Annotated in this window: 105 protein-coding genes, 2 pseudogenes and 1 CRISPR repeat array (2 of these 108 cut by a window edge); of the genes and pseudogenes, 57 read left to right on the top strand and 50 right to left on the bottom strand. The window is 56.0% G+C overall.

Annotated features, from left to right (window positions below; all coding sequences use genetic code 11):
• Positions 1-466, top strand: the 3' portion of a protein-coding gene (locus ACAM_RS04270; RefSeq protein ID WP_022541587.1) for a phytoene desaturase family protein. 1,184 nt of this gene lie to the left of the window's left edge; the window shows 466 of its 1,650 coding nt (coding positions 1,185-1,650); its start codon lies off the left edge, out of view; the stop codon is at positions 464-466.
• On the opposite strand, the gene ACAM_RS04265 is transcribed toward ACAM_RS04270, so the two are convergent.
• The 4 genes from ACAM_RS04265 to ACAM_RS04250 all read right to left on the bottom strand — a co-directional run bounded on the left by ACAM_RS04265 (position 463) and on the right by ACAM_RS04250 (position 5,662).
• Positions 463-1,488: a M42 family metallopeptidase gene (locus tag ACAM_RS04265; RefSeq protein ID WP_022541586.1), complete on the bottom strand. Its 1,026-nt coding sequence runs from the start codon at positions 1,486-1,488 to the stop codon at positions 463-465. The genes ACAM_RS04270 and ACAM_RS04265 overlap by 4 nt on opposite strands.
• Positions 1,489-1,554: 66 nt before the next feature.
• Entirely contained in the window at positions 1,555-1,866 is a 312-nt protein-coding gene (locus ACAM_RS04260) for an antibiotic biosynthesis monooxygenase family protein (RefSeq protein WP_022541585.1), read from the bottom strand.
• Between the two features lie 90 nt (positions 1,867-1,956).
• The gene (locus tag ACAM_RS04255) at positions 1,957-3,612 is read right to left on the bottom strand and encodes a hydantoinase B/oxoprolinase family protein (protein ID WP_022541584.1); all 1,656 of its coding nucleotides are present in this window, start codon (positions 3,610-3,612) and stop codon (positions 1,957-1,959) included.
• Positions 3,605-5,662 (bottom strand): hydantoinase/oxoprolinase family protein, encoded by a 2,058-nt coding sequence (locus tag ACAM_RS04250; protein ID WP_148706418.1) that lies wholly within the window; start codon positions 5,660-5,662, stop codon positions 3,605-3,607. Before ACAM_RS04250 ends, ACAM_RS04255 begins: the two co-directional genes overlap by 8 nt.
• Positions 5,663-5,817: 155 nt before the next feature.
• Here ACAM_RS04250 and ACAM_RS04245 point away from each other — a divergent pair, with 155 nt between their 5' ends.
• Both ACAM_RS04245 and ACAM_RS04240 read left to right on the top strand, forming a co-directional pair.
• On the top strand, positions 5,818-6,969 hold the full coding sequence (locus ACAM_RS04245) for a radical SAM protein (RefSeq protein ID WP_022541581.1): 1,152 nt from the start codon (positions 5,818-5,820) through the stop codon (positions 6,967-6,969).
• Between the two features lie 43 nt (positions 6,970-7,012).
• Positions 7,013-7,609 carry a GNAT family N-acetyltransferase gene (locus tag ACAM_RS04240; RefSeq protein WP_022541580.1) on the top strand — a complete coding sequence of 199 codons (597 nt, stop codon included), beginning with the start codon at positions 7,013-7,015 and terminating at the stop codon, positions 7,607-7,609.
• A 101-nt stretch (positions 7,610-7,710) separates the two neighbouring features.
• On the opposite strand, the gene ACAM_RS04235 is transcribed toward ACAM_RS04240, so the two are convergent.
• Positions 7,711-8,169, bottom strand: coding sequence for an OB-fold nucleic acid binding domain-containing protein (locus ACAM_RS04235; protein WP_148706417.1), 459 nt, complete (start codon positions 8,167-8,169; stop codon positions 7,711-7,713).
• Between the two features lie 207 nt (positions 8,170-8,376).
• On the opposite strand from ACAM_RS04235, the gene ACAM_RS08395 reads away from it, so the two are divergent.
• Positions 8,377-8,547 (top strand): hypothetical protein, encoded by a 171-nt coding sequence (locus ACAM_RS08395; RefSeq protein ID WP_022541578.1) that lies wholly within the window; start codon positions 8,377-8,379, stop codon positions 8,545-8,547.
• Between the two features lie 76 nt (positions 8,548-8,623).
• Here the strand turns inward: ACAM_RS08395 and ACAM_RS04230 are convergent, their stop codons facing one another.
• From ACAM_RS04230 to ACAM_RS04200, 7 genes are all read right to left on the bottom strand, one after another.
• Positions 8,624-8,821 carry a hypothetical protein gene (locus tag ACAM_RS04230; RefSeq protein WP_022541577.1) on the bottom strand — a complete coding sequence of 66 codons (198 nt, stop codon included), beginning with the start codon at positions 8,819-8,821 and terminating at the stop codon, positions 8,624-8,626.
• A gap of 20 nt (positions 8,822-8,841) precedes the next feature.
• Complete coding sequence (locus ACAM_RS04225; RefSeq protein ID WP_022541576.1) at positions 8,842-9,561, bottom strand: hypothetical protein; 720 nt, start codon at positions 9,559-9,561, stop codon at positions 8,842-8,844.
• On the bottom strand, positions 9,558-10,796 hold the full coding sequence (locus ACAM_RS04220; protein WP_062662706.1) for a DUF58 domain-containing protein: 1,239 nt from the start codon (positions 10,794-10,796) through the stop codon (positions 9,558-9,560). Before ACAM_RS04220 ends, ACAM_RS04225 begins: the two co-directional genes overlap by 4 nt.
• Before the next feature lie 35 nt (positions 10,797-10,831).
• Entirely contained in the window at positions 10,832-11,752 is a 921-nt protein-coding gene (locus tag ACAM_RS04215; protein WP_022541574.1) for an AAA family ATPase, read from the bottom strand.
• Positions 11,745-12,833: an aminopeptidase gene (locus ACAM_RS04210; protein ID WP_022541573.1), complete on the bottom strand. Its 1,089-nt coding sequence runs from the start codon at positions 12,831-12,833 to the stop codon at positions 11,745-11,747. The genes ACAM_RS04215 and ACAM_RS04210 overlap by 8 nt, the downstream gene beginning before the upstream one ends.
• Positions 12,823-13,359 (bottom strand): DUF4129 domain-containing protein, encoded by a 537-nt coding sequence (locus ACAM_RS04205; protein ID WP_022541572.1) that lies wholly within the window; start codon positions 13,357-13,359, stop codon positions 12,823-12,825. The genes ACAM_RS04210 and ACAM_RS04205 overlap by 11 nt, the downstream gene beginning before the upstream one ends.
• Positions 13,360-13,432: 73 nt before the next feature.
• Positions 13,433-14,878, bottom strand: a complete 1,446-nt coding sequence (locus tag ACAM_RS04200; RefSeq protein WP_022541571.1) for a class I adenylate-forming enzyme family protein — start codon at positions 14,876-14,878, stop codon at positions 13,433-13,435.
• A gap of 250 nt (positions 14,879-15,128) precedes the next feature.
• Here ACAM_RS04200 and ACAM_RS04195 point away from each other — a divergent pair, with 250 nt between their 5' ends.
• The 6 genes from ACAM_RS04195 (at position 15,129) to ACAM_RS04170 (ending at position 22,040) form a co-directional block, all read left to right on the top strand.
• On the top strand, positions 15,129-15,974 hold the full coding sequence (locus tag ACAM_RS04195) for an ABC transporter ATP-binding protein (RefSeq protein WP_022541570.1): 846 nt from the start codon (positions 15,129-15,131) through the stop codon (positions 15,972-15,974).
• A 2-nt stretch (positions 15,975-15,976) separates the two neighbouring features.
• Positions 15,977-17,932 carry an AMP-dependent synthetase/ligase gene (locus ACAM_RS04190; protein ID WP_022541569.1) on the top strand — a complete coding sequence of 652 codons (1,956 nt, stop codon included), beginning with the start codon at positions 15,977-15,979 and terminating at the stop codon, positions 17,930-17,932.
• A 5-nt stretch (positions 17,933-17,937) separates the two neighbouring features.
• On the top strand, positions 17,938-18,822 hold the full coding sequence (locus ACAM_RS04185; protein WP_022541568.1) for a branched-chain amino acid ABC transporter permease: 885 nt from the start codon (positions 17,938-17,940) through the stop codon (positions 18,820-18,822).
• Between the two features lie 16 nt (positions 18,823-18,838).
• Complete coding sequence (locus ACAM_RS04180) at positions 18,839-19,876, top strand: branched-chain amino acid ABC transporter permease (RefSeq protein WP_022541567.1); 1,038 nt, start codon at positions 18,839-18,841, stop codon at positions 19,874-19,876.
• Positions 19,877-19,969: 93 nt separating this feature from the next.
• Positions 19,970-21,250: an ABC transporter substrate-binding protein gene (locus ACAM_RS04175; protein WP_022541566.1), complete on the top strand. Its 1,281-nt coding sequence runs from the start codon at positions 19,970-19,972 to the stop codon at positions 21,248-21,250.
• A gap of 43 nt (positions 21,251-21,293) precedes the next feature.
• The gene (locus ACAM_RS04170; protein WP_369406424.1) at positions 21,294-22,040 is read left to right on the top strand and encodes an ABC transporter ATP-binding protein; all 747 of its coding nucleotides are present in this window, start codon (positions 21,294-21,296) and stop codon (positions 22,038-22,040) included.
• Here the strand turns inward: ACAM_RS04170 and narJ are convergent.
• From narJ to ACAM_RS04145, 5 genes are all read right to left on the bottom strand, one after another.
• The gene (narJ, locus tag ACAM_RS04165) at positions 22,037-22,585 is read right to left on the bottom strand and encodes a nitrate reductase molybdenum cofactor assembly chaperone (protein ID WP_148706415.1); all 549 of its coding nucleotides are present in this window, start codon (positions 22,583-22,585) and stop codon (positions 22,037-22,039) included. The genes ACAM_RS04170 and narJ overlap by 4 nt on opposite strands.
• On the bottom strand, positions 22,570-23,379 hold the full coding sequence (locus tag ACAM_RS04160) for a hypothetical protein (RefSeq protein ID WP_022541563.1): 810 nt from the start codon (positions 23,377-23,379) through the stop codon (positions 22,570-22,572). The genes narJ and ACAM_RS04160 overlap by 16 nt, the downstream gene beginning before the upstream one ends.
• 153 nt (positions 23,380-23,532) lie before the next feature.
• The gene (locus tag ACAM_RS04155) at positions 23,533-24,489 is read right to left on the bottom strand and encodes an ethylbenzene dehydrogenase-related protein (RefSeq protein WP_232502330.1); all 957 of its coding nucleotides are present in this window, start codon (positions 24,487-24,489) and stop codon (positions 23,533-23,535) included.
• A 29-nt stretch (positions 24,490-24,518) separates the two neighbouring features.
• Positions 24,519-25,916 (bottom strand): nitrate reductase subunit beta, encoded by a 1,398-nt coding sequence (gene narH, locus ACAM_RS04150; RefSeq protein ID WP_062662236.1) that lies wholly within the window; start codon positions 25,914-25,916, stop codon positions 24,519-24,521.
• A 39-nt stretch (positions 25,917-25,955) separates the two neighbouring features.
• The gene (locus ACAM_RS04145; RefSeq protein WP_022541560.1) at positions 25,956-29,807 is read right to left on the bottom strand and encodes a nitrate reductase subunit alpha; all 3,852 of its coding nucleotides are present in this window, start codon (positions 29,805-29,807) and stop codon (positions 25,956-25,958) included.
• Between the two features lie 354 nt (positions 29,808-30,161).
• On the opposite strand from ACAM_RS04145, the gene ACAM_RS04140 reads away from it, so the two are divergent.
• Positions 30,162-31,601: a hypothetical protein gene (locus tag ACAM_RS04140; protein WP_022541559.1), complete on the top strand. Its 1,440-nt coding sequence runs from the start codon at positions 30,162-30,164 to the stop codon at positions 31,599-31,601.
• Here the strand turns inward: ACAM_RS04140 and ACAM_RS04135 are convergent.
• The 3 genes from ACAM_RS04135 to ACAM_RS04125 all read right to left on the bottom strand — a co-directional run bounded on the left by ACAM_RS04135 (position 31,598) and on the right by ACAM_RS04125 (position 35,172).
• The gene (locus ACAM_RS04135) at positions 31,598-32,698 is read right to left on the bottom strand and encodes an arginase family protein (protein WP_148706414.1); all 1,101 of its coding nucleotides are present in this window, start codon (positions 32,696-32,698) and stop codon (positions 31,598-31,600) included. The two genes, ACAM_RS04140 and ACAM_RS04135, sit on opposite strands and share 4 nt — an antisense overlap.
• Complete coding sequence (locus tag ACAM_RS04130; RefSeq protein ID WP_022541557.1) at positions 32,650-33,150, bottom strand: hypothetical protein; 501 nt, start codon at positions 33,148-33,150, stop codon at positions 32,650-32,652. The genes ACAM_RS04135 and ACAM_RS04130 overlap by 49 nt, the downstream gene beginning before the upstream one ends.
• A 90-nt stretch (positions 33,151-33,240) precedes the next feature.
• Complete coding sequence (locus ACAM_RS04125; protein WP_062662226.1) at positions 33,241-35,172, bottom strand: HD domain-containing protein; 1,932 nt, start codon at positions 35,170-35,172, stop codon at positions 33,241-33,243.
• Positions 35,173-35,429: 257 nt separating this feature from the next.
• Between ACAM_RS04125 and ACAM_RS04120 the strand changes: the two genes are divergently transcribed.
• The 9 genes from ACAM_RS04120 to ACAM_RS04085 all read left to right on the top strand — a co-directional run bounded on the left by ACAM_RS04120 (position 35,430) and on the right by ACAM_RS04085 (position 41,177).
• Complete coding sequence (locus tag ACAM_RS04120) at positions 35,430-35,723, top strand: hypothetical protein (RefSeq protein WP_022541555.1); 294 nt, start codon at positions 35,430-35,432, stop codon at positions 35,721-35,723.
• Between the two features lie 15 nt (positions 35,724-35,738).
• Positions 35,739-36,401, top strand: coding sequence for a dihydrofolate reductase family protein (locus ACAM_RS04115; protein WP_022541554.1), 663 nt, complete (start codon positions 35,739-35,741; stop codon positions 36,399-36,401).
• A gap of 35 nt (positions 36,402-36,436) precedes the next feature.
• A complete protein-coding gene (locus ACAM_RS04110; protein WP_022541553.1) occupies positions 36,437-36,844 on the top strand; it encodes a hypothetical protein in 408 nt (135 codons plus the stop codon).
• A 63-nt stretch (positions 36,845-36,907) separates the two neighbouring features.
• Entirely contained in the window at positions 36,908-37,036 is a 129-nt protein-coding gene (locus tag ACAM_RS08485) for a hypothetical protein (RefSeq protein WP_256205045.1), read from the top strand.
• Positions 37,018-37,593, top strand: a complete 576-nt coding sequence (locus ACAM_RS04105) for a hypothetical protein (protein WP_022541552.1) — start codon at positions 37,018-37,020, stop codon at positions 37,591-37,593. Before ACAM_RS08485 ends, ACAM_RS04105 begins: the two co-directional genes overlap by 19 nt.
• A gap of 80 nt (positions 37,594-37,673) precedes the next feature.
• Positions 37,674-38,819 carry a nicotinate phosphoribosyltransferase gene (locus ACAM_RS04100; RefSeq protein ID WP_148706520.1) on the top strand — a complete coding sequence of 382 codons (1,146 nt, stop codon included), beginning with the start codon at positions 37,674-37,676 and terminating at the stop codon, positions 38,817-38,819.
• Between the two features lie 115 nt (positions 38,820-38,934).
• The gene (locus ACAM_RS04095; protein WP_148706413.1) at positions 38,935-39,354 is read left to right on the top strand and encodes a HEPN domain-containing protein; all 420 of its coding nucleotides are present in this window, start codon (positions 38,935-38,937) and stop codon (positions 39,352-39,354) included.
• Positions 39,341-39,784, top strand: coding sequence for a nucleotidyltransferase domain-containing protein (locus tag ACAM_RS04090; RefSeq protein ID WP_022541549.1), 444 nt, complete (start codon positions 39,341-39,343; stop codon positions 39,782-39,784). Before ACAM_RS04095 ends, ACAM_RS04090 begins: the two co-directional genes overlap by 14 nt.
• 106 nt (positions 39,785-39,890) lie before the next feature.
• Positions 39,891-41,177 carry an NAD(P)/FAD-dependent oxidoreductase gene (locus ACAM_RS04085; protein ID WP_022541548.1) on the top strand — a complete coding sequence of 429 codons (1,287 nt, stop codon included), beginning with the start codon at positions 39,891-39,893 and terminating at the stop codon, positions 41,175-41,177.
• Here the strand turns inward: ACAM_RS04085 and ACAM_RS04080 are convergent.
• From ACAM_RS04080 to ACAM_RS04065, 5 genes and pseudogenes are all read right to left on the bottom strand, one after another.
• Entirely contained in the window at positions 41,174-42,217 is a 1,044-nt protein-coding gene (locus ACAM_RS04080) for a 2-hydroxyacid dehydrogenase (RefSeq protein WP_022541547.1), read from the bottom strand. The genes ACAM_RS04085 and ACAM_RS04080 overlap by 4 nt on opposite strands.
• An 82-nt stretch (positions 42,218-42,299) precedes the next feature.
• Complete coding sequence (locus tag ACAM_RS08460) at positions 42,300-42,944, bottom strand: hypothetical protein (protein ID WP_232502313.1); 645 nt, start codon at positions 42,942-42,944, stop codon at positions 42,300-42,302.
• Positions 42,945-42,972: 28 nt separating this feature from the next.
• Positions 42,973-43,125 (bottom strand): annotated as a pseudogene (locus ACAM_RS08555) (hypothetical protein); the annotation flags it as partial.
• A 57-nt stretch (positions 43,126-43,182) separates the two neighbouring features.
• Complete coding sequence (locus ACAM_RS04070; protein ID WP_022541544.1) at positions 43,183-43,812, bottom strand: MBL fold metallo-hydrolase; 630 nt, start codon at positions 43,810-43,812, stop codon at positions 43,183-43,185.
• Between the two features lie 23 nt (positions 43,813-43,835).
• A complete protein-coding gene (locus tag ACAM_RS04065) occupies positions 43,836-44,387 on the bottom strand; it encodes a hemerythrin domain-containing protein (RefSeq protein ID WP_022541543.1) in 552 nt (183 codons plus the stop codon).
• A 281-nt stretch (positions 44,388-44,668) separates the two neighbouring features.
• On the opposite strand from ACAM_RS04065, the gene ACAM_RS04060 reads away from it, so the two are divergent.
• Together ACAM_RS04060 and ACAM_RS04055 are read left to right on the top strand one after the other, a co-directional pair.
• Positions 44,669-45,493 carry a hypothetical protein gene (locus ACAM_RS04060; protein ID WP_022541542.1) on the top strand — a complete coding sequence of 275 codons (825 nt, stop codon included), beginning with the start codon at positions 44,669-44,671 and terminating at the stop codon, positions 45,491-45,493.
• A gap of 340 nt (positions 45,494-45,833) precedes the next feature.
• Entirely contained in the window at positions 45,834-46,439 is a 606-nt protein-coding gene (locus ACAM_RS04055; RefSeq protein WP_148706410.1) for a hypothetical protein, read from the top strand.
• Between the two features lies 1 nt (position 46,440).
• On the opposite strand, the gene ACAM_RS04050 is transcribed toward ACAM_RS04055, so the two are convergent.
• The 4 genes from ACAM_RS04050 to ACAM_RS04035 are packed head-to-tail and all read right to left on the bottom strand — an operon-like array spanning position 46,441 to position 52,011.
• Positions 46,441-47,757 carry an ABC transporter permease gene (locus tag ACAM_RS04050; RefSeq protein WP_022541540.1) on the bottom strand — a complete coding sequence of 439 codons (1,317 nt, stop codon included), beginning with the start codon at positions 47,755-47,757 and terminating at the stop codon, positions 46,441-46,443.
• Entirely contained in the window at positions 47,754-48,497 is a 744-nt protein-coding gene (locus tag ACAM_RS04045) for an ABC transporter ATP-binding protein (protein WP_022541539.1), read from the bottom strand. Before ACAM_RS04045 ends, ACAM_RS04050 begins: the two co-directional genes overlap by 4 nt.
• A 20-nt stretch (positions 48,498-48,517) precedes the next feature.
• Entirely contained in the window at positions 48,518-49,438 is a 921-nt protein-coding gene (locus tag ACAM_RS04040; RefSeq protein ID WP_022541538.1) for an ABC transporter ATP-binding protein, read from the bottom strand.
• A gap of 11 nt (positions 49,439-49,449) precedes the next feature.
• A complete protein-coding gene (locus tag ACAM_RS04035; RefSeq protein ID WP_148706409.1) occupies positions 49,450-52,011 on the bottom strand; it encodes a hypothetical protein in 2,562 nt (853 codons plus the stop codon).
• Between the two features lie 366 nt (positions 52,012-52,377).
• On the opposite strand from ACAM_RS04035, the gene ACAM_RS04030 reads away from it, so the two are divergent.
• The 3 genes from ACAM_RS04030 to ACAM_RS04020 all read left to right on the top strand — a co-directional run bounded on the left by ACAM_RS04030 (position 52,378) and on the right by ACAM_RS04020 (position 54,802).
• Positions 52,378-52,569 carry a hypothetical protein gene (locus tag ACAM_RS04030; RefSeq protein ID WP_148706408.1) on the top strand — a complete coding sequence of 64 codons (192 nt, stop codon included), beginning with the start codon at positions 52,378-52,380 and terminating at the stop codon, positions 52,567-52,569.
• Positions 52,570-52,742: 173 nt separating this feature from the next.
• On the top strand, positions 52,743-54,485 hold the full coding sequence (locus tag ACAM_RS04025) for an alpha/beta fold hydrolase (protein ID WP_022541535.1): 1,743 nt from the start codon (positions 52,743-52,745) through the stop codon (positions 54,483-54,485).
• Between the two features lie 77 nt (positions 54,486-54,562).
• Positions 54,563-54,802, top strand: coding sequence for a hypothetical protein (locus tag ACAM_RS04020; protein WP_022541534.1), 240 nt, complete (start codon positions 54,563-54,565; stop codon positions 54,800-54,802).
• A gap of 434 nt (positions 54,803-55,236) precedes the next feature.
• Here ACAM_RS04020 and ACAM_RS04015 read toward each other — a convergent pair whose 3' ends face one another.
• Complete coding sequence (locus ACAM_RS04015; protein ID WP_158318593.1) at positions 55,237-56,679, bottom strand: CRISPR-associated DxTHG motif protein; 1,443 nt, start codon at positions 56,677-56,679, stop codon at positions 55,237-55,239.
• Between the two features lie 393 nt (positions 56,680-57,072).
• Here ACAM_RS04015 and ACAM_RS04010 point away from each other — a divergent pair, with 393 nt between their 5' ends.
• From ACAM_RS04010 to cas6, 13 genes are all read left to right on the top strand, one after another.
• Positions 57,073-58,872 carry a hypothetical protein gene (locus ACAM_RS04010; RefSeq protein ID WP_148706405.1) on the top strand — a complete coding sequence of 600 codons (1,800 nt, stop codon included), beginning with the start codon at positions 57,073-57,075 and terminating at the stop codon, positions 58,870-58,872.
• Between the two features lie 544 nt (positions 58,873-59,416).
• Positions 59,417-61,605: a CRISPR direct-repeat array (repeat unit 25 nt; unit sequence CTTTCTATTCCCTTTAGGGATATGC).
• Positions 61,606-61,979: 374 nt separating this feature from the next.
• The gene (cas4a, locus tag ACAM_RS04005; RefSeq protein WP_148706404.1) at positions 61,980-62,762 is read left to right on the top strand and encodes a type I-A CRISPR-associated protein Cas4/Csa1; all 783 of its coding nucleotides are present in this window, start codon (positions 61,980-61,982) and stop codon (positions 62,760-62,762) included.
• Positions 62,762-63,742, top strand: coding sequence for a CRISPR-associated endonuclease Cas1 (gene cas1, locus ACAM_RS04000; RefSeq protein ID WP_232502329.1), 981 nt, complete (start codon positions 62,762-62,764; stop codon positions 63,740-63,742). Before cas4a ends, cas1 begins: the two co-directional genes overlap by 1 nt.
• A 6-nt stretch (positions 63,743-63,748) precedes the next feature.
• A complete protein-coding gene (cas2, locus tag ACAM_RS03995; RefSeq protein ID WP_232502328.1) occupies positions 63,749-64,024 on the top strand; it encodes a CRISPR-associated endonuclease Cas2 in 276 nt (91 codons plus the stop codon).
• Positions 64,025-64,034: 10 nt separating this feature from the next.
• On the top strand, positions 64,035-64,631 hold the full coding sequence (cas4, locus tag ACAM_RS03990; RefSeq protein WP_232502327.1) for a CRISPR-associated protein Cas4: 597 nt from the start codon (positions 64,035-64,037) through the stop codon (positions 64,629-64,631).
• The gene (locus ACAM_RS03985) at positions 64,595-65,317 is read left to right on the top strand and encodes a CRISPR-associated transcriptional regulator Csa3 (protein WP_022541526.1); all 723 of its coding nucleotides are present in this window, start codon (positions 64,595-64,597) and stop codon (positions 65,315-65,317) included. Before cas4 ends, ACAM_RS03985 begins: the two co-directional genes overlap by 37 nt.
• Positions 65,318-65,430: 113 nt before the next feature.
• Complete coding sequence (locus ACAM_RS03980) at positions 65,431-65,880, top strand: CRISPR-associated protein (RefSeq protein WP_022541525.1); 450 nt, start codon at positions 65,431-65,433, stop codon at positions 65,878-65,880.
• Positions 65,881-65,887: 7 nt separating this feature from the next.
• Positions 65,888-66,928: a type I-A CRISPR-associated protein Cas7/Csa2 gene (gene cas7a, locus ACAM_RS03975; RefSeq protein ID WP_022541524.1), complete on the top strand. Its 1,041-nt coding sequence runs from the start codon at positions 65,888-65,890 to the stop codon at positions 66,926-66,928.
• Entirely contained in the window at positions 66,909-67,832 is a 924-nt protein-coding gene (gene cas5a / locus ACAM_RS03970; protein ID WP_148706402.1) for a type I-A CRISPR-associated protein Cas5a, read from the top strand. Before cas7a ends, cas5a begins: the two co-directional genes overlap by 20 nt.
• Positions 67,810-69,528 carry a CRISPR-associated helicase Cas3' gene (gene cas3 / locus ACAM_RS03965; protein ID WP_022541522.1) on the top strand — a complete coding sequence of 573 codons (1,719 nt, stop codon included), beginning with the start codon at positions 67,810-67,812 and terminating at the stop codon, positions 69,526-69,528. The genes cas5a and cas3 overlap by 23 nt, the downstream gene beginning before the upstream one ends.
• A gap of 257 nt (positions 69,529-69,785) precedes the next feature.
• Positions 69,786-70,370: a CRISPR-associated endonuclease Cas3'' gene (locus ACAM_RS03960; protein ID WP_148706401.1), complete on the top strand. Its 585-nt coding sequence runs from the start codon at positions 69,786-69,788 to the stop codon at positions 70,368-70,370.
• 16 nt (positions 70,371-70,386) lie between these two features.
• Positions 70,387-71,532 (top strand): type I-A CRISPR-associated protein Cas8a2/Csa4, encoded by a 1,146-nt coding sequence (cas8a2, locus tag ACAM_RS03955; RefSeq protein ID WP_022541520.1) that lies wholly within the window; start codon positions 70,387-70,389, stop codon positions 71,530-71,532.
• The gene (cas6, locus tag ACAM_RS03950) at positions 71,532-72,281 is read left to right on the top strand and encodes a CRISPR-associated endoribonuclease Cas6 (RefSeq protein ID WP_022541519.1); all 750 of its coding nucleotides are present in this window, start codon (positions 71,532-71,534) and stop codon (positions 72,279-72,281) included. Before cas8a2 ends, cas6 begins: the two co-directional genes overlap by 1 nt.
• Positions 72,282-72,350: 69 nt before the next feature.
• On the opposite strand, the gene ACAM_RS03945 is transcribed toward cas6, so the two are convergent.
• The 4 genes from ACAM_RS03945 to ACAM_RS03930 form a co-directional block, all read right to left on the bottom strand.
• Positions 72,351-73,505 (bottom strand): cystathionine gamma-synthase, encoded by a 1,155-nt coding sequence (locus ACAM_RS03945; RefSeq protein ID WP_022541518.1) that lies wholly within the window; start codon positions 73,503-73,505, stop codon positions 72,351-72,353.
• Positions 73,502-74,671, bottom strand: a complete 1,170-nt coding sequence (locus tag ACAM_RS03940) for a PLP-dependent cysteine synthase family protein (RefSeq protein ID WP_022541517.1) — start codon at positions 74,669-74,671, stop codon at positions 73,502-73,504. Before ACAM_RS03940 ends, ACAM_RS03945 begins: the two co-directional genes overlap by 4 nt.
• 149 nt (positions 74,672-74,820) lie before the next feature.
• On the bottom strand, positions 74,821-75,795 hold the full coding sequence (locus ACAM_RS03935; protein WP_062662169.1) for a PD-(D/E)XK nuclease family protein: 975 nt from the start codon (positions 75,793-75,795) through the stop codon (positions 74,821-74,823).
• Between the two features lie 121 nt (positions 75,796-75,916).
• Positions 75,917-76,765, bottom strand: a complete 849-nt coding sequence (locus ACAM_RS03930) for a hypothetical protein (protein WP_022541515.1) — start codon at positions 76,763-76,765, stop codon at positions 75,917-75,919.
• A 246-nt stretch (positions 76,766-77,011) separates the two neighbouring features.
• Between ACAM_RS03930 and ACAM_RS03925 the strand changes: the two genes are divergently transcribed.
• Positions 77,012-78,103, top strand: a complete 1,092-nt coding sequence (locus ACAM_RS03925; protein ID WP_022541514.1) for a hypothetical protein — start codon at positions 77,012-77,014, stop codon at positions 78,101-78,103.
• A 204-nt stretch (positions 78,104-78,307) separates the two neighbouring features.
• Here ACAM_RS03925 and ACAM_RS03920 read toward each other — a convergent pair whose 3' ends face one another.
• The 3 genes from ACAM_RS03920 to ACAM_RS03910 form a co-directional block, all read right to left on the bottom strand.
• Positions 78,308-78,535: a type II toxin-antitoxin system CcdA family antitoxin gene (locus ACAM_RS03920; RefSeq protein WP_022541513.1), complete on the bottom strand. Its 228-nt coding sequence runs from the start codon at positions 78,533-78,535 to the stop codon at positions 78,308-78,310.
• Between the two features lie 177 nt (positions 78,536-78,712).
• On the bottom strand, positions 78,713-80,308 hold the full coding sequence (locus tag ACAM_RS03915) for a coiled-coil domain-containing protein (protein ID WP_148706399.1): 1,596 nt from the start codon (positions 80,306-80,308) through the stop codon (positions 78,713-78,715).
• A 75-nt stretch (positions 80,309-80,383) separates the two neighbouring features.
• Positions 80,384-84,484, bottom strand: a complete 4,101-nt coding sequence (locus tag ACAM_RS03910; RefSeq protein ID WP_022541511.1) for a S8 family serine peptidase — start codon at positions 84,482-84,484, stop codon at positions 80,384-80,386.
• A 140-nt stretch (positions 84,485-84,624) separates the two neighbouring features.
• On the opposite strand from ACAM_RS03910, the gene ACAM_RS03905 reads away from it, so the two are divergent.
• Entirely contained in the window at positions 84,625-84,879 is a 255-nt protein-coding gene (locus ACAM_RS03905) for a hypothetical protein (protein ID WP_148706398.1), read from the top strand.
• A complete protein-coding gene (locus tag ACAM_RS03900) occupies positions 84,855-85,292 on the top strand; it encodes a type II toxin-antitoxin system VapC family toxin (RefSeq protein ID WP_022541509.1) in 438 nt (145 codons plus the stop codon). The genes ACAM_RS03905 and ACAM_RS03900 overlap by 25 nt, the downstream gene beginning before the upstream one ends.
• Before the next feature lie 121 nt (positions 85,293-85,413).
• On the opposite strand, the gene ACAM_RS03895 is transcribed toward ACAM_RS03900, so the two are convergent.
• The 5 genes from ACAM_RS03895 to glmU all read right to left on the bottom strand — a co-directional run bounded on the left by ACAM_RS03895 (position 85,414) and on the right by glmU (position 91,952).
• On the bottom strand, positions 85,414-86,601 hold the full coding sequence (locus tag ACAM_RS03895; RefSeq protein WP_022541508.1) for an acyl-CoA dehydrogenase family protein: 1,188 nt from the start codon (positions 86,599-86,601) through the stop codon (positions 85,414-85,416).
• 131 nt (positions 86,602-86,732) lie between these two features.
• Positions 86,733-87,521, bottom strand: a complete 789-nt coding sequence (locus ACAM_RS03890; protein WP_022541507.1) for an MOSC domain-containing protein — start codon at positions 87,519-87,521, stop codon at positions 86,733-86,735.
• Positions 87,522-87,596: 75 nt separating this feature from the next.
• Positions 87,597-88,688 carry a nucleotidyltransferase family protein gene (locus ACAM_RS03885; protein WP_022541506.1) on the bottom strand — a complete coding sequence of 364 codons (1,092 nt, stop codon included), beginning with the start codon at positions 88,686-88,688 and terminating at the stop codon, positions 87,597-87,599.
• A 40-nt stretch (positions 88,689-88,728) separates the two neighbouring features.
• Positions 88,729-90,582 (bottom strand): glutamine--fructose-6-phosphate transaminase (isomerizing), encoded by a 1,854-nt coding sequence (gene glmS / locus ACAM_RS03880; protein ID WP_022541505.1) that lies wholly within the window; start codon positions 90,580-90,582, stop codon positions 88,729-88,731.
• 122 nt (positions 90,583-90,704) lie between these two features.
• Complete coding sequence (gene glmU, locus ACAM_RS03875) at positions 90,705-91,952, bottom strand: bifunctional sugar-1-phosphate nucleotidylyltransferase/acetyltransferase (RefSeq protein WP_022541504.1); 1,248 nt, start codon at positions 91,950-91,952, stop codon at positions 90,705-90,707.
• A gap of 721 nt (positions 91,953-92,673) precedes the next feature.
• Between glmU and ACAM_RS03870 the strand changes: the two genes are divergently transcribed.
• The 8 genes from ACAM_RS03870 (at position 92,674) to ACAM_RS03835 (ending at position 102,774) form a co-directional block, all read left to right on the top strand.
• Positions 92,674-93,561 carry a glycosyltransferase family 2 protein gene (locus ACAM_RS03870; protein WP_022541503.1) on the top strand — a complete coding sequence of 296 codons (888 nt, stop codon included), beginning with the start codon at positions 92,674-92,676 and terminating at the stop codon, positions 93,559-93,561.
• A complete protein-coding gene (locus ACAM_RS03865; RefSeq protein ID WP_022541502.1) occupies positions 93,558-94,832 on the top strand; it encodes a glycosyltransferase family 2 protein in 1,275 nt (424 codons plus the stop codon). Before ACAM_RS03870 ends, ACAM_RS03865 begins: the two co-directional genes overlap by 4 nt.
• Positions 94,829-96,568 carry a hypothetical protein gene (locus tag ACAM_RS03860; protein WP_022541501.1) on the top strand — a complete coding sequence of 580 codons (1,740 nt, stop codon included), beginning with the start codon at positions 94,829-94,831 and terminating at the stop codon, positions 96,566-96,568. Before ACAM_RS03865 ends, ACAM_RS03860 begins: the two co-directional genes overlap by 4 nt.
• Before the next feature lie 14 nt (positions 96,569-96,582).
• Complete coding sequence (locus ACAM_RS03855; RefSeq protein ID WP_022541500.1) at positions 96,583-97,440, top strand: glycosyltransferase family 2 protein; 858 nt, start codon at positions 96,583-96,585, stop codon at positions 97,438-97,440.
• An 11-nt stretch (positions 97,441-97,451) separates the two neighbouring features.
• Positions 97,452-98,615: a glycosyltransferase family 4 protein gene (locus ACAM_RS03850; RefSeq protein WP_022541499.1), complete on the top strand. Its 1,164-nt coding sequence runs from the start codon at positions 97,452-97,454 to the stop codon at positions 98,613-98,615.
• Positions 98,612-99,520, top strand: coding sequence for an alkaline phosphatase family protein (locus ACAM_RS03845; RefSeq protein WP_022541498.1), 909 nt, complete (start codon positions 98,612-98,614; stop codon positions 99,518-99,520). Before ACAM_RS03850 ends, ACAM_RS03845 begins: the two co-directional genes overlap by 4 nt.
• 7 nt (positions 99,521-99,527) lie before the next feature.
• Positions 99,528-100,340 carry an FkbM family methyltransferase gene (locus ACAM_RS03840; RefSeq protein WP_158318592.1) on the top strand — a complete coding sequence of 271 codons (813 nt, stop codon included), beginning with the start codon at positions 99,528-99,530 and terminating at the stop codon, positions 100,338-100,340.
• Between the two features lie 1,057 nt (positions 100,341-101,397).
• A complete protein-coding gene (locus tag ACAM_RS03835) occupies positions 101,398-102,774 on the top strand; it encodes an alkaline phosphatase family protein (RefSeq protein WP_232502312.1) in 1,377 nt (458 codons plus the stop codon).
• Positions 102,775-102,820: 46 nt separating this feature from the next.
• Here the strand turns inward: ACAM_RS03835 and sat are convergent, their stop codons facing one another.
• Genes sat through ACAM_RS03820 form a run of 3 tightly spaced genes read right to left on the bottom strand, consistent with a single transcriptional unit; the run spans position 102,821 to position 105,064 of the window.
• Entirely contained in the window at positions 102,821-103,975 is a 1,155-nt protein-coding gene (sat, locus tag ACAM_RS03830) for a sulfate adenylyltransferase (protein ID WP_022541495.1), read from the bottom strand.
• Complete coding sequence (locus ACAM_RS03825) at positions 103,965-104,828, bottom strand: sulfite exporter TauE/SafE family protein (RefSeq protein ID WP_148706395.1); 864 nt, start codon at positions 104,826-104,828, stop codon at positions 103,965-103,967. Before ACAM_RS03825 ends, sat begins: the two co-directional genes overlap by 11 nt.
• Positions 104,829-104,854: 26 nt before the next feature.
• Positions 104,855-105,064, bottom strand: coding sequence for a hypothetical protein (locus ACAM_RS03820; RefSeq protein WP_062662894.1), 210 nt, complete (start codon positions 105,062-105,064; stop codon positions 104,855-104,857).
• A 206-nt stretch (positions 105,065-105,270) separates the two neighbouring features.
• On the opposite strand from ACAM_RS03820, the gene cysC reads away from it, so the two are divergent.
• Both cysC and ACAM_RS03810 read left to right on the top strand, forming a co-directional pair.
• Positions 105,271-105,834 carry an adenylyl-sulfate kinase gene (gene cysC, locus ACAM_RS03815; protein ID WP_232502311.1) on the top strand — a complete coding sequence of 188 codons (564 nt, stop codon included), beginning with the start codon at positions 105,271-105,273 and terminating at the stop codon, positions 105,832-105,834.
• 127 nt (positions 105,835-105,961) lie between these two features.
• Entirely contained in the window at positions 105,962-106,309 is a 348-nt protein-coding gene (locus ACAM_RS03810) for a transcription regulator containing HTH domain (RefSeq protein ID WP_022541491.1), read from the top strand.
• 35 nt (positions 106,310-106,344) lie between these two features.
• On the opposite strand, the gene ACAM_RS03805 is transcribed toward ACAM_RS03810, so the two are convergent.
• On the bottom strand, positions 106,345-107,736 hold the full coding sequence (locus tag ACAM_RS03805) for an MATE family efflux transporter (protein ID WP_232502310.1): 1,392 nt from the start codon (positions 107,734-107,736) through the stop codon (positions 106,345-106,347).
• 205 nt (positions 107,737-107,941) lie between these two features.
• Here ACAM_RS03805 and ACAM_RS03800 point away from each other — a divergent pair, with 205 nt between their 5' ends.
• A complete protein-coding gene (locus tag ACAM_RS03800; RefSeq protein ID WP_148706394.1) occupies positions 107,942-108,964 on the top strand; it encodes a hypothetical protein in 1,023 nt (340 codons plus the stop codon).
• A gap of 9 nt (positions 108,965-108,973) precedes the next feature.
• Complete coding sequence (locus tag ACAM_RS08350) at positions 108,974-109,237, top strand: hypothetical protein (RefSeq protein WP_022541487.1); 264 nt, start codon at positions 108,974-108,976, stop codon at positions 109,235-109,237.
• Positions 109,238-109,251: 14 nt separating this feature from the next.
• Here ACAM_RS08350 and ACAM_RS03795 read toward each other — a convergent pair whose 3' ends face one another.
• From ACAM_RS03795 to ACAM_RS03780, 4 genes are all read right to left on the bottom strand, one after another.
• Positions 109,252-109,773, bottom strand: coding sequence for a hypothetical protein (locus ACAM_RS03795; protein WP_022541486.1), 522 nt, complete (start codon positions 109,771-109,773; stop codon positions 109,252-109,254).
• A gap of 183 nt (positions 109,774-109,956) precedes the next feature.
• Positions 109,957-110,832: a hypothetical protein gene (locus ACAM_RS03790; protein ID WP_022541485.1), complete on the bottom strand. Its 876-nt coding sequence runs from the start codon at positions 110,830-110,832 to the stop codon at positions 109,957-109,959.
• Between the two features lie 19 nt (positions 110,833-110,851).
• Entirely contained in the window at positions 110,852-111,286 is a 435-nt protein-coding gene (locus ACAM_RS03785) for a hypothetical protein (protein WP_022541484.1), read from the bottom strand.
• Between the two features lie 5 nt (positions 111,287-111,291).
• Positions 111,292-111,756: a signal peptidase I gene (locus ACAM_RS03780; RefSeq protein WP_022541483.1), complete on the bottom strand. Its 465-nt coding sequence runs from the start codon at positions 111,754-111,756 to the stop codon at positions 111,292-111,294.
• A 78-nt stretch (positions 111,757-111,834) separates the two neighbouring features.
• On the opposite strand from ACAM_RS03780, the pseudogene ACAM_RS03775 reads away from it, so the two are divergent.
• From ACAM_RS03775 to ACAM_RS03760, 4 genes and pseudogenes are all read left to right on the top strand, one after another.
• Positions 111,835-112,686: pseudogene (locus ACAM_RS03775) on the top strand (metallophosphoesterase family protein).
• Positions 112,687-112,745: 59 nt separating this feature from the next.
• Positions 112,746-113,447 (top strand): ribosome assembly factor SBDS, encoded by a 702-nt coding sequence (locus tag ACAM_RS03770; protein ID WP_022541480.1) that lies wholly within the window; start codon positions 112,746-112,748, stop codon positions 113,445-113,447.
• A gap of 83 nt (positions 113,448-113,530) precedes the next feature.
• Positions 113,531-114,763 carry a redox-regulated ATPase YchF gene (locus ACAM_RS03765; RefSeq protein ID WP_022541479.1) on the top strand — a complete coding sequence of 411 codons (1,233 nt, stop codon included), beginning with the start codon at positions 113,531-113,533 and terminating at the stop codon, positions 114,761-114,763.
• 125 nt (positions 114,764-114,888) lie between these two features.
• Positions 114,889-115,343, top strand: the 5' portion of a protein-coding gene (locus tag ACAM_RS03760; RefSeq protein WP_148706392.1) for an Rpp14/Pop5 family protein. It continues 67 nt past the right edge of the window; the window shows 455 of its 522 coding nt (coding positions 1-455); the start codon lies at positions 114,889-114,891; the stop codon falls past the right edge of the window.

Raw genomic sequence — 115,343 nt, 5'->3', positions numbered from 1 at the left:
GCCAGAGGGGTGGAGCCTGGCTAGCATCTTCCTCCAGTACACGTGGAGGAGGGCTAGGAGGTGGGGAGAGGAGGATAGGGCTGAGGTCGGGGAGAGGGGGCTCCAGGTTCTGGAGGGGGTCTTCAGCCTACCCCGGGAGGGTGTCAGGAGCGAGGTCCTCACTCCCCGAGACTACGAGGCCCTCGGCAACCCCGGGGGGAGTATATTCCACATATCCATGAGGCTCGACCAGCTATACTCCTCCCGCCCGCTGCCCGAGGCGTCGGACTACAGGGTGCCGGGTGTAGAGGGCCTATACCTAGCCTCGGCGTCCAGCCACCCCGGAGGCGGGGTGTCAGGGCTGCCCGGCTGGCTGGCGGCCAGGAGGCTCCTAGAGGACCTCGGGGTTGAGAGGCCGAGGAGGCTTAGCCTCGAAAAACTGGCTGTCAAGATGGCGCGCTCCGCCCGAGAGATACTCGGCCCCTAGCCCAGCCTCCCCGGCAGGTGTTCAAGGAGCCTGAGGGCGCCCTCAAGGTCGCTTAGGTAGAGGACCTCGGCTGTGCTGTGAGTGTACTTCAAGGGAATCCCTAGGGCCGCACTGGGCACTCCAGCCCTCTGGAAGGCCGCCGCGTCCGTCGTGCCGCCAGCCGTGGCGTACTGCAGCCCTAAGCCAGCGCTCCTAGCCGCCTCCTCCAGGAGCTCGACCAGCCAGCGCGGTGTTATATGCTGGTTGTCCATAGCCCTAACCACCGGCCCCCCACCCGGCCTGGTGTGGCCTGTCACCGCGGGGTGGCAGCAGGCCATGGTGTCTACGGCCAGGAAGGCCCTGGGCTTCAGCCTGGAGGCCACGTAGCTGGCCCCCCGGAGCCCTACCTCCTCCTGGACAGTCCAGGCCAGGGCAAGGCCCTCCGCCTCCACGCCCCCCTCGGCCACCCTCCTGGCCAGCTCGAGGAGGAGGGCGACTCCCGCCCTGTCGTCGAACCCGCGGGAGGCGACCGCCCGGCCGCCGGCTAGTATGCTCCAGTGCTTCTTAAACACGGCTGGCTGTAGAGGCTTCACCCCCAGCTCCTCAGCCTCGGACCTGGACTGCACGCCAATGTCTATCCTTAGCTCGTGCCATCGCAGAGGCTTCTCGGCATCGGCCCGGTCGAGCTGGAGGTGGGGTGGGGTTATGCCTATAACCCCCTCTATCCTCGCTCCCCCGTCTAGCAGGATCTCGACGTGCTGGCCCGGGAGGACCCTGTCGTCTATACCGCCCAGCTTTCTGAAGGACAGCAGGCCGTCATCCCCGGCGCCCGTTATTAGGAAGCCCAGCTCGTCCATATGCGCGGCCGCCAGGAGCCTCGGCTCCCCGCCTGAGGGGTTGACCACAACGTTTCCAAGCTCGTCGACAACAGGGTCAAGCCCGAGCTCCCTAAGCCTGTAGACCACTACGCTCCTTACCAGGTCCTCATACCCGCTCGGCCCTGGTGTAAAAACCAGCTCCCTTAGAGTATCCAGCAGGCTCAAGACGATGCACCGGGTATAGAGTGTGCATATGGAGGGTTATACAGCGCTGTCTAAAGGCAAGTATGTTCAGCCTTTGCACACGAAATCGAGGACCTCGTACTCCACCCCTTCCGAGCTGGTACCAGCTAGCCGCCTTCTCCGAGCCCTCTTATGCGCCTCCTCGAACTCCCTACTCTCCACCCACTTCTCAAAATACTCCTTAGACTCCCAGACCGTGATTACCACGACCTCAAGCCTCTCCCTGTTCGCGAGGACCTGGAGTGATCTGAAGCCCTCTCTCCCCTCCACAAGGCCTGCCCTATCCCTGAAAGATTCAACGACCTTCTCAAAAGCCTCAGGCGTCTCCGCCCTAATGTAGTTAACAATTGCGTAAGCCATCGCGGGCCACCAGGGTATTTAGCTGGGCCGGCGGGTCTAAAATCGTGCTGCTAGACCATGGTGTTGAGGATCGGTAACAATGCTCTCCGCCTACAGGGCGTTGGTACGGTGGCAGTAGCTTTGGGCTGCCTTCTCCTCCGACACCTTCCCCTCTCTAAGATCCCTCTCGATAAGGCCCCTATCCCTCCCGCAGGGGTCTCCATAGCCTCCGCCACCGGGCGTTTGTATATACACTGTGTCACCCTCTACAATCTCAACCGTAGACATACACCCCAGATCCATCCTTGACCCGTCCCTCCTTACCAGGTAGTGTCCAGCGGGCTCTCCTGGAGACCCGCCCTCAAGCCCCCACGGCCTCGACCTGCATCTCTGGGCGTATACTGTCAGTGTCGCCTTGCCCCCTGTGAGCTTGAAGGCCCTAACGACGCCTAGGCCCCCCCTCCACCTCCCGGGGCCCTCGCTGTCCCTCCTCAGCTCGTATTTGACGAAGAGAACGGGATACTCCGCCTCCATCCTCTCGATGGGCGTGTTTAGAGTGTTAGTCATGTTTGTCTGCACACCGTCGTAGCCGTCCCTAACAGGCCTCGCCCCCTCACCACATGCAACAGTCTCGTAGAAGGCCCAGCCAGGTCCTCCCAGCATAACGTTAGTCATGCTGCCGCAGCTAGCCGCCGGGACCCTGCCCGGCAGGGCCCTCGCCAGAGCCCTGAACACAACATCGGCTATCCTCTGGCTCGTCTCCGTATTCCCCCCGCTAACTGGTGCAGGCTTGACAGGGTTGACTATCGTCCCCTCGGGGGCTATAACCTTGACCACCCGGAAGAAGCCTTGGTTAACCGGCATATCCGGGTCTATAACCGCCTTTAAGGCGAAGGAGGTAGCGGCGGCGGTCACCCCGTATACGGCGTTAATCGGCTCATCCACCTGGGGCGACGAGCCTGTGAAGTCCACCTCAACCCCACCACCCAGTATGGTGAGCCTTGCCTTGACGACAGCCTCCCCCCTCGATAGCTCTAGGATATCGCTAGCCTCCCAGGACCCCGTCACACCTAGGCTTTCAACCCTCCTCCTAGTATACTCCTCCGTGTAGCTTAGGATCTCGTCCCACGCCTCAAGCAGCGCTCGGGGAGAATATTTTTCCGCCAGCTCCCTAATCCTCCGTTCTCCAACGTTCAGAGCCGCTATCTGGGCCTTGAGGTCGCCCTTGAAGTAGCGGGGGGTTCTAACGTTCCCAGCCAGCAGCCGCACTAGCCCTGAGTCTAGCCTGCCCCGCCTGGCCAGTTTTACAGGGGGGATGACGACTCCCTCCTGAATAAGCTCCTTGACACTCCCCCCAACGCTACCCGGGTTGAGGCCCCCCACGTCTACATGGTGGGCCTTGTTAGCAACTATAGCTACAGGCTCGCCGCCATGGTAAACCGGTTTAAGGAGGGTCACGTCGTTCAAGTGGGTGCCGGATATGTAGGGGTCGTTTACTATTACTATGTCGCCCGGCTCTAGAGCCTCCCCAGCCTTTTCCAGATGCTTGACCGTCGACTTCACGCCGATAGCCATGCTCCCGATATGGACGGGGATGTGCTCCGCCTGGGCCACTAGGTCGCCGCTGGGCGTGAGCACGGCGCAGGTATGATCCATCCTATCCTTAATGTTAGGGCTGTAAGAGGTGTTCCTCAACACGATACCCATCTCCTCGCTCGCGTAGATTGCAGCGTGCCGGATAACCTCTACAGTAACCTTGTCAACCACCGCTCCCCACCTTCATCACGATCGAGCCCAGTCTATCCACGAACGCGCTCCAGCCCGGTGGGATGACTATGGTGGAGTCCGGCGCCTCCACCACGGCGGGCCCATCTAGCCGCGAGCCAACGCCCAGGTCCTCTAAACGGTAAACACTCGACTCCATCCACCTACCGCTGAAGAACACGCCGCGGCTGCCCGCCGGCTCAGCCTCGCCAGAACCCCCCTTTCCCGGCGCCCTAAAAACAGGTTTATCCGTAACCCCCACGGCCTCCAGCCTGGCAACAACTATCTCGACCTCCTCCTCGGGGCTGCTGAAGCCGTATCTGGCCTCGTGAATCCCGTGGAAGTCCTTGACCGCGTCGGCAACGCTACCCCTGTATGGGACCCTCAGGGTATATGCTTGACCCCAATACTTCATCTCGAGGAGCCTCGTGTAGGACCTCCTATCGCCGGGCACGCCCTCCCCGTCTAGAACCCGCCTTGCCCTCTCCTCGAGCATGCCGAAAACCCTCTCCAGCTCCTCCTCAGAGACTCTCCCAGCAGGTTTAGCTATCCCAGCATGGAAACTATGCCTGTAGTCGGCTACCAGCAGTCCCAGAGCGCTGAACACACCTGGGGCTGGGGGGACGATAACCCTTCTAACACCGAGCTCCTCAGCCAGCTCGGCGGCGTGCATCGGACCTGCACCGCCGAAGGCGTACATAGTGAATTCCCGGGGGTCGTGTCCCCTCTCCACAGTCACGAGGCTTATAGCCCTCGACATTATCGTGTTGGCCAGCTTAACTATAGCCCATGCAGCCTCCACCACGTCCATCCCCAGGGGGTCCGCAACATGTTTCTCAACGGCTTTCACAGCTAGCTCCAGGTCGAGCCTGAGCCCCCCGGCCAGCCTCCCGGGCAGCCTGCCGAGAATCAGGTTGGCGTCGGTGACCGTGGGCTTGACCCCTCCCCTCCCATAGCAGGCGGGGCCCGGGTCGGCTCCAGCGCTTGCAGGCCCAACCCTTAAGCCCCCGCCCGGGTCTACCCAGGCGATGGTGCCCCCGCCCGCGCTCACCTCCGCCAGGTCTACGTGGGGGTACCTGACGGGGTAGCCGCTCCCCCTCACGGTCTTCCCCATGTGTACCTTACCTCCCACCTCGTAGACGTCAACCAGCTCGGGCTCACCGCCTATGATGCTTGAGGCCTTAGCCGTCGTCCCTCCCATGTCGAAGCCTATGGCCTTATCGACGGCCTGAAGCCTCGAGAAGTAGGCTACGGCCACTGCTCCAGCGCTGGGCCCGCTCTCGATGAAAGCTGCTGGCCTATCAACAGCCTCCTCAACACTAGCCACCCCGCCGTTGCTCTGCATAACCAGCAGTACACCCCTGAACCCTCTATCGCGAAGGCTCACCAGCATCTCCTCAAGATAGCTCGAGAGGACGGGCTTGAGGACCGCGTTGACGAGGGCTGTGCTAGTCCTCTCATACTCCATAGGTTGAGGGTCTACCTCGTGGCCCGTCACAACATAGGCCCCGGGGCACTCCCGCCTGACCGCCTCCGCGGCAAGCCTCTCATGGTGGGGGTTGCGGTAGCTGTGGAGGAATGAGATGGCGTAGACCCTTACCCCCTCCCTGCAGAGGCGCGGGGCCCAGTATCTAACCGTCTCCAGGTCGAGAGGCTCGATCTCACTCCCGTCAGGCCCTATCCTGCCCCTAACACCTATTCTCAGGTCCCTGGGGGCCAGTGGTGAGGGCTTCTCGTAGAGGAGGTTGTACAGGCTGGGCCTGTTCTGCCTGCCAATCTCCACTATGTCCCTGAAACCCTCGTTCGTAAAGAGGGCGACCTTCGGCGGCTCGAGGCCGACCTGCCCTAGGAACATGTTGGTGCCTATGGTGGTGGCGTGGACGAGGACCTCGACATCACCCGGGCTATCCACAGCCGCAGAGAGCCCCTTCACGACCCCCTCGACAGGCCTTCTAGGTGTGGTGGGGACTTTGTGGACCCTCAGCCCCCCGTCATACACTACAACATCTGTAAAGGTGCCTCCAACATCGATCCCAACCCTAAGCCGGGGCATGACATGCCAGCCGGGGTATATAGAATAGCCTGGGATCACATATATCACGCTGGAGGCCTCAGGCCTGCGCAGCCGATGATGTCTACTCCCGACAACGACGAGCCGGAGGGATGAGTTGAAGGCATTTGGCTGAGGCGCCTGGGGGTGGCTGTCCTGTGGATGGCGTCAATAGCCTTGTGGATGCTGTTTACGCTAAGGAGGCTATCGTCGAGGAGCTCAGGCGTAGGGTCGGCGAGGAGGGGTTTAGGAGGGCCTCAAGGGACTGGCATGCGCGGAGGAGGCCTATACCATGTGGGATGACGGTGCATACCGGAGTTGGCTGCAGCTACGGCTGCCTATACTGTTATATATACGATATGGGCTTCACTGGCAAGCCCCAGCCCTACCCCCTGTCTGGGGAGGAGCTAGCTCTAGCCCTCGCCCTAAACCCGTACGTAGCCCCAGGCCCCAGGGGGACTCTGCTCGCGTTCGGCAGCGTTACAGAGCCTTTCATGAGGGAGACGGCCTGGCGCGCTATAGAGTATCTCGAGTCCACGAGGAGGTGGCTAGGCAACCCTCAGCAGGTTTCCACTAAGACGGGTCTGAAGGGCAGGCTGCTCGAGAAGTTTGTTGAGGCGGCTGATCCCCGGATAGACGTTCTAGTATCCATGACTACGCTGAGGCTCTGGAAAGCCCTCGAGCCCGGTGCCTCCCCGCCTGAGGAGAGGATGGAGTTCATGAGGAGGCTCGTGGAGGCTGGTTTGAGCGCTACACTCTTCCTCAGACCTATAATACCCGGGGTGACGGACAGGGAGGCGGAGGACATACTCTCCCGGGCTGCTTACGCGGGAGTAGACAAGGTGGTCCTGGGTACCCTACGTGTTGCAGAGGGGATACTGCGCCGGCTGAGGGCCTCGGGGGCCGTCGATATGGGGGAGATAGAGAGGCGGCTGGCCCGCTGGCCGAGGAGGGGAGAGCAGCTGCCCATATACTCGAGGGACCTTAAGGAGAAGATAGCGTTGAAGGCGAGAGAGATAGGGTTTAAAGTCCTCCCCGCGAGCTGCAGCGCCAACATAGAGAGCCACCGGCAGGGTTGCGCGGCCTGCAGGCTAGGCCCCTGCGGGGACCTATCCAGGCTCCCCCCTGCTAGCGATAGGGAGGTAGCCCGCCTCCTAGAAGCCCTCGGCCTCAAGCCCCTCAAGGTCTCGGTGAAGGGTCTCACGGTCGAGGCTGCCATCCGGGGTGGTAGGAGGGAGGCTGAGATAGCCTCCTACTGGATTATAGGCCTCCTCCGCCGGTCTCCCAGGGTTAAGGCGGTTAGAAGCTAATACACTCTAAGACACAACAGATTCCACTAAGGAGGCGCTCCCATTGCAGCCCCAGTCCTCACATCACACCCAGGAGGCGTGCCCCCTCTGCGGTGAAGAGTTCGGCACTGTCACCCTCAGAGGCGGCCGCCGAGTCAGGATACGCGGGCTCTGCCCCGGGGACAAGGAAAAGCTCCTCCGCTTCTACAATAGCCTCTCGGAGGAGACGATCTACACGAGATTCTTCGCGGTCGTTAGGTACTTCGACCCCTACATAGAAAGGCTGCTCAGCGACAGGTGCACGCTAGTTATAGTGGCCGAGGACCTAGAGACAGGCGATATTGTAGGTATGGCTGAGAGCTTTGTGGACGAGAAGACTGGAGCAGCTGAAGGGGGTATAATAGTTAGGGAGGACTACCAGGGCCACGGCCTCGGCTCCGCCCTCGCCAGAGTAATGATATCAGTACTCAAGCTGGCGGGCGTCAGGAAGCTCTATGGCTACGTCCTCTCAGACAACCAGAGGGCCATAACACTGGCGAGAAAGCTTGGGGCTAGAACGTTGCGAGAGCAGCCAGGGCTAGTCAGGGTTGAAGTCGACGTAGAGGCCGCGGCCCGCAGAATAGCCCCGTCGACAGGGGAGAAGAGACGTGGGGAGAGATGATGCCTCCCCGACGAGACTACAGAAAGTTCAAAAATAGGGTCAAAGTATCTCGTCCTTTATCCTCAACTGTATGCTAGGTGGAGGAAGGTTTCTAACCTAGGCTAGAACCTCCTCCTACCGCCGCCCCTGCGGGGCTGGTAGCCACCGCCTCTGAAGCCTCCGAAGCCGCCTCCCCTATACGGCTGCCTCTGGCCGAAGCCCCTATACTGGGCTTCCGGCATCTCTTCGGGTATGTCGCTGGCCTGCGGCACCTCGTCAGACTCCACCCTCTCTATTGTAGACTCCCTGCCGACGTTAACCTGGACCTTACCCCTGTAGCTGGTGGTCCATGCTCCCTCTATCTTAACGGCCTCACCCTCTTTAAGCGTGCCCGCATGGCTACCCCAGAGGGTCACCTTAACTCTCCCGCTCTCATCGCCTATGACGGCTTCACTCAGGGTCGCAGGCCCTCTCTTGGTCTCAACCATCTTCGGTTCTCCCGCCTCTAGGACACGGCCGGAGATCGAGATGTTCCTAAGACCCTCCTTAAGATCCATAATTCGGGTTCTATCTCCTTCCAACGCTCCTCATGCTCCACTCAGGCAGGTGTCGCCAGGCCTTTTATATCTGTCCTCCCCCGTATTACGCATGCTAAGCCATATAGTCGGGCGTCTCGCGGACGGGCTGAAGGACGCGGGGGTATTACACTGGGGTAGACTTCATAACAGAATACCGGCCGCTAAAGCTTAAATAACACTTAGTCTATATATAAATCACGGTGCTGAAAGATGCCCAAGAAGGAGAAGATAAAGTTCTTCGACCTAGTCGCTAAGAAGTACTACGAGACCGACAACTACGAAGTAGAAATAAAGGAGACAAAGAGGGGCAAGTTCAGGTTCGCCAAGGCAAAGAGCCCCTACACCGGCAAGGTCTTCTATAGAGTGCTAGGGAAAGCCTAGCGGAGACGCCTGCAAAGCAGGAGAGGCACCTTCAATCATACACTCATACACATTGTTTTTATCCAAACATACCCCACTACTCCCTCATCATCATATCAGCCCCTAGGCTCACGAGAACAAGGCCTATCGCGGCTGATAGGAGGCTGGCGGCGATGCTCCCCTGGTAGATGGTGTAGACGCTCACCCCGAAGAAGAATATGCCCGAGACTGCTAGAACAAGGCCGCCGAGGAAGGATCTCCTGGAAACGGTTTGCCCGAGTATCCTGCCAGCCACTTTCCACACCACCCGGGGGTTTAGTGCTGGAGCAGAGAGTTTATTCTCTCGACCGCCACGCCATAGTCCACAGCCCCGGCAAGCCCTGCTAGAGCCCCGAGTGTGAGGCTAGCTAACGCCGCAGTCTCGACGCCAAGCCTACGCCACGTCACTAGTGTAACAGCCCCTATTAGGATAGCAGCGGGATAACTGCCCGCCGCTGCCAGCAGCACCGGGTAGAGGGATAGCAGCGCTGCTCCCAGCCTCCTGAGGGTTGGGGGCGTGAGTGTCAGCTGCCTTATTATCCAGGCTATCTGCCATGCTGGAGAGCTCCTCCCCCGGCCAGCCATAACTAACGCCGCGGCAAGAGCGCCTGTGATTGCCCAGAGGTAGATAGCCCTCCATGATATGTAGTCCGCCCTCAGGCTTGAAAGCCACGCAACCCCCGCTAGGAGTGTGGCTATTGCTGCCGCAGGCGCCAGCTTGAGGGACCCAGGGCGGCCTAGGGCTAGAGAGGCCACGCCGCCCAGGACCATAATAGCTCCCGCTCTGGCGCCAGCAGCATAGGCGGCTAGCCCCAGGAGAACCGCCGAGAGCCCCCCAGCCTCGCTAGAGCCGGCTAGCCTGGCTAAAGCTAGCGCTAGCCCCGTGGAGAGCGCTATAGTGGCCGAGGCCAGGAGCCCCATTGTGGCGTAGGCAGCTGCAGCCGCCGCCGCGCCAAAGGCGAGAACCGCCATATCCCCCCGGATATCCTCCCTCAAGGGCTATACACCTCCAGAGTCTTAAGGAGTTTAATGCTGGACTCCAGCCACCCGCCAGCAACCACCCTCCTACCTCCAACAGCCTCCGCTTCACGGAGGGCTCCAGCCCTTACAAGCCTCTCCTCTGGAGAGCTTCCTGTCGGTGTCATGAGTGCGTAGAGGATGAGAGGAGTTGGTGGCCGGGGAGACTCCTCCACCCTCTTCACAAGCCAGGCTAGGTTGACCCCCGGGCCAGTGACGAGTATGAGGGGCCTCCGGGGCCTCATTGAGGATGCTTTACGGGCACAGCTAGCCAGCCCTTCCGTGGAGCGGCCGTGACCCTCCTGGAGCCTCGAGAGCACTGTGGCGAGGGAGGCTGTGTCCATAGCCCCCCTGGCCTCGAAGCAGCTCCACCCGTTAAAGAGGAAGACCGAGGCTGAGCCGCCTGACTCCCAAGCTAGCGACGCGAGGGCGAGTGTCAGCCTGGCGGCGTGGTCTATCGGAGAGGCTAGCGGCCCGCCTATCCACATCTCGCCGCTGGCGTCCAGAACGATTGTCATGTTGAGCCTAGTCTCCATTGCAGTCTCCCTGACGACCAGCGTCCCCGCCCTGGCTGTTGATGGCCAGTGTATCAGGCGGGGATCATCACCGGGCTGGTACTCCCTAAGCTCCAGGAACTCGTAGCCTAGGGGCCACCTCCTGTTGACCGGCTTCGAATAGCCAGTCAGGGCGGCTAGCCTAAGCCTAACCTGCTCTAAAGCCCTCCGGCTAGGAGCCGCCTGCAGCAGCACAGGGAGGGAGTGTCTAACGCTCGCCACCGCAAGCTCTCCGGGGGCTTTGGCGTAGACTTCAACCTCAGACCACCTGTGGCTGCCCACTGAGGGCCTGACCTCGTACCACGCCTCAACAACCCCGCCCGGTGTCGATTCGACTAAAGCCTCGGGCTCCCCCACGACGACAACCCGCCTCGGCGGGGAGTCCCTCACAACAGTCCCTCGGGGGAGGCCGTGTGGCGCCTCAACCCTGAAGGCTATCCTCACCCTAGCCCCCTCCACCGCCTTGATATGGCCCGTGGCCCTAGAGACCCGGGCTCGGCTTAGGAGTGTGTGAATACGCTTGGAGTATAGCATGGAGAGGCCTAGGGCGAGGATGCCCAGGAGGCTAGAGGCGAGGAGCATTGGGTCTCCCGTGGCCAGAGCCCCGGCTGAGGATATGCCCGACGCCAGCAGAAGGCTCCAGCCCCTCCTGGTGAGCATCACCGGCAACCCGGCCTGACCCCCCGGCTTTCATGTTAGGGTGTCTCGACGGAGGAGAGTATGTCCTCTACAACCGACTCAGGCCTGACCCCCTCCAGCTTGGCCTCTGTAGTGAGGATGAGCCTGTGGGGGAGTGCAGCCTTCGCCGCCTCCTTGACATGGTCGGGGATGACGTAGCCAAGCCCGTCTAGCAGGGCTAGGCCTCGGGAGAGCATCATTATAGAGAGGGCTGCCCTGGGTGAGCCTCCTAGCTGGACGGCTGGGTGTTTGTGGGTCTCCTCAACAATCCTCGCTATATACAGCTTTACGTTTCTGTCTACGTGGATCTTCCACACAGCCTCCTGAGCCGCCACTATGTCCTCGGGCCTCGCGACGGGCTCCACAGGGAACTCTGTTATACTCCTATACCTATCCATAATCTCTACTAGCTCCTCGGGCGACGGATGCCCCACTACGACGCGGGCCATGAATCGGTCTAGTTGTGCTTCTGGTAGTGGGTAGACTCCCTCGAGCTCTATGGGGTTCATTGTGGCGAGTACTATGAAGGGGTTGGGGAGCCTGTGGGTCTCACCCCAAACAGTAACCTGCCCCTCCTGCATAGCCTCCAAGAAAGCACTCTGGGTACGAGGGTTAGCACGGTTAACCTCATCAGCAAGAACAACATTAGCAAAAACAGGACCACGCCTAAAAACGAACTCTCCAGTCCTCTGGTCGTACACCATAGTACCTATGACATCGCTCGGCAGCATGTCAGGGGTGAACTGGATCCTGGAGAACCTGAGGCCAGTGGCCCTGGCTATGGCCCTAGCCATAGTGGTCTTAGCTACGCCCGGTACGCCCTCCAGCAGAACGTGACCCCGGGCGGTGAGAGCGGCCAGCACTAGCCTTATCTCCCGCTGCTTCCCGACTATAACCTTGGAAACCTCCTCGCTAATGCGCGAGAAAACCTTATCCACCCTTAACACCCAGAACCCTATAAGCCCTTTCGAGTAGGAGGCGCCTAAGAGGCCTTATCCTCAAGGCAGGCCCCAGGGCTAGGCACAGCCTCAGGAGGCGGTCCCTCCTAGCGGCCTCGTGGAGGGCGTAGAGGGCTAGCTTCTCCAACGCCTCATCACCAACACCCCTCTCCAGAGGCCTCCACGGTCTAGCCAGCGCCGCTATGACGGTTGAGAAGACTATTATGGACGCTAGGGTTGCATACTGATTTATACTCCACATTGAGGATAATGCTCTCGACGGCACTGCCGCCAGCCCGGCGAGGGCCTGGCCATACCTGAAGTATATTGGGAGCCCCTTATAGTGGGCGTCGTCGAACACCACAACATCCCCGGGCTCAACGAGCAGGCTGAGCAGGCCGAGGCAGAGGCTCCTGTTGCCATCGCCCAGCCACGGCGGGGGGTCTAGCATGAAGTTGGCACACATGCTCGAGTCGGCCACCACCAAAGCATTGAAGCCGCCTCTCTCAACCTTAACAGCTAGAACCCTGTCCTCCTCCAACCCTCTGGAGGTGCAGAGGGGCTCGCCTCCGCCATCCACCTCTATGAAGCTCGGCTTAGACGCTAGACCAGCCCCGAGGGGGCCGCAGTCGACCTCAACTATATACTGCCACCCCCCGGAGGCGCCGGGCCTAACCAGCTCCTCCCCCGAAATCCTCACCCCAGCCATCCTCTCGAGAAGCCAGTTGGAGACTATGGTCTCGTCCATCACGAGCATCTTTAGCCTGCCCTGGGATGCCAGTCGGCTTAACACCTGGTATTCCTCATACGTGAATGGCTTGTCGGGGGCTATTACGACGTAAACTATCGACCCCCCTCTATCCGCCGCCAGCCCATCCAACTCCTCAATACTCCTGATAAGCATCGCGCCGTAGGACTCCCTAGCGGCCTCGTAGAACTCGCTGGCCCCGTAGACTGAGGGGTTCGATGGTGAAGTGGAGGTATAGATCCTCAACTCCCCCCTCATGGCCGCGTCCACGGCAGCCCCAGAGAGGACCAGCCCTGTTATGAGTGTGAATAGGAGGATTGCTCTAGCCCTCATCCCTGGCCAGCCTCCAGGCCCTCCTCACCATCTCCTCGCTCGGCTCGCCCGGGGCGTAAACGCCAGAGTAATAAAGCTCTACAAGCTCCCGCGCTCTGACGCCTGAGGCCTCAGCCTCTTCCGCAGCCTCCCTAGGCGTCATAGACCTTGCTATCCTAGCCCCCCGCGACAGGGCCTTCTCATACATAGCCTCGAGCGCTAGACGGAGGCTCCTCTTCCTACCCGGGTAGAAGTAGCTCCAAGCCCTCCTCAACCCGCCAACAACAGCCGCAGGGGAGAACCCGGCCACCCTCCTCCCCCCGCTGGCGCCGCCCAGGAGGACGACGGCCATGAAGAGTATGGCGACGATGGCTGCGATGTACAGGAGGCCTGCTCCAGAGGCTTCAGGGCTACCGACGTTTACGTAAGGAATCGTGACTACCCCTGTGTAGGTAGCTCCGCCACCGCCCTCGCCGACGGGGGCAGGGGCTGCCGTGGTTTCTAGAGGCGGGAGGGGTATGACGTGCCTAGCCTCGGGCGGTATCAACGGCTATATCCCATGATGCCTCCTTCCAGTATGAAGGGTAAATATTTGGAGTCTCGTGGGGGGGGTACTGCGCTTACCTGTAACCCTCTATATCTACCCGCCTTATCTTCTTGTAGAATGAGACCCTCCTGTTAACGTACTCCATAAGCTCCTCTGGCGATGCTGTGGAGCCCGCTCTAAGTACTACCCTGGCGACGGGTATTTGGCCCACATCCCCGGCGGGCTCGCCCCACACCCTAGCCTCGACGACGTCGGGGTGAGACTCAAGTATGACCTCCAGATCCCTGGCAAGTATGGCGTAGCCCTTATACTTGATTATCCTCTTCCTGACCCCCCGGAAGAACATGAGACCCTGTCCGGTGACCTCTATTATGTCACCCGTCCTCAGCCACCCGTCGACAAAAGCCTTGGAGTTCTCCTCTTCAAACTCGTAACCCTTCATAACCCAGGGTGCCTGGGCCAGCAGCTCCCCGACTCCTGGGGGAGGCTTTACGCCTCCGTCTTCGGCCAGGAGGGAAATATCGACACCGGGGAGAGGCACCCCGATAGTGCCCTCAACCCCCCCAATGCCGGGCGTCTGGAAAGTTAGTATTAGGCTCTCGCTCATGCCGTAGGCCTGGAGCAGTGGGGTGCCCGCCTCGCTGCCAAACCTCTTCTGCAGCTCTGGCGGGAGAGGAGCTCCAGCGGAGACCGCCAGCCTTAGGCCTCCAGCGGCGCCCTGCTCCAGCAGCTGCTGGAACATGAGGGGGACGCCAGCAAGGTAGTTCACAGCCCCCTTTGATATGAGCTCCCCCGCCAGCTTCGGGTTCCACTTCTGCATTGCTACCACGACGGCCCCCTGGATGAGAGGGGCTATGAGAGATGCCTGCAGGCCCAGGACGTGGGTGAAGGGTGTGGCCAGCAGGCTAACCGTGTCCCTGTCTATTCCAGCTGTGCCCGCGAAAACCTTAGACCCCATCCAGAGGCCGAGGTGGGTGTGTATGGCCTGCATGGTCCTCCCGGCTATACCTGCATAGTATATCGAGAACGAGTCGTCCTCAGGCCCTACATCCCCCTCAAGCGTCACGGAGCTCGAGAGGACCTCGCCGAGGCCCAGTGACTCTACACCCTCAACCTCGAGGGGCTGGGGGTTGTTGGAGAGCTCCACCACAGTCTTTATATTATCTATCCTCGCCACGGCCTCCCTATTCCTCTCCAGGAAGCTCCTGCTTGCAGCCAGAGTCTCCAGCCCCCCACGCCCCTCCAACTGCCAAACCAGGTCCTCGCCCACAGTCAGAGGGTCTATTAAGACGAGCCTAGCGCCCGAGGCCAGGACGGCGAGGGAGAAGGCTATAGCCTCTACGAGGTTCTCAGAGGCTACAGCCACCTGGGCTCCAAGCCCAGCCCCCCTGGACTGGAGCCAGCCCCCAACCCTCTCTATAAAGGAGGCAAGGCTCCTCCAGGTGTAGCAGTAGCCTGTCTCCGCCTGGATAAGGGCGCAGCCCTCTCGGGATGACCTCTTGAATATCTCCTCATGCACAGGAGTGAACCTGGCTCTAAGGGCGTCGATATCCCGGGGAGCGTAGGGGGGCCAGAACTCCTCCCAGGGCTTGGTGGGCGAGGTTTAACACCATAAACCGGTGCCGGGGTATGGGGGATAAACTTTCCCAGTCTTAATGAAGTATATACAAGGCTTGAACAGGCTATCCAGATGGTGCATTTACATCACTAGAAACCCTCATTATTTCCCGCCTAAAGATCCTATCCCACTATCGGGGGACAACGCAACATTGTCCTCTCCATCTACCGTCGAGAAATACAAGTTCGATAGGGTGTGGGACTACGGAGAGCTGTACACTAGGCCCAGGCAGATTGGAAAGCCAGTTCTCTGGACGGAGGGTATAACACTCAGGTTCGGCGGCGTGACCGCGCTAGATGGCGTGAGCGTAGAGGTTAGGCGGGGGGAAATTCTGGGTATTATAGGCCCCAACGGGGCTGGCAAGACCAGCCTCCTAAACGTTATAACAGGCGTCTACAAACCACAGAAGGGAAAGGTGTACTTTAAAGGTAGGGATATAACTGGGCTTAGGCCCCACCAGCGCACGCTACTAGGCATATCAAGGACCTTCCAACACAGCGAGTTATTCCACGGCATGACAGTCCTTGAGAATATCATGGTTAGGCTCCACCCCTGGACCCGGGGAAGCATTATAGAGAAGGCGCTCTGGGCCTTCAGAGCTAAAAGGTGGGAGGTGGAGGCTAGGGAGAGGGCCGAGCATGTCATCGACCTGCTCGACCTCCACAAGTACAGACACAGCCCGATAGGCTCACTCCCCCCGGGCATACAGAAGAAGGTCGACCTGGCGGGCGCCCTTGCCCAGAACCCGGAGGTGGTGCTGATGGATGAGCCTATGGCTGGGCTCTCGAAGGAGGAGAAGGAGGATATCGTCAGGGCGGTGATCGAGACGAGCGAGACGATGCACACCACCATGGTCCTTATAGAGCATGACATGGAGGTTGTCACAGATATATGTGACAGGGTGGTGGTGATGGACTATGGCAAGGTCATATTCGAGGGTCCCCCGCACGAGGCTGTGGCCGATGAGAGGGTGAGGAAGGCGTACCTGGGTGAGTAGCTGTGGAGGCCCGCAGCGTGGAGAGGCAGCGCGAGAAGCCTTGGGAGGGAGAGATCTACGAGTCCACCTTCCCCTGGCTACTCGAGTGGAGGGCCAAAACACAGCCGGACAGGGTTGCATTCAGGTGGAAGAGGTATGGGATCTGGAGGAGGTATACCTGGCGTGACTACTACACGAGGGTGGCCTACGCGGCACTAGCCCTGGAGAGCCTCGGCCTCGGCCCGGGGGAGACAGGTGCTTTCATAACGTTCAACAGGCCCTCCTGGGTGATATACGAGGTCGGCGTCCAGCTCCTGGGAGGCAGGGCCATGGGGATATACCGGGACAGCCTGAGCGACGAGGTGGGCTACCTACTCGACGCGGGTGATGCAAAGTTCGTGATGGTAGAGGGTCAGGAGCAGCTTGACAGGGTGCTGGAGTCTGGCGTTGATGTTGATAAGATAATTATTGATGAGGCCAAGGGGCTGCACCAGTACCGGGGGATGGTCGGCTCGAAAATAGTCACGTTCGGCGACATCATGAGGATGGGGAAGAAGCTCTACCTTGACGGGGGCGACCAGAGGGTTAGGAAGCTGATGGGCGAGCTGGAGCCGGACATGGTGTGCGGGTTATTCACAACAAGCGGCACAACAGGGCTGCCGAAGCTGGCCATGATATCGTTCAAGAACATGCTGGCCATGGCTCACCAGCTTAACCTCGTTGACCCCGTCAGCGGGGACTGGGAGTACGTCTCCTTCCTGCCCACAGCGTGGATTGGGGAGCAAATGATGAGCATCCCCTACCACATGATAGGGGGGTTCAAGGTTAACTTCCCGGAGACTCCCCACACGCTGTGGAGGGACTTCAGAGAGATCGCCCCCCACTTCATGTTCTCGCCGCCTAGGATATGGGAGAGGATAGCCAAGGATATTATGGCGAGGATAGACGATGCAGACCCTCTCAAGAGGGCGGCCTTCAGGCTGGCGTACAAGATCGGCTACGAGGCGGCTAGGAGGCGGCTTGTTAAGGGGCGAAGCAGGCCGCCCGCAGCGTGGAGGATCCTATACTTCATAGCCTACTGGCTGGCCCTTAGAGCCGTGCTGGATAAGGCCGGGCTCAAGAGGATTGTGAGGGCTTACACGGGCGGGGCTATGATAGGCGAGGACTACGTGATGTTCTACCACTCCCTCGGGGTGAACCTTAAGCAGATATACGGTCAGACCGAGGTTGCGGGTATAGCCGTCGTCCACCCCGACGACGATGTTAGGCCCGACACCGTCGGTAAGCCGCTGCCCCTCACGGAGGTTAGGATAAGCGAGGACGGCGAGATACTTATGAGGAGCCCGGCTATGATGAAGGGTTACTACAAAAACGAGGAGGCCACGGCAAAGACCATAGTAGATGGGTGGCTCAGGACTGGCGACGTGGGTGTGATAACTGAGGACGGCCACCTCAAGGTTCTGGATAGAGCTAAGGAGATAATAGTCCTCTCCGACGGAACCAGAGTGGCCCCCCAGGTTATTCAGAACAAGCTGAAGTTCAGCCCGTACATAGGAGAGGCGGCTATAGTGGGCTCTGGAAAACCCTACCTAGCCGCCCTAGTAAACATAGACTTCGAGATAGTGTCGAGGTGGGCGGAGAGGAGGAGGATACCCTTCACGAGCTACTCAGACCTTTCGCAGAAGCCTGAGGTCCTCCAGCTACTCAAGAGGGAGATAGAGAAGGTTAACAGGAGGCTCCCGGAGAAGGAGAGGATCAGGAGGTTCGTGAGCCTCTTCAAGGAGTTCCACCCTGACGACGAGGAGATGACTAGAACCAGGAAGCTCCGGAGGATGGTTATAGAGTCCAGGTATGCCGGCCTTATAGAAGCCATATACAGAGGGGACGAGGAGTATGAGCTCACGGTAACTATGAAGCTTGAGGACGGGAGGAGGGTCCAGGTGACTAGGAGGGTCAAGATTATAGACGTCGAGGTGTGATGAGGGTGCCGGGGCTCCTCGAGCAGTGGGGCAATCTGGTGTTCCAGGGCGTCCTCATGGGCCTCCTATACTCGCTCATAGCCCTGGGGTATAACATTGTATACAGGGTCAACAAATCTATAAACTTCGCCGTACCCGAGGTCGTTCTCCTCGCGGCTTACCTAGCGTGGGTAGCCTCGATAGCAACAGGCAACCTCGCAGCAGCCTTGGCCATAGCCCTCGCCGCCAGCATAGCGGTGAGCATGGCTATGGAGAGGCTTGTGGCGAGGCCTCTTCTAGGCCGGCCGCCCATAGCCCTCATCGGGGCGACCCTAGGCCTATTCTACATGCTCAAGGGTGTCGTGCTTATAGTCGGGAAGGGGGAGGTGGCCGTCCTCCCGTTCTATCCAGAGGTGTATAGGCTAGGGTTTCTAACAGTAGGCACCAACGACGTAGTAGCCTTCCTAGGCTCCATCGCAGTGCTGGCGGGTGTGGTGTTACTGCATAGGAAGACCAGCTTCGGAGCAGCTATGAGGGGTGTGGCGGAGGATGCTGAGGGGGCGGCCGCCTATGGGCTGCCTGTTAGGAGGCTCATGCTAGCTGGCTGGGCCCTGGCAGGCCTCGTAAGCGGCCTTGCCAGCCTCCTCCTCGCCATAAAAACCCAGATATCGCCCGACCTAGAGTTCTTCGCCATCATAGCGCTTGCGGCGAGCTTGATAGCAGGGCTTGACAGCCTGGGAGGCATAGTCGTGGGAGGGGTCTTCCTAGGCCTCGCCGAGCAGGTCGCCAGCAAGATTCTAGACCCCTACCTACCTGGGATAGGGAGGGACATAGCCTTCTTCATACTGCTTCTAGTCCTCCTCGTCAAGCCCTACGGCCTCTTCGGTAGTGAGAGGATAGAGAGGCTCTAGACTGGGGGTGTGGCTGGTGCCCGCTGGCGTGTTTAAGGAGAGTTACGAGGCTGATATGGCCATCTTCAGGTACCCTATACACTGGGCCGCTCTAATACTCGCCGCTGCAGCCGCCGTAGCCGCGCCATTCCTAATTGGAAAATACTATCTCAACCTGCTGGTCGTGATGATGATCTTCTGGATAGCGGCTATAGGCCTAAACATAACCCTTGGCCTCGCCGGCCAGATATCCCTAGCGCACGCAGCCTTGATGGGTATAGGGGCCTATACAGTAGCGAACGCAGCCCTCCACCTAGGGGTCAACTCCGTCGTCATCCTCCCGCTCGCCGGAGTCGCCGCAGCCCTCCTGGGGATAGTACTCAGCCTCCCGAGCTTCAGGCTGAAGGAATACTACCTCGCAATGGCCAGCCTGGCTGCCCAGCTCATACTAGAGTATGTCTATTCCAGGATAGACCCCGACCAGTACACCCCCGTGCCCCCCGAGTCGAAGACACTCCTTGGCATAAGCCTGACAGACCCCACAGCCCTCTATTACTTAATCCTGGCCATAGCAGTTGTCATGGCCCTTGCAGCGGCCAATATAGGCCGCTCCAGCCTTGGCAGGGCCATGAAGGCTGTGAGGGATAATGATGTCGCCGCCGAGGCTATAGGCATAAACGTTCAGCTAGTCAAGGCCACGGCCTTCGCGATAGGCGGCTTCTACGCGGGTGTTGCTGGAGGCCTCTACGCCATATACAGCTCTGGAATAGGCTGGGAGGGGTTCACCCTGGTAAACTCGATCGAGCTTCTGGGTATGGTGTTGATAGGCGGTCCTGGTAGGGTTGTGTGGGGGAGCCTGTTGGGCGTTCTGGTTATGAGGACGGGTTGGACTATGATGGAGAGCACCATCACACCCTTCCTCGTAGGCCTGGGGCTCACCGTCATAGCCTCCTCGGCAAAGTATATTGTACTCGGCTTCCTGATAGTTGCTTTCATCATAGCCGAGCCAGAGGGCCTCATAGCCGTTCTCAGGCGGGTTAAAGAGTACTTCAGGCTATGGCCTTATAGCTATTAGAACTTGACCTTTAGTATACAAATTCTCTTTTATAAAAAATTTAAATCCTCTGATTGAAAACGTCTGTTTAATAGAATATGAGGTGTCCTTAAAGTGGCCCAGAATAGGACCCTCATCTACGCGGCAGCCGCAGTGGTAGTTCTCGTTATCATAGCGGCGGCAGCCTACTTCTTAATGGGAGGGGAAGAGGCTGCTGGCGGTGCGGGTGGAGAGAAAACAATAACCATAAACGTGGGGCTCCTGGTCGACGAGACAGGCCCTACTAGCGACGTGGGCAAAGGCTACGCCCTCGGGGCGGAGCTCGCCTTCAAGTATTTCAACGAGAAGGGGATATACACTAAGGACGGGGTCAGGGTAAACATCAACTATATAAAAAGGGATTACGCCTACAACCCCACAACAGCCGAGGAGTACTACAGGGAGTTTAGGGACAGGTATGGAGTCATAGCTGTGATTGGATGGGGAACCGCCGACACCGAGAAGCTCTCCGACCAGGTGGCAACCGACAAGATAACGTACATCTCCGCAAGCTATTCGGCCAAGCTTCTCGTAAAGCCCTTCAACTTCTACCCCGCCCCAGACTACAGCACACAAGCCTGCTCCGGCCTCGCCTTCCTGGCCAGCGAGTTCGGCCAGGGCAAGCTGGCGCTGGCCTATGACAGCAAGGTGGCGTACTCCAGGAGCCCAATAGGGGCCATTAAAAAGGCGGCTTCCGCTCTCGGGCTCCAGATAGTAGGCGACTACGACCTCCCCCTAAGGGCTACTGAGGCCGATGCCGAGAGGATAGCCAGGGAGATGCTCTCCGCCGACCCGGACTATGTGTGGTGCGGCAACACCATAAGCAGCTGCAGCCTCCTCGGTAGGGCTATGGCTAAGGTGGGGCTTGACGCCCTACTCCTTACAAATGTCTGGGGCTTCGACGAGAGGAGCCCCCAGCTCATAGGCGAGGGTGGCTACGGCAAGGTCTTCGGTATCTCACCCTTCATATACCCCATGTTCGGCCAGGATGTGGAGGGCATAAAGACTATATTTGAGGCCGCAAGGATGAATGGTGTATCCGAGGACCAGATAAACCTCCGGGTAGTGCAGGGCTTCGTAAACGTCTGGCTCCTGATAAAGGCTATCGAGTCCGTGGACTCGCAGGACCTCCAGGAGAGGGGTGGAGAGGCGCTGAAGGAGGCGTTGGAGGCTAACACCTTCAACCTCGGCGGCATTACAGCAGACACTATAGACTACGAGCCAGGGTTCCACCTGGCGTATAGGAAAGTGTTCATAATAAAGCTGGGCGAAAACGGCGAGCTACAGCTAATGGGCAAGTTCGAGGCGCCCAGCGAGGTTGACTGTGCGAGGTATACGATAGAGGAGGGAGGTTAGCCCGGGGTTGGGGCCTCTCCTCAACGTCAACAACGTCGAGATAATGTACCACCCATTCATACTGGTGATAAAGAACCTCAGCCTCTCCGTTGAGAAGGGGAGTATAACCTGTCTAATAGGCCCGAACGGTGCTGGCAAGACAACCCTCCTGAAGGCTGTATCTGGGGTTATCAAGTATGAGAGGGGGAGGGTGACCAGGGGTTCCATCGAGCTTGAGGGAGAGGATATAACCAATAGGGAGCCGGATGAGATCGCGAGGAAGGGAGTCATATACGTCATGGAAGGCAGGAGGATCTTCAAGGAGCTTACCACAGAGGAGAATCTAGCCAGCGTTGCCTACGCAGCTGGGGCTTCCAGAGACGATATTAGGAGCGTGTTGAGCTACTTCCCCAGGCTCAAGGAGAGGCTGAGGGAGAGGGCGGGCAACCTCAGCGGCGGGGAGCAGCAGATGCTAGCGATAGCCATGGCCCTCCTCTACAGGCCTAAGCTCCTGATGCTTGACGAGCCGAGCCTCGGACTAGCGCCCAAGATAACGTCCCAGATATACGCCACAATAAAGATGCTCCACCGGGAGGAGGGCCTCACAATACTTCTGGCGGAGCAGAACGCGAAGAAAGCGCTGGAGATCTCCGACTACGGTTACGTTATTGAGAACGGGAGGATAGTCCTAGAGGGGTCTGCGGAGGAGCTTAGGCTGGACAAGGATGTGGCTGAGTTCTACCTCGGTATGGGCAAGAGGACAAGCTACGCCCAGGTAAAGTGGTATAGGCGGAAGAAGAGGTGGGTCTAGAGGCCCCGCCCCCCCACAATTTCATCCACAACCCTTTTTAAAGCCCTGGCCGGAAGGCTCCACAGGCTCCCGTTCCTCTCGAGGCATGCCGCTAGCTCTCCAACCCACGGCTGTATATATTTCTTCGCGAAGCGGCGGGCAGCCTTAGCATCATCATCGTAAACCAGAGCTAGATACTCAAGCATAGCGGGAAGGTAAGTGGGGATCTCCCTCTCCACGGGCACGTCGAGCTGCTTAGCCTTATAGTGGCTCTTAACCTCGAGCAGGAGCTGCCCCACCATATCCTCCTTGCCCTTCAGCAGGTAGGTGTGGGCGTAGAGACTGCACTTCGGGGGCATCTCGAACACGGCCACATACTCCTCGTCAGCCCTCCCGAGGTTTAGCTTCTCCAGGAACTTGATTATTAGGCTCGCAGCCTCCTCATCCTCCCCGGCGAGTAGAGTCCCAACCACCTCCCTGTTCCTAGCCAGCTCCTCTAGGTCCTCGCCGGGATAGCTGAATATTATGCTTAGAGTCTTCAACGTCAGTCTCATACTGCCTCCCACCTCCTCTTGTTAAGCTCCAGCAGGTATAGGCTAGATACTACAAGAACCTGGCTGGATATCTGCACGCCCGGGCCCGTCATCAACACTCCCAGAAGCCCTGGGCTCCCCGTGAGGCTGTAGAGTATTATGGCTGGTGGGAGGAGCCACGGTGACAGTAGCTTCATAGCAAACACCAGTATCTGCCCGGTTATATAAGTGTTGCCAGCTGCGAGGAGGAGGCTTAGGAGGGTGGCCGCCGAAACTAGGATGAGCGTCTTACCCTTGGGGGTGTGTAGCCTTCTCACGGCGGCTAAGTATGTGAGGGGGAGTACCAGCCATGCTATATTGAGAGCGGTGTCTAGCTCCGGGCTGACTATCATGGAGTTCAGGGCGAGGCCCCCTAGGAAGAGGGCCTCCGCCACCCGCCTAGGATCAACAGCCAAAATGTATGCAGACAGGAGGGGGAGAGTCCAGTAGAGCCTGGCAATCCCCAGGTAGTCGAAGAAGTAGAAGGCGGCGATAACAAGAGGGACGTACCTAAACCTATCCATATACAGCGGGAGTGATAGAAGAGTGGCAAGGGAGGCTAGGACACTGAGGTTAACAGCCGTGACCCCAGAAGCTGTTATCAGGCTGCCGACAACGTCTTGAGCCTCACCATATGGAATGAAAATGATTACCCTGAACAGAACCCTATTGAAGATGAGCTCAGCCAGGTAAACACCCAGCAACACCGGGACCGCGATGCGAAGCCACTCCAGACTCAATACCCGGAGTGCGTCAAGCCACCTCGAAGAGCCCACCAGACTCTCCAACCAAACCACCCTCAATTAAGCAAGCCCCCGTAAATATCCGCCTCCATGTTACAACGGGCTAAGGCTCAACACGGGAAAACCCAACGGCTATACATGCGAGGAGGAGTATAGGCAATGCATACACCCAAAAAACGTTTGGGAAGTAACCCGAGTTTACCTCTTCGGCCTGACTAGGTAGACGTACGCCGCTACACCCACAGTATATACTATCAACCCGGCTATGAAGCCGGCGAGAGCCAGGCCAAGGCCACCCCTAGCCACGGTTTCGGTGACCGTCTCGTACACCGTCTCCGCCGGCTGAGTCTCCGTAACCGTCTCAGTCTCGCCGGGAGCCGCCTTAGGCATGCCAAGCTTCATAACGAACCAGGCGCTGGTGCTCTTCTTACCGCCAACCTCGGCCTTGCCACCCTGCCATACAGCGAAGGCGACTGATGTCTCGCTCCCAGGAACTAGCGTGGGCACGAGCTCGTGTATCGAGCCTGTGGGCCTGTAGAGCAAAACCATCCACTTACCATCTTTATATACGGCGCTCGATCCCCAGACCTGGGCCTCGGGGGGCGCTAGCTCTATGGGGCTTGTGGGGACGCTGTGGAGCCCGAGAGCCTCCCTATGCTCGGGGTCCATGCCGTAGGCGCTCCCAGCTATCAGCGTCTCCGTCTTGCCAGCGCTGCTCCAAAGCACTATGCTCACCGGCTGCTCGGTGGTGCCCATGCAGATGTAGGGTAGGGAGTCTGTCGTGAGTGGGAACTGAACGGCAACCTTGTCCGGATACTGGTCGATACCGCCTGGCTGGGGCACGTCCATAGTGGGGTCGTCCCACTCCAGGTATATCGCCAGTAGGCCCTCGCTGCTTACAGCCGCTGCGACGCGGAGTGTTCTAACGTCTTCGTAGCCTGTCATGGGATAGACTATGTTCTGGGAGACGAGTGACACCTCCGCCTTCTCAATCTGCTGCCAGAACCCGTCCTCGGGGTCGAGGGGTATAGCCCCCTCGACATACACTGCGTTTATAGCTGGAGCCTGGGCTGTGACTACGGCGAACCCCGCCACACCTGCTATGAGGGCCGCTAGGGCCATAAGGGCGAGCAGGGCTAGACTGCGGCGAGCCATAGCAACCAAAGCACCCCACCCCCCTCTGCCTACCTACCGCCCCTGCTGGGGAGCCTGATGCGGAGCTCCTTCTTGGCTGTTGGTATAACGAACCTGTCCCTGCTGACAGCCAGCCACCTGAACATCATGTCCGCGTCCTCCACTGTGAGGCCGCTCTCCTCGAGCACCCAGGCCGCCTCGCTCCTGCTCTTACCCTCAACCTCTATCTGCCTGAAGAACTCTCTTATCGCTAGAAGCCTCTTGAGGGCTTTCCTGACCTCCTCCTCGTTGCCGGCGGCGAACATGTTGGCCAGGTATCTTATTGGTATCCTCAGCTTGTCTATCGTTGGTAGTATACTGTCGTAGTCTGCACTGTACTTGCCGTTCCTGTCTAGCACGGTTACAACAGGGTTTAGCGGGGGGACGTAGAACACCATGGGTAAGGTTCGGAACTCCGGGTGCAGCGGCAGGGCTATCTCCCACTTCTTGAACATATAATACACTGGGCTCTTCCTCGCGGCCTCTATGAAGTTGTCGGGCACGCCGGCCTCCCTTGCCGCCTTCACAACCTGGGGGTCGAAGGGGTCTAGTATTATGTCTCTCTGGAGCGCGACTAGCTGGTCCTCAGGGGCTTTCGCCGCCTCCAGAACCCTCTCCTCGTCGTAGAGCACCACCCCCACGTACCTTATTTTACCGACGCATGTTAGGGCGCAGACAGGCGGTTGGCCCGTTTCAATCCTTGGGAAGCAGAATATGCACTTCTCACTCTTACCGGTCTTCCAGTTGTAGTAGACCTTCTTGTAGGGGCAGGCTTGGACGCACTGCCTGTAGCCTCTACATCGGGTCTGGTCTATCAGAACTATACCGTCCTCCGGCCTCTTGTACACGCTCTTCCTTGGGCAGGCCGCGAGGCAGCTCGGGTTGAGGCAGTGGTTGCATATCCTGGGGAGGTAGAACATGAAGACGTTCTTGAACTCCTTGTATATGGCCTTGTCTATCCCCGCCCAGTTGGGGTCGGCCGGTATCGTGATGTCGCCTCCTGCGAGGTCGTCGTCGAAGTTGGGGCCCCACTGCACATCGATCTTTTCGCCGCTGTACATGCTTATCGGGTCGGCGTGGGGCTGCTGATCCGAGAGCTCCTCGGAGAACAGGTTCTCGTAGTTGTACGTGAAGGGCTCGTAATAGTCGTCCTTGCCGGGAGTCTTGAACCTTCCTGTCTCAAGCCTCAGCCTGAGCTTCCCGTTCTTCAGTACCCAGCCGCCGCCATACTTCTCCTGGTTCTCCCAGGTCTTCGGGTAGCCTACGCCAGGTCTGGTCTCCACGTTGTTCCACCAGGCGTACTCCAGGCCCTCCCTGTTGGTCCAAACGTTCTTGCAGGTTAGGCTGCATGTATGGCAGCCTATACACTTATCCAGCACCATTACCATGGAGAGCTGAGCCCTGACCATCTTCATCCACACCCCCTACTAAGCACCACCCCGTAAAAACTAGGCTCCAGGCTGGGGTGCCTTGGAGCCTAGCTTGTCGTGCAGGTACACTATCACCATGGTGTCCCTGTTAACCCCGGTGGGGCCGTAGTAGTTGAAGAAGTAGCTGAGCTGAGCGTAGCCTCCCACCATCAGGTTAACTTTTAGGTCGGCCCTGGTTACGCTGTTGTGTATACCACCCTTCTTGCCCGTCAGCTTGCTCGGCCTAACATAGATGTGTCTCTCCTGGGCGTGGTACATTATTGCGACGCCCTTAGGTATCCTCGGACTCGTGGCCACCCTTGATACTATCACTCCATTGTCGTTCACTATCTCAACCCAGTCGTTGTCCTCTATCCCCGCCCACCTGGCGTCCTCGTCGTTCAGCCACACAACCTGGCCGCCTCTGAAGAGGGTCAGCATCCTCAAGTTGTCCCAGAACTCGCTGTGTATGTTCCACTTACCGTGGGGCGTTAGATACCTGAGCAGAAGGTACCTCCTACCGCCCTCCTCGACCCTGTAGCCGTTCATCTGGGTTATCCCTAGCTTGGCCGCGGCGTTCCTAAGGTAGCCCAGCATGACAGGGTCCAGCGGCGGCTTGTAGGTCGGCAGCATCTCTCCTAGTGCTAGGAACCAGTCATGGTCTATGTAGAAGTGCTGCCTGCCGGAGAGTGTTCTCCAAGGCACCAGCTTCTCTCTGTTGATGGTGAAGGGCGCGTAGGCCCTGTTGAAGTCCTCTATACCGCTCCACATCGGGCTGGTGTGGGATCTTCTTGGCTGGCCCACCAGGTCGTCGAACCTGTACCACTCCCTACTCTTGGCCAGATCCCTGAGGGGGACACCCGTCTTTGACTCGAGGCTGGCGAAGCTCCTCTCGCCCAGCAGGCCGTTGGCCTCTGGGCTCAAGGCTAGTATAGCCTCGGCAGCATTCTTATCGCTCTCAACACTTGGACACCCGTCGGGGCACTGCTCCCAATACACCACTCCCAGGTCCTGTTTCAGAACCTCGTAGATGTCGCTGGTGTCGTAGGCTACACCCTTGACTCCCGCCTTCCTCGCCTTCGGGCCTAAGCTTATAAACATCTTGTATACGTTCTTGTAGTCTCTCTTGACGACCTTGAGGTCCCACATTGTCCTGCCCGGCACCGGCTCCGTCTCCCCATACTTCCAGTCCTTCTCAACCCCGTATGGCTGGGCTATCTCCATGGGCGTGTCATGCCACAGGGGCCTTGCCACAATGTCCTCAACCTCCTCGGTGAAGTGGCTGGCGGCTATCTCGCTGAACTTCTTGGCCAGCTCCTTGAAAATGTCCCAGTCTGTCTTGCTCTCCCAGAGTGGGTCAACCGCCGGTGTGAACGGGTGTAGGAACGAGTGGAGGTCCGTCATGCTTAGGTCGTACTTCTCATACCATGTGGCGGCTGGTAGGACTATGTCCGCGTATATCGGCGTCGTGGCCATCCTGAAGTCTATGGCGACTAGAAGGTCCAGCTTCCCCTCAGGGGCGGCTCTCCATACAACCTCCTTGATCAGGCTCCTGTCCACCTCCTCGCTCATCGCCTGCGCCATAGGGCTGCCCAGCATGTGCTTGAGGAAGTACTCGTGGCCCTTGCTGCTGCTCCCGAGCAGGTTAGCCCTCCATACGAACATGACCCTAATCCAGTTCTCAGGAGCGTCCGGATCCTCTATCGCCAGCTTGAGCTGGCCGCTCTTCAGAAGGTCCACCACATGCTGCACAGGGTCTTTGCCGATCCTCCTAGCCTCGGCAGCCAGCTCCAGAGTGCTCCTGTTGAACTGGGGGTAGAAGGGTAGCCATCCTAGCCTCGCCGCCTTAATGTTGCAGTCCATCGGGTGGCTACACTTCATCCTCTCCCTCACATCGCCCCAGGGCGCCTCGTAGTATTCGGTGGTTAGCCTATCGTACCTCCACTGGTCCGTGTGGACGTAGTAGAAGCTCGGGCTGTTCTGGTGCCTCGGCGGGCCTATCCAGTCTAGGGCGAACGCTAGCTTCGCCCACCCGGCTATAGTCCTTATCTTCTCCTGGCCTACGTAGTGGGCCCAGCCGCCTCCGTTCCTGCCTTCCGCCCCAGCGAGCTTGACCAGGGTCAGTATAGCCCTGTAGTGGAGGTCGCTGTGGAACCAGTGGTTAACGCCGGGGCCGAGCATAACCATGACCCTGCCCTGGGTCTTAATAGCGGTGTCAGCCCACTCCCTCGCCAGCCTTATTGCCAGCTCCCTGCTAACACCGGTTATGTCCTCCTGCCACGCCGGGGTGTAGGGTTTCTTATCATCGTATCCCGCCGGATAGTCGCCGGGCAGCCCTCTGTCCACGCCCAAGTATGCTGCTAGGAGGTCGAACACTGTGGCCACAAAGGCCTCGCTGCCGTCGGCGAGCTTCACCCTCTTCGCTGGCACGCCCCTCTCCACTATGCCCTTCTCGCCGAAGGAGGCCCCGAACACCGGGAACTTTACCATCACCACCTCATCGCTATCGTCTATGAAGGAGAGCTTCGGGTCCACAGGCCCCCCGGTTACAGGGTCCTCCAGCTTCAGGTTCCACTTGCCGCTGCCGTCCCACCGGTAGCCTATGCTCCCGTTCACAAGCCTCGGCCTGCCGGTGTTTGAGTCGTATATGAGGAGCTTCCACTCCTTGTTAGGCTCTCCACCATAGTCCTCGCTATAGTACTCATCGGGGTGTAGGTCGGAGAGTCTCAGGAACTTGCCCGGCCTGTAGCCGCCTTCATAGGGCTCAAGCACTACCAGGAATGGGAGGTCTGTGAAACTCTTGACATAGTCTATAAAGAAGTCCACCTGCCTCTCGACATAGTACTCCCTGAGGATCACATGCGCCATGGCGAGGGCGAAAGCCCCGTCTGTACCCTCCTTGATGGGGACCCAGACGTCTGCGAACCTCGTATGCTCGCTGAAGTCCGGGCTCACCACCACGATCTTAGTGCCCTTGTACCTAACCTCCGTGAAGAACTGGGCGTCGGGAGTCCTGGTCATAGGTATGTTGGTGCCGAAGTTTATTATGTATGCTGCGTTGAACCAGTCTGCACTCTCCGGCACATCAGTCTGCTCCCCCCAGACCTGGGGGCTCGCTGGAGGGAGGTCGGCGTACCAGTCGTAGAAGCTGCCCATAGAGCCTCCGATTAGTTCTATGAACCTGGCTCCGCTAGCATAGCTCACAGGGCTCATAGCGGGTATTGGGGTGAAGCCGAATATCCTGTCGGGGCCGTACTTCTTTATGGTGTACACCAGGGCCGAGGCTATGATCTCCAGCACGGTATCCCAGTCAGCCCTAACCCAGCCTCCAAGGCCCCTAGCCCTCACATACCTACTCCTCTTCTCAGGGTCTTCAACTATGCTTGCCCAGGCCTCCACAGGGTCGCTGTAGCTGCTCCTAGCCTCCCTCCACAGCTCGAGGAGAGGCTTCCTAACGTATGGGTACTTCACCCTCAGAGGGCTATAGAGATACCAGGAGAAGCTTGCACCCCGGGGGCAGCCTCTCGGCTCGTAGTTGGGATAGCTCGGACCTATATCCGGGTAATCACCCGCCTGAAGCTCGTAAGCCACTATACCGTCTTTAACGTAAACCATCCAGCTACAGCTCCCGGTGCAGTTGACGCCGTGAGTGCTCCTCGCCACCTTATCGTAGGCCCACATGTCCCTGTAGAACTTCTCCCACCCCCTGAGGTCCTCGGGATAGCCGAGCCTGGGGGTCTCGATCGTTGTGAGATACCTACTGTTGGATAGGGCGGAGGCGAGCGGTCCGAGGCTTGAAAGGAGGCCCGCGGCCGCTAGAGCCTTCAGAAAGCCTCGCCTACTCAGTTTTACACGAGAGCCGCTATTGCCCTCCCCCTTCTGCTGTGACAAAAGAATCTCACCCTCCAGGCAATAAGGCCACATTACATTTACATAATTATTGTAGAATATGAAAGAAGCCTGGAAACCTAGACTGGCGGGGAGCCTGATACATAGGCTGGAATTATAAATAATTAAATAGTAAACAATGTTAAACAGCTCTGTTAAACGCATTTTCAGTTCAAGCACTCCAGCTCGTTACCGAGAAGAGCAATATCGAACGGTGGATTACCCCAATTTTTTCTACCCGAGGCTTAATACTGGGAATTGTTCAAAAATTAAAAAAATTAAAGCGCTAGGTAGACCAGCCTGAGGCGTTAAAGCCATAATATCTTGTATAGACACTTTCCAGTAAGGGGGTTTGAAGTGGGAGCTGGCAGTAGGGTGTCTACTGTATACTCGACCTCGATAGCGTACCTAGCCTTAGCAGTTCTACTAGCATCAGCACTTGCCCCCGCTGCTGTTGCGGTCGCTGGCGACGAAGACAAGGCCTTGAACCTCTACTCCTGGAAGCTTCCCGAGTTGAGTCTAACTAGCTTTAGCGGAGAAAGCGTCTTCTGGAGCACGGGATACAGGACTGTGATAGGGGCGGGAGGGGAGGCTAGCTGGGGTGAGTGGCTCCGCGTTGAGGAGCTCACCATAGATATAGGATATAATGGTGACGATCTGGACGCGTATCTCCAGGCTAGCGGCGAGATCACCGTAGAGGAATGCAGCGTCGAGAACCTCGAGCAGAACCTTAGTGCGAGCCTAACACTTTCCCAGGGAGTCGTAGAAGCCTCTGTAGAGGCAGGTGCCTCGTGGAGCGGGGTCGAATGCAAAGACAATGGAGAGCTGGCTGGAGAGGGCCGGCTGGAAAAGTCTTTCGAGATAACGCTGGAGACGGGGGATGAAGGAGGGTTTACAGGGAGCTTCCAGGCCACAGTATCAGGCAGTGCCCAGGCGCTGCTAGGCCCGGAGCATGAGGGGGATGTCAACATAGAGTTCAGCGGGTCCATAGAATACAGCCCCCCCGAGGAGGCGGGAGGACAGGGTCTCCTAGTGGTAGAGGGCTCTGCCGTCGTGGAGGCTGGTGACGAGGAGGCCGCCGATGATGTTATAGAGCATATTGTAGACGTGCTTGAGCGCCTGGACGAGATAGAGGGTGTTGAAGTAGACGTGCGGATACAAGACTCGGCACAGCCAACCATAGAATTCTCGATAGAAGCCAGGGCCGGGCAACGGCTCGCAATGGCGGCGGCCGCCCTAGCATCCGCCAGTGATGGAGAGGGGAGCCTCACAGCATCCCTAACAGTCTCCAACGGCGAATTCACGCTGGAAGCCGAGGCTGGGGCCAGCGGCGGCCTGGCCTCCCTAGCAGGCCTTCTAGCCGGCGTCAATAGCCTCCGGATTATAGCAGAGGTTTCACAGGGCGCCTTCACCCTGGAGGCGGAGGTGGAGGGTTACACAGACTACCCTGTAATGGCGTTCGAGGCCCATAGGAAGCTCTACCTGGTAGCCGCGGCCTCCGGGCCGGAGGAGTATAGTGTAGTGCTTTCCACCCAGGGAGACAACGCCTTATATATTGACGGGGCTGTGACGGATAGGCTCGAGGTCACAGGGGACAACATCGACAGCCTCAAGAGGGTGGTGCTACTCGTAGGCTACACCCAGCAACAGTCCTCAACTATCCAGCAGGCCGCAGAGACGCCTGGAGGGGGAGGGGGGTTGCTAAACGAGAACAAGCTCACAGCCCTGGCGGGGGTCGCTGGACTTGCTGTGGTTGCTCTGGCGGGCTACATTCTCATCCTGAGGAACAGGGTCTAACCCGCCTCCACAACCTCCTTATTCAGCTCCAGAAACTCTCTCCACACCTCCACCGAGCTTTCCGTAGCCTCCTCCCCCGCAGGGTTCCCTAGTCCCAGGAGGCCGGCTACGAAGGCTGGGAGCCCCTGCTCCAACCCTCTTCCAAAGCCCGTCTCGAGCACCGCCGCGACTGGATAGCCTGAGGCAAGCCTGCCTAGGGAGTAGTAGGTGTTAGCCGTTAGCTTGGTGAGCGTGAGGGGGCTGTCGCCTGTGTAGCCGTCGAACCCCATGCTGGCCACTAGGGCGTCTGGCGCCGAGTCTCTTATCATGGGCTCCAGCCCCTCCAGGAGGGCTAGCATTATGTCGTCTCCAGAACCCTCTGGCAGCACTATATTAAGGGCGGCTCCGTCCCCCGTGACTCCCGGCTCCCCCGTCCACGGGAAGCTCTTCCTCCAGTCCTGGTGTATATCGAGGTGGAAGATTCTCTCGCCCATAGGCAGCGCCTGGAGTATCTCCTGGGTGCCGTTTCCGTGGTTGGCGTCGAAGTCCACTATAAGAACCTTGAGCCCCCTCTTCGCCAGCCTATATGCTATCGCCGCCGCAGCATTCACCAGACTCCCCCCAAGGCTCGGCGCGCCGAGTCCAGGGCCTGCAACGCCAGCGTGATGGCCCGGCGGCCTCCCGAGCACCAGGGCCTTGCCTCCCTCTACAACATGCTCGGACGCCTCTTCAACAGCGGATGCAAGGGCTTCGAGAGCTGCCTGGGTTCCCGGGCTTATGTAAGTGTCGCTATCGATGAAGTAGGAGTCGAGGGAGGCTTCAAGCTCCGAGAGGAGGCCCCGAATGTACAGCGGGTCGTGGACCTCCTCGAAAACCCTGAGGCTCCCGAAGCCGGGCTCAACCTTCTCAAGCCTACCTAGCAACCCGCTCCTCTTTATGGCGGCCACCGCCCTGTCCAGCCGCCTAGGCTCCTCTAGGTGCCCGCTCCCGCGCGGGGGAATGTGCATCTTGAAGACTGCAGTATAGTACAGCCTCGGGTCATCAGACAGGGCGGAGCACCCCCTGGGGGCTAGAGGTAGAATGTGTCGGATTTCCTCTCCTCCCCTCCCCTCCCGCACTCAGTAAGAACAGCCGCCCACTCCTCCCCTCCGCCGGTGAAGACGGCTATAACCGCGTCCTCACTATGCTCCCCTCTCTCTAGTGTGATAGTATAGAACCTGGCCTGAGCTCTCCAGTCGCGGAGGCTTGAGAGGACATGGGCTATAGCCTCCGCCGGCACCCTCACGCCGCCCACCCTGGCTTGGTCTGCACCCAGCTCTTCGAGACGGGACTCCCTAGCCTCTGTGAGAAGCCTGGACACGTAGGTGGAGCCGACCACGACTAGTATACAATCGCCAACCATCACCGCAGGCACGGCTCCCTCACTGGTCTCGACAAGCTGGAGGGCTATAGGGTAGTGGTGGCATATGAGGTGGCCGGTCTCCGGGTCTACCGCACCGTGGAGCCTCACAACTGCCTCCCAGACGGGGTCCGGCAGGTACTCGGGCTTCCCAACTATCCTGGCCGGCAACTTGGAGCGAACACCCCGTGGAACCCAGGATCAGGGTTTGTTGGAGGGGCGAATATATCCGGAGGGAGGGCTGGGGGACCGTTACCTTGTCTACACGTATCTAAACAGGTCCAGCGCGAGGTCCTTGGCCCTAGCAGCGGCGGACTGGAGGGTCCTCCTCGCCTCCCCCTCGCTGACACCACAGCTCCTCTCCAGCAGCCTGTAGAGTGTGGATCCCCTTGCAAGGTCTGCTGAGAGCTTCCCCTTCCTGTACCTCCAGATCTGCGGCTCCTCCCGGCGATGCCTCACACCCTGGCTGGACATGTTTAGAGAGGGGTATGTTATCAGTAGTTTGGAGTATGACTTTCCCTCGAGCTCTCTGGATACGCGGGCCTGGTCGGAGGAGGCTATTTCGACAGGCTCGAGGGGGTAGCGCTTCCTGAAGACGTATATCCTACCACCCGTATGGTCCTTCTGGTACGGCTTGTAGGAGGACCATGAGAGGGTTACCAGGGGTGTTGTGTTGCGGCGGAGGAGCCCCGTTATGTGTGGGCTCTCGCTCTCTATAGCCTCTATGAGCCTCGGCACTATGCCCTCGCTCCCGGATATGAGGGCGTCTACATGGCGGCGCGCCACGACCCCGTAGGACAGCAGATGGAGGGCCAGGCAGGCCTCCCTATACCAGGACCTGGCCCTCCTGTCGCTGGTCTGAAGCTTATCGCCTAGGGCTGTAATGTATCCGGCGAGATCCTCTGCCCTGCCGAACGCTATCCTTGTCATAGCCTCGAACAACGTGTCGTCGGTGGCCATGGAGAGAATCTCCTCAAGGCTGCTGAGACTCTCCCTATCCACCCCGTGCTGGAGCCGAGCTAGGGCCTCGAGGGCGGGGTACTTTTCTAGGAGCCTCCTAGCCTCCTCCCTCCCGGCTATCAAGCCCTCCCTCGCGTCGGCCTGGAGGTGGGCGGCGGCTATGTATAGCAGGCTTATCACCCTAGAGAGCATGGCCGAGTATATCATTGAGACGTCGTGGAGGTAGACGTCGCTGTACATGTAGATCCTGGCCAGAAGCATGTTCTCTATAACCGTGACACCCTTCTCCAGAATCCCCAGGCGGAGGGAGGCTTTGAGGGTGGAGTGTGTGTGCCTAGCCTCCGGGACAAGGGTGAGAACAGCGTAGTAGCGGTTAATATCGTATATCCCCGAGAGGCTCCCAGTATGTATGCTGTCCCTGATTATATAGTCAGCCCTGTCCACGTCGATGCCAGAGCTCAGGAGCTGTGCTATGATGCACATCGCCGCTACCGTGGCGTAGCGGGAAGCCCCCGCGCTCTCCCCGAGTCCACCGGGTGCTGCGGGTGCCTGGTACTCGGCGTCCCGCATACACCTCCTCTCCCACTCACCTCGGGAGTAGGCCAGCCTGAGTATCTCAACAACCCTCCGCAGGTCCACCCTCCTATTTCCATAGAGGATCTCCACATCCTCTTCGGCAAGCTTCGACACGATCTTTATGGTGAGGTCCTCGTGCTCCTCCAGGAGGGGCAGCTCCCGGACGGCCCTAGGGGCAACCATGATCAGCGGGTCGTGGAGGGCCTGCTCGGCTATATGGCTCGCCATAATGTGGCCCGAGTCGTGGAGGAGAGCGGCCACAACGGCCTCCCCCTCCATATTCCGGAGGGCCTGCGTAACATCCCTTATGAGGTTGGTGGCAAAGCCTTGGAGCCTCTTCTGGAGGCCCCCCTTCAGGGGGTACTCGTCCTCTATATACTCGGCGACGGAGGGCATCACTATCTCCTCAACGTTCTTCACAATGTGGTGGAGGGCCCTCCTCATAGTGTAGGCGACTCCCAGGCTATGCTCAAACCTCGTATGCACCGCTCCCGGGTAGACGTAGTCCGCCAGGCTCAGCTGCCTCACCCTCCTGAGCCTCTGGAAGAGGGGCCTGTCTACTATGGTGGCCACAAGGTCCGACGGCAGCTCTATAAACTGGTGGACCACGTCCTTGACAATCTTAGACTTAACCCCCCCGGCGCCTCCTCGAGGCATCAAATTAGCACCACACAAACCCGGGCTAAGCCTTTAAACCCATAGAACTACTCCTGGGCCGCAAGGCTAATTTGAGTATTACCTCTAAGACGTAGGTTTTAGAGCCCAGAGCAGGGAGTCCAGAGTAATACCGGCTACACCGCGTATTACACGGGTATCCCAGAGGCTCCAACCCCACAGCCCCCGGTGAAGGAAAACACTCTCGGAGACCCCCCGTTTGGCCTGGCATTAACAACCGTGGACAGGGTGAGCATACTTTGACCCCCCCACTAACCAGGAGGGAATTTCTTCTAGGCGTGCTCTGGCTAGGGCCCCGCACCCCTGGCGAAGTGTTGGAGCTCGCCAAGGTGTACAGCGGCAGGAGCCCAGCACTATTCTCCCCGGAGGAAGTTGAGAAGGCTGTAGACCACTTCCTCGTGGCAGGCCTCGCGAGGCTGGACAGGGAGGGGAGGCTTGTGCTCGAGAGGAAAAGCCTCCACCCCAGCCTTCGGGAGGCGGCGGAGCATATAGCGGGCATACTCTCTAAAACCCTATCCCCCCCACCAGGATGACACGGGTGCCATTGCTTGGCCAGACCCTACACATTTATTTTCAGCACAGCAACCCTCGACGGCAGGATCGCCAGCGTCACCGGGTACAGCCTCCTCAGCTGTAGGGAGGACTTCGAGCTCCAGCACAGGTATAGGGCTTCAGCAGGCGCAGTCATGGTGGGCAGCAGGACCGCGGTGGTTGATAAGCCTAGGCTAAACGTGAGGCTCGTCCCCGGGAGGAGCCCACTAAGGGTTATAGTGGATTCGAGGCTCAGGGTTCCTCCGGAAGTCGCGGGTCTCCGCAGGGGGAGTGTGCTCATAACTACCGAGGGCCACAGCAGCGAGAGGCTCAGGCCATACCTAGAGAGGGGTGTGAGGATTGTTGAAGCAGGGAGGGGGAGGGTGGATCTAGATAGGGCTGTCGAAGTTCTGCGGGAGGAGCTGGGCGTGAGGGTTTTAATGGTGGAGGGTGGAGGGGGTCTGAACTGCGCCATGCTGGAGAAGGGGCTGGTTGACGAGGTAAGGGTCACCATAGCCCCCTTCATGTTCGGCGGGGGTGTAGGGCTGGCTGAGTGCCCAGGAGTGTTCGACGGGGAGGAGATAAGGGTGGAGCTATCCCTCCTTCACTCCAGGATACTCTGCGGCAGCTGGGTCCACATGATCTACACGGTGCTGAGGCCGAGGAAGCCCCTCTATTAGCGGGGAGCAAGACACCGTCAACGGGGGGCTGAAGCGTGGGTGTCCGTGGTATAGTCGGCGTGGCTTCGGCCATAGGCAGCATACTAGGCTTCCTGCTCACTGTCGGCGGCGTCGTGCTCCTGGGATACGTCTACTCGGAGGCTCGGGGAGGGGGCCTGGGCGCCCTGGTGATATTCCTCATATACCTTGTTATCACGCTCGGAATGTTTATAGTGGGGAACATAGTCTTCATAGTATCCTCCCTCCGCGGAGGGACGGTGGCCAGGATACTCTCGGCACCCATGGCCCTGGTAGACGGCCTCGCCGCGCTCGTGGTCGCTCTAGCCTCGCTCGAGGCTTTTAGGGGTGGGCAGGTGGGGGCTGCTGTGACGGGAGGCGTAATAACGCTGGTGCTTCTTGGGGTAACCTTGTTCTATGTGAGGAGGCTCAGCGGGCGGGGCTAGCGCTTACAGCCTGGAAGGATAAGTCGCTGAGGACCTCAACTTAAGGGAATTTGGGTTCAAGGCTTGGGGGAGGCCCTTCCCGCAGCCATAGTGGCTCCCATAGGCCTAGCAGGGCTCGCTCTCGCCGGGGTATTATCCGCTGCTGTAGCCCTCATGTTCTTCGGCCTGGGGTTATGGAGCCGGAGACGCTGAACTTATTCAACCTCGCAATCACGGCCTTCTCCCTGGTCGTATCCATCGTGGGCTCTCCAGCGGGTCTACTGGCACCGGGGAGCCGGGGCCCATTGGGCTTCCTACTCTTATCTATATTCTTCCTCATATCAGCGGTGAGGAGTGCGGTCTACGGCTATGCGATATACTCCGGGGCATTCGGGGGAGGTAGTGCTGTAGAGCTGCTCCGCAGTGTAGCCATGATTATGCTAGCCACCGCCATCCTCGGCATACTGTTGTCCAGCGCTGGGGTGTGGCTGGTTGCCTCCGCCTCTGGATCCCGGGCCGCCAGGGCCGCGTGCGTAGCAGGAGCCGTAGCCCAGACAATGGGCCTCCTGCTGAGCCTCGCTCCCCACTACCTGGCTCCGGGAGGGGAGGGCCGGCTGCTGCCTGTGTTCGGAGCCTTCTCAAGCATAGCTAGGGCTATCGGGCTGACACTCTACACCGTCTCAATACTCACAGCAGCTCTTTCACCAGCCACACCCCAGGCCGGGGCTGCAGCAGGAGAGCGCACGGGTTCTGGCGCTTCTGGCGGTTAGGAGGCTTCTATAAATCCGCGCCCGGGCGACAGGTTTGTTTCTGGTGTTGATGGTTGGGGGAGAGGGGGCCCCGTCTCTATATGGCCAGCCTAGGCGAGATACTTGGCGGGAGGGCCACCGACATCTACTTCATCAGGACTAGGCACGTGGCGGAGAAGTATGGTGTGGGCGGGAAGAGGGTTAGGATGGAGGTCCACGCCTACAGCCTCCCCCGGGGTTATGAGTGGGCGGTCTACGCTGGGCTCGAGGAGGCCCTAGCCCTCCTCCAGGGAAAGCCCGTGACAGTATACAGCATCCCCGAGGGGACGGTGTTCCGGAGGAAAGACCCTCTAATGGTCGTCGAGGGCAGGTTCCAGGATATAATCTTGTTTGAGACGGCTCTGCTAGGCCTCCTCAGGTTCTCCACCAGCATAGCCACCAAGGCTGCGAGGGTCAGGCTAGCTGCTGGTAAGGGTAAGACTGTGCTCTTCTTCGGCCTCAGGGCTCTACACCCGGCCGTACAGCCGGCAGCGGATAGAGCAGCCCTCATAGGGGGGCTCGACGGTGTCAGCGGTGTTTTGAGCAGGGACTACCTAGGCGTCGAGCCTCGGGGCACCATGCCCCACGCCCTCATAATAGTGTTCGGGAGCCAGGTTGAGGCGTGGAGGGCTTTTGCAGAGACGTTCAAGGGCGAGACCCCCATCATAGCGCTCGTGGACACGTTCTGGGACGAGAGAGAGGAGGCCCTGATGGCGGCTAGGGAGCTGGGAGAGGTCCTCGCCGGCGTGAGACTCGACACGCCTGGCAGCAGGAGGGGGAGGATGAGGGATATCGTGGAGGAGGTTAGATGGGCCCTCGACATACACGGCTACAGGCACGTCAAGATATTCGTTAGCGGGGGCCTCGACGAGGAGAAGGTGGCCGAGCTCAGGGACGTGGCCGACGGCTTCGGAGTCGGCACCACTATAGCGGCCGCACCCAACATCGACATAAGCATGGACGTGGTGGAAGTCTACGAGAATGGAGAGTGGAGGCCCAGGACTAAGAGGGGCAAGCTCCCCGGCGCCAGGTCAATAGTCCAATGCCAGGGGGAGAGGAGGGTGGCGAGGCTTGGAGAAGAGCCGACGGACTGCGAACCCCTCACCCAGAAGTACCTCGAGGACGGCCGCCTCACCCAGAGATTGCCCAGCCTCGACGACATAAGAGGATACGTGCTGAAACAGCTTGAAACCCTAGGCCTCCAATAGACTAGGCGGGGGCGGTGAGGAGGAATCCGGGAGCCAAGCCCCCCGTGGACGGGGGGCTGTGGAGAGCGCGTACTGTGCCGAGCCCCTCAGGGCCTGCCTGCGGGGTGGGGTTTGGTTGGTTCTAGACTGCGAGGAGGCGGATAGGTGGCTGAGGCAGGCGCGGTACACGCTGGAGTCTGTCAGGTCCGACTATGACGGTGGTTTCTATAGCTGGGCGTGTTTCAAGGCTAACCAGGCTGCAGAGTACTCTCTAAAGGCTGTACTCAGGGCTGGTGGGGTGGAGTCTTTCGGCCACGACCTTATGGGCCTGTGGAGGAGGGCGAAGAGCCTTTGCCCGGGCCTTGAGGATCTAAGGGATTGTATAGCTCTTCTCAATAAGATGTATGTGCCGACGCGGTATCCAGACGCCTGGCCAGGCGGTGCTACCCCCTTCGAGAACTACACTCGCAGGGATGCGGAGGAGGCTTTGGAATGCTCGGTGAGGGTGTATAGGGCTGTGGAGGAGTGTCTGGGTGAGGAGTGTGAGGGTGCCTAGGGAGAGGTTTGACGAGTGGCTTTCTGCCCTGGAGAAGGCGAGGATGGCCGCCTCGAGGATTGTGGAGCACCTAGGGGATGCTACTGTAATACTTTTCGGCAGCTTCGCTAGAGGGGATTTCAACAGGTGGAGCGATATAGATCTGCTGGTTGTTTCGCCGAGGTTCCGGGGTGTCAGGCTCCTCGACAGGTTTGACATGGTTTCGGGTGTTGTGGGGGAGGGTGTCGAGATAATTCCTATGACCCCGGAGGAGTTCCGGGAGGCTCTAAGGAAGCCTGTTTGGAGGCAAGCCCTATCCAGGTCCTCGGCGCTGGTGGTTGATAGGCTAGGCCTCGCTGAGGAGGTGGAGGCGGCCCTAGGCCGCAGACCCCAGAGCCTTGAGGATCTTGAGGACAGGGTTAAACGACTACTGAGAACAAGGTCGTCCTAAGAAGGCTCCGCGGGGCGGCTCATAACGGTGCCCCTACTCTAGAATATTGCCCCTCCACCCTAACACTAGTCACGAGGAGAGCCCGTACCTGGAGGTGCGTGCTTTATTGCCGCGTTTCGACTATGTAGTGGTCGGCGCTGGCGTTGTTGGCCTCGCAGCCGCCTACTACCTCAGGCTCTGGAGCGGCGGTAGAGTTCTCGTAGTCGAGGCCGGCCACGCCCCGGGCTCGGGGGATAGCGGGAGGAGCATGGCGGCCTTCAGGACCTTCTTCTCCAGCACGATGAACAGGCTGGTCGCGGGCTCGACGGTGAGGCTGTTCGAGGACGCCCAGAAGAGGGGCGAGGACCTGGGGCTCGTCAAGTCCGGCTACCTCTTCGTGTTCGACAGGGAGAGGTGGAGGGAGGTTGAAGGGCCTCTGAAGGAGGCGGGGGAGGAGGGGAGAGACTACCTCATCATACCCCCGGAGGAGCTTGAGAAGAGGCTCGGCATGAGGACTAGGGTGTCGGGGGGCGAGGAGGCCGAGGTCCTGGGTGTGGGTGATGTTGAGGGGGCGGTGCTCATAAGGAGCGCCGGGTTCCTAGACGCCGAGAAGGTTGTAGACTACTACTACCGCCGGGCCTCCGGGGCCGGGGTTGAGTTCCTGTTCGGAAGGAGGGTTGTAGGTGTCGAGCTCAAGCCGAGGGTCGAGCTGGGCATCGAGGGTGAACCACTCCCCTGGCAGGAGGCCAGGGCCTCCGCAGTCACGCTCAGCGACGGCACCAGGGTTGAGGTGGGCGGTAAGTTGGTTGTAGCTGCTGGTGTGTGGAGCAACAGGCTCCTGAACCCCCTGGGGATAGACACTTTCAGCAGGCCGAAGAAGAGAATGGTCTTCCGGGTCTCAGCCTCGACCGAGGGCCTCGGGAGGATCATGAGGGAGGGCGACCTCTCCGGCGCGGGGGCTCCACCTCTCATAATACTTCCGAAAAGGGTCCTAGTAAGGCCCGCCCCCCGGGAGCAGAGCTTCTGGGTGCAGCTGAGCGACAACCTGGGGAGGCCCTTCGCCCTCGAGGAGGACCCCCAGCCGGAGGAGCACTACTACAGTCTCGCCATCCTACCCATACTCTCCCTCTACCTACCCCAGTTCCAGGACACCTACCCCAGCGGCGGGTGGGCGGGCCACTACGACATAAGCTTCGACGCCAACCCCGTCGTGTTCGAGCCTTGGGACAGCGGGATAGTAGTGGCGGCGGGGACGAGCGGGAGCGGCATAATGAAGAGCGACAGCATAGGCCGCGTCGCCGCCGCCGTCGCCCTCGGACTAGAGACCGTAGAGCTATACGACGGGGTCGAGATGCCGGTGAGGTGGATGGGCCTCGAGGGGAGGAGGTACGAGCAGGAGAGGCTAGTCCTCTAGACCCCGAGGAGCCTGCGGGCCATGGCTATAGCCTCATCCAGCCCAAGCCTCTGTGAGGGGCACTCTCTGCACGCCCCGTTGACGGGGTTCCAGACGCAGCCCCTCTCCAGGTAGTCCCTAGCCTGCATCGCCGCGAGAAGCCTGGTAGCGGCCATGCTCTCCCTCGAAGCCCCCGCTATGTGGGGCGTTATTATCGCCCGGGGGCTGCTGTGGAGGCCCATCCTCCCGCTATCAGGAGGGAGGGGCTCCTCGGGGTGTACGTCGAGGACGAAGTAGAGGTCCTCCCTCTCAGACGCCACGGCCTCAACAGCCCCCGGCTCCTCGGTGCCACCCCTCCCCACGTTAACATAGACGGCGCCCCGGGGTAGAAGGCGCAGTAGGCCAGCCTTCACGAACCCCCGGGTCTCGCTTGTGAGCGGCAGGCTATTGACCAGTATGTAGGACCTGGAGAACAGCTCAGGGGGCTCAAGCCGCCTAGCCCCCAGAACAGCCTCCAGCGCCGGCTTCCTGCCCCTGCTGTAGTAGTAGAACGGGCCGGCGCCGAGGGCGGCTAGCTTGAAAGCAACGCTCTGGCCAATCCTACCAGCCCCAAGGAGGCCGACGCTCCTCCCCCTGAGGAGCAGCCCGGAGATGTGGGAAGGCCACCCCTCCCGGGCCCACCGGGGGGTATAGATGTGGCCTGCAACCACCCCCCTGAGAGCGGCGAGCACAGCGCCCACCACATACTCGGCCACAGCCTCGGTAATAACCTCCGGCTGGTTCGCCACACACACCCCAGCCTCCCCAGCGGCACCAACGTCCACATGGTCATAGCCCGTGCTCGCCAATATTATGAGCTCGAGGCACCCCCTATCCCTGAGGAGGCTGGCGTCCACAGGGCTGAAGGCGTTTATGAAGACGCGGGAGGACCTCACAACACCCCACATATCCCGAACAGAGGACCTCGCCTGAGGCGAGTAGACCCTGAGGCCCGAGAGGACCTCGGAGACTCCACCATCCATGGGGAAGTTCAGAGCCACGTCAAACCTGCACCCACCCAACCCCCACGCCCACCCCGGTGAAAGCTGGGACTGCGGTGGCACTTGACTTTAACGCCCCAAACCCCCCCGGGCCGTCCGAGGCTCACTCCCTCCTGGAGAGGCGGCCGCTCAAATCAACATGCACCGTCAAGTCCACCCCCATCCTCCTAAGGGCGTAGACAGCCTCGTCCGCGAGCATGTCCGCGGCGAGAGGGTCCATCCCACAGGGCGGTAGGACGATTGCGTCTCCATGATACCTCCCTGGCACCACCGTCCTTACCCTGACGCTGACGACCCTGAATCCCCTCGCCTCCAGCTCCCTCCTGACCTGGGAGGCGGCCTCTTCAGAGGCCATGTCGGAGAGGTGGTGCACAAGGCTTCTGGCGTGGGCCTGGAGCTCGTATAGGAGGTAGGCCTCTATAGCCCATGCCCCAATATAGTCAACCAGGTAGCCGAGGCCGAAGCCCCCCAAGGCTGAGACGGTTGACACTATGCTCTCGAAGATCTCGGACGCGGTGAAGGCGGCCATAGCCCCTCCTACGATCGGGCTCCTCCTGAACGCCGCCACCGCCCCGGTGTAGAGGATGAGGCCCAGAAGCCCGAGAACCGCGGCGCCGAACCCTACCTCGTAGGCCCCGGGCCTGGCGAGGTATGCAAGCCCGAAGCCCGCGGCCACACCATACGCCACAAGCATGAAGGAGACGCCTCCGAAAGCGAGCCTCCCATGCCCCGAAATGGTGGTCAGCATCGGGCGGGGCCTGGGAGGCGCGGAGCCAGTAGAGGGCCGCTATACCAGCCGCTATACCGGCGATGCACGTAGCCCCGTCCACCAGGAGAGCCTTGGAGCCGTAGGCCAGGCTACCCGCTACCTTGACAGATGCGCCTGCAACACTCAAAACCAGGCCAAGCCTGAAGGCGGTGTCGGCCACGCAACCACCCTATAGAGAGATCGTTAGCCCAGAGGCTGTAATACCCTCCAGCCCGGCTCAAGGACTTAGGCGTTGGAGGTAGGGGTTGTGGAGGAGCTCGCGCCCCAGCGTAGTCTCTGGGCCGTGGCCCGGGAGGAGCCTCGTCTCGGGAGGGAGCTCCCTCGCAATCCTCGCCAGACTCCTCTCCATAGCCGCTGGGTCTCCCAGGGCTATATCCACCCGGCCTATAGACCCCATGAATATTAGGTCTCCTGTGAAGGCCAGCCGAAGCCTCGGCTCGTGGAGGACTATGTGGTCGGGGCTGTGACCCGGGGTGTATAGTATCCTGAGGCTAAGGCCCGCGGCCTCGAGCGTCTTGCCCTCGCTGAGCTCGATGTCGACGCCGAACCTCGGGGTAGCGGTTAGGTAGCCCATCTTTACCCCGAGCTCCGCATAGGCCTCGGCAACCCTAGGCGCCAGAGGGTGTGCCGCCACGACAGCGCCGCGGGCCACCAGGGGTTCCACGGCAGCCACGTGGTCGAAGTGGCCGTGGGTGATTGCTACAACCACGTCGCGGCAGCCGAGGCGGGAGAGCAGGTCGAGAACCTCAGCACCCCCAGGGTCTATAACCAGGCACTCCCCCCGGGCGGCGGCTACGTAGGTGTTGACCCGGAGTATGCCGAGGGATAGCTTCTCGAGGGCCTCCATAAACCTGTCCCCGCCGCCGCTACCTACCCACCCGCCCTTTCAACCTCGTCTCTGAGCCTGTAAAACTCGTCTATCAACCTGTCCCTACCGGTCTCCCTGTCGATCCTCCCAGCCTCCCCAACCATCTCTCCATGCGCCACAAGCCTTCTAGCCTCCTCAAAAACCTCCAGGTCCTCATAGTCTATATGCCGCCTGATGAGCTCCACATACCTGGCCGCATAGCCCTTAACCCTCTCAACAGAACCCTCCCCCCGCTCGAGCTTCTCTAGCTCGAGCAGGAGGCCCCGCAGGAGGTACCTAGCCACACCGTGGTCGCACGTCAGCCTCTTCAAACCACCCTCCCTGAAGGGATGGCCGCGGGCCTCCATACAGGGGAAGAGAGCCGCCTCCTCCTTGGCGTGGTGGCAGCCGTCGGCGAACTCCTCCAGAAACCGGGCGAGCCTGGCCACAGTGGAGGGCGGCAGCCTCCCCTGGGCGAGGAGCTCCACGGACTCCTCAAGCACGTCCAGAGCCTGCAGGATATACCTGTGATCGTCTATAAGACTATCGACAACATGGGTTTCGAACCCCTCCAACCCAAACTCCCCGGGGTTAGGGTCATAGGCTCCCGTTTAAAATCTAGCCCGGGTTGCTTCCCAGCTATATAGACTGTTTTAAAATGTTTTTATAAGAATATATTTATAAGAATAAGAATATATTGGAAAACTAATTATGGCATTGCTATTGCGGCTAGAAACCCGCTTCAGGTTCTCAACATGTAATGTACTGCTATTATGGAATATGTTTTATTATCGCATACTCTTAAATATAAGAATTTAAATTGTAGTATTGAAAAATAGATTCCGGGGTACAGTTTATGGGATATGTTAGTCGGGACAACCAAAATTTCAGAAGCTTAGCCGCTTTCGCAGCAAAAGACGCTATAAACCATTTTATCATGGGGTCCCTAGCCCTACTGGTATTCTCACTATCCATAACCCTCCTCAGATACCTGATAGTGGGAGATAATCCGGGCGACGCTCCACTCGAGGAGGTACTTAACCCTTTCGGCAGCCTAGCTGAAAAGCTGAAAAAGAGTTTCGGGGAGAGGGGGCCGGGCATCTCGGGCTTCGCCTACATTGCTGCAGTGGTATTCCTGCTGGTACTCACGCTGACGTCACTAGGGATACTGTCATACTTCAGCCTGTCAAGCCTAAAGAGATTGAGGAGGACCTTTTTCCTACTCAAGCGGGGGAGCGACGCCCTGTTCGCTAGGCTAATCGCAGCCAGTCTGGCCGTAACGCTAGCGCTACTAGCGGCTTCGCTAGTGTACGCTCTTTATCAAGCTCTCAAGCTGCCAAGCCCCTACTCGATAGTCGAGGAGCACGGTTTAACCAGGCCACTACTAGTAGCCTCAATAACATTCTACCTTCTAGCCATTGCCGTGGCGGTGACTTGGGCTGTACAACATATACACCCCTTAGGGCAGGTTACACCTCCAGCCGTACTCCTAACCATATTCTCACTAGCTGTCACCTGGGTAACCCTAGCAAACCCCGACATGCCCATAAGTCCTCTCGGGCCAGGAGGTCTTGTGGTAGGGCTTGTGGTGGTAGGTAAGAGGCTAGAAGGGGCCTTGGAAACCAGCTATGGCAGGGCTAGGGCGGCGGAGGCAAACCATGTCATGAGGAACTCCTTTTAGAGTGAAATGAGAAGCTTTTTACTTTTAAACGTTTCCCACGGACTTTAGCAGGATCGTGTAGCTACTTAAGATATTAGTACTAGACGCCATTGTTTCAATGGCGGGTCAAACAATTTGTATCATGACGCCGGAGGCACTCGATGAAGACTAGTACTAGCATTACTAGCCAGAGAGAAGACATGCTTAATAAAGGATACTTCAATCTAATAGCTTATAGTGTAGCCAGTGTTCTAGGCCTGGCCGCTAGGTCCTCAGCTACACTCATGGTAGTGTTCATCACCATTATATCCTCGATCCTTTCCCCTGGCTGGCCGAACCCTACAAAGGAAGAGGTGTTTTGGTGTCGGGCTGGAGCAATTTTGCCCGGCTCCTCCAGAACCAGGTCTACTTGGATCTTGGAGGGTTCGGAGAGGTAGTTTTAAAACTCACACTAGGTCAGCTAGCCCTTGCTAGCTTTGCTGCATGGCTCTACTACATGATGAAAAGCCATTTTGTCGTTCGTGAAGGAGCATTTCTTGCCGAGAAGGATGAGGATAAAAGGCTTCTTCAGATCTTATCCAGGCTTTTCGTAGCCTCTCCCATGCTAGTCTCGGCTGGGGTTCTATCTCTCGCTTTCCTGAACCCCGTTCTCTCGGCTGAAATCATATTAACCGGCCTCCTGACCTATCTTGCAGCAGTGGCTATTACACTTGCATCGGGAGCAGCCGCACTCTCGAGGCTGAATGCGGTGAGCGGCCGAATCGAAATCCTACTCGTTTCCTCAGGCATCCTAATTAACGCCTTGACGATAGCGACATTAGGCCTTCTAAACCCCCTGGGACTCGCAGTTCAGGCACTAGGGCTTTTCCTGGCCGGGGAGAGGCTGCTCAAGCGATGTTCAGAGGCATGCGGGCCAGCGGCTATGGCTGAAGCGGACAGTGTTATGCATGTTCTAGGAACTGGGTAATCTAGCTCTCTCGACTAGACCTTCCTATGCGGCGTAAGAGTCCAAAAATGCCTCCCCCGTCCGAGCCTAGTGCCAAGAGCCTCTCCGGCCTAGAGAGCCACACCGCAGCCGCCACTGCTACTGCGGAGCCTGCCAGCGTCGAGGCGAGCATAGCCAGGGCCATGTCAGTGTCCCCGTTAGCATAGGCCAGGTAGGCGGCTGGCGCAGCTGTTATGGGGTGTAGGGCCAGGGGGATCGCGTGAGGTAGCCTGTAGGGTACAGCGGCCAGGGGGAAAAGTAGTATAAATAATATGAACACTGACATCCCCGAGGCCGTCTGCGCCGACTTCACATCCCCAGCCCCTATAAAGCCTAGGATGAGGCCTAGGGTGAGAGTATATATGGCTGCGGCCCCAATTCCAGCCAGAGCCATTAGGACTTGTCCGGGAGTGGGGGCGAGCCTCTCCGCGGCCTCCCCGAGGAGCGACGCAAGCTCTCCCGCTGTGACCTCTCCTCCTACGGCCGAGGGTATCCTAACCGCAGCGTATACAATCATGAGGGCGAAGCTCGCTATGAGGGATATGAGGCCCACTGACGCCATCGCGGCTGCGCCAGCGAGCCTCACCGCCACGTAACCCCGGGTTCTCAGGGGTGTTGCGAGGAGGAGCTCAAGGGTCCTCTGCTCCCTGTCGTAGCCGACCGTTATGGCGGAGACCTGTAGGAGGAACGAGCCTATTATGAAGGAGGCCATTAGCAGCATGAACAGTATCAGGAGGTGTGAGGCGGGGTTGCCCTGGAGGATCCCGAGGGGCTTCTCCTCCACTCTAACCAGGTCCTCAGCTGAGGGTATGCCAAGCACCTGCCTAGCCACTAGCTCGAGAGCCTGGTCTATAGCCTCGACTAGACCGCTGTAGCGGAAAACACCGAGGACCCCCTCGTCACTGAGGACCTCACCCGCCATGATGTAAAGCTTCACTCCCGCCCTCTCGCCTTGCTGCAGGCTGGAGGTGAAGCCCTCGGGTATCACCAGCACCAGCCTCGCCCCCACTTTAACCGCCTCGTCAACACTCCCAGCCTCCCTCCCGCCCAGGGCCTTGGCTATTGCCTGGGAGAGGGGGGTTTGGTCGAGGTCAACAACCGCTAGACCCTCAACACTCGGCATCCCCCCGTCACTCGCTGGCGGTGCTATGGAGCCCGAGAATATAGCCTCCACTATGACGATCCACACGATCACGCCGAGCATTGGTGAGAGGACTAGGTTGAAGAGGAGGGTCCGGTCCCTGAGGACCTCCTTCAGCTCCTTCACCATGAATAAGGGGAGAACCCTCCTTAGGCTCACCCGCCGCCCCCTCCTGAGACTAGGGCTACGTAGGCCTCCTCCAGGTTCGCGGCGCCAGTCTTCTCTACAGCCCCCCTGGGGGTGCCTGTGTAGACTATGCCGCCCCGGGATATCATGGCTATCTCGCTGCACACGCTCTCCACCTCATACATGTTGTGGCTCGATAGGAGCACTGTGACCCCGTGCCTCGAGCTGTACTCCCCCAGGAGCCTCCTGATACCCACACTATACACCGGGTCTAGCCCGGCAGTCGGCTCGTCTAGGACCGCCAGGGAGGGTTTGAGGGCTAGCATAGCCGCCACCAGGAGGCGCCTCCTCATGCCCTTGCTGTACGACCTAACCCTATCCCCAAGCCTCTCGCCCAGGCCTGACAGCCTGGAGGCCTCTTCCAGATACCCCTCGGGTTCCTCCACACCGTAGATAGAGGCGTAGAGCCTCAGGAACTCTAGGCCAGTCATGTTCCTATAGGGCTCTCCATCCTCGGGAAGATAGGCCACCCTCCTGAAGAGGCCAGGGCCCGCCCTCTCCACATGCTCTCCGAGGAGCCTAACACTCCCCCTCTCAGCCCTATACAGCCCTAGGATGACCCTGAACAGCGTCGTCTTCCCGGCGCCGTTGGGCCCAACCACACCGTACACGACACCCCGGGGGACGGTGAGGCTCACATCCCTGAGAACCCACCTGCCGCCTAGCCTCTTCCAGATGCTCCTCACCTCAACAGCAGGCTCAGCAGCGCCCAAACCCCCGTTCACCCCCCGGGCTAGGCTGTGACCCCCAGTCTTGAAAGCTCCTCCCTAACAGCCTCTTCCAGCGCCCTAGACCTGGTGTATATATTTATAAGCTCATCTATCCCTATCTCCCCTCTCCTGAACCTCTCCTCAGCCTCCCTCAGCTTCAGCCTAGCCTCCTCCATCATCTTTCTAAGAGCAGCCTCTACAGCCTTCTCGGCCTCAACCTCACCCAGGCCCGCGCCCCCCGCTATCCTCTGGGGGCTGTAGATGCCCCGGAGCCTCCCGTCCTCCAGGACGGCCACCCTATCGGCCATCCGGGCAACCCGCGGGTCGTGTGTGGTGAGGACAACAGTCTTGCCACGGCCGTGGGCCTCCTCGAGAAGTATCCTCACAATCCTCTCGCCCGTTGCAATGTCAAGCTCACCCGTAGGCTCGTCCGCCACGATTATTGGAGGATCGTTGGCGAGGGCCACCGCAACCGCGAGCCTCTGCTGCTCGCCACCGCTCAGCTCCTCAGGATACCGGCCCTCCTTCCCCTCGAGCCCCACCTTCTTGAGTAGCTCGAGGCCGCGGCTCCTGCTGGGCCTTCCCGCCATGGACATGGGGAGTAGTATGTTCTCCAGGGCGGTTAGGGTGGGTATGAGGTTGTGCTGCTGGAACACATACCCCACCCTCTCCAGCCGGAACCTCCTCAGCTCCTCCTCTCCCGCGCCTGACACCTCGAAGCCGTCCACAACAACCCTTCCAGCGTTCGGCCTGTCTATACCGGCTATTATGTTCAGCAGGGTGGTCTTGCCTGAGCCCGAGGGGCCCATTATGGCGAGGACCTCGCCCCTCGCCACCGCCAGGCCGACCTCCCTGAGGGCGACAACCCTCTCCCCACGAGACTCGTAGATCTTAACAACGCCCTCCACGATAACAGCGATGTCCTCCCTACTCTCCCCCACCATCCCCAGCCACCTCATGACCTTAGGGCCCGGGCTAGGTCTGATTCGCGGGTTGCGATTGCACTCGTCGCCATCGGTAGCAGGAGGGCTGCGGCTAAGGGTAGTATCGCTAAGGCTACTGCGGGAGCCGTTGGGGTTGGCAGGGGAAGGCCTATCTCGCCAGGTATATCGGGTGAGACGGTCAGGCTGGCCGTCTTGAATGTTGCCAGGAGGGAGACACCTCCTACAATCCCGGCAGCTAGTCCCACGGCTGCGGAGTAGAGCACGAGCGGTAGGAGGCTGCCGTATATGAAGGCTGCAACCTCCCTCCTACCCGCGCCCCTCGCCCTCAGGACGACAGCCTCCCTCTCGAGGACCTCAACGGTTCCAGCTACACCTGCGTAGGCTGTGGCCAGATATACTGCAGCCGCCGCTGCGGCGGCCAGGAGTGACGCGGCGGCCATAGCTCTGGAGGCGGCTACGAGGGAGACTAGGTCATAGGGTCCCCGGGCCAGTCTTGCAACGGTTTCCTCAAGGGATAGTGCGAACCCGTGTGCGAGAGCGAAGGATATAAGCGCTGCGAAGGCTAGAGCCATCACCCTTGACGACGCCGCCATCCTATCTCTCATCTTCAGGGCAGATGAGGCTGTGAAGCCTGGGAATAGCCGGGGTAGAAGTCTAGTGGGGAGCCTGGCGAGAAGTATGTAGGCCCCTTGTCCGCCAGCCAGGGCGGTTGATACGGTTGACACGAGTATGGCGGGAGCCAGGGGCGATAGGAAGAAGGCGGCGAGCAGTATGAAAGCCAGAGGGAGCGCCACAATACCGCCAAGCCTATCGGTCACCCAGTTAAGCACAGCCTCGGGGTCCCCGTGGAGGCCTAGGGCTGTGGAGGCTATCGCCAGGGCTACTAGTAGAACCTGGACCCTACGCCCCCTAGCACTGTGCCCCCTCTCCAAAGCTTCAACCCTCCTCACCGCCTCCACAGGGCTGATATCCCTAAGCCCGCCCAACTTAGACATGAGGGCCACGCCGACGCCGAGAACCGCGACAGTCAGGGAGGATATCCAGAGCCCGGGGCTGGAGAGTAGGGTCCACACATCTAGCACGCCGCTATAGCCCAAGAGGGCTGAGGCCATCACGGGTATGGAGATGGATGAGGCCACTCCACCGAGTAGTATCGAGAAAACCGCTAGCACGGCCACGGCCAGGGCTAGTGAGGCTCTGAGGGTGGCCGTGCCGGCGCCCCGGGCTATGGCTAGGGCTAGCCAGGGCCTCATGTCACCCAGTATCCACTGGATAACAGCTGTCCCAGCCTGGAGGGCCGAGACTAGGAGGGCTGCGAGGACCGCGGAGACTACTGCGAGGGAGGCGATACTCTGCAGGAGGAATAGGCCTCCCCCGATTGGGGGAGCTAGTATGACTGCCTGGGCGAGGGCTTTATAGCTGGCCCCCCCGGCGCCGGGGCTGCAGAGGGGGGTTGACCCGCCTGTCCGCACGTACTGACCAACAATGTCGAGCCCCGCCAGACATACTCCAGCATCTTCAAGCAGACTCTCCCCAATCCTGGCTTCCACCTGGCTGAGGAAACGGTTGACGTCGCCCTGTATTACATAGTCTACAAGGCTCCCTGGCTTGTAGTCAGCCATGATAACCATCGACACCAGACGCCCAGCAGCCTCGGGGCTCAGACCGTTATCCATGGCCTCGATCAGAGGCCTCGGAGGGAGAACGGCTGGCCCTCCCCGTGCAGCCTGCTCAACGGCCTCCGCCAGCTCCCTGGACAGGACCTCGCCCGAGGAAGCCGCCTCTGCGTACCTACTTGCTATACCGAGGGCGAGCACCTCTGGATCGTCGGATGCCGTATAGAGGAAAATAGCGTAGCCCCAGGCCCTGTACATCCCAAAACCGTCATCGTAGAGCCTGTAGGAAGTTATAGACTCTACCGCGATCCCTAGTCCGGCTGGAGCATGCCCTAGCACCCTGTAGTCAACCCCCAGGACCTGGAAGCCTCCCACTTCAACTGTGGTAGAGGCTAGAGGGTGCGCCGAAGCAACAACCACGTCCACAACACCCCCTCCCGGGCTAGAGATTGGAATCTTCTCCCCAGCTAAGCCAAGAGCACCGGGGTCGAGGCTCCGCGGGGCTATTACGAGGTAGATGGGAACGACCCTGTAAACCCGTCCATTAATCATGATGGTATCGTCAAGCACGCGCACAACCTCATCAGAGGGGTGAGAGGGCACAGGAGGCCCCCCTCCTCCCTGCTCCCCAACAACCGCCAGACCAGCCTCAACAACATATACACGTGACCAGGCCTCGAAACCCAGCCTCTCCAGAGAGCCCGACACATCTAGAGAAGCCCCATCCAAAACCCCGCTATCCACCGGGCCGGGGAACCACAGGTGCAGCGCCAGGTGGGGCCTAGACCTCTCGAGGAACGTGTCCAACATGATGGTTGATCCAAGCCTCGACACGGCTCCCGCCATGTAGGGTATGCTGGCGAGAAGCATGATAGTCACAACAAGCACAGCCACAATCCTCCTACGTCCGAGAAACATCCTGGCAGAGAGAAAAACCCCGAACAAACCCAAAGCCATAACCGCCCCCTAGCCCCGATAAGCCTAGCATAATATGGAGAAACTCCTGAAAGTATATATAGTGTAGCAATGCATCTATACACAAATATGCCCGAAGCCCCGAACCGAGAGCAACACATTACACAGCCGAAAGTGGGATAACCAGCGGGGGATCAACAGTTGAAATCCCGAAAATACCCATAAAATAGCGGGAAATCAGTTGACAATAGATGCAAGAGGGAGACATTAAGTAGTGAGGGACTGTTGCTATGAAGGCTGCCCTCCCACACTTCCACTTCCCGGCAACGTGAGTTTTGAGGACCTCCCCCAGCCCAAGCAGCCAGTGGGCTGGACGATTGTTGGAAGCAGGGATTGCGGGAATACGCGGTGCCTATAAAGTCTTCTACAGGAGGCACCTACTCCCTGTTACAGAGCCCTCTCGAGCCTGAGAAGAGGTTTTCCGGTGAGGCTACCGAGGGTACTGAGGACCTCTTGGGGCGTAGGGTTGCGAGCGAGATCAGCTTCGCCTTCATACGGTGCAAAGTCTGTGGAGGCATGAATGTGAATGCCACCATCTAGCCAACCCCATCCCCTCCCCTCCACCATCCTCCCGTTGGAGGCTGCTGAAAGCTTGGTAAAACTTGTCGTATATTTACACAGGCAACATGCCATGCTGAAAACCCCCGGATCATAATCTAAACCCTATTGCTTATGCCGGGCTCGGCGGTAGCTGCATGTCAAGGTGGTTCTGGTTGGCTTTCCATAGGGTTGCGGCGGCCGTATTCCTTCTGCTCCTCTTCATAGGCTACATAAACCTCTACACTGTCCTCGACCCCTCCCAAGACACCTACATAACCCCTCCCCCGCTCGGCGAGGACCTCTACCGGGAGCTATGGGGGTTCGACTGGTCGAGAGGGCTTGACGTTAGGGTTGAGAGCTTTGAGGCCGCGAGCTACAGGGGCTCCACTATAAGCGTGGCTAAAATATCCTTCAGCCTACTCCCCGGAACCCCCGACTGCAGGATATACGGGTGGCTATACGGCTCCCCCTCCTCTGAGGGTCCATGGATACTGCTAGTCCACGGCCTCGGGGGCGACCACACGTTCTTCGAAGAGACCCTAGGGGGGTATAAGATAGCCTACGAACTCGCTCTAAGGGGGTTTAAGGTGCTCTCCATAGACGCAGCGGGCCACGGGGAGTCCTGCATACCCGGCGGCGAGTCGTGGAGGGACAGGGCGACCACCCTGGAGCCCGGCGAGTTCTTCCTCTACTACGTCTACCTGAGCGGGGTCCGCGCGGTTGAAGCTGCCGAGGCGTTGGGGGCGGAGCCAGGTAGAATAGCGGTTATGGGCGTCTCCATGGGCGGCCTCACCAGCTACACTGTAGCCTCCCTACACCCCAGCGTCACGCTAGCCATACCGATAGTGGCCTCGGGCTGCCTATCCTGCATGATCCAGTCGGGCGGGCTGGCGAACCTCGTAGGCCCCTCCGACGCCCCGGTCGACGGGGAGACGGTTGAGAAGCTCTCATCCTCAGACCCCCTCTCCTACATAAAGCTTGCAGCCAGCAAGGGCCTCCTAGAGGGTAAGGCGTTCTACATACTCTTCTCCGGCCACGACGAGTACTTCCCCACAGAGGGTCTAGCCGCCACCGTTGAGGCATTGAGGCAGGCCGGGGCCACTGTCGCAGTCGCCTTCAGCGGCAACAACAACCACTACCAGCCCGCCCCCGGCTGGATGGACTCGGCCCTCAGGGTGCTGGAGGAGTTCAGAGAGGGCGGAGTGGAGGCTGCATCAGCCCTCCTCCGAGAGGGCTCTCGGGCCGAGGCGGGGTGGACAACCCTCCTTACGGGGGGCGTGGAGTGGAGGCCCTCCAGCGACGGCCTAGCCTTCCTCCCGGGCATACCCATCATACCCCTCATACTCGGCGGTGAAGCGGTGGCCAGAGCCTCCGGCGAGGTCCTCGCAACCAGCCTACCCTGGAGCCCCCCCAGGATAGCCCCTGCGGTCCTCCTCCTCGCCGCCACGGTGCTCGCCGGCTTCTACGCCTCGAGACAACGGCTACCACGCTGGCCAGCGGCCGCGGCGGCGGCCTACGCCACGGCAGCCGCCTACACAATAGCCTACTGGCACTGGCCAGGCAGGTTCAGCCTGGGCATGCTCAGCCTGATGGAGAGGTTTGGGGTGACGCCCTCCCTCACCCTAGGCCTGCCAACGTTGGAGCTCATGACGCTATCAGCAGCCCTCACACCCCTACTGGCGGCTGCATATCTACTCTCAAACAGCAGGTGGGCCTCGATAGCCTCTGCCGCCCTCTACCTCGCCCTATCCCTCCCACCCTACATACTAATGAGGCTCGTCCTCGGCCTTGTCAGCGAGAACGCCCTCCAACCAATACCCGCCACGATAATACCGGTGGAGGCGGCCTACATACTCATACTCGCCGCAGCCATAGCGGCGAAGAGAAGGGCAACCCGGGGAGAGGGGGAGGCGTAAACAATTTAAGGTAGGACAGGCGATATAGTAAGACACGCCAGCCCCGCCCTGGCTGTGGGGCTGGGGAGCAGGGCAAGATGCCCGAGGCCCAGAAGAGCCTAGGGGAGATGAGAGAGTGGGAAATGACGATTAAGATAGACTTCACTATAAGGACAAACCCCTACCGCCTACCACAAATCATCCTACAGCTAATGCCAATCCTTGAAGAACACAACCTCCAGCACCTAAACGTTACGGCCGAGGGAGAAAAAGGCTTATGCAACAATGAGCTAGATTACGACGGAGACTTAGACCCCATATACGGTAGCCCACCATAAACAACGATAGAAAACTATGTAAACACAGCCCCCAGGGGCCTAGAGCCCCTGGTGTGTTTTACTCTTCCGTTTGTCCCTAGAGGGTCATTCCATGCATTTTACTGTTGTTTAATGTCACCTCTAGGGACTTCCTACTCCACATCGCCCATAACCCTCAGGAAAGGGTTATGGGGTCATGGGTGGCTGTCGAGGCCAACGGCACAGGACTCCCATCTGATGAGGATTCGCCCAGATCCACCAGCCTATTGGTGTTCTAACCGCCTTATCTTGTCAGAGTAAATCCACCTCTTCGTACGACAACTAATCCCAAGCCTCCTACAAGCCTCTCTAAGTGGCAGTAGTACATCAAACATCCAACTCGCTCTGCCATAAAAATTCACAATTTTTCATTTTAAATGTTTCTGCCCGCAGCCGCGTTGGTTTGAGTGGGTGACCTAGCCCTGGTCTCCTCCGAATAGAAACCTCATCGTCTTTCTGAGACTTTCCTCCAACACCCTGTAGAGTTCTCCCCCGTTTGCGGCGCTTTCATGATACCTAACCCTGCTTCCTCTCCTGCATGCTAGGTTCCTCTCTAGCCCAGCGTGGGCTATGAAGTTCCTATCCTGAACGTTATGCCCAATACAAGATTCAGATAGGTATTTAGCCGGGCCCTCGCCGCTTTCTTCGCGCTCTGTAGACTTCTCCCTGTGTATCTCATTCATACTAACAAACTGTAGGGGGCCGGGCAGCCTCTCTACAACCTTCTCTAGGGTATCTAGCTCCGCCTCCACCACTCCGCCGCTAAAGTATACACCGTTACCTTCGAAGTCCCTATAGAGTCTCATGGTGTAAACCGTCAAAGCAGTCCCCGCCAGGGCGCTCTTAACAATATCGTAATCAACACCCCCATAGTGCCTAACAACCCTCCCGTGCGAGATATCCACGAGGGGCATCGCCTCCTGCAGCGCAGTTATGGTGCCTCTAAGCTGGCTAACCGCCTCTTCAACGCTTCCCACGTCCCTCAGAGCGTTGGCTCCAACCTGGAGGGCGGCTAGTGGCAGGCTGAAATACACGCTCGCCGCCGCCTGCATACCGTGGATCTTCAACAACTTGTTTACCGCCTTAATGTGACTGTCGCTGTTCAGCCTCTTCTTAGCCTCACGCCCCATACTATGGCTTCTGTCTATCCTCACAGCCTTAACCACATCAACACTAGAATTCAGCCTGTGCACCCCCTGATAATACGAGTAAACTAGCCTTGAGGCGGCTCTTCCTGGCGTCACAACCTCATCATCTACTTTATGTATCTCCAGCGTCTCAACCCCCCTCCTATAGGGCTCACTGTTATACACCACTATCTCCACCTCCCTACCCATTATAGCGCTCAAAAGCCTGGAGGACGTCATGGCGGCACGGTAGGCTGCCTTCACCATAAAGTTTATGCCATGGCTTAGGTCCACCACGACCCTGTCAACACTCTTCTCCAAACCCACCCCCAGCATACAGAGCATGGCCATTGAGGAGTAGTACGAGACTATGTTCAAGTCGACGCCACGGATCTCCCACCTGGCCATGCTATAGTCTCCTATATTAGGCATTACGCAAACTCTACTCTCCCCAACACCCATTTCCTCGAGAAACATGCTCGCATCCTTCCCAACAGCATCGTAGACCTCCTTTCTATAACACTCGGGATCCCTACACCTACCTAGAACATCTCCGGAAACCAGAGTTTCGGGTATAAGCACTACAGGATAAGCCTCACCCGAACCCCTCTCATACTTTAGCACTGCCCGAAGGGTGCTCCTAGACTTGGTCGATACATCGTCTAGTCTATACTCTACTTCACTCCACTCCCTAAAATCCCCCCAAGGAGCCACAACTAGTGAACGCGCCAAGGACAATAACCAAATAACGAATCATGAAGCAACTATCTAAAGAGTAGTTAATCGAGAAACAAACGGTAAACATTTATAATATTGCATAAGCCTCGTGGTACGGATAAACCACGCAGGCTGACAATATCGTGGGAAACGCATTTCTTATCATTGCAGTTCTCCCCGTATTCTTATCATTAGCTAACAAAAGAGATATTCATGGATATCCTGGCGCAAAACCTTGAATCATGCCAAACCGTAGGCATACTTTATGTTCTCGACAGCCCGTAGGACTGAGTCGTGAAGGCCCTCACTATATGGCTGAATATGGCTGAAATTATATATTTATAAATAATATGTCAGGGAATCATACCAACTATTGAATTAACAGGTGTTGGCACCGGAGTATGTGTTGTGACTGGTACTCGTGTGGTATTGAGACTTGCACCCGCTCTGATTCTATTGGCGATAATGCTTGCCGGGTCGCTTCCACTAGCTGTAGGGTCCTCTCAAAGCATAGTTATTACAACCGTTCAAGATCCTTCTATTATAGGTGTTTTCTCGGGCTTCGATACCAACAGGTTTCTCGAAGTGAACCCGCTGGCAGTATCGTCTGGTAGTGGTTTGAGTGTTGTAAGCGGGTATGCACTCCAACAGATGGAAGACGAGGAAAAAACCTATGGGTTCCTCGCACTATTTCCCAGCACCTCCTCCTCAAAGCTCAAACTGATATACTCTACCTACTCCAACCAACAGTACACTAATGAGCATTCCAGGGATGTAGTGGTAGTCACCCGGAAAGGCGAGTCAGGCGGGATCGGGGATATCGCCGCTCCCCCGTCTACGGAGGTTTGGCTTCTCCATGTATCCACAGTCTGGCGGTACAGCTTCAACACCGCGTTTAGTGTGGTGGGCTTCGATAGCAAAGGGGAGGTGATCTGTCAAAACGGCTTTACCCTAGAGAAACTGAAGGAGGGACCCTCAACGGGTGGTTTCCAGAGCGGTGGAGAGGCTATCGTCCATGACGGGAGAAATGCTTATTTAATCGCCTCTATAAACAACCTCGATAGCTATTACGCAGAGAACCCTGTGATAATAGCGAGGTTCGACGGCAAATGCGGCCTGAGCCAACCCAGCATGTTCAGGATAGGCTCATCCCCCGACAGCAGAGCCTACGTCGGGGACGCCGTATACAGCGGCGGCTACATATATGCGGCGGGCGTGTACAAGAGTGGAGTCCAGGGAGCCCCCTACAAGATGCTGGCCCTCAAGATATCGGCCGAGACTCTGGGTATAGTAGACTCCAGGATACTCATAATACCTGGCACTGAAGATATGAGCCTGCATAATGCTCGGGTTGATGCGGGAAACGGTGTAGTAGCCATCTCAGGCTTCTACACGGGCATGGATAACATGGGTAAGCTGGCCACCATAACACTAAACCCGGCCACCATGCAGCCTGTATGGGCGTCGACAGTAGAGTTCCAAGGCGAAGCGGGGAGTGGAGTTGCTGAAGGCGTTATGATAAAAGATGGGATGGTTCTGACAGCAGGATCCATATTCCAGGGTAACTATACGAGCCCAGACGCGTCAAAAGGGTTCATAACAGCACACCTAACGGACACCGGAGCTCTGGGAGCAGCGTACACCCTAGGCTTCGAAGGGGCCATAATGTTCAAGGATATGGCGGCTAGAGGGGATGATATTATGGTGGCAGCCGAGTGGATACCCGGAGCGCTTGACGCAGGGCTACAGAACACAACAGCTACCAGCAACACATTCGACGGAGAGGATATAACAGTTATAGACATACCCAGATCTAAGACTACATCACCCTTAAAACCGGCGTCAGACCTTACTGGAGGCCTAAACATAGTAGACGCGACAGACGCACTTAGAACAGGCTATTCAAACATGAAGGACCACTCCCTCTACATAACCACCCTCAAGGCATCCCTCCAAGAGGAATCGACAACGATAGGCACAACCACAGAGTCCCAAAATGAAACATCAGCAACCACCAGCCAACAAACAGCAAGCCAGACAACAGTAGTAGTCACCGAAGGGCAGGAAAGCCCGACAGAAACAGGAGTAGACAACTCTGAAGACGAGGGAGACGGGATAAGACAATACATACAAGGCATCCCCCTAGAAATACTCGCAGCAATAGCAATATTGCTACTTGCAATCGCCGTAATAGCAATAAAACGATAAACCAAAACACCTCTTTAACCCCGTGAGGAAATTAATATACTAACTACATAATTATGGCATATGTGGCTCCTCGGCATGTATATCGAGTAAATAAACCTCCATGCACCCCCAGCAGGATAGATGAAGACTGTCTTCAAACAAAAACCAAGTATATCCAGGAACAGGTTAACGCTGGATAAAACTAATTAATCTGCTATATCTTGGGAAAACGCTGTTCGGAACTATCTAATATCTAGCGATTGAAAGGTTCAGAGAGACGGCCTTCATGAATTATGATTTTAACGGCGATAGTGTAACATGACCTCCAAGTTACTGGGCACATTGGAACTCTTTTCCCGCTCGACACTAACATTGGCATAACGATATATGTCATTATCATCTACTGACTTTTGCTCTATCTTTTCTCTTTCCGAATAAGCGGAGGACGCTGCTTTAAGATATGCTCCACCTCTACATGCCAGGTATGCCTGCCCTATAGTTCAAACTTATCCCAGCATCTTCAACGATGCTTATGTAAAAGAGACCTATAGACGAAATGTCCAAACCTTCTATTCCCTTTAGGGATACGCAGATAGTGGGTGAACTCGTGAAGACCGGTCAACGCAACCTGCTTTCTATTCCCTTTAGGGATATGCAGCCACCGCCGCTGCCGCCCGAGCCCCCGCTACCACCGCCTCTTTCTATTCCCTTTAGGGATATGCTTGGCAGGTACGGCTGGAGCCTGTAGTCCACGCCCGCCCTTTCTATTCCCTTTAGGGATATGCAGCTTGGCTAGCAGTGAGATAGAGGCTGAGCTGTGGCATCTTTCTATTCCCTTTAGGGATATGCTGGGGTGGATAGGTGTGAGTGACCTGGCTAAACGCTGTTATGAACTTTCTATTCCCTTTAGGGATATGCGCTCCACAACCCATCACCCCCCATACTCCTCGAGTATCATCTTTCTATTCCCTTTAGGGATATGCCAATATGATCTCAACAACTCTGGCACCTACGCTACTATAGCCTTTCTATTCCCTTTAGGGATATGCTCCTGTAGAGGGCTAGCCAGGCGAGAGCCGCGGTCCCAGGCCCTTTCTATTCCCTTTAGGGATATGCCGCTGGGCATACCGCCCAGCAGCACACACGGGCTCATGCAGCTTTCTATTCCCTTTAGGGATATGCACAACCGCGCAGACGGCATCCGTAGACCTTACACAGTATTTGCCCTTTCTATTCCCTTTAGGGATATGCCCGCAACGGTGACAACGGCCAGATAGGAGGTTGCGACTTTCTATTCCCTTTAGGGATATGCGGCCGTGGCTAGCAACGTGTGGAAGCCTGACGAGGTTGCCTTTCTATTCCCTTTAGGGATATGCGCCCTGCCTATCCTCTCACCCACACCCTCAGCCCCCGCCTGCCTCTTTCTATTCCCTTTAGGGATATGCCACTACACAGTATGGCCGTCCTGGAGGCCTACATCACCATCTTTCTATTCCCTTTAGGGATATGCCATCTGGGGTCGGGTTCGCCCGCGGCGAGGTAGGGGCTCTTTCTATTCCCTTTAGGGATATGCCCGGTACTATTCTTGCTATACGCTTCCATGGAGCCAGGGGGCTCTTTCTATTCCCTTTAGGGATATGCGTGCTAACTCACCTAGCACGCCATCTTCCCAGCCTCGAAGCACTTTCTATTCCCTTTAGGGATATGCGGACGCCAGGAGACTAGCAAGCCTGGTAGCCAGGTTCCTCTTTCTATTCCCTTTAGGGATATGCCTACGTATCAGTCGAGGCCCGTGGGTGCAACAAAAATAAACGTAACTTTCTATTCCCTTTAGGGATATGCTCGAGAAGTTTATAGAAGACTCTGTAAAGTCCGGGCTGGGAGGCTTTCTATTCCCTTTAGGGATATGCACGCGGAGCTGAAGTACATGGGGTTCCCCGACGACAAGGCGCTTTCTATTCCCTTTAGGGATATGCGCCTGCCCACCAGCTCGCTGTACCTCGGGCTCATGGCGTACTTTCTATTCCCTTTAGGGATATGCGGCGAGGCATGTGGCGATGGAGCTGCTGGGGAGGCTGAGCTTTCTATTCCCTTTAGGGATATGCCAGCCACCCCCAGTCACCATCCAGATACTGCCTCACGTACTTTCTATTCCCTTTAGGGATATGCTCAGCTAGTATTGCTGATAAATATAACAGGCTTGAGAGTTTAACTTTCTATTCCCTTTAGGGATATGCAGCGTCTTACCGTTTCTTATCAGTAATAGAGAGTTAGCTTTCTATTCCCTTTAGGTATTGTCAAGATCCGCCTGAACCGACGGCTGGAAAGAGAGTTAGCTTTCTATTCCCTTTAGGGATATGCCCTCTCGTTCTGTACACAGGTGTACCCACCCTTAGACTGCTTTCTATTCCCTTTAGGGATATGCGGGCCAAGATCAAGAATTCATTATTAAGGAAAAGAGTGTTCTTTCTATTCCCTTTAGGGATATGCGGCCTCCATCCAGGAGGTTTTACCCCGGTTCATCGGGGCTATCTTTCTATTCCCTTTAGGGATATGCAACCTTCTCCTCAAGCGTTTCCCTGGCCACCCTGGCTAGCTTTCTATTCCCTTTAGGGATATGCCGTAGGCGTCTTTGGCATGTGCCCAACTCATCTTCTCATTCTTTCTATTCCCTTTAGGGATATGCGCTGTTGCACTAGGAAAAGCTTCTTGCCAAGCCTATCCCTGAACTTTCTATTCCCTTTAGGGATATGCCGTTTAATCTTTTCATTGTTCAGTTTATTTAGTGTTGTATTCTTATATAAGCTTTTCTTTTCTCATAATTCAGAATATTTCACCCACAATTTGGCTTTGTTCTTCTTCAGAGAGGCTTCCGGTCATTTATATTTATTTGTAGTTTGCTCGCATTAAACGTTATTATGCGTGTCCTTATTTTTGATGGACTATTTTAGATGGGTACATTTTCTATCTGTTTAGATTGATAGTTTTGAGTTTATTATCAAGGTCTTGCTATTCGTATTTTAGCTTATAAATGGTTAATGTGTCACTTTTCACATCTTATGTAACAATAGATACATTGTTCTGATAAATAGATGTACCGCTTGTTTAATAACTTAGTGGTGTTGTGTTTGTTCCCCCGAGGCTTGTGGGACTTGATAAGATCCTCTGCTGGCGATGGAGTATACGCCGAGTTAAGGGGATGGAAATGGGATGTCGTAGGTCCTAGGTACGCGGCTAGGCCTACACTCAGCGATGTTACAGGGGTTTGCCCCGTTGGTAGGGATACTTATCTGAGGAGAGTCCTAAATACGAGGGTTAATGGGGGGCTTCTCAGGCTGGGGGCTCTAGTACACGAGGCTTTCCTGCTCCCCTTCAAGGCTCACAGAGTAGGCGATGCTTACAGGATGTTTAATTACTTGTTGAAAAGGGTTGGAGCACGAGGCAACGAGATCCGCGTTATGAATGCTGTTTTTGAGAAGGCCGTGGAGTTTTCGGCGGCTGCAAGGGTTGACGGAATTCCTGTTGCTGTCGAGCCTAACGTGCCAGGAGGCCCTGTGGGGCTCAGCGACTATGTCAGGCCGGATCTACTTGTTGGCATCATGCCGGTCGACCTAGTGCTCGCTGGACATGGTGATAGGTGGATTGCAAGGAAGGAGCTAGCTATAGCTGGATATGCTCTTGCTGTCGAGGCATGGACTGGAAACCCCGTTGACTACGGAGTTGTTGCCGGCCTTAGGGTTAACGATGAGTTGAAGATTGTTTGGAGGCTAGTGAGGGTCGACGATCACCTCAGGACAAGGTTCCTTGAGAGGCGTGATGCAGTAGCGAGAATTATAGAGTATAGGAGCTATCCGGGATTGCCCGAGGCATGCCCTGCAGGATGTGCCTTCCGGGAGGTGTGCGGAGTTTGATGATGGTGGTTGCAGAGCCCGGTTCAAGGATAAGGGTTGCTAGAGGTGCTTTGGTTGTGGAGACTAAAACAGGAAAAAAGGTTGTAGTAGAGAGTAGCGTGGAACGTGTAATAATATCCAGTAGCAGAGTCTCTATCTCTAGCGCGGCCGTACGAGCGGCTGCAAAAATGGGTATAGACCTCGTCTTTCTAGACTGGGATGGCAGCCCCGTGGCGAGGCTCTACCCACCCATTATTAATAAGACCGTGGCAACTAGGATTGGACAGTTTTCAGCCAGCGAGAGGCTTAGAAGACTCATAGCAGCAGAGCTGGTATCGGCGAAGATCTACAACCAGGGCCAGACCCTAAAGTATATTGCAAGACAGAGAGCAGATGAGAGACTGAGAGAGGCCGGATACGAGGTTGAGCTACTATCTGGAGAGCCATTGCGCATAGCAGACGAGGATGGGCCCGGGTTTAGGGATAGGCTCCTATCAATTGAGGCGAGAACGTCGAGGAGATACTGGCAGTGCATAGCAGAGATACTTCCTGAAAGACTCGGGTTCAGCGGCCGTGACCGAGGAGCCCTTGACCCCTTCAACGCCGCCCTCAACTACGGCTACGGCATACTCTATAGCATTGTCGAGAAGAGCCTCCTTCTCGTCGGCCTCGATCCATACCTTGGCGTCTTCCACACCGAGAAGAGTGGGAAGCCTAGCCTAACTCTGGACGCTATAGAACCCTTCCGAGCACCCATTGTCGACAGGATTCTTGCTCTGAAGGCTGGGAGAATATATCTCAAGCTAGAAGCTGGAAGGCTAGACTATAAGTCCAGAAAAGAGGTTGCTAAGGCGGTTGCCAGCTCGCTTTCCATGAAAGCTGCTGTCAGAGGGTTAGGTAGAAGAATTAGGCTCGAAGACGCCATAATGATTCAAGCGCGACGGCTTGCAGAGGCTTTCCGAGGCTCCGGAGGGTTCTCAGCTGTCAGGGTGGGGCTGTGATCCTTGGTGTACGTTTTAATAGCCTACGATATAAGCAATGATTCTAAACGCCTCAAGGCCTCACAGAAACTTCTGCAGATGGGATTCGCTAGGGTACAGAAGAGCGTGTACATCGCGAAGGGAGGACGGAGCCTTGCCAAGGAGGCGTACCGAGCTCTCCAGAGGCTAGCGGACAGTAGGAAAGACAAGATCATGGTGATGGTTATTCCAGGCGACAGTGTTAGGGATGCCTACGGTCTTGGGGGTAGTCTTGAGGATGTGAAGAGAGTTGTGGTGGTGTAGTTTGAGGCCGGTGTCTATGCTGAAGGAGTACGCGTACTGTCCGCGTGTCGCCTACTATATGGAGGTTCTTAGGCCTTCATATAGGCCCACAGAGCCTATGAATCTCTCTCGCGAGATTTATAGCGTGGACCATGTTAGGGAGATCCTAAGAACCTCTGGCTTCAGAATTGTGAAGGAAGAATGGGCTGTACCCTTGAGAAGCAAGCGTCTAGGGCTACAGGGTGTTGCAGACGGGGTAGTTGTCGAAGGGAGGCTGGGCATTGTAGTCGTCGAGGCTAAGCTAAGTGTAAGGTCTAATAGATGGCTTCACACTAGGGACCGTCATGTTATCTTTCAGGCCGCTGCCTATGCGCTAGCCCTCGAAGAGACCAGAGGATATTCTGTTGACTACCTAGCTATCGTTTCGCTGGAGGATTCTAAAACTTACGTTGTTAGAATGTCCCCTAGCCTGAGACGTGATGTGATCAGGCTAGCTGACGATATGAACAAAATCCTGGACGATGGTCTAGAACCTCCTCCCAAGCCAGGTAGAAAGTGTGTGGCATGCAGGTTCAGGAGGGTGTGCCAGCCTTGGGTAGCAGGGAGAGGCTCAGAAAGGTTATACTGACAACAATGGGGTTTAACTACTCCAGGCCCTGGCGTGCAGTAGCATCTATCGGCCTGGAGCCTGGGAGCCTCGTAATAATAGTTAACAGCGAGCCCAGAACAAGGGAGGCAGCTGACGCCGTAGAGAAGCTTAAGAACATGATTATAGACGCTTATGGAGATCTTCATGTGGAAACGAGAGACGTATGGCTAGACCCCTCTAATGGTATACCCAGAGGAGTTGCCAAGATGAGGAGGGTTGTCGAGGAGGCTGCGCCTGCCAGAGCATACATTCTAGCCTCTGGAGGGTTAAGATGGCTAGTAGTCTCTGCCCTTCTAACAGCAATGGCGCTCCAAACAGTGGGTGTGTTCCGCGGAATCAAAGTGGAGATGCTAAGAGTTGATTTAGAGTCCGAGGCCGAGGGTATAGACCTTAACATACGTCCTGAGATGCTGCAGCCCTTACAACTCGAGAGCGTGCCGCCCCTCGCTACAATAGATTATAAGGAACTCTTGGTAGTGGAAACCTTGGTAGGCCTAGGGAGGGCTAGAGTAAAGTCTATTGCAAGATCCTTACAGGTCTCTAGAACTCTTGCTGACAGGCTTCTCCGAAAGCTTGAGTCGAAGAAGTTAATATCTTCAGAAGTGAGGGGGAGAGGGAAGCTCTATAGTCTCACCGATTTAGGCTACATGTTAGTAGGCATATAACACTAAAGCAAGTGAAAAATTCTTTTTCCCATAAAACATGGAATAGTATTAGTGACACATTAAGGGTTTATATGGTATTAATCAGCATTATTTATACTGGAGGCTGGCATGTTTTGGCTTCCCCCAGCTATCAGAGCGTAAGCAGCATTGGGGTTCTAGAAAAATGTATGGAGAGGGCGGATGGACAGCGGGATCCTGTAGAAGATCTTGCGAGGACTGCTAGGATAGTTATCTTAGCGGAGGAGGCATACGATATAACCGACACTCTAGCGTCTAGGCCCTCTTCCTACGAGGAACAGCTAGCGTTGTTAGCTAGACTTGCTGTCAAGGTCTACAAGGATCTCGAGTCTCTCTACAACAAGGGAGAAGGGGAAAGAGTGGAAGAGGCGTTAAAAAGACTAAGGTACATGGCAGCTAACCTCGAGAAGTTATTCCGATATCTTAGGTGTGTTGAGGCGGAAGGAGGCGAGAAGCTACTGAACCGGGAAGTCAGGCGGCTTGCAGCCTTATCACTAGCTCCTGACCATCACGCCCTCAGCATTAGGGAGATCCTATGGGGGTGACATAAGCATGACGTATGTTAGGGTTGCGGGCAGGGTCAGAGTCAACGTGACGGTCCTCACAGGACACGGGACGGCTGGGAACTACAGTATGCACGCCCGAGCTAGAGTCTACTGCTGTGGCGATTCTTCAAAAGTTTACGAAGTCCCTGTCCTAACAGGGAACTCCCTGAAGCACTGGCACGCGTACTATGCAGCTCAGGTATACCAGGCTCTAGGAGGATCGATGTTGAACGAGCTGTGCAAGAGAGGTATAGGACTACGGGGTTACAATGTTGATGCAAAGTTAGAAGGTACCAGGGAAAAAGCTACAAGTGAGTGCGAGGCTATAAAGGACTTCTGTAACGACCTGCATGGCTTCCTTATACCAGAAAGTCAGTTGAAAAGGGATAGTCTCGCCAGGTTTAGCTTCGCAATACCAGTTCTTAACACCGAGATATTGGAGGACGTAGAGAAGTTCTCGGTAACCCATAACAGGGTAGACCCGTTGCAGCGCCGCGGAGCCGAGGGAAAGGGGAAGTCAAGTAGTCAGGAGAATAGCACGACAGAAATGATGGTATTCAAACAAGAGTACTCTTCCGGACTCTACGGCATTGCAGCCTCCTTCGACCTTGAATACCTGTGCAGGCCACTCTACGAATCCAATGGTAGAAGTGCTTGCGATGAAGAGGAGAAGATGAGGAGAGCGAGAGCCTCTTTATTAGCCCTCGCCTACCTCCTGGGAGGAGCGGCTAGCAAACAAGCCAGAGCCCTTCCCATAGCTATGGTTGAAGAGCTTGTTGTGGCTGTGTGTAACAAACCGGTTCCCAACGCTGTCCACGGTTCGTATGAGAACTATGTTGAGAAGACAGCTAGTCTACTCAAGGGTGTAACCGAGTCTCTCGGAGACGGTGCTAGCTGCATTCTACACTGCTATCCCGAGGGCATCTGTGGTGGATATGGGTCCGACAAGCTGAAGATTAAGGAGTATAGGGACCTGGGAACCCTACTCAAAGAGGCTGCAGATCACGCCTCCGAGCTGGTGGGAGGTTATGGTGGGAAAGAAGCGTAGAGCTAGGATGCCGATAGCTGAAGAGAACGGATCCTCATCGGACACCGTGAGGCCTGGAGACTGGGTGGTAGTGGCCGAGCTAGCCACTCCAGCGTTTTCTGTAAAAAATCCTGAAGCTTATCAGGTGGCATCACCCCTACCCCTTCCGCTGCCTTCAACACTTCTAGGGGGTCTCATGAGGGGTGTATCACTACTGGACTCATGCACCGGCGGTATTGCTAGCCAGTCGTGTATAGAGAAGACTGGCATGATGGTCAAGGCGGCTGCACCACTATCAAAGCCAGGCCAAATACTGGGGGTAGAGTGGGAAGTTGTGCTCCGGAGGCTCCGGAAAGTTTTAGAACCGGATTCAGAAAAGTGCTCGAAAAAGAAGAATGCGGGTAAAAGGAGTAATAGAGCTTTAGACGAGTTACGCGAAATGAGTGATGCCTTATTACGAGGCTATATAACGCCTTATAATCCAGTATATGCTGTATTTGTCGCTCGAAACAGAGACGATATTAACAAAATCGAGAAGGCCATATGGTACATAGATCGTCTAGGAGACAGCGAATCACTAGTATCCGCGCGCCCCGTTGGGAGATGTCAGCTGGCCGAGGTTAGGTCTAGGTCAGTAAATACTCCCGTAGCTTTAGACAGTGCTGTTGGAGGAAGCTTCACCGTCGTGTATGCCCCAGCTCGTGCAGACGGTACTGGCGGAACTCGGAGAATCGAGGCCATTGCTATAGCAATGCCAGTGAAAAGAGAGGCCGTAGAACGCGGCTACGTTATAGTCTATTCTGAGATAGAAGTTGAAGGCTCAGTATACGGATGCAGCGTTGAGGGGATCGAGGGGAGGATTAATGTAGCTGTGCACGAGAGCTTCCACGAGGTGTCCGGCTATGGAATATGGATGCCAGCCTAACGTCCTCAAAAGGACAATCTTTGAGATGGTGATGAGACGGATCCATGCGGAAGGTGCTCAGAAGGCTGTTGACGAAGCTCTCCTAAACAGCCAGGCGAGGGCCACCGAAGAGATTTGTAGGGTAGCATATGAAAGTCCAGGAGGAGTTGTCTTTCTTGAGGCCCCTACTGGGGCCGGGAAAACAGAAGTGTTCATGGCATCCTTACTGGCTAGCTTTGCCAGTAAAAGGCCTATTGCGGCCCGGGGGTTCCTTGTTGAGCCTATGCACTCCATACTAGAAGCCATGGTTGATAGGCTTAAGGCCTCTATAAAGATTTTGGGAGTTTCTGAAGATCATGGTGAGACAGTACAGCCTACTTTCCTATATACTGCTCCCATTACCGTGACCACGCCGGACACGTACTTCTACGGTTTCGCCGCCTCCAGAGTCTACAGGATCTTAACGCGTGAAGGCGTTGAGACGGGCAGGTTCTCGATGCCCGTGGGTCTGCAGGCTACTAGTTATACTGTTTTTGACGAGGCCCACCTTGTGCAGGACGAGGTGTTCCTTAGCCCCAGGCTTCTTTCACTCGTTGTAGCTGCACTAGCCAGAGCAGGTGGATTAATCGTTGTCTCTTCCGCCACACTACCAAGTTATTATAAGATGACTATCAGGGAGAAGCTTGGTGATTGGCGGGTTGAAGAGGTTAAGCTAGATCATTCTGTATCATCTCCCAAGATAGATGTAGAAGTGAAGAATAATAGTCTGAAGCCAGATGATGTAGACTGCAACGTTAAGGGGCTTGTCCTAGTAAACACTGTCCGAAAGTCAATAAGCGTCTACAAATCACTGAAGACAAGATGCAGCAACTCGAAGATACTCCTGTTGCATTCGCTTTTCAAACGTGGAGACAAGAACAGAAAGATAGAGTTACTACAAAAGCTACTTAAAGAGCAAGATAGTGGGGTTATAGCCGTAGCCACTCAAGTCCTAGAAGCTGGGGTAGACCTCGATTTCGAAGCGCTCTATACTGAGACGGCTCCCATAGATTCTGTCATACAGAGGCTTGGCAGGATAGGTAGGAGGCGTGGCCGTGGATATGCAGTCATTTACGACGCCGAAAGCCACCATCCATATCCCGAAGAGCTGTACTTAAAAAGTAAGGAGATACTGGATCAGCTGGCTGGAACCTACACACCAAGTATTAGGACCTCCTCGGATCTAGTTAATTCAGTATATAAAAGAGATATAGTAGACTCCCTAGCAAGGCTTGGAGACACGCTAATGCTCCGAGCCCTGACATACCTTGAGAGCCTCGCACCCCTCTCATACCCGCCAAACGACGACTTGTACTTCCGCCCCTCAGCTTTCATAGACATAGCAATACTCCCCTGCGACATCGTGGAAGAGAGTAGAGAGTGGAAGCCCGAATGGGAAGAACACCTGGTTAGACTATCAATAACTCTCTCTGCAAACGAGAAGACCTCGGGTTGGGAGAGGCTTACTAGATTATTGAGTGAGGCGGAGAAAGTTTACGAGGTACGGAGCGGGCCTGGTGGCCGGAGGCTAATTCAAGCTCAAGCTTCGCAAGGACCAAAGCCTGGTTCCACGCTTGTAGCCTGCCTTGAGAATCCAGAATATATATACAATGATGAAGAGGGACTTCTAGTATCGTCGCTGTCGGGGAGGAGGTTTAGAGTGGGGGTTAAATCATGAGTAGGGGGGCTTGTGCTTATATAATTCGGAAAGCTACTGGTGGGCATGAGTGCTGTGAGACGCTGGAGGAACATGTTCAGCGGTCGTTGGAAGTGTGGTTGGGGAGGCTGAAGAAATGTTATTCTAGCGCTGTTAATAGGATCATCTATAGCCAGGGATCACAAACCCTCGCCAGTGTTTTGGGAGATCCTGTGGCGGTCGCCATTGTATTACATGATATCGGGAAGACCGTTCCAGCTTATCAGGAGAAGCGTATAATGCGCGGACGGGTTCAGTATAGGCACGAGCTAGTGAGCGGGGCTCTATCCCTAATAGCTTTAGAAAAGGCGGCGGATATGGCGGGCATAGGCGAGAATGAGAGAGGACTTTACGTTTTCGAGGTCCCCCTCGCCGTTATGATGCATCATGAATCGATTTCCATGGGCGTCCTTGCAGGGGAGTTGGGTGAAAGGTTCGTGACGCTTTCAGTGGCCAGCCTCATGCTAGAGGATTATTATGATGGAGAGCTGTGGGGGCTTGAGAGGCTAGCCAGGACTGTAAAGAATATGAATGTTGTTGGGGATGAAGTAGTTGACGTCCTTAAAATCCTCTCAGGGAGCCCGCCGTCCCGTAAAGAGGTCATTAATGCGTTAGGTCGGCTAAAGGCATACTCTCTCTCAGGCGACACGTTATCTAGACTCTCCGCCCGCGCTAGGGTAGCAGGGATTCTACACCCACTAGTCGTGGCTGACAGCATAGCGGCAAACGAAGGTAGGAAGAGGTGTAATGGAGATGGGGGGACGTGGATAGTCAAGAGGGCTTTAGGAAGAGACGGCCAGGCGCCAGCTGAGCCATGTCTCTAATAGTTGGGGTGTAATTATGGTTTGTATACTCTACACTCCTGGCCACAACCTCTACACAGACACCCTCATACTCTATGGTATTGCAAGGCTACTGGCTTGGTCGGGTAAAGTAAGTGGCGAGGTAGAGAGGGTTGGCGAAAGATACGTGTTAAAAGTAAATGCAGATAACTGCCATCTCGCGAGTCAACTACCAGAGAGCATTCAGCTTGCCCTCAGGCTTCTACAGGAAGAACAGCAACAAGTATTTCTTGGCGATGAAGGCACTTTCTATTCAGATCTTTATAGGCTAGCACGTGGATCTAATATTGGAGAAAGTATTTTAAACAATCTCAGAGTTAGAGTTGCGGCTAAAATTCTATCCAATGACGCCAATATACTTGAGAAATACACTAGCCCGGGGCACAAGAAGCTTCAAGGGGAGTTTCGTAAGAATAGCAAGAGCCTCGCTACCCTCGCACTACCTTTAGGACCCGTGTACGGTAAGTACTCCCACACGTGGAGTTCAAAGCCACGTAAGTTAGAAAGAAAGGATGAAAAGCAGTATAAAGTATGCCCATACTGCTATTTTTTGAGTGTACTAGGCTTCCACTACGGTTCGTATACGTATCAGAAGGATGGTGAAAGCAAAGTAGTGACATTATCCCCGCATCACGCCAGCCTGGAGGATGTCCTGGCCCTCTCTCAGTCATTCGAAGCAGCTTCCATATGGATGCCCGCTATATTGCGTTATAGGAACAATCTTACCGGGCCCGGATTATCACTCTACGTACTCTCTTTGGGCGAGACTCTTTTAAGCAATAGCTCCCATTTCGAAGTGCTGTACGGAGAGTTCAGCGTCGATAACAACAGGTTTAGAGTTGTAGATGTGGGTCGCCTGCCTGGCGTTCTCCTAACTAGCATAGCGATAATAAAGTATCACATGGCGTCCTGGCCGAGGCTTATTGATTTTATAGCAAGAAGAGACCCCGGCCTTCTACATAGAATTGCCCTAACCTTATCCTTCGAGGTTGGAAACGAGTATGCTCTATACGGTATACTAAGGGAAATACTAAGCCTACTGAACGATAATAACTCGCAGGAGGCCAGGTATCTCGCCAAACAGCTGGATAGGCTCGCTGAAGGGCTCGCCATGATATGGGAGAGCTGGGGGCTGATAATCTGATGGTTATTGGACTATATAAGGTAAGCCTTATTCTCGAATCGACCAGGCCCCTCCCACTTCTCTCTTGGAGCGGTGTTGTGGCCGCGAGAATAGTGAAAGAGTGTATCGGAGGCCGGGAGGGCCTGGTAAGTGTCGAGCCCCTACAGAAGGAGGGCCAGCCCCTCAATGCCTCTCCTAACAAGCCATCCACGATTGAAGAACCTAATATCCTCCTAGGAGCAACACTCAACACCACCGGGTTCTATAGGCTGAGAAGCTCGCTGCCTGGTTGTTTGGATCGTTGGGGATTTAGAGTTATCTCCTTCGAGGTCGAGAGATGGGTGCCGCGTCTGCCGCGCCGTGTGACCACCAGTAGAGACGCTATAGAGTTTACCGTTGAATATTGGCCCACTATCTACGCGTTTAGAAGCCGTCCCATACTCTACCCAAGCCCCCAGAGGCTGGTCTACAGCGTTTTCTCGGCCCTCGCGAGGCACACAGGCCTCAGCCTCAAAGGATATGCGAACACTCTAGCTAGCAACGTGGAGCTGCTTGGATGGAACGGGCGTGTCGGCTTGTACAGTATAGGCAGGGACCGAAAGGTGAGGGCTTTCTATGGGAGGGCGACCTATGCCGCCACTGCTAGGTATGTAGAGCTGTTGCAGCTGGTCATGGAAGCGGCCCAGGTTCTCCACGTTGGCAAGAGCAGGGGTATAGGTTTTGGCGCGGTAAAGCCTGGCAGCATTATGCAGATGGTAGGAAGCCTTTAACTAGGCGTTTAGATAGAGAGTAATAATTAGTTCGAAACTTGGAAGTAGTTTCCCTCGTTCCCGTTTTCTCTAGGTTTTCTTGAGGGCTTGTTCTATGTCCTCTATGAGGTCTTCGAGGTCCTCTATGCCTACTGAGAGTCTTACTAGGCCGTCTGTTATCCCTGTCTTGAGCCTCTCCTCCCTGGGTATTGAGGCGTGTGTCATGAGTGAGGGTATCTCCACTAGGGATTCTACTCCTCCGAGGCTCTCGGCGAGGGCTATGATCCTGAGGCTCTCTACGAATCTGACCGCCGCCCCGGCGCCTCCCTTGAGCTCGAAGGAGAGCATGCCGCTGTAGCCTGTCATCTGCCTCTTAGCCAGGCTGTGCTGGGGGTGTGTTGGGAGGCCGGGGTAGATTACCCTGTCCACCTTCGGGTGGCTCTCTAGGTGTTCGGCTATCTTCATAGCGTTGTACTGGTGCCTCTCCATCCTGAGGGCTAGGGTTTTGAGGGATCTCATGAGGAGGTAGGAGTCCAGGGGTGGTAGGACGGCGCCGACGGCGTTCTGGTGGTACTTGAGCTTCTCGTAGACCTCGCCGCTGTTGACCATCACGGCCCCCGCGAGGATGTCTGAGTGGCCTGAGAGGTATTTGGTGGCGCTGTGCACCACTATATCCGCCCCCAACTCCAGGGGCTTCTGGAAGTATGGGGTGGCGAAGGTGTTGTCAACCACCAGGTAAGCACCCGCCTGGGACGCTATCTCCGCCACGGCCCTGATGTCGGCCAGCTTCAGCAACGGGTTGGTGGGGGTCTCGAGCCATATCATCCTGGTAGCGGGCGTCAGGGCCCTCTCGATGTTACTGGGGTCGCGGGCGTCCACGTAGGTGACCTTAACACCGAACCGGGCCATCACCCTCTGGAAGAGCCTCTTGGTGCCGCCGTAGAGGTCGTCGAACGCCACTATATGGTCTCCCTCCCTCAGCAGGGCGAGTATGACGGTTGCCTCTGCCGCCAAGCCAGAGGAGAAGGCCAGGGCGTACCTGGCGTTCTCGAGGGCTGCCAGCTTCTTCTCAAGGGCGTCCCTAGTGGGGTTGGAGGTCCTCGAGTACACGTAACCCTCCTCGGCCTCAGCCACACTCCTCTTCCAATACGTGACGGAGAGGTGTATAGGGTGCACCACATCGCCGTGGAGGGTCTCCCGGGGGTCCTCCCCCGCGTGGACGGCCTTGGTGGTGAAGCCCCTCACAGCAGCTCCCCCAGCACCTCCTCGTCCCTCGTTGAGAACCCGTTCTCCCTCATCCACCTGTCGTTATAGAGCTTGTTGATGTAGTTCCTACCCGTGTCGGGGAGTATAACCACGGCAACACCCCTGACCCCCCCAGTCTTTATGTGCTTCACGGCCGCGTAGAGGGCGGCGCCCGAGGAGCCCCCCGCCAGCACACCCTCAAGCCGGGCCAGCATCCTGGCCATGGAGAAGGCCTGCTGGTCCGTGACCACAACCACCTCGTCCACGAGGCTCAGGTCTATGGTTGAGGGTATGAAGTCCTCCCCAATCCCCTCCACCTTGTAGGGTCTGGCGTGCCTAGCAGCCTCCCGGGGGCTCATGCCCTTCTTGACGAGGCTGTATATGCTCCCCTCCGGGTCCACACCAACAATCCTCACGGAAGGCTTGGCCCTCTTCAGATAGCGGGCTACCCCGGTTATAGTTCCCCCGGTCCCCATGCCAGCGTAGACCACGTCAACCCTGCCGCCAGTCTGCATCCATATCTCCCTCCCCGTCGTCTCCTCGTGGGCCCGTGGGTTTGCCGGGTTGCTGTACTGGTTTGGTATGTAGGCGTAGGGGGTGGGCTCGACGCTGGACTCTAATACAGACCTGAGGTCCTCAACCCTCTCCTCCCTGACCAGCGTCTGCACCTTCTCCACAACCTTCCTCACCTCCCCCTCACCGGGCCTGCCGCCTATCATCCATAGCAGGTTCCTCACCGCCTCTGCCACCCTGTAGTAGGAGAGGGGGCTCTCCGGGGGGACTGCTGTGGGGGTTCTGATGACGTAGGCGCCGTAAGCCCTGAGTATTAGCTCCTTCTCTAGGCTCATCTTCGACGGCATAACAGCTACAAGCCTGAAGCCGTAGTGTATGGCGCCGAGCGCCAGGCCTACCCCGGTGTTGCCGGCTGTGGGCTCGATTATAACCGCGCCCTCCTCGACAAGCCCCCTGCTCCTAGCATCCATCAGCATGTAAAGCCCTATCCTGTCCTTCACGCTACCCCCAGGGTTGAACATCTCCAGCTTGCCGTAGAGCTCCACACCCTCTAGCCGGAAGAAACGCTCCACTCTCCCCAGCCTAAGGAGGGGGGTGCCGCCTACAAGGTCCAGGATACTCCCGTAAACACCGGATCCAAGACCCTTCCGCACTTGGCCCACCATCCTCCATAGAAAATCTATACTACCGTGGGAGGGATGATGTGGTGGGACAAGTGTTTTTATAGAGTCGAAAACGGGTGGTAGAGATAAACCCTTTACCCGGGTTTTGGGGATTTTCTCGTGGGGGAGGGAGAGGCTGTTTACTGGGGGGTTATCGGGGCGATCTCGACGCCCAACCTCTCCGCGAGGGCCCGGGCCCTCTCATCCACGAAGCCTCCGACTATTACGAGCCTCGGCTTCACGCCCTCCGCCCTCTCATATAGCAGGCCGATCCTATGCATCTCAGCCACGTCCGCCTGAGTCACCTGTGACTTGATCTCGACGAGCACGTGCTGCCCGTCCTTGACTACCACGTCGACCTCAACGATGGAGGGGTGGCCGTATACTATGCCCTCCTTATCATGGTGGATCCAGCGGCCGACCACGCCTGCACCCAGGACCTCTTCAACCACGTGCTTCATCGCACTCCTAAAAGCCTCCTCAGTTAGTATCCCGAACCTGTGGGCTATTGTGTTCATCATCCTCATCATGTTGACCAGGGCCTGCTCTACGCGTAGAACCCGCTCGGAGAGCCTCCTAAACTCCTCCTCAAGCCGCTGGAAACGCTGTTCCAGCTTGAGATGGCGCTCTTCGAGCTTTTGCAACCTCCGCTCCAGCTTGAGCTGCCGCTCCTCAAGCCGCTGGAAACGCTCCTCTAGGTGTAGCTGCCGCTGCTCGAGCTTCTGGAAACGCTCCTCCAGAAGCCGGAACCGCTCCTCGAGCTTCTGGAACCTCTGCTCAAGCTTCTGGAACCTCTCTTCCAGCCTGAGCTGCCGTTGCTCGAGCCTTTGGAACCGCTCCTCAAGCTTTTGGAACCGCCGTTCCAGGCGTAAATGCCTCTCCTCAAGCCGCTGAAAACGTTTTTCCAGTAGCTGGAACCGCTCTTCAAGCTTGATTTGACGCTCCTCCAGATGGCTGAACCGCTCCTCTAGGCGGAGCTGCCTCTCCTCAAGCTTCTCAAACCTCTCAAGCAGCTCTTTGAAGCCCAGTAAGCCCATGAGGGCGTAGCGGAACTCCCTATCTCGCTCCAGCGTCCTCAGTATCCTCTCGATCTCCCTTTTCGAAAGGCTCGACATCTCGGTACACACCGGTATCGCAGGCCGGTTGATATGGTGAAGTGTAGGCTCCATGGATATACATAGTTCTCCTAAGATTTATAGTGTTGCCCCTCCCGCTGGTATCAGCGGTCCGGCCTGGCTACTCGTCTTCATGTCCTCCGCCCCCAAGGATGTCGAGCAAGGTTCTAGCCTCCTCTAGAGCCTCCTCCCCGTACCTCTCCCTAATCCTCTTCTCCATCTCGACGTAGAGTATTGCCAGGCCAGCCGTCATCCCTAGGGGGCCCGTCGGGCCTATCGTGACCTCGGGGTGTGCAAGGGATAGCCACGTTAAGATTAGAGACACCAATGCCAGCAGGGCTGCCGCGGCTGTCCTCGCAGTGGTGGGTGGAGCGTGTAGTAGGCTCCAGAGCAGGGTTAAAGCTACTGTTGCCAGGTAGATTGTGGCTATGGCGGTAAAGTAGATCTCATACTCGGGGTACCGCTGGTAGAGGGTGTAGAGGCCTGGTAGGGGGAGGGCTAGTCCCAGAATGTAGAGTATGAAAGCCAAAGTGGAAAAGGCGAAAACCACCCCGCCCAGGCCTGCGAGCCTCGCCATAAACCCGTCGAGACCCCAGCCTAGAACGCTGGAGACCCTCACGAGCAAAGTAGACTGGACAACGCTCAGATACATTAGAGCGGCAAGGAGGAAGAACATTATCACGGCGAGAAGCACCGTTATAAACAAGAGGATGAAACCACTCGGCCCAGACCCAGCCTCGTACAGCCGCTCTCTCACGCCAGCGACGATGAAGGCGACCGGGTTAAAGACCCCTCGGGCCAGGGTCGGCTCAGGATTCTCCCCTAGGAGGAAGTTTCTGAGGAAAGTTGCAGAGAAGGAGAAGGCAACTAGTATGAGCGAGCCTAGGAAGCAGTAGCCTAGGGACTCCCTCGCGGCGTAGGCTGCAACAGGCCTCCTATCAAAATCCTCGGTAAGATGGTAGATGCTCACTACTAATCCCCCAGTTCCACGGGGAGTGATTAAACGTGGAATGTGACGATACCAATAATGGTGGATGTTACTACAATGATTCATCACATTGTTGATAATGAGTGGCTAGGACCTTCCCCCGATCTTATATAGCATTACTGCTGGAGAGCCCCTATGAGAAGATAGATTATGTTGTTTAGCCCGTGATATTTGTGTCACAGCTCTCTAAAACTAGTGGCTGCCCAGGCTGGGCACGGGGGATTTAGGGTGTGGCAGGGAAAGGCTTTCCAGGTGAAGCTCTCCACAGTCGCCCTGCCGGGTATAGCGGTGGGGCTGGGCGGGGGGCTCTTTGGGATTGTCCTAGCCCCCCTTGCGCCGGGTCTTCATATGGGTCTTGTGGGGCTGGGTTTGGGCCTGGTTTTCCCCCTGTCCATGTATGTTGTCTTCACGGGCAGCCTCAAGAGCGGCGCCCCCCGTAGGGGGCTCGAGGCTCTGGCCCCGGTGTTGGCGGTCTCCGGCGCTATCCTAAGCCTCCTCCTATACCCCGCCGGGTTGCCTTGGAGGCCTCTGGCCGCCTCTGCCCTGGCATTCCTGGGCCTCCACACCCTACTCCAGCTGGTGGGCTGGGGTAGGCGGGAGCCCCGGTGGCCCCTGCTATACCCCCCTATCGCGGGCGCCATATCCCTCGCCCTCCCCCCGGAGGGGTTGGGTGTTGTGGAGTGGATGCTGAGGATAGGCCTCTACCTCGACGCTCCCATGATACTCGTCGTAAGCCTATACACAGTCGCCAGGAACTACGGCCGGAGGCCCACCACCCCTCTCATGGCCGCAGTTTTGGCGCCCAACGCCCTGGCCCTAGGCCTCGCCGCTCCTGGTCAGGGGCTCCACGCCACGCTCGCTCTGGCAGGCCTCCTAGCTTACTACCCCGCCCTGGGTCTTCACCGGGCTCCCGAGCTTTTGAGGAGGGCCTCCAGCCTCCCGGGGCCCGCGGGGGATGCGGTCAGGTATATGGTGGTGTCCCACCTCCTCACAATACCCCCTATGCTTCTCTCCCTCCACCCCCAGGCCACTGTGCTGGCGAGGATTCACCTCCTCTACATCGGTTTCATAGGCGTCCATATAATCCTCCACGCCCCCCTCCTCCTACCCCAGGTAGCCAGGGTCAAGCTGTCGAAGAACTACCAGCCCATCCCCCCAGCCCTACTCTCGGCAGGAGCCGTTGTCAGAGCCGTGGCTCCAGAGATATCATACATGATCGTCTTGGCGGCCCTTGCCGCGGCCGCTGTTCAGTTCAGGCCCGAGGGCGTGGTGGGATCGAGGTCCTCACCGGGTTCTGCCCCCCCAAGATCTAGGCTCTAGGCTCTTATAGTCGCGTATATGGTGTACAATGCCTAGCCCCCTAACCCTGCTGTTGGATAAAAGTTTTTCGCCGCTTGTATAGAAGGAGGCTGACAGCCTCATGGCCACCGCTATATACGCCGCATCGTAGACGGTGACACCGAGTTCGGAGCTGAGCTCTGGGGAGCGGCGAGCAGCTCTACGCCAGCGTCAGCAACCACCCGTCTAGCCTGCACCTCTATCCTCCCTCACGAATCCCGATGCCAGCTCGCCCTCAATCCTCCCTACGCTCCTCTTGAACCCCTCCATCCTCTCCCTAAGCCTCCTGGCCTTCTCCCTCCTGACCAGCTCCTCGAGAAACTCCCTCACAGCCCTGGAGTAGTTTATCCCAAGAATCTCAAGCTCCTCCTTAAGCTTTCTGGGAACTCTCACACTGATTACAGCGCTAGCCATCGTCTACACACCATGTATACATTTAGCGTAAACACTTTGAATATAGCTGGTACAGCATACATGCTTCCACCCCGAGACCCGGGAGGGCTCCCAAGCAGTGAGACAAAACGAAAATTCGATAGCATACAGGAGGCTGGAGGGCTGGCGTCAGGGGTTACCAGGCCTCTGCTACGCCTCCTAGCCTCTAAGCACTCTTGCTATCGCCGCTGCGGCTGCTGCTAGGGCTACTAGTGAGGCTCCAGCCGCCGCCATGCTCCAGCGGTTGGCCGAGCTGGCGGTCTGCTGGGCCTCCCTGGACTTCTCCTCTAGCTGGGTCTTCAGCTCCTGGAGCTGGGTCTGGAGGTCCTCGATGCTTGTGTCTTGCGCCTGGTTCCTCTCCTCCGCCCTGGCTAGACGCTGTCCGAGGTCCTCTATCTCTAGCCTCGCCTCGTCTATCGTGGCCTGGAGCATGCTCAGCCTCCCGTCTATCTCGTCTAGGGACTGCCTCAGGGTCTCAACCCTCGTCTGGAGGCCTGCTAGGTCTCCGGCGAGGGCTTGCAGGCTGTCTTCATGGGTGGCGAGCCTCTGCTGGAGCTGCTCCAGTGTTGAGCCTACAGTGTCTAGCCTCTGCCTGAGGTCCTCGAGGCCCGCCTGGGCCTCCGCCAGCTGGCTGGAGACTCTGTCGAGCTCTACCCTTAGGTTGTCTAGGCTGGCGGCGAGGCTGTCTATATCCTCCTCGGCCTGGGAGAGCCTCTCCTCGCTCACGCCCACCCTGGCCTCGAGGTCCTCGACCCTGCCGCTCAGGCTCTCCAGGTCCTTTGACAGGGCCTCGAGCTGCTGGCCCATAGCCTCCACAACCCCCGAGAGGTCCTCGAGGGAGGACTCCACAGCCTCAAGCCTCAACTGTATATCCTCCACGCTATCCTCCAGCGCCCCGACCCTAGAGTCTAGGCTGGACAGCTGCAGGGTGAGGTCCTCAACCGCGAGCTCCAGGTCCTCCACCCTCTGCCCAAGGCTGTCGAGGGCTAGGCCGAGGTCCTCCACAGCCTGCTCAACCAGGCCGAGCCTCTCCTCCAGGGGGGCGACGTAGGCCGAGGCCACCTCCTCGGCTATCGCCCTAGCCTCCCCCAGGGTTGCAACACCCTCAACAACCTCTATCTCCGCCGTGGCAAGCACCGCCTCCCCACCGTAGACGCTCTGGAACCTCACCCAGACTGGGGGTGTGTAGACGAGCTCCACAGTGTATACACCGCTGGGCAGAGGGGGTAGCGGGAAGCTGGCTGAGGCCCTCCCATCCTCTCCTGGGAAGAGCACCGCCACCGTTACGCCCGCTACCCGGAGCTGGTAGGCGTAGGACACCCCGCCGCCCCCCAGGCCCTCGGCCTCAGCAGTAACCAGCTCCCCCACGGCGGCCTGACTCTTATCCAGGGTGAGGCTGGGCTCCACCACCTCCACAGTGGCTGTGGTGGAGAGGCCTGAGAGGGCCTGGAACTCCAGGGTGTATAGCCCCGGCCCCAGGTCCCTCGGTAGGCCCACCATCTCAATACCCTCCCCCGTGGAGCCTAGGTAGAGGGTTGCAAGCAGGGTCTTGGATGCCCCTGTGGAGAGCCACACCTCCACTATATCGTAGGGCTCGAAGCCCCCCAGCCAGACTAGTATGTCCACGGGCGGGGAGGGTGTGGGGCCTACGACCATCACAGCAGGCTGGGCCCCCGCAACCCCGGTGGAGAGGGGGGTGAGGAGGGCTGAGGCTATGAGGATAGCCGCGAGAAGCGGGAGACGCCCGGAAACCACATGCACCACCCCAAGCATCAAAGGTCCATACTATAGTCACCCCCCGGGGAAAAACACGTGTAGCCAGGCCCCTTATCACCCGGCCTGAGCGACAGGTACCACCGTGTATATGGTTTCGCTGGCGATTCTCTCGGCCTCCCCTGTAGTGGTGAGACCGCTGCTCATCCTAGGCAGCGCGAGGCCGAGGTCTATCCTGGCCAGTATATCCTCGGCGGATGGATCGCTCGGGAGGGTTATGGAGACCACTATTGACGCCACGTGCCCCCCCAGGGGCTCTGTGTAGCCTGCTACATCCGCCGACGCCCCGGGCGGGGGCAGGGTCCACCCGCCAGCATCCCCATAGGCCTCCACCCTGGCTTCGAGCGGCTGGTCTACGAGGTCTCCGAGCCTGTAGAGCGTGGCCATCGACACCGCGGCCTGCGCGGCCTCCCCGGGGGCTGCGGTGCCCTGGGTGTGGATGGGGGTGTGGTATATGGTTATAGCCACCGGCTGCCAGGCAGTCTCGCCGCTGTACTGGACCGCCCTGTATACTAGGAGAGCCCTGCCGGGGGCGTGGTTGTAGGCTGCCAGCACCGTTTCACCCGGCCCCTTCCCCGGCTGGTCCCAGAAGCCGGTTAGCAGGGGGTCGAAGAATGTGTTCGCCGTGGAGGCCTCCCTCGAGGCTAGGGCGAGCTCCTCCACACCAACCAGGACCTCCCCTCCCTCAACCGCGGTGATGGAGGGCCTGTTGAGGTAGAGGTAGGCGTCTATGTTGGTGGCGTACGCCTCCCTCCCCTCCTCGACGCTCCAGGAGAGCCTCGCCACCGTGAGCCCAGGGCCTGGGAGCTCTATAGGGATTATCCTCCAGTCACCATCCTCATACCACCACCAGTAGTTGAAGGCGCCCCTCACCCACGCCTCCTCATAGTACTCGTCGGGCCCGAGCCCCTGGGGGACGTGCACCCCTGTGTGGCCGGGCTTGTAGGGGCTTAGTATGGTGTAGGGCATCCTATACTCCCTCCCCCCGGCGGAGGCTACTATATAGCCGGTGTAGACACCCGGGGAGGGGGGCGATACCGTGGCGGTGACCACGGCCCGGCCATCAACAGTCAGGTCCTCGGGGAGCATGAGGGCCCCGCTCTCCCTCCACGAGAGCCCCAACACCTCTACCGAGGCCTCGACCACCGGGTTCTGGGGTGGTGAGAGGCCTGCTAGGGCAAGCCTAACCAGGAGAGCCTCCTCCACCTCCCCTGCGACACCCAGGGCAGCCCTCGCCTCGGCGAGGTCCTCGCCCAAGTTTGAGAGCTGGATTCTGAACGCGTTAGCGGCCCTCTCGTCAACCGAGAGGACGTAGTACTCCCCGCCGTCCCCCAGGCCGTCGCCGTCCAGGTCTGCCCAGTAGAGGAGAGCCATCACGCCGTATTGGTAGCCCTCCCAGGCAGTCGAGGACCTCTCCCGCCCAAGCCTGTCGAAGACCTCGTACGGCAGGGTGAGGCTGACCTCCAATGGGCCATGGGGGAGGGTCTCGGGGTCGATCGTGGCGACGTCGAACACCGAGTAGGCTCCGCTCGTGGAGGCGGGGGTGGAGAGGTCTAGCTGGGACCTGTAGCTCAGCACGGTTTCCAGCCTGGGCTCCACGGCCCTCAGGCCCACCACACCATCCCCCTCGACCACTATTTCAACCGAGGTCCTCGCACCAGCCCCAGCCCAGAGGTGGATCATGGGGAGGCCCAGGCCCTGGGTATCCAGCGGGGCGCCGCCGGCCAGGTCCTGGAGGGTGTCTGTGGAGTAGATGAAGAGGCCGAGCTCCAGGCTCTTCAGCAGGCTTATCGCACCCGCCGCGTTCACAACCCCAGCACCCAGGTCCGTCCAGGGCCTTCCACTCCACCCCGCCGTCATGGCCAGGGCTGTGTAGACCCTCAGCCACCCGGCGAGGCCTAGATGCTCGGCGCCCAGCACCTCCTTCCCCGCCTGCACCGCCAAGGCCGCGGCCCCCGCGGCCATCGGAGTAGCCATGCTCGTGCCTCCGAACAGCAGGGGGAAGGCCCTGGGCTCCAGCCTCCCCCCGACAATATGGTCTAGGCTCCTCCCGGTTGTGTAGGCGGAGGCGCCCACAGCGGCCAGGTTGGGCTTGGGGAACCCTGTGTGGCTTGGACCGCGGGAAGAGAAGTAGGCGGGGTCCCCGTGGCCGCCCAGGCCGGCCGGGGTGGGCAGGTAGCTGGGGGGCTGTAGTGAGAGGTAGGCCATGTCAGTCACCGCCGCAACAGCCACCGCCAGCCTGGCTGTGGCGGGGGCGGTGACCGTCCCTAGCCCGGGGCCCCCGTTGCTGGCCGCCACGAAGTGTGGCACCCCCGTCTCCAGGGTTATGGAGTCTATGAAGAGGCTCACCTCATCCATGCCCAGAGGCTTGTCGACATAGTACTGGAGAGAAGGTATCCCCCAGCTGTTGGTAGTCATGTCAACCAGGGGGCTCCCGGTCCATACCCACTCCGCCTTGACCGGTGTGCCGCGGAGCCTGGGGTCTAGGCTGTCCCAGGGGTCGGAGCCCCCCTCCCACGGCGACGTCCAAAGCGGCTCCCCTGTCTCAGAGTCGACCATCATGTAGCCTGAGAACGTGAGCATGGCGTGCTCGTAGATGTACATGGAGCTCGCCGCCAGCATCGCCTCAGGGGCGGTGCCGGAGACAACCATATCCACCTCCACCCCAAGCCCCGTCTCCACGTTGAACACGTACTCCCTGCCAGCGGCGGTGGAGGCAGCCATGGTCCCGTGTCCATCGGGGTCAGTATGGAAGACCGCGTATCTCCCCCGCCAGAAGTCGAGGCCGGGTAGCAGGTAGCCTGTTGGCATGCCGTTCGTGGGTATCCTTGCAACACCACCCTCCGGCAGGCCGGAGGCCAGCTCGTCCAGCAATCCCGTCGCCATACCCAAGGCCGCCCCGGCTATGTCAGCAGTATACCCGGCGAGGGTTCCGATGGGGAAGTCTATGTCCCCGTCACCCCTAGCGTCGTAGCCCGCCAGGGGGGATTGGAGGGTAACGGGCTTCTCCCCCTCGAAGCTGTAGTCAGCCGCGGCGGGGGCGGGGAAGAGGGTTAGGCCCGCCTGCCTGGCCGCTGAGGCTAGGTAGTGGAGGGCTGTTGTCGTGTCTAGGTAGACCGTGTCGTAGAGCCCGTCAGCGTCGAGGTCGGCGACGAGCCCGGGCACCGTCATCCTATACCAGAACAGGCCGCCGTCGGCAGTCTGGGCTATGTTCTCCGACACAAGGAGCCCATACCTGGGGGGCGAACCGCCCTGGAGGGCGGCCTCCACAACCTCACCCGGAAGCCCTGGGGGCTCCAGGCTGTAGGTCTCGTAGCCGAACCCCGCCTGGCCCTCAGGGTCCACGTACACAATGGAGGCGAAGCCCGAGGTCCTCCTAACAACAATCCCCAGGCCTGCGGAGCCAACCTCGACAGTGTAGAGCCCCTGGAAATCCACAACACCCACCCTAGCATCGGGGTCCACCTCAACCTGGAGGGGGGCGGCGAGGAATACCATGCCATAGTCCACTACAAGCGGCAGCCCCTGGGGTGAGAGCGCCACCTTATCCTCGCCAAGCCCAGGGCCAGAGAAGTCCACGCCAGTGTCAATAACCCCTATGACAACACCCTCCCCCCGGTACCCCATCCCCCACGCCTCCAGAGCACCAGTCAGCCTAAGCGGCCTGTCGTAGACGAGCGAGCCTCCCACCACAGCGGCTTGAGACCGGGCCTCCAGCACCCCCCTAACACCCACCGGGGGCTGGGCCTCCGCCGTGGAAACAGGCTTGAGAGGCCCCAGAGGCATGATGAGTGAGACACCCCTCTCCCCGGCGAGGCGCCTGAGGTCCTCAACACCCAGGGAGCCGCCAGCCAGCGAGACCAGGGGCCCCCTATAGAGCCAGACCAGCCCCTCATACTCCCGCAGAAGCCTCTCAGCCTCCGCCCGGCTGTCGAGGTAGACCACAACAGGCACCGCAGCATCCATAGCCTCCAGCTCGCCCAGCCCAAGACCCTCCTCCTCGAGAGAATCCACAAGCATGGCCAGCGGCCCAGGATAGCCACTATAGCCCCCGAGGTCCTCGCCACCCGACTGGGCAACGCCAGGAACCAAAGCCGCCGAAAATACCTGGAGAACTAGGAGGAGGAGAACAGTGAGTTTGAGTGTTGGAAGCCGCAAGCCCGGAAACCCGCTTAAGAGTATCCCAGTCTAAGCAGCATATAAAGTGTTCGACAAAAGGATAAGGCCTGGCATACGTCTTCATAGTCCTGTAATACATATTAGTATGCAGTGGCTATACGTGTAATACGGTGACATTTTTGAGTGTTGTAGTTAGTTTCAGAATCGATAAGAGGCTTAAGGAGAGGATGGAGAAGCTCAAGCACATCAACTGGAGTGAGGTTGTGAGGAGGGCTATAGAGGAGGTTGTGAGGAGGGAGGAGGCTAAACTACGCGAGAAGGATAGGGCCAGGATAGCCTGGGCCTCTCTCAAGATGGATGAGCTGAGGCGGAGGGTTGAGGGTTGGAGTAGTGTGGAGGAGATTAGGCGTTGGAGAGAGGGGAGAGGAAGGTAGTGGTAGACGCCTCAGTAGCCGTCAAGTGGTTCGTCGAGGAGGAATATACACGAGAGGCTCTATTGTTAAGGGAATCCTACCTAGAGGGTCTGGTAGAGCTGATTGCCCCGTGCCTCCTACCCTACGAGGTCCTCAACGCCCTCAAGTACTCCGCGGCCTTTGGAGAGGACGAGCTGAAAGAGATAGCCAGTGCCCTCGAGTCCCTCCAGATACGCCTGTATAGCCTCGAGGGAAACTATGCTGCCACTACTATCGAGGTTGCTATGCGGAGTGGCCTAACTATCTACGACGCCTCCTACATAGGCCTAGCCCTCGTTGAAAAGGCTACCCTCTACACTGCAGACGAAAAACTTCTAAAGAAGGCCGGGAGCCTGGGTATAGCGAAGCACATCAGAGACTACAAGGTGCCCTAGCAGAGCGGAAGCGTCTCCCCAGGCAGGGCCCAGAGCCTATCCTGGCGGCTTCAGCAGTAGTGAGAGATCCCAGCCGCTAAACCGGATTCTACCAAACAACCCTAGCCCGCCCCCCTAAGGATTAGATGGAGAGTTCCCCGTACAGCATCTTCCCCATTATCCACCTCTGGATCTCGTTCGTCCCCTCGCCTATCTCCAGGAGCTTGGCGTCCCTGTAGACCCTCTCGGAGACGCTTTCCTTCACGTAGCCTAGGCCGCCTAGGATTCTCACGGCAGTGGCTGCTATTTCGTTCGCCGCTATGGCTGTGTGGAGCTTGGCGGCGGAGGCCATCCACACGTACCTGGGGTCTCCAGTGTCTCTTAGGCGGGCTGCGGTGTAGGTGAGCGTCTTCATTGTCTGCAGCTTCACCGCCATATCTACTATCTGGAAGCGGACTGCCTGGAACTGGTGTATGGGCCTGCCGAACGCCGTCCTGCCGAGGCTCCACTGGTAGGCCTCCTCCAGCGCCGCCCTCGCCAGCCCCAGGGCGACGGCGGCCGCCCCTATCCTCCCGTCGTCGAGCGTGTACATGGCTATCCTGAAGCCCTCCCCCTCCCCGCCGAGCCTGTTACCCGGGGAGACATGGCAGTTCTCATACCTAAGCTCCGCCGTCCCCGTACCCCGGAAGCCCATGGTCTCCAGGGGGGTGGCCTCTATGCAGCCGTCGTTCTCAACAATGAACGCCGTTATCCCCCGGTGGCGGTCCTCCCTCCCTCCTGTCCGGGCGAACGTCACGACGACGTCGGCCTGGAGCCCCTGGGTTATGTAGGTTTTCCTCCCGTTGAGCACATAGCCATCCCCCGCTCTCTCCGCCCTCATCTCCAGGCCCGCGGCGTCGCTCCCGCAGCACGGCTCGGTCAGAGCGAAGGCCCCCACCTGCTCGCCCCCCACAAGCCGGGGCAGGTACCTCCTCTTCTGCTCCTCACTACCCGCCAGCAGTATGGGCGCCACAGCCATGCCCCCCTGTATAGCCGCTATTAGGGCGACGCTCCCGCTAGCCCTCGCCAGCTCCTCCATAACCACCGCCACAGACACCGAGTCGAGACCCGAGCCCCCGTACTCCACGGGAACCCTCATACCCAGGATACCCTGCCCCGCCAGCAACCCCAGAATATCCCGGGGATACTCGTTGCGAACATCAATCTCCCTCGCCCTAGGCGCGACAAACCTCTCGGCAAACTCCCTTACACTCTTCCTGAGAAGCCTATGCTCCTCCCCCAGGAAAGGGGGATCAACATCAAGAACAAGATGCTCCAGCAACTGCCCCACAGCAAGCCACCCAACACCAAAACGCCCAGGAGCCAGGTATTAATACGCGATCCCCGTAAGCCCGCTAGATGGAAAGCAGGCGGGAAGCTTAAGACACCCTAACCATCGGGATTTTTGAAAGGTCCAGCCCCCTATCCTCTCAGGACCTCCTCGACTACCTCGACGGGGTCTCCAACCCGTATGGTCTTCCCCTCCTGCCCAGGGAGTATCCTCGTGTTCACCGCCAGCCTATAGCCGTGGTCCCCCTCGGGATACTTGCCCCGGAGCATGGGCTTTCTCATCTCCGCCACCCTCTTCTGGAACCCCCGCTCCACGGCACCTGTGAAGGGGTCTCGGGACGGCACCACACACCTAGCCGACACCCCCCGGCCCTCCATGAGGACCTCGCCCACCCTGAAAACAACCCTCCCCCGGGAGCCGGGGTAGAGGCGGTCCTCCCAGAAGGGCTCCCGGCTCCACACCTCCAGGTTCGCCCTTATCCTGAGCCTAGCCTGCATAAGGTCCCAGCCGAACCACCCCGCCAGCTCGGCTAGGGTGGCGGTGGAGACCACCGTTGGCCCCGGGTTCTCCACGTCATCAGGAAACCCGGCAGGGTCCTCCACAACCCTCACGGGATAGCCTAGGAACCGGGAGAACCACCCCGACATGCCCTCAAGGTCCTCCAGGCTGTAAACCTCCTCACCCCCGCAGCAGGCCGAGAGGTAGACCAGCCCCCTCTCCAGGCTGAACCTAGCCCTAACCAGGTGCAGCCTCCTCTCCCTCTTCCCATTAACAAACCCACCATCCCCCGCGACGAGGGCGAGCCTCCTATCCCACTCCAAACCGCCAAACCGGGAGACACGCGCCTCCAAAACCTCCACAGGAGGCAGGCTCTTAATGGGGTAGAGGAGGATCTTGTAGAGGAAGGGCGTGTCAGCCACTGCAGGCCGCCTCCCCCTAGATATTGCCAGGAGGCCCCTGATAAGGGGTTGGGAGAGGACCCCGGCCGACCCTACTCAGGAGTAGGTTTCACCCGGTTCCAGCGTGGCCCTAGGCCCAAGTCTTGCCTTTGGGGCTACGACGCTGCAGCCTCCACGCCCCCCAGCTACCGACAGGGGGGGTATAGCCCCATCATCCCCCACTATGACGCTCCGTAGTCTAGCCGGCCCCAGGGCCTCAGCCCTCTCGAGCAGGACCGCCCCCTCTATAGAAACCAGGTCGCCTACAACCGCGTCCTCCTCCATTACTACACCGGGGCCTACGACGCTGTTTCTACCCACGACAGCCCCGCGGCCTATGTAGACGGGGCCCAGGATGACAGCTCCCTCCCCCACCTCGGCATCCTCCTCAACCACAACCCCTCCTTGGATGACGGAGGTCCTCGCGACCCTGGCCCCGGAGGATATCACCGCCGCGCCAGCCCCGATGACGAGGCCGGGAGCCTCGAGCAGGTCGCAGGGGTAGCCTATCTCCAGCCACTCCCCAGGCCAGACCACACTCCCCACCAGCCCCCTTCTCGCGAGGCTGTTTATGCCCTCCACAAACCCCTCCCCTGCGAGGACCTCAAGCGCCTCGGTATCCCCTGCTAGGACGCCTGCGAAGACCCTGCCCCTCCCGGCCATCCACTCCTCCCTGTCGCCCGAGAAGCCCAGCACCCTCCCGGTGGAGGGGTCTACGTCTACGAAGCCGAAGCTCTCTCCACCCCGGGTGACGGGGGCGAGGGCCAGCACGAGCTTGTACCGGGTTACGCTGTAGTAGTCCAGCACGTGCCTCACGAGAGTGTTGGGCCTTGCAAGGTAGCCGACGAACGAGACGACAATCTCCTCACCTCCCGAGAGCCTCTCCAGGGCTGTGGAGAGACCCGCCTCCACCCCCTCGCCCCTCTGCTCCACAACGGCCAGCCAGCCCGGCACTGGCCCCGGGGGGGTGGGGTGGCCTGGGGGGGCTACCATGACAGCCCTGTCAAGCAGCCCCCTGACCATGGCTATCTGCTCCACAGCGTACATGTAGAGGGGCTTGCCCGCCAGGGGGAGGTAGGGCTTGGGCCTCCACTGGGTGAGTGGTAGGAGCCTCTTGCCCACGCCGCCCGCCAGTACTATGGCCTCCAAATACCAGCCCCCCCTTTATCCCTGTCCCGTGGAGGGGCCTTTACTCTACGGTCACGGTTTTAGCCAGGTTCCTGGGCTTGTCGGGGTCGTAGCCCCTCGCCACCGCCAGGTGGTAGGCTAAGAGCTGGAAGTAGGGTGTTAGGGAGTAGGCGTCCAGGAGGATCTCACCGCCTGTGGGGGGCATTCTGAGGACCTCGATACCCTCCGGTATGTCGAGGTCCAGGTCGCTGGGCGACACCACCGTCACGCTCCCACCCCTAGCCTTCATCTCGAGGGCGTTGCCCACGATCTCTGGGGAGTCGCTGGAGGCCAGGACGTAGACCTTGAACTCGGGCTCCACCAGTGCTATGGGGCCGTGCTTGCTCTCCCCCGCCGGGTAGGCCTCGGCGTGTATGTAGGAGACTTCCTTGACCTTGAGTGCTGCCTCCATGGCCAGCCTAGCCCCAATCCCCCTCCCAATAATGTACATGCTGTTGGCCGCCTTGAGGCGCCCGGCCTCCTCCCTCGCCACGCCCTCCGAGGCTAGTATAGCCTTCCTCACAGTCTCAGAGGCCCCCTCCAACACCGCCAGCAGCCCCCGGGCCTCCCCGCCGGAGAGCCTCCCGGTCATCCTTGCCGCTGCTACCGCTAGGGTTTGGAGGAGTATTGTCTGGGCTAGGAAGGTCTTGGTCGCTGCAACCCCTATCTCCGGGCCGGCTCTGAGGTATAGTGTGACGTCCGACTCCCTATCCAGGGCGCTGCCGACCACGTTGGTAACCCCCACTATCCTTGCTCCACGCCTCCTCCACTCCCTCACCGCCTCAAGGGTGTCGAAGGTCTCGCCGCTCTGGCTTACGGCCACAACAACAGAATCCTCGCCAACCCCGGGGGTGTAGACCTTGTGCTCGGATGCCACCACAACATGCCCTACAACCCCGGCTAGCCTGGAGAGATAGTACTGGCCGGCCAGCCCGGCGTGGTAGCTGGTCCCCGCGCCCACTATGAATAGCCCCTTGGAGCCTGCTACCAGCTCAGCAGCCCTCTCGAGCCTTGGATCCTCTATTATCCCCTCGAGAGTCTCCGAGAGGGCCTGGGGCTGCTCGTAGATCTCCTTCAGCATGTAGTGTGGGTATCCCGCCTTCGAGGCCGACTCGGGAGTCCACTCAACCCTCTTGACCCTCCTCCTCAGCTCCCCTGGGGGGAGGGGCTCGAACCCCCCGTCCCCACGAGGCCTGTATATTGCCACCTCCCCCGGGGCTATCCAGCCGAACTCGCCATCCTCCAGCACCACCACATCCCTGGCGACATCCAGCACCGCGGTAATGTCGCTCGCCACAGCATTCACCCCATCCCCCAGGCCCACAACCAGGGGGCTCTTGTACCTTACGAAATATACCCTCTCGGGCTCGCCAGAGTGGAGGAGGGCGAGGGCATAGCTACCCCTAAGCACCCTCCCCAGGAAGGCCAGGGCCTCCAGGAAGCTGTACCCCCGGGAGAGGTAGTCCTCAACCAGGTGGGCCACAAGCTCGGTGTCGGTCTCGCTCACCAGCCTATGCCCCCGGCTCTCCAGCTCCCTCCTGAGGGAAGCGTAGTTCCGTATAACACCGTTGTGGACCACGGCAACCCTTCCGCCACAGTCCGTGTGGGGGTGGGCGTTCACGTCGTTGGGGGGGCCGTGGGTGGCCCACCTGGTGTGGCCTATCCCAACCCTCCCCCTTAGGCCCAGGACCCCCGTCCTCCTGGCAACCTCCTCAATCTTGCCAGCGGCCTTCCTTACCACGAGCCTCCCTGGGCCCTCTATCACGGCGACACCCATGCTGTCGTAGCCCCTATACTCGAGCCTCTTCAGCCCCCTCACTAGCGCGCTAGCAACCCCACTTCCCTCGGCGAAGGCCAGGCCTATGATGCCGCACAATTTTTGACACCACTCGCCGACTGCCGTATGCACGTTTGGGAAGGTTTGGGTAAGCCGCTATATAACGGTTAAGCCGGTATAAGCGGGTATACCATAAACAATCCGGTGGAAACCATGTTGGACTAGCACTTGAAAACCTCCCCACTACCCACATCCCTGTTCACAACACACCCCGGGTACACCAGAGCCCTCGCCCCCACTTTCACACCGGGCATGAGCGAGACGTTTATGCCTGTCTGGGCGTAGCCGCCTATGACTGCACCGAGCTTCCTCAAGCCCGTGTCAACTCTCTCCCCCTTCACCGTCATCCTCACACTCCTCCCGTCGAACCTGAGGTTGGCCGTCACAGTTCCCGCCCCCAGGTTCACATGCTCCCCCACAACACTGTCCCCAACATAGTTGAGGTGGGGCGCCCTGGCACCCTCCATCAAGACCGAGGCCTTAACCTCGCTGGCAAACCCGACATAAGCATCCCCGAGGAGAACGCTATACCCCCTAACATGGGCCCCAGGCCCCACGCGAGCCCCCGGGCCAATGTAGGCAGGCCCCTCCACCACGCTATGAGCACCCACCCTAGCACCCCGTGCTATATAGACCCTCTCCACATCCCCCTCGAGAACGGCAGTAGAGTGGACCTCCCCCTCAACAACACCCCTATACTCCGGGTCGTGGAACGCCATCCGGTTAGCCCTCAAAACATCCCACGGCCTCCCCACATCAACCCAACCCCACCCCTCACCACCCACAACAGCCCGGAGAACACCCTCCCGGGCGAGAACAGCCAGTGCATCGGTAACCTCAAGCTCCCCCCGGGGGCTAGGCCTAAGCCCCCTCAGAACACCCAGGAAACCGCTGTCAACCTTGAAGCCCCCGATGAAAACCCACCCGCCCCCACCGCCCCCAGGCTTCTCAACAACCCCCCGGACAAAACCCGCCTCAACCTCCAACAACCCATACCACCGAGCATCCTCAGCCCACCCAGCCAAAACAGAGGGCGCCTCCGCCGATGCAAGAGCACCGTAAAACCTAGAGTCCAGATAAACATCCCCGTAGACAAAAGTATACTCCCCACCACCAACCTCCTCCAAAACACGCCTCACAGCATGCCCAGTCCCCCAAACCCCACCCTGAGAAACAAACCTAACACCCCCAAACCCACAAGACCTAACACGCTCAACAACCTCACCACCACGATAGCCCACAAGAACAACAGCCTCATCAAAAACACCAGCAGACAAGCCAAGCCTCAAATGCCTACAAACAAGAGGCTCCCCCAAAACAGGAACAAGAGGCTTAGCCCTAGTCTCAGTAAGGGGCCTAAGCCTCTCCCCCCTACCACCAGCAAGAACAACAAAAACAGTCCTAGACAAAGAAGCGTTCACCCGATACACTTGAACTAAATGTGAGATACTTAATTTATAAGTGAAACCACCTAGGCGACTAGGCCTATAAACCGAAAATGTTGAGGCATAATGTTCAGTCTAAATAAGATGCTTAGAGGTGATAGTAGATTATGGTAGCTCGGACAACACTCACAACCAACTACACAAGGATACTCACAGGAAGTGTTTATGAGCTATCCCGCAACACGAAAACATGTTTCTCTCAGGCTTTAAGAAAAAGGAATAATAGTCATGTTCGTCTGCGAAGACTTTAGATAATTACATCAGACAGATACCACCAGAATAACACTATCTATCTGGTAGACACCTCGCTGAGCGACATTATCGTAATAATGAAACTCTAAATGGCTCCCACATTAGATGATCGCTAGATACTTCAAAAATCGTAAGCAAAGCTTGGAATTTTTTCCAACATATCAATATTTCCTAATTATCGTTATCTTGAAGTACCTAATATTAGACGAGATTAGCAAGATAGCAGAATATCATATATTATACTTGTAATTGGCAAACGTTACGATAAAGCGATATTGTCAAAAATTAAATCGTATACCATTATATTGTATTATAATAGAATATTATAATAGAATGCAAAATAGCTATATTTGAAAAACCAAAGTGAAGCTTATCTGGCATTAAACCCTAAGTTTTAAGTTAGGCGGTAAAGTTACAATAAGGGAGAAGCAGTATGAGTGGTAAGTTCAACGATTTGACTATAGTTATACCGACACTCAATGAAGCAGAAGCAATAGGTAAAGTTCTCGAGGAGATACTGAGTAAAGGTATACCTAGAGAGAATATAATAGTTGTAGATGGTGGTAGCACAGATGGTACCATAGAAATAGTGAAATCTAAAGGAATTAAATTAATAATACAAGAGGGTAAAGGTAAGGCAGACGCTATTAGAACAGTTACGAAATATGTGAGAGCACCCTACGTAATACTTATGGATGGTGACTACACATATCCTGCAGAACACATTCCTGAGCTTTACGAAAAAATAAAGCAAGGTTACGATTTAGTAATAGGAGCAAGGCAATACAGTGAAAATACGCAGCCCTTTATATATAGATTAGGTAATAAGATCTTAACCAAATTCTTTAACATGCTATTTGGAGTAAATCTTAGCGATGTTTTAAGCGGAATGTATATAGTAAAGACGGAGATTTTGAAGGAGCTTATGTTTGAAACAAGAAATTTTGGTATAGAATCAGAGATTGTAGCCCATGTAGTTAGCACTACCAAAAAAGTAGCTGAGATACCCATCAGATATCGACAAAGACAAGGCAGGAAAAAATTGGGAGTAAGACATGGTTTTTACATTTTTAAAGAAATGATTAGACTGGCATGGCGATATAATCCCACATTTTTGATATTAATTCTAGCTAGTTCAATGTTTATATTAGCACTTATAATATATATTAATCTGATTATTTTATACGATGTAGAATACTATGTTAAGATATTAATGGGAGTTATGATTATTCTTTTAGGTTTTCAATCATTACTATTAGCACTCTTATCACTATATATAAAAAGTTTTGAGTACCGGATGATGAGGAGGTTAGCACAATGACTATTACTATTGGGTTAGTACTTACGTTATTAACTTTAGTAGCACTATTATATTATTGGACTTTCCATCCCTTAAATTTATTAATCTATTCTTCAATAAAATCAAAGTTTTCTGAAAAAAACAATAAAATTGACTATAATACTGTCGACAGATTTTCTAAAAAAAGTAGCAGTGCATATATAATTATACCTACCTTCGGAAATAGAAAGATTCTTATTGAGAAAATTAAACATTTAAATATCTTATTTAAAAAGGACAATGAATTTTATAAAATAATAAATAAGATTATTATAGTTTATTCAAAGCCAAATGATGAAATACTAAAAAATCTAGTTTATATTATTAGTAAAAACTATCAAGAAAAATATATAATATTACTCGAAGATACTAGAAGAGGTAAAGCTAATGCTATCAATATGGCCCTAAGACTAATTGATAATAAGTTTGAAAAAAATAAAAAATACACAGTCATCGTTAGCGATGATGACCTATTCTTTAACTCAGCAGTTATTAAAGAGATAATTAACATTCTCAGCGGAGATGAATTACTGGGTGTTGTTTCTGTAGCTCCAGAATACAATTCTGCTGCAAACATATTTTATAAGCTTAAAAGAAAAATACATTCTATTGAAGAGAAAGTTTGTGCACCCGCAACAATATATGGTGATTTATTGGCCTTTAAAAGAGATATTATTTCGTATCTCCATGAAGATTCCCTAGCAGAAGATCTTCAACTTTGTCTCAGAGCTATAACTGAAGGCTTTAGAGTAAAAATTATTGTGAAAAAAGTACATGAAAATTATCCTAAGACAATGAGAGGAATACTAAGTAGAACAAGGAGAACTATTACTGGAACTTTCATTGAATATCAAAAATCGATAAAAGACATATTTAGTAAAAGAGGCCTCGTCTGTGCATATATCTATTCATCCTATATGGTAAGTTTGCTACTATTATCACCTTTATTACTTCTATTCTTATCAACATTTGGTATTCTGATATATAATATTGTTATATTAATACCACAAATTTTTATTTTCTCAAAAGAAACTAATATAAATATAACGTTATTTATTATGGCATTAGTATCATTAAGCCTAGTTACATATTACATCTATACATCTCGCAAAGCTGAATTCTTAGCAAGTATAACTAAGTTTATTCTAGCGTTGATACTTGGCGGAATAGTAAGCTACTTTGATATAGCTAAATTACTAATTAGATCTAAAAAGAGTATAAACTTTGATAAAATGTGGGTGAATACAAAATGAAATTAACTAAATTTTTATTTATAAATATAGTTAGTACCGGTCTTCTTATACTATTGAGTTTACTCTCTTACTCTATTTATGGTATAAATATCTTTGGATATGACACTCCTAAATATCTTTATCAAATACGAATACTTAAAAATTATGGATTAATGCTTTTAATACCAGAGAGTGTTAAAGAAGAATTAACCATAAAATTTAATTACATATATTTATATACCTTCCTTGCTTACTTCCTAAGTCAAGTTTTAAGTATTAATTATGTAAATGCTATAACAGCTTTTTCGGTTATCATTTTAGTGCCCCTATATGGCTTTACACTATTTATTATTGTATTTATGTTATTAGAAACTTTATATTCATCCGTATCTAATTTTCGAACGAGATTGATATTTGTTTTATTAGCTTTGGTAAGCTCTATTTTAGCCATGTACAGTATAAGTACTGCTTACCTAGTCACACATTTATTTAGACAATTTTTCAATATTATATTATTTAATATTTTGCTAATATTAGTAATTTCAGAACTTAGAACCTCACAACAACCGAGAAAGTATGGAAAATTATATCTCTTTGTATTGATATTAGTAATGGTATTTAATCAAATTGAGAGTGCAATTTTTACCTTAATGTATATGACCTTACTTGCTGTAATCTTCAGAATTACAAAGTCAAGATATCTTATGGAATTAAGTGAACAATATATTATGTCTATTGTAGCATTTATAGTTTCTTCTGTGCTAATTATTGTTCTATCAATGTTATTAGGTATAGAACAAGTAGTGGGTATAGTATCATCTTCTATAAAAGGTTTTATGTATTATTCATCTAGGCAGGAATCTTTAATCAATTTGATTTTGACATCAGAACACCGTCTTGGAACAGACATCCTAGGAGGTAAGTACGGTTTATTTATCAACATGTTTATTTTAATTGCGACATCAATTCTTTTTATCTTAGATATTCAAGTGAAAAGAACGAGAATCACTAATAAGGTTATATTACCATTAGGTACTTTAGTATTTCTAGTAACTATTATATCGTTCACGCCTGGATTACCCTGGGTCTTCCAAACACGAACCCTTATGTTTTTACCGTGGCCTTTACTATATTTATGTTTTGGTTATTATCTATTTCTTTCACGCCGATATCAAATAACTAAAATTGGCACATTTCTATTAGTAGCAATGATATTAGTACCTATGGTATTTAACGCTGCATATTCGTATAAGGAATTTATCCCTCGTTGGACTAAGCCATACATAGATACTCGAGTCTTAGACTATATCACGACTATAAACGAAAAAATATGTTTAAGAAATAATTATATAGTTTATGTAATCTATATACCTAAATATAACTATTGGGAATTCGCTGTTGCATGGCTTTATAGAAATTGGTTGTATGCTCTAACAGACTGCAAAGCTCTGGTATATTATGGTCAGGTATCTGACCTTTTGAAAAATATTAACTCACTAAGTTATCGAACATTTAGTGAAAAAGTTTACAAAGATTATCATGATGTAATAGTTAACCTTAAAGAAACTAACAGCGAAGTACTTGGAATACTCAATTCAACTAAAGGTGTACCTATAGTGATAATTAAACCTCTATATCAAGGAAACGATTTAGACATGTTGAATAGCCTCAATCATCCTTGTTTAGTAACAACTGAACAAGAAAATTTCATGAATTCTAGCTTAATCATATGTTATTATTCTAATCATAGCAGCTGATGGGGGAAAGAGCCATGAAATTAGCCATGATAATACCATCTGTTAGATTTTATCAGTTAAGGCTAATTTTGAATCATGTTATCTCCTTAAAGCCGCCGCCTGATATAGTAGTATTAATAGTTCCCGATAAATTTATTAGGAAGTTAAACAACGTCATACAAAAACTAGATAATGTCGATGTTAAGTTTATAATTTTAACTCAACAAAGAGGTCTTGTAGAAGCTAGGAACAAAGGTATAGTAGCTGCAATTAATCATGGTGCAGACCTAATATGGCTTTTCGAAGACGACACTCTTGTGCTTAATAAGAACATTATAAATATAATTAAGGTGTATTATTTAAAGTATACTAAAGAGAAGAATAGAAGAATTGGGATAATATTTGGTTACCAAGAACTAAAGCCTGTTGACTATATAGAAAGACCATTGCAGTATCTCAACACCGAATTAACTAGAAATTCGTCAACAAGATTAATCAGCTTGCTTCATAATATATTTTTAAACATCCACGGATTCAATGGTTTACCATACTTAATACCTGTTGCAACACTAGTCTTAACGAAGGAGTCTATTCAAGCTTCAGGATTATTTTATGAAGGCTTCAAAAAGGAGGCTGAATGGTCCGAGCCCGATTTAATAAATAGAATTTTAAATAATGGTCTTATAGCAATAAGATTAAAAAATTTTATCGTCCGACATTATATAAGTTCTACAAAATATAAATCCATCGGATTCTGGCTGAGACGCTTACACAATTTTCTTCTTTATCTAGTAAGAAATCGCAGATACTGCATTTCTTGCTTCCTATTTGCAATGTTATTAACTTTGGGGGCATATATAATAATTTTGCGTCAGATAAAATTCAGGAAATAGGTGTTTACCTTATGCGTGTTATACTTTTATATCATGGATGCATTAATGGAATAGGTGGAGCTCAAAGGGCTGTATTAAATATAGCTACAGCCTATCATATGCAAGGCCTCGAAGTCATTCTTATCAGCAGTTGTGGGAAATTATATGTATCAAAAATAAATAGTAAATTTATCTTGTTAAGCGTACCATCATATAGAGTAGGCGGCATTGCCTTAGTTCCTCCAATAGATACGTTTAAACTCGTCGTACGTCTTGTAAAAACGTCCGATATAGTACACTTACTTTTTTCGGAAACCTTGTTTCAGTTAATAGTAGCACTACAATCTAAAGCTTTAGGTAAAATTGTGATTAGTTCTCACTTAGCATTTATATCGTATGTATTTCATCATAATCCGTTAGTACGTGTTATATCGCCTTTTATAATTTTATTTAAAGTATTGATAGCATATCTGTCTGATATAGTACATACACCATTATTCCGCGACGTATTATTGATTAAAAAATTGCCCTTACTAAAAGCCAAGGTTATACATATACCACATGGCATACACCTGGACCAGCTAGAAATAAAATGTGATTATAAATTTATTGAGCATGATAAACTAAGATTAATGTTTCTAGGAAGATTTACGAAAGACAAAGGAGCATATGTGTTGCTTAATGCTATGACAATTTTAGTTGAGAAAAAGATCCCTGTCGAACTATGGATAGTAGGTCCCAGATCAGTAGCATTAAGAACTTTATATTATTTCGCTAAGAAAAATCCACACGGATTTGTATCTATCAAAAATAGTATTAAATTACTGGGTGAAGTTGATGAGTATACAAAGTACTCTATAATTGCTAAGATCCATTGTGGCGTCATTCCAAGTCTATCAGATCCTGTTGAGGCGTATTCTATAGCTTTAAGCGAATTTAACGCACTAAAACGCTGTGTAATTGCATCCCGCGTTGGTGCACTAAAGTACAGGCTACAAACAAATATTAACGCAGGACTAACAGTTAAACCTAAGAGTCCTAAAGCTTTAGCAGACGCTATTGAAAAGCTTTGGGAAAAAAATAGGGGAGGAGAAAATATGACAAGCATTCCCAAACTGTTTGATGTCATAACCTTTTCCGAGGAAGTTAAAAAATGGAAACAAATAGTGTCCTACATAAGGAGGAGAAATCGATGACAAGCATAGAGAGAACTAAAGAGCTAGTTACACTAACGTTTACAAAACCCATTTCTTTAGACGAATACATAGCTAGAGTAATTTATTTGAAAAAATCAATATTATTTAAAATAATATCAAAAAGGTTTATGAAAAGGTTTATGTCCAGTACAACCAAGTTAGTGTATCAACAAAGTCTTATAGATAAAGAGAAATGGGATATATTAATAATTCTTGATGCCTGTAGATATGATGTCTTTAAAGAGTCAGTGTTCAAATTTTTCAATGGTGACTTATTGCCCGTTGTGTCTAACGGCTCCATAACGCTTGATTGGTTTATTAGTACTTGGTGTAATTCCAAACATAAGAGCCGTGTGTATTATATATCAGCAAATCCATTCATAAGAAAAGAGGATCCTAACATAAGTAAATGCGTTCACAAGGTCGTTGATACATGGAAAATGTTTTGGAATAAAGAGAAGATGACTGTAAGTACAAAGAGTATACTAAACTTTAGTAAGATTATGTTGAGATTATACTCAAAGGACTTAGAGGCAGGTCGATTAAAACTAGTAATTCATCTATTACAGCCTCATGCTCCTTACATTTATTGGCCACATGTTTTCGATGAACTGTGGAGACTTGGGGCACCATATAATATCACAACAGTATATTCGCTTCACCGAAAAAACAAACATGTATTAGATATTTTAAGAACAAGTTACATAGCCAGTCTGAATTATTCGTTGAAATATATAGCAGAGTTTATACATGAAGTATATCGTCTATATCCCAAGAAAATTACGATAGTTATTACATCTGATCATGGAGAACTATTTGGGGAATATGGACTTCTCTTTCATCCAAATATAGAATTACCCGAACTTAGGATAGTTCCATGGTTCGTAGTACATGCTACAAGGTGAGGCCAGAATGACAACAATTACGGATATATTTCAATTTCATCCGAATTTGTCATTATGGTTCATTATAGAAAATTTCCCATTAATCTTGCGATCTTATCGCTTAAGGAACTTGTGGTTAAGATTTCTAGGAAAGTCTGGTTTTATTAATACTGTCTTAGTTGAACTACCAAATGGATTAAGAGCATATGTAAGACCACATAAAGGTGAGACATTGCTTATTTATGAAATATTTAAGAAAAAAATATATGATTATTTTGAGATAACAAATTCTAGCATAGTATTCGATATTGGAGCTAATATAGGTATCTATACCCTTAATGTTGCTCCCAAAGTAGAAAAAGTTATAGCAATTGAACCCGAGCCCTCAAATTTTGAATTGTTACTAAACAACGTAATACTTAATAATTTAACTTCAAAAGTGCTTCCTTTAAATATTGCCATAGGTACTAAAGATGGAAAAACAAAGCTTTATTTAGATAACAAGGGTGGATCAGGTACACATTCTATTGTATTAAAAAGATCCAGTAAATACCTTAATGTCCCTTATTATAAATTAGATACAATTTATAAGAATCTCAAGAGGAAATCAATTATTGACCATGTTGATCTAATAAAGATTGATGTTGAAGGTGCAGAACTTCTAGTGCTTCATGGAGCACAGAACCTTTTAAAAGCAGAACATCCCAAACTTATAATAGCAATTGAGCATGGAATAGTACAATTCAAAGACATATATTACTTTATTAAAAGTAAAGAATTAAAATATAAATTTACCGTATTAAATAATATAGTTTTTTGTACACCCATTATACATTCATAACCTCATTAAACAATTTTACCTCTCATTTACCCCCCGATAACTAACTTCGCCAGCCTCATCCAGATGTACTTTTCCCTATTTCTTGTCCCTATTTCTTGTACTGTGTTGTGGTTTAAGCGCATCTATTCCACTAAATACCTCCTTTATCATTTAGGTCTTTATGACCTCTTTATGACCTATTCGTACTGCTACTTGTTTTTCCCTTATTGCTTCGCTTACTGGATTCTTTGAACATTTTACATAGGGTTCTGTTCTCGGCTGTCACGAATACGTAATTGTTTATTCTTAATAGTGATTTTTGTTTTATACGCTATATTTGTATCTTACTCTAGTACATATTAGAAACACATTATTAATTCAAGCTACTAATAATAGTTTCAGTGTCTCAAGTTTCCATTACAAATATAATAGAAAAGTTGCTTATAACGTGGTTTATAACGAATATTCATAGGTGATGAGAGGATCAGACCTCGCAGTATTAATGTATTATTGTATGAGAACTCCTTTATGTATATCTTGCAACCAACGATAGTAGGTAGTAAGTCTAGTTAACGTTAGCAGGTGGTTTCAGGTGGCTTCGAGTGTCTTCTGCTGTAGGTGTATAGAGTATAACGTAGATTAGGTATAGGTATTTAGAGGAAGCTCTAGAGCTAACGATAGCTTCAAGTCTATGACTAATCCAAGACTTTATACAGGTTGAAAGCTGGTCGATACATACATAAACTTACCTGACTTCTTTACAAATTAACTACAAACTTATATGAGATATTGGTAGAATTAATGTATAAAACCTGAGGTTAGTCATAGACTAGAAGCTCTGATATCCTAACTACGTGCAGGGAGCAATATAGAAAGAATGAGAGAAACCTTTTTTCCATCATATGCCATATTACCATTCTATAATTATCTCGGGTTGTTTCCACACTTTGACATTATTATTGAGAAGACTGAGAATGATGAGAGATGGGAATACGCGGTATTTATGTATTATGCTTAAAACTTTGAAGAGGATAAATTAGGATAAATACTCGATAACACGTAAAGAGGTGTTGTTTGCGTGACACGCAAAAGATTGCTGGTTTTAGGGCTTGACAGTGTCCCTCCTCAATTGCTTTACGAGGATCTTCGCGATCTAACATCCAATCTTCAGCTTTTCCTAGATATTAAAGGCATACTTCTATCTAATTACCCTCCTATTACTGTTCCTATGTGGGGTGTTATGCTTACTGGACGTAGTGCTGGTGAGCTTGGTGTTTATGGTTTTCGTCATCGGCGGCCTGGTGATGTTGGTGTTAGTTATGTTGTGAGTAGCCGTAGTATCCCTGGGGGTTGGGTTTGGGATGTTCTTGGTGGGAGGCTTGGGTTGAGGAGTCTTGTTGTTGGTGTTCCTCCTGGCTATCCGGCCCGGCGTGTTAGGGGGTGGTTTGTCTCTTGTTTTCTGACTCCTGGTGTTGATAGGGCTTTTGCGTGGCCTCCGGGTATTAGGGGAGAGGTTTTGGCTGCTGGCGGTGGGGATTATGTTTTTGATGTTAAGTATAGATCCGGTGATAAGGAAGGTGTTAGGAGGGGTTTGTGGAGACTTGCTGAGACCCAGTTCAGGGTTGTAAGGCACCTTCTCCGGAGTAAGCCTTGGGATTTCGCCATGTATATGCACATCGGGACTGATAGGGTGCATCATGCTTTCTGGAAGTACTGGGATCCGGAGCATCCAAGGTATCCGGGTGAGGGCAACCCGTATGAGGATGTGATACCCGAGTATTACGCGCTTGTGGACAGGCTGGTAGGGGAACTGCTTGAGGAGCTACCCAGGGATACTGAGGTTATAGTGGTTTCCGACCATGGGGCTAAGGCTATGAAGGGTGCTTTCGCCATAAACCAGTGGCTGGTGGAGCAGGGTTATCTGAAGCTGCGTGAGCAGCCGCGGAAGCCAGGGGTGGATCTAGAGTGGAGTATGATAGACTGGAGCAGGACTGTAGCGTGGGCTTGGGGCGGCTACTATTCAAGGGTGTATATAAACCTGAAGGGCCGTGAGCCTCAGGGGATTGTTGGGCGGGAGGAGTACTGGAGCGTGGTGGAGCAGCTTAAGAGGGATATCGAGAAAATTCGCGGGCCCGACGGGGAGAAGTGGAATAACAAGGCCTACCATCCAACTGAGCTCTACCCAGAGGTCCGGGGCGACGCCCCCGACCTCATGGTGTACCTTGACAACCTGAGCTGGAGACCTGCGGGCACCATAGGCTGGCCCAGCATATACCTAGAGGAGAATGATAGGGGACCGGATGACGCTGTGCACGACTGGCTAGGCATCATAGGAGGGAATGCAGAGGTGTTGAAGGACTTCGTAAAGGGTGGAGGGCTGGTGCCGATTCAGAAGGTTAAGAGTATCATACTAGCCCATTACGGGTTAGAGCCTGAGGAGGACGTGGATAGATAAGTCGGCTAAGGCTTCCCTCAAAACCCCGCCCCCGCATCATATATCTTTATTCTATAAAGGGGTTTGGATGAGATATTATTGCTTCAGCCACTTCAGGCCTCATCATATACTCCGGAGGCCTCTCACCCCTCCTCAGAATCTCCCTCAGCCTGGTGCCGCTTATCCTAACCCTATACTCTTCCCCGTGGGGGCAGACCTTCTCGTTAACCATCCCCCCACACCTCGTGCAGTAGTAGGCCTCCCGTACGAAGAGTGGTGTTATGCCTAGGTCTGGGAACTCGCGGAAGATCTCCCACGCCTCGTAGGGCCCGTAGTAGCTGCCGACGCCCGCGTGGTCGCGGCCTACGATGAAGTGTGTGGCGCCGAAGTTCTTCCGCACTATGGCGTGGTGTACAGCCTCTCGAGGGCCCGCATAGTTCATGTTCATCCTAAGTACTGAGAGGACCACCACACCACGTGGGTAGTAGTGGCTAGTGAGGGCCTCGTACGCTCTTATAATAACCTCGTCCCTATAATCACCCTTCTTTTTCCAGCCTGAGAGGGGGTGGACTAGGAGGCCGTCGACGAAGGTGAGGGCCGCCTTCTGCACATACTCGTGGCCCAGGTGGGGCACGTTTCTGGTCTGAAACGCCGCTATTGTCCTCCAACCCTTCTCCTTGAATAGAACCCTAGTCTCGAGGGGCCAGAGCGTATATCTTTCCAGCGGGTTGGGCGGGCCTTGTATAAGCTCTAGCCTCCCGCCCAGAAGTATGTCGCCCCTCTTGTATACCGCCTCAACCCCAGGATGGCCGGGGTCTCGGGTTTTGAAAACCTTTTCAGCGTGAAGCCTCTTATCCCAGGTGTAGACGTCCTCCAGTGTGAGAACTGCTATAGGGAGTTCATTGTATAAAAGTACTATGTCGTCGCCAGGCGACAACCCCTGACTCTCCAGCCACTCACGGGTTGCGTCCAACACTATGGGTATGGTCCATGGGAGATCGTTGGAGAGTCTCATGCGGTTCAGAACGCTCAGATAGTCGTCCTCAACCATAAACCCCTCAAGGGGGCTGAAGACGCCTCGAGCCAGGTCCTCAGCATCTATAGCCCTCTCCAGAGGCACTTCAAGCCTGGGCATCTCACCCGACTGCGCCTCAAAAATCTCTCTCCTCCTACCCGTCAAAACCCTCCTAACTAGTCTACCGCCATGGGGCCTAGAGACCAAGCCAGCTAAACACCCCATACTCACTCGATAACCTGTAAACGGCTTTTAAGGCGGCAGCCGCGAGGGCGAGGACAACGAGGACCTGGGCCCAGCGGATGGGCATGATACCTGGTAGCTTTGGAGCCAGGAGGGCGAGGACAACGAGGACCTGGGCCCAGCGGATGGGCATGATACCTGGTAGCTTTGGAGCCAGGAGGGAGCCTAGTATGCTCCCGGCTGTTAGGACGGCTGCAGTAGTAAGGTTCATATGGCCTGCCCAAGAGTAGACGGCTGCGGCGGTTATGAAGGCGAGCGGTTTTATGATAGGAATGGCTACTAGAGAAGCTCTATAGTCGATCCCAGAGGCTCTCTGAGCGGCTACAACGATAGGGCTGAAGCCTCCCCCGGAGAGGGCTTTAGAGAGTCCTCCAACAAAGCCACCAAGAACTAGAACATAAGGCCTGCTAGGTCCTCCAGCTCCTTCGCGACTTTTGTCCAACATTGGTACTATAAAGAATGCTGTAACAACCACTAGGGCGGCGGTATATAAGGCCAGAGCCTCCTCTTCCTCCAGGAGACTCATTAGTAGCGAGCCCCATACGACTCCAGCCAAGGCGGATATGGCCAACACAATTATAATCTGTTTTGGAGGGCCCTCTGTTCCCGTTGAACGCCAAGCGTATAGTGCTGAGAGGGATGAAAACACTTGGGCACTGAGTGTGACTGCTATAGCCTGCCTCGGGTCTAAGTCTAGAATAACTAGCATGGGAGTTGCGATGAGGCCAAAGCCGAGTCCTAGGCCATAGTCAAGTGCAGATGCTGTCAAGCCTGCTACAAAAACTCCCGTTAGCCGCAGGACCTCCGCTGGTTCCAAGGAGGCTAGGCACCCTTACGGGCAGTCTAGATATAGCCCAGGCTTCTGAGCCTCTCTTTAACCTCCTCCTCCTCCTCAGGAGTCATACCTACCGTCTCCGCCTCGTCGGATATGGCCTCGCTAAGGAGGAACTCTACAAGCTCGGAGACGTCCTTGAAGCCCCCATTCTCCTCTATAAACTTCTTAGCCTTCTCATAGAGTTCCTTAGAGATCTCTACAGAAACCTTATCCCCCATCAGCACCAGCCCCCTGCTCTATCCAACACGCATATGTTTCCCCGAGGGATAGTTAAATAGTTTCCACCAGTTTTCAAGGCATAACGAAACCCTATACAACAGTTTGTAAGATAGGAGCCTTACTAGGAATAATCACTAAGGAATAATTCCTGTAGAACTAGTTTAATACGCTAGAGTTAATATCGGCCCGAATGGGGGCTGGGGCTGTGTCATACCACAGGTGTCTAGACAGAGGTGTTGTTGTCTGGCTGACTGGCCTACCGGGTAGCGGTAAGACCACTATAGCATCACGCCTTGCAGAGATGCTTAGGATGGAGGGGTTTAGGGTTGAGGTTTTAGATGGTGACTGGGCGCGGAGGACTGTAAGCGAGGGAGCTGGTTTTACGAGGGAGGAGAGGATAAGACACCTCAGGAGGATAGCGTGGATAGCACGCCTTCTAGCGAGAAACGGTGTCATAGTCCTCTGCAGCTTCGTATCACCCTATAGGGAGGCCCGAAGTATGGTAAGGGGTATAGTTGAGGAGGAGGGAATACCATTCCTCGAGATATATGTTAAGGCTAGCCTGGAGGAGGTTATAAGGAGGGATCCAAAGGGCCTATACAGAAAGGCCCTCAAAGGCGAGATAAAGAACTTCACAGGAGTCACAGATCCCTACGAGCCACCGGAGAAGCCGGAGCTAGTGTTAGACACCGAATCTAATCCTGTGGAGGACAATGTTGCAAAGCTTTATAGGCTGGTGAAGAGTACACTAGAAACCCAGCACGTTTAACTTACATCGTAGACGAGTGTTGTCTCACTTATATAGGCAAGCTACAACAATGAGATGAGAAGCTATTTATTAGATGTCTACATGTCTCAAGATGATAAGGGTAGGCCAGCTAAAGGGGGTGCCTTGTTTGGATAGGGATAGGCTAGTTGGGTTTGGCCTGCTAATAGGCTCTCTAGCGGTCATAATCGTTTACGCTTACCTAGTTTTCTTCACAGGCTGGTGGGAGTTGGTTATAAAGCTTACTGGGCTGATGGCTGTTGCTGGGTTTTTCGGCCTGCTTGCCTGGGTGGGCTATGTGCTTGCAACTACTCCGCCGCCCAAGCCTATTGAGGAGATCGAGAAGGAGATTGAGGAGGAGTTGAAAAGGCTTGAGAGGGAGCTCGAAGGTGAGGGTAAGGAGGTTGAGGGGAAGCAGAGTGGAGAGAAGCCTGAGAAGGCAGTGAAGAGCGAGGAAAGAGAGAGTGGAAGGGCTTGACGCGTAATGTAACGTTTCTGTATTACTCCCCATCCCTAATCTCCAGAGGTCTCTCTTCCTCCAATGGTTGATACGGCGGTTTTAACGAGAGTGTGTATCTCCCTTAGCTCTGCTGTCCTCGATGCGAGGAGTATGGTGGCTGAGGCTACTAGGGCTAGGGGGAGAGCGGCCAGTGGTGGCATGTATAGGGCCAGGGGGAGGGCCGTCGCTTGGGCGGTCTGAGCGGTGAGGAGTGGTTTAGTGGGTAGTTTGAGTATGTGAGTTTGGAGGAGTGCGTTGAGGGTTGTTGCTGCTAGGAATGCGGCAGCGGCTCCACTGCTGTTCAGGGATTTGGTGAGAGGAGGGAGGAGTAGAGTCAGGGTGGAGAGGGTTGTGAGGCCTAATATGGCGAGGCTCTTAGGCTGGCCTTCCTTGTTGAGAAGGCTTGCTGTTGCCATTAGCGCTGTTAGGGGAGCAGTGGCTAGGAGTAGGAGGCGGAGTGTGTTTGAGCCTTGGGCTAGCTCAGGGTTTATGAGTGCGAGGACCTGGGGTGCCAGAACTATAAGAGCTACGGCAAGGGGTGTGGAGAGGACTAGGCCTAATCTTAGAGAGGCCTCCTGGGGTCTGCCTCCGAATCTCGTGCCCACTGGGAGTGATGCCAGCTGGAGTGATGTGGGGAGGCTTGTAAGGGCGAGGAGTATCATGAAGGATATGTATAAGCCTCCTGTGGAGTCTAGGCTTCCCCCTAGGAGTCTGTAACCGTATATGCTCAGGAAGACTAGTAGTTGTATGGAGAACATGAGAGGGTAGTTTGAGGCGGCGAGGACGGCTAGGCTCCTCATGGAGGCCGTGTCCGGCCACGGTATGCCGCGGCGGAGGGCCTTGGCAGCGAGAACTGAGAGAGATACTACAGCGACCAGGAGTGGGGCTGTTATGACGCCGAGGACTGCTGAGAGGGCGCCATAGCCTAGTAGGGCAAGGGCTACTCCCACAGCCATCTTACCCAGGTTTGCAGTGAGGACGGTCAGGAAGTAGAGGCGGAACATGAGGAGGCCCATAAGAACGCCGAGGAGAGCCAGCTGAAGCGTCGCAAGAAGAGTGAAAACCCCTGTGTAGATGCTGTAGCTCCCGAGATCCGCTCCCTCCGCTAATATATATCCCACCAGGGCTGCCACAAGCCCCACAGCGAGGGCTAGGGATACGGCTGCCACCGCTGCTTTTCCACCCCTTGCCGCGGTCTCCCTGGAGACGGCGAGCTGTAGTCCTGCTGCGAGCAGGCTTGTGGCGAGACCTGCGGACGATACAACTAAGGAGGCTGTTCCCACTGCCTCTGGACCAGCTAGCCTGGCTATGGCTAGCCAGAACACGAAGCCTGTGACAGTGACGGTAAGGCTTGCGAGGTATATCCAAGTGGCTCCCCTTATAGTCATCTCCAGGTTCTTGTCCAAGACGCTCCTATCCCTCTCCAACGCTGCCTGATGTCTCTAGATGTGTTACCCTTATTTGGAGCGGTCCGCCGGGTATTTATAGGGTGTGCCGGAGGGCACGGTGGTCTGTAGGGGTATGGGGGGCTTGCGGGCTGGATGGGCTGGCCTTCTAAATAACAAATTGGAAAAGCTTAGCCGTAGGGAAGTTGTGGGAGCGGTTGTGATCTTGGGTGCTGTTGGTGTTGTTGCTGTTGCCTTGTGGCCCGTGGTTTGGGGTTTGCTGGGGGGTTTGGTGGCTGGGGGTTATTATGGGTTGGGTGTTGAGGCCCTGGTTTACGATGATGGTAGTGTAGAGGCCTCGGTGGCGCTGGAGAGGGTGGGTTTGCCTGTTTCCCAGGCTATGCTGGAGGCTAGTCTGGACAGGGAGGCTTTGGAGGGTGAAGCTGGTGTTTCGCTCTGTCTGGCTGAGAGTCCTTATAATGTGAGCGGGGGTTTGGACTTGCAGAGGGAGGGTGCTGTGCTGCTGGGTGGGGGGGTGTTTGATGCTGGTGGTGCGATGAAGGGTGTTGTCGAGACTGTTAGGGCCACCCCCACACCTGGAGGGGTGAGGGTTGAGGCTGTGTTTAGGATTGTGGGTAGTGGTGGCGGGGAGGCTTACGAGGAGTATGCCTTCTACAGGATAGAGGGGCTGGCTAGGGAGGCTGCGGGCTATCTGAGGCTGGAGGGCTTCACCCTGGAGAGGCTCCCCCAGGATAGTGGGGGTGGTGTGAGGGGTAGGATGGTGTTCACCATACCCCCCGAGGTCTACAGCGGCGAGGCTCTGCCTGTGGAGAGGCTGAAGGCCCGGGTTGAGATGGACCCTGGAGGCTGCTGGACCAGCCTCACGGGGAGCCTCGAGGGCGACGCCCCCACAGTTGCCCGGGCGCTCGCGAGGCTGCTGGACCCGGGGAGGCTGGCGGGGGAGGAGGCTGGCCTGGCCAGGCTGCTCCAGCTATACCTGGAGAGGATGGAGCCCCAGCCCCCCACCGGGCTATCCATAACCGTCGAGGACGGTAAGGCCACTCTCAGGCTGCCCCGGGCCAAGCCTGTGGGTGGCGGGGACCCCTTGGGGGTGCTGGCGGGGGTCCTGTTGGAGGCTGGGCTGCCGGGCTATACTAAGGTGAGGATTGTTGAGGTGGGTGGTGGGGGGGAGACTGTGGGTTTGAGGGAGGCCCTCCTCCAGGACCTCGCCCCTAGTGGCGGGGGGTGAACATGGGGCTTGGGCTTAGTGGTGGGGGTGCGGAGGCTCAGGGTGTTGTTGTCGAGGGTGGTTAGGTGGGCGGGGGAGAACCCTGGTGGCCCCTTCGCCCTAGCCTTCATGGCCCTCCTCCTAATGGCGGCGGTGGCGCTGGCGCGAGGTAGTGAGGACCTGGCGAACAGGCTGGCGGAGTACGCCTACTACAGCCTGGTGGCGGCGGTGGTGCTGGAGCTCGCCTCCACACTACTGTCCCGGGAGGGTGGGGAGGAAGAGGATGGTGGGTGAGGTGTGGCTGATGTTTAGGGTAGTAGTGGCACCACTATTATCTCGACGCTTTTAACCTTGGATATGTGTACCTTGGATATTATGTCGATGTTGCTTATTGTTATTGTTGTGGTGCCGTTTCCTGTGGCCGTCACCTCGTCTCCCGTGTTCGCTATTACACTGCCGCTGCTATCCCTCAGCAGCACTACCACCTGCCAGGAGTCGCTGCTGGAGGTTGCCTGGGGGAATGTGAGATCCACGTCTAGGCTTAGGACGAGGCCCCCGCGGGTGGTGTTTAGGTCCACGGTAGCGCTGTCGGGGAGGAGTATGTTGGTGTTACTAGATAGGTTGAGGCTGCCCTGGGCGTAAGCCAGTGGGTTGCCGCTGTTGTCTGCGGGGAAGACCGGCACCTGGCTGGAGCCGGCTACGGTCACCGAGATGTTGTTGCCAAGGTCTTTCGATGTGAGGGCGTAGGCCGCGCTCAGCGTCATTGTTATGTAGAGTGTGAGGGCTACGAGGAGAAGGGCGAGCCTCCTAGGCCTCCCAGCCCTAGCCAAGCAAGCCACACCTCCAGCGCCAGGGGGATTTACCGGGTTTATAGCCTCTCTGATTTGTAAGGGTGAGTGTTTATAAGGAATATGGATTGGTGACACCCGCATCCCAAGGCATGGTATAAAACGTTCTGGGAGTAAGCCGTAGTACCCGGGTATTCCCCATTATTAGCATGTGGCGGTGGGGGGCTAGAGGCCGCGGGCGAGCCTATATAGGTATGCGGCGGCCGCTGTCGAGAGTATGGCTAGGGGTATCGTCGCCAAAGCTATCCTCCAGGCCACAGGCTCCACCGTATAGACTGCCACCACCCTCTTGGGCGAGTCAACCTCCACAACCACCCTGCCACCGCCAAGTGGCGCCTCCTCGCCGTTCACCACCACATGGCTAAGCCTCAGCCTCGTAAACACACCTCCCGGCATCTCCGGGGGGAAGTAGAGGGTTGCGGTGTCCCCGGCCTCCACCCACTGCAAGCTCCTCCCCAGGATGCTCTCGGTCTCCAGGGCGTAGTAGGTGTCGTAGACAGCCCTAACCTCCAACGGCCCCGTAACAGTCATCTCCACCCTCGGGCTGGAGATCCTCTCGCCCCCGGCCTCCACATGGCTGAGGACGAGCTTAGCCTGGGGCGTGAGCTCTATCTCCGGGTCGAACTCGAGGGATAGCTTTGACCCGTCCTCCATCCACAGGACCTCAGCCCCCCCGGGCCTCTCCACAACTACCTTGTAGAGGGTCTTGTAGACGACACGGGCCTCGCCAGCCTCAGGCCCCGAGACTATGAAGAGGCCGTTCGCAGGCTCCAGGGAGGCGCCGGAGGGTAGTATTAGGGTCTGGGGCACCATCCTGGCGTCCCCGCTCTCCCAGGCGAGGTCCTCCAGAGGTATGGCGAGGCTGCCCGTGTGCCAGTACCCCCTGCCCTCGACGACGAGGAGGTATTGGGTTGTATAGACGGCCTCCAATGTCCTGGGGCCCTCTAGGCTCACCACTAGCCTGCCGCCCCTATAGTAGGCCCCTCCGTCTAGCCGGACACCCTGGAGAACATGCCTAACATACCCCCCACTCTCCTCCACTACGCTGGGTACCTCAACCTCAACAACACCCCCCCAGGGGCCCCCAGACTTCGGCGGTGTAGACGCCCGGGGGTGTGGATAGTATGGTTACACGGGCCTCGCGGGTGTACAGGGGCTCTAGGGTGGAGCCGGAGAGGAGTGTGCAGGGTGCCTCGGCCAGCCTGCCGTCCACCAGAAGCCCGGCCAGCACAAGCCTCACACCGCTCGACGTGTATAGGAGGCGGGGGGACTCCACACAAACTTCAACCCCAGGCTCGGCCTCCACAGCCATGCCAGGGCCGAGAACAAGCTTCTCACCACCAATACTCACGACGATCTGGAAGCTGTAGTTGTTGACTATGAGCGGTGGAGATGGCGAAGAGTGGGCGGGGGCTGCGTGGAGGGCTGGCGCGAGCGCGAGGAGGGCGAGCAGGGTTATAATGGTGTATCGCCGCGCTGCAGCCGCTGGAGCCATGGTGGTCACCCCCTGAGCTCCCTGTACAGGAGCACTGTTACCAGGATCCCCAACACCGTTACCAGCGCTATGTGGAGCCGGGGGTAGAGGAGGGGGAGGCCGGCGTAGGGTATGTGGAAGACAACCCTACCCACAACCTGCTCCCCCGGGAACCCTTCAACAGCCTCCGAGGCGTCCCCCTTCATGAAGACGAAGCCCCCCGACCTGTCTATATACACCACCCTGTGGACGAGGAGCACCCCCCTAGCCCTATCCTCCACAGCAGCCACATCACCAACCCTCAGAAGGGAGGCTGGCATAGGCTCCACAACGGCAATACTCCCTCGGGGAATCGTGGGCTCCATACTACCAGTGACTACAAGGTTAAACCTAACGCCAGACACGGCGAGAAGTAGAATAGCCGCCAAAACGCCCGCAGCCAGAGCAGTGTCAACACTCCAAAGCACACCAAAACCGCCGGGAATCCTCAAGAGCAAGCACCCTCCACTATCCCTCCCGCGGCATAATAAAAATGGGGGGATATAAGGAAGGCGAACCCCACCGAACACATGGTGGGGCACGTCCTCCATGGGGGGTTGTATATAGCCTATATTCACACGGCTGATTATCCCTTCCAAACCCACGAATTCCCTGGGGGGCTCGTATTGCGGGTTCTAATCGTCTCCGACGTCCACGGCAACCTCCCCGCCCTGGAGGCTGTTCTAGAGGCCGCCGGGAGGTTTGATGAGGTCCTCGTGCTGGGGGATCTGGTGGACTACGGCCCCTGGCCGGGGGAGGTCTTAGACGTGCTCCAAGGCCTCGGGGCTAGGTTTGTCAGGGGAAACCACGACCACGCCGTGGGATATGGTGTGGACTGTAGGTGTGGGAAGGAGACTCACTGGCTGAGCGTGTGATTCAGGGAGAACGTTACGCTGAGGCTGCTGGGGGAGGGTGATAAGCGGTTCCTGGCAGAGCTCCCTCTGGAGCTGAGGCTCGACGGTGTGCTGGCGGTCCACGGCTGCCCCCGCAACCCCCTCTACTGTTACCTCTATCCGTGGATGGGCAGGGAGTGGCTGCTGGACGGGCTTAGGAGGCCTGGTGTGAGGCTGGGGAGGCAGGGGGCGGTGGTGGAGGAGGCCACGGTCATGGTGGGGCACACTCACCTGCAGTTCCACCTCACCCTCGATGGGAGGAGGGTGGTTAACCCTGGTAGCGTGGGCCAGCCCCGGGACGGCGACCCCAGGGCGGGCTACGCCCTGCTCGACCTAGAGTCGGGGAGGGTGGAGCTGGGCCGGGTGGAGTACCCGGTGGAAAGGGTTGTGAGAAGGCTGGAGGAGATGGGGGTGCCCGAGCCCTACATGATAGCCCTCAAGACTATGCTACTAGAGGCAAGAACCCCCTCGAGGCCGCCCGGCGTCTAGCCCGGCCAAGGGTTTAGAGGACTCCCAGCCAACTATGATCGCCGGGGGTGTAGAGAGGGTTGTCGAAGAGGCAGGACTATCTCGTGGCGTGGATGGAGGTTAGGGGGAAGAGGTTCGAGATTCTGGTGAGGCCCGAGCTGGCCTTCAGGTATAAGGAGAAGGGTGACGTGGACCTGGAGGACGTGCTGTGGACCGACACGATATACAGGGACGTGAGGAAGGGGCTCAAGGCGAGCCCCGAGGAGGTTAAGAAGGCTTTCGGCACAAGCGACCCCAGGAGGGTGGCTGAGAGGATACTCAAGGAGGGGGAGATACAGCTAACCGAGGAGCAGAGGAGGAAGCTGCTGGAGGCTAAGAGGAGGCAGATAATAAGCTATATAGCCAGGAACGCCATAGACCCCACCACAGGCAGGCCCATACCCGAGGCCAGGATAGAGGCCGCCCTCGAGGAGGTGAGGTTCCCCATAAACCTGTGGAGAGACGCCGAGAGCCAGGCGGTGGAGGCGGTAAGGCTAATAGCCAGGGTAATGCCGATAAGGCTCGCCAAAGCCCTCCTAGAGGTGAAGATACCGCCCCCACACTCCGGCAGAGCATACCAAGCCCTCATGAGGATGGGGGAGGTGAAGAAGACCGACTGGCTCCCCGACGGCAGCCTAAAGGCGGAGCTCGAGATACCCGCGGGGGCCCAGGTGGAGATCACGAGCAGGATACAAGCCCTGGCCCGCGGGGCGGCGGAGGTTAAGGTGAAGAAGGTGGCCTAACCGCCCCCTGGCTTAGGTCCTCAGAGCCTAGGCCTAAGGTTGGACCGCCGAGACTGTGGATTGTGGTGTGTGGGTGTGGTGCAGTGGAGGCGGGTAACGTTGTTCTGGGGCTTGTGGGGAAGACTAACGTGGGGAAGTCCACGTTCTTCGCCGCCGCCACTGAGGTGCCGGTGAAGATTGAGAACAGGCCCTTCGTCACTATAGAGCCTAACGTGGGGGTTGGGTATGCGAGGAAGAGGTGCGCCCACGTAGAGCTAGGCCTCCCCCGGTGCGACCCTGTCAACAGCCTCTGCATCGAGGGGTGGAGGTTCATACCCGTCAAACTCCTCGACGTCGCCGGCCTCGTGCCGGGCGCCCACAGGGGGAGGGGGCTGGGCAACAGGTTCCTTGACGACGTTAGAAAGGCCGACGCCCTCCTCCTCGTGGTTGACGCAAGCGGCTCCACAGACCCCGAGGGGGTCCCGGTAAAGCCTGGAAGTTACGACCCGGTGGAGGAGGTTGGGCTGATGCTGGGGGAGATATACGAGTGGATGCTCCAGAACCTGGCCAGGGACTGGGAGAGGTTCGCCAGGAGGGTTGACACCGCCGGCAACATAGACCTCGTCACCGCCCTCAGCCAGAGGCTCTCGGGCTTCGAGATACCCCGGGGGGTCGTGGCGGGGGTGCTGGAGGAGACGGGGCTTGGGGAGAAGAGGCTGTCAAGCTGGGGGGAGGAGGACCTCAGGCTATTCGTCAGGCTAGTCCTGGAGAGGGGGAAGCCGGCGGTGATAGTGGCCAACAAGGTCGACGTCCCCGGGGCGGAGGAGAATGTGGAGAGGCTGAGGAGGGAGTTCCCCAGGATCCCCGTGGTGCCCGCCAGCGCCCTGGCGGAGCTCATGCTCAGGAGACTAGCTAGGGAGGGGAGGGTTAGGTACATACCGGGAGACCCAGGCTTCACCCTGAAGGACGCCTCGGGGCTGGGGGAGAAGGCGTTGAAGGCCCTGGAACTCGTCAGGGAGAGGGTTATGGAGAGGTGGGGCGGGACGGGCGTGGTCCAGGCGATAAACACGGCGGTGTTCGATGTGCTAGACATGATAGCCGTCTACCCAGTGGAGGACCCCAACAGGTACACAGACAGGGAGGGGAGGATACTACCCGACGTGATACTGGTGAAGAGGGGCTCAACACCCAGGGACCTGGCCTACAGGATACACACAGACCTAGGCAAAACCTTCCTCCACGCCATAAACGCCAAGACGAAGCAGAGGGTGGGGGAGGGCTACAGGCTCCAGGACGGGGATGTTGTGAAGATAGTTGCCGCCGCTGGCAAGAGGTAGAGCTGGCGGCCACCCCTCCCCTTATACCCCCCAGTATACAGTATGGGCTAGTGGGATGATGATGCCGTCCCAGCATGAAGGGTGATGACCTCACGACGATCTGACCAGCACCGGGTGGTGTCGCTGTGCCGCTCGACAGCGAGGTCCTCGCAGCCGCTCTGGCAGGCCTGGTGGCGGGTGGTGTGGCGGGGCTTCTGGCCTCCGGTTTGTATGTTGTGAGGCTAAGGAGGCTGGCCCACATACTATCGAGGGCCGCCCTCAGGCAGAGGGAGCTTGTGAGGCTAAGGAGGCTTGCGGGGAGGAGGCCTAGGAGGAGGTATGTGGCGTTCGAGGTCCTCAGCCTCGACGGCCCGCCCCCGGGGCGGGGGGAGTTTGAGGAGGCCCTTAGGAGTGTTTACCTCAAGGCCTTTGGGGCCGAGAGCCTCGCCCTCGCGAGGCCCAGGATAGTGTATTACGAGGAGGGGTCGGGGAGGGGCGTGGTTGCTGTGGCCTGGGACTATCGCTACCACATCCTAGCCGCCCTGGGGCTGGTAAGGATGGCTGGGGGGAGGAGGGTTCTCGTGGTGCCCCTGAGGACCTC

Origin of the sequence: Aeropyrum camini SY1 = JCM 12091, assembly GCF_000591035.1 — an archaeon.
GTDB lineage: Archaea > Thermoproteota > Thermoprotei_A > Sulfolobales > Acidilobaceae > Aeropyrum > Aeropyrum camini.
The sequence above is the reverse complement of the archived record's forward strand: the minus strand, read 5'-3'. Positions and strand labels throughout refer to the sequence as shown.

What these genes read in the sequence shown, in the direction of transcription:
- ACAM_RS04260 (WP_022541585.1), bottom strand. Translation starts at nt 1,866, where the DNA reads ATGGCTTACGCAATTGTTAACTACATTAGGGCGGAGACGCCTGAGGCT.
- ACAM_RS04250 (WP_148706418.1), bottom strand. Translation starts at nt 5,662, where the DNA reads ATGCCCCGGCTTAGGGTTGGGATCGATGTTGGAGGCACCTTTACAGAT.
- ACAM_RS08395 (WP_022541578.1), top strand. Translation starts at nt 8,377, where the DNA reads ATGCCCAAGAAGGAGAAGATAAAGTTCTTCGACCTAGTCGCTAAGAAG.
- ACAM_RS04220 (WP_062662706.1), bottom strand. Translation starts at nt 10,796, where the DNA reads ATGCTCACCAGGAGGGGCTGGAGCCTTCTGCTGGCGTCGGGCATATCC.
- ACAM_RS04210 (WP_022541573.1), bottom strand. Translation starts at nt 12,833, where the DNA reads ATGAGGGCTAGAGCAATCCTCCTATTCACACTCATAACAGGGCTGGTC.
- ACAM_RS04170 (WP_369406424.1), top strand. Translation starts at nt 21,294, where the DNA reads ATGTACCACCCATTCATACTGGTGATAAAGAACCTCAGCCTCTCCGTT.
- ACAM_RS04155 (WP_232502330.1), bottom strand. Translation starts at nt 24,489, where the DNA reads ATGGCTCGCCGCAGTCTAGCCCTGCTCGCCCTTATGGCCCTAGCGGCC.
- narH (WP_062662236.1), bottom strand. Translation starts at nt 25,916, where the DNA reads ATGGTCAGGGCTCAGCTCTCCATGGTAATGGTGCTGGATAAGTGTATA.
- ACAM_RS04125 (WP_062662226.1), bottom strand. Translation starts at nt 35,172, where the DNA reads ATGCCTCGAGGAGGCGCCGGGGGGGTTAAGTCTAAGATTGTCAAGGAC.
- ACAM_RS04105 (WP_022541552.1), top strand. Translation starts at nt 37,018, where the DNA reads ATGGAGCCGGAGACGCTGAACTTATTCAACCTCGCAATCACGGCCTTC.
- ACAM_RS04100 (WP_148706520.1), top strand. Translation starts at nt 37,674, where the DNA reads ATGGCCAGCCTAGGCGAGATACTTGGCGGGAGGGCCACCGACATCTAC.
- ACAM_RS08460 (WP_232502313.1), bottom strand. Translation starts at nt 42,944, where the DNA reads ATGCTGACCACCATTTCGGGGCATGGGAGGCTCGCTTTCGGAGGCGTC.
- ACAM_RS04070 (WP_022541544.1), bottom strand. Translation starts at nt 43,812, where the DNA reads ATGGAGGCCCTCGAGAAGCTATCCCTCGGCATACTCCGGGTCAACACC.
- ACAM_RS04060 (WP_022541542.1), top strand. Translation starts at nt 44,669, where the DNA reads ATGGGATATGTTAGTCGGGACAACCAAAATTTCAGAAGCTTAGCCGCT.
- ACAM_RS04040 (WP_022541538.1), bottom strand. Translation starts at nt 49,438, where the DNA reads ATGGTGGGGGAGAGTAGGGAGGACATCGCTGTTATCGTGGAGGGCGTT.
- ACAM_RS04035 (WP_148706409.1), bottom strand. Translation starts at nt 52,011, where the DNA reads ATGGCTTTGGGTTTGTTCGGGGTTTTTCTCTCTGCCAGGATGTTTCTC.
- ACAM_RS04020 (WP_022541534.1), top strand. Translation starts at nt 54,563, where the DNA reads ATGCCCGAGGCCCAGAAGAGCCTAGGGGAGATGAGAGAGTGGGAAATG.
- cas1 (WP_232502329.1), top strand. Translation starts at nt 62,762, where the DNA reads ATGATGGTGGTTGCAGAGCCCGGTTCAAGGATAAGGGTTGCTAGAGGT.
- cas7a (WP_022541524.1), top strand. Translation starts at nt 65,888, where the DNA reads ATGACGTATGTTAGGGTTGCGGGCAGGGTCAGAGTCAACGTGACGGTC.
- cas5a (WP_148706402.1), top strand. Translation starts at nt 66,909, where the DNA reads ATGGTGGGAAAGAAGCGTAGAGCTAGGATGCCGATAGCTGAAGAGAAC.
- cas3 (WP_022541522.1), top strand. Translation starts at nt 67,810, where the DNA reads ATGGAATATGGATGCCAGCCTAACGTCCTCAAAAGGACAATCTTTGAG.
- ACAM_RS03960 (WP_148706401.1), top strand. Translation starts at nt 69,786, where the DNA reads ATGCGCGGACGGGTTCAGTATAGGCACGAGCTAGTGAGCGGGGCTCTA.
- cas8a2 (WP_022541520.1), top strand. Translation starts at nt 70,387, where the DNA reads ATGGTTTGTATACTCTACACTCCTGGCCACAACCTCTACACAGACACC.
- cas6 (WP_022541519.1), top strand. Translation starts at nt 71,532, where the DNA reads ATGGTTATTGGACTATATAAGGTAAGCCTTATTCTCGAATCGACCAGG.
- ACAM_RS03935 (WP_062662169.1), bottom strand. Translation starts at nt 75,795, where the DNA reads ATGTCGAGCCTTTCGAAAAGGGAGATCGAGAGGATACTGAGGACGCTG.
- ACAM_RS03920 (WP_022541513.1), bottom strand. Translation starts at nt 78,535, where the DNA reads ATGGCTAGCGCTGTAATCAGTGTGAGAGTTCCCAGAAAGCTTAAGGAG.
- ACAM_RS03870 (WP_022541503.1), top strand. Translation starts at nt 92,674, where the DNA reads ATGAGTGGTAAGTTCAACGATTTGACTATAGTTATACCGACACTCAAT.
- ACAM_RS03865 (WP_022541502.1), top strand. Translation starts at nt 93,558, where the DNA reads ATGACTATTACTATTGGGTTAGTACTTACGTTATTAACTTTAGTAGCA.
- ACAM_RS03860 (WP_022541501.1), top strand. Translation starts at nt 94,829, where the DNA reads ATGAAATTAACTAAATTTTTATTTATAAATATAGTTAGTACCGGTCTT.
- ACAM_RS03855 (WP_022541500.1), top strand. Translation starts at nt 96,583, where the DNA reads ATGAAATTAGCCATGATAATACCATCTGTTAGATTTTATCAGTTAAGG.
- ACAM_RS03850 (WP_022541499.1), top strand. Translation starts at nt 97,452, where the DNA reads ATGCGTGTTATACTTTTATATCATGGATGCATTAATGGAATAGGTGGA.
- ACAM_RS03845 (WP_022541498.1), top strand. Translation starts at nt 98,612, where the DNA reads ATGACAAGCATAGAGAGAACTAAAGAGCTAGTTACACTAACGTTTACA.
- ACAM_RS03840 (WP_158318592.1), top strand. Translation starts at nt 99,528, where the DNA reads ATGACAACAATTACGGATATATTTCAATTTCATCCGAATTTGTCATTA.
- ACAM_RS03820 (WP_062662894.1), bottom strand. Translation starts at nt 105,064, where the DNA reads ATGGGGGATAAGGTTTCTGTAGAGATCTCTAAGGAACTCTATGAGAAG.
- ACAM_RS03785 (WP_022541484.1), bottom strand. Translation starts at nt 111,286, where the DNA reads ATGGCTCCAGCGGCTGCAGCGCGGCGATACACCATTATAACCCTGCTC.